Here is a 114477-nt window from a genome sequence, read left to right as displayed (position 1 = left end):
AAAAATGGGGCAAAACTGACACCAAAATTTAAGAATCTTAAATTTATCCGAGGGGCCGTCACGTTCGGTGACAGCCCTTAGATTATGCAAAATTAACGGAAAAGGTCGGCTGCGGAAGCCGCCGTTGCAGCAAGAGAACTTACATTCGAGCGGTCATTTTTCTGATCTTTAGCCGCTGCTGGAGCCGCCGGAGCTGCGGCTACCGGAACCGCAGGGGCTTGCTCAACCGCCACCGCCGCTACAACCGGAGTCTCGACAATCGGTGTTTCAGTCACGATATCCAAAGAGGACTTCATCACCGGCGCTTTCACTGCGGATTCAACCGCATTGGTCACCGGGAACAACTGAATGTTCAACTGATAAACTCTTTCGCCCTTGTCTTTCATACGTGCGATCGAGTTGTCCTTATGCAAAGCTTTTCTCATCTGACGAAGTTTGAATTTGATCTCTTCAAACTCTGTCTTGGTCAAAGACAATGTCAAAGTCCCGAATTCACGCTCTGTCGGCTGATCCTGATACAAGGACTCAAGCCCCAGGTACATCAACTGGGACTGAAGCTTACGAACCAAAGCCACCGGGATTTCTTCCGGGGACTCAGTCAGGTTGCGAGCTTTTTTAAGCTCCCCAGTCACTTCATCACGACGAAGATCGCCAGAGCCGATAAGTGTGGACAGTGCATGATCAATTTCATCTTCAGAAGCTTTGCCACGCAGAAGGTTTTTCAAGGTCGCCGTATCAAAGGACACGCCTTCCTGATCGATCATCGCATAGATAATCCAAGCCACCCAGTTCGGAACCTTTTCCCAGGTCTTGCGATCAATTTCGCCGGATTTCAGCTTCCCAGCCACGCGATGTTCACTCAATTTCTTAAGGTACATATTACGTTCAGCAGGGTCCATGGCTTGCGTGAACTGCACCAACAGACGGAATTCCTCTGTTTGGTCCTTCATAAAGCCCAACGCCTTACCGAACTTGCCGATCATGTCGTCGGAAAGATTTCTTTTCCCTTCGATGATCATCTTTAAGTAATTCGGCGACTTGATATTAGCTGCGGCAGAAAAAACGGCATACGTATAAGCACGCAAAGAGCCCTTGGAGGCCTTACGTTTATACAGATAGAAATCACCCAGGAACTGGCGATAGTTCATATAATCAGATAGTACGGGCGGAACGAGCGAACCCTTTGAAATTTCTTTGCCTTTGCTAAACTCTGGCTGATGGTTTTGCATAGAAATGGTTCTCCTTTGCACCAAACTAGTTCACCTGATTTGAACACCCAAAACAAGCGGATTTGTATGCAAAGACCGTTACGTTATCGCAAAGCACAAAAAAAGGCCCCCGAAACCGAGGGCCTTTCCAAGTCGATTGAGTTTTGAAGGCAAAAATCCTAGCGACGAGTCAGCTTCAAAGTCACCGCGCGCACATCCAAGTCTCCGCGAGTGTAAAGAACGATGCTGGAAGCTGTCTGACCGATCACAGCATTTTGTGGGTTTACAGTCAGACGACGGCTGTAACGATCCACTTGCAGTGTTTGGCCTTGATTGAAACCGTTAATCAAAAGATCCACCAGCGCCACGTTGTAAACCGCATTGGCGTCGATCTCGATAGCCTGGATTCTATAACCACGGTAGCGGTTCATATCCAAGTAAGCACCCAGATCCAAACGGTCATTGCCATACAAACGACGGTTCACATACAAAGGAACGTCGATAGTGCGACCCGGATTTGTCGGAGGCTGGTAAGAACGCTCACGCAAATTCACGGTCACAGATTCAATTTGCGCATTACCACGGATTTCCAACTGCAAAGTGCGGATGTCTTCACCCAAAACCGCGCGGTACTGAGGGCGAAGTAGAACCGCCCCTTGCGGAGAATAAACTGATTCGTTCATGCGGCCGTCGGTCAACAAAGCCACTTCTGTATTGTAACCGCTGCTGCGGAACTGAGCTTCCACAGATTCAACTTCATACCCACGATAGTTTTCGCCAATCCCCGCCAACTGACGAAGCTGAAGGGTTTCATTGTTCACACGGCGATTCAGATAGATAACCTTGCGTTCTTGGCGACCATAGCTTCCGCCATTGCCGAAATCATCCTGACCAGGATAACCGGGACCGAAGTCACCACCCGGGCCAAAATCACCCGGGAAACCAGGGCCCACATCAGGCGTTGGAATCGGAGCACCTGGGCGAGGAGCGCCCGGCACAATATAAGCCTCCGCTGCGGTCGTGAATAATGTAATGGCTGCAAATGAAAGTAAAAGGCTGCGTTTTAGAGTCATTATGTCCCCCAAGTGGTTAAGAAGTTCCCCCGCTTGTACATAAAGCAACCAGCGTACCAACTATTAAGGAGACAAAATGACCCTGAAAAATGCAAAAAGGCCACTGATCTTGGAGGAAATCAGTGGCCGGCATAAGAAACATACCCAATGAAGGGTCTTTTAGGGCTATTTCAAGTTATCGTCGTTGATCTCAACCAGAGGTTTGATCTTACGCATAAATGTAACTGCGAACTGATCTTGGGCATAAGAAGCGCGTTTTCTCATTTTCAAAGCGATGCGGATTTGGCCCAAACCATTGTTGGCAACCAAGCGAGCCTCACCGATCCAGTTTGCATAGTTCAATTTCGAGTTGCTTAAAGAAACCAGATCCAAAGAATCCTGCTGATCTTTTGCAATACGAGTCAAAGGAATGTTCACACCCGTTCCCGCTTCAGGAGCCAGCAACGGACCCGCAAAAGCCAGAAGTTCATTGTTCGCACCTTTGGTCACAACTGTGAAACCGGAACGACCATTGACAACTTCAAAGGAAGACAAGCCCACAGATTTGATTCTATCCACTGTGTTTTCTTTTCTGATCGTGTTCTTCACGTAATCACGCAGGATCAGATATTCTGGATTGTCAGAGAACTGCTCTGGCAAGTTGAAGTACAAGTCCGCAGCAGAAGTTCTGAAAACCACATTGATGATTGCAGAAGAAGGGCTGGAACCGATTTTCAGACGCGCAAACACGTTTTCACAACCGCCATCCAGATCCAGACATTTCACTGTCCCTTCCAAAGCGCGAGAACCCGTGGTTCTTTCCCCATTACCAGCACGAACAGAACGAACCGGAGAAGCCGCACCTTCACCTTGAGAACCGGCAACATTATAAACCTTAACGTCGTTACCTTCTCGGACTTTCAAAGTGATGATCACATCACCAGACATGCTATCCACAGACAATTTAGCGTGCTGAACAGAAGCTGCTGCTTCCAAGTTCAAACGACGAGTGTCATAGCTGACTTTTTCGTTACGTGCTCTAAGGAAGTTCAACAGATCATCCGTGCCGGAAGATGTATAAACCAAACCATCAGCCGTCACACCGCCCGTCATACGTTTCGTCAAATTATCACGAGTCACGTTGGACGGATCATTGTATCTGTAATCACCCGGAATTATATGAGTCCCCGGAGCCGGTGCAGGACGAGTGTCCACAACTGGTGGAGGTGTTGCCGGATTCGCAGGAGTTTGTGGGTTAGTCGGCGTTGGAGGTGGCGGCGGAGGAGTTGTTGGATTTTTCCCCTGACCTTGACCTTTGTTTGGAATCGGAGCGGGTTGAGTGGCATCTTTACCATTGCCGCCCGGAGCTGGAAGGCCGCCACCGATTTCGCCATTTGTATTGTCTGTTTGACTAGAGTCTGTCGGCTTAGCTTGTTTATTAGGCTCTGAGAAAACGTCTTTTTTCTTACCGCAAGCAGTAAGGGACAACGACGCCAACAAGGCCGCCGTGATCAGGGTATGCTTTTGAAGCATTGGTAACATGAGAAACCTCCAAGTATTCTTTCAATAAACCAATTCGAAAAGGTCCTTAAGCAAGGGCCGGGCCAGATTTCGTCACCCCTCAGCAGGCCTTGTATTTCAATACAGATAGGTTTTAGATTGAGTTTTGGAAGGAATTTCATGCCTGTACAACAATTCGGCGAGCTCTTAAACGACCCTAAAAAACTGACCCAGCATCTTATTAAAGTGATTCTTGTAAGTCTGGTGCTGGCTTTGCTGGCAATGTATTTCGTGGATCAACAGGTGTCCCTGTACTTCGCGGAAAAAGAAGTCACCGCGATGTGGAGAAAACCCGCACGCATCCTGACGGACGTGGCCTTGTCTGAATATTACTTCGCCGCGGCTTTAATTATCTGGGCGTTCTGCAAATGGGTGGGACCGCATATCGGAATGCTAAAATCGCATTTGTCTCGTGTGGACTATTATCGCCGCTGGGGTTTGAATCTTTTGGTGTCCTTGCTGGTGGCGGGCGCCATCACCCATATCATTAAGTTTACAGCAGGACGCCAGCGCCCCCATAAAACACCGGATTTTGATCCGCATGTCTTTACGCCGTTTACCACTCACTGGCACTGGCATTCATTTTCTTCCGGCCATTCGCAGGTGATCTTTACCGTCGCCACGATGATGAGCGTGGCCTTCCCGCGCTTTCGCTGGTTCTGGATTCCGTTTGCGATGGTGGTGTGCCTGACCCGCGTGGTGGTGCATGACCACTTTGTCAGCGATATCATCTTTGGTGCATGCGTCGGCTATGTGGGAACCTTGCTGGCCCTGCAACTGATGCGCAAGAAAACCAAAAACGGTCTTTACTAGGATTTTTCAGAGAGGAATTCCACCAGATACTGGGATTCCTTCATGGTTCGCACGATGTCCCGGTAGTTGGCGACATACCTTTCCACCAAACCCCAGAAACAGTCTGAGTGATTCATGTGCTGCAAATGTGCAAGCTCATGCACAATCACGTAATCAATCACCTCTTCAGCGAACACAATTAGACGCCAGTTCAGATTGATGATTTTTTTCGAGGAACAACTGCCCCAACGGGTCTTTTGTTCACGGAATTTCACCTGTGAGGGATGAAGGTTCATCTGCCCAGCCCAGTAAGCCACGCGCTGGCTTAAAAAATCCACGGCTTCGCGCTTATAGAAATGACGGATTTCTTTTAATGCCGTTGGATGCTCTTCAATCAGTGAATCCGCACTCCAGCTATTGCGAGGAATATGCAGCAACAGATGTTCATCTGTGACTGAGACGAAAGTTTTCTTGTGCAGGGTGATGACTACTTTAAGTTTGCGCTCCACACCTTTAAAAGGAAAGTTTTCGTAGGCTTTAATGCGTTTTTCGGGGAACTTTTCGGCGATCTCTGAAAACTTCGCGAAGTTCTTTTCGATCCAGTCCCTCTTGGCCATCAGGAAATCAACGATGATTTTCTGACTGGTGCTTTTTGCCGCAACCACCTTGATGGGCTTATTCGGATACAGATAAATAGAAACCGAGCGGCGGAAATTCCGTCGATGCACCTCTACAGGCCATTTTGCGAAGATAAAGGTTTCTTTGCCGCTCATCAGACAGAGAATGACTTAAGCCTTAAAAGCTGGCAAGATCAGATAATGGATAAAAGCTCTTCTTTCTATAGTTTAGACCCTGAAAAAGTGCTTCTGGCGACAGAACATGCCGGTCTTTATCCAACGGGTGAGTTCACCCAGCTAAATTCCTATGAAAACCGCGTTTTTGATATCAAGCTGGAAGAACCCTGCACGCCCGGCGCTTTGAATAAAAACGTCATCGCCAAATTCTATCGCCCCAACCGCTGGAGCAAAGAAGCCATTTTAGAAGAGCATGAATTTCTGCTGTCACTAAAAGCCGAAGGCATTCCTGCCGTAGCGCCACTGATGCAGGGACATGATTCCACTTTATTGGAAGTCGATGGCATGTATGTCGCATTCTTCCCAAAGGTTCTGGGCCGTATGCCGCAGGAATTTTTGCAAGGCGAACTTCATAAAGTCGGCCGCTTGATGGCGCAAGTTCATAATGTCGGCGCAAAAAAACCCGCCCCTCACCGCCCGGTTCTGGATACAAGCTATTATGGCGGCTGGGAGACTTTGGATTTCCTGCAAGACTGGATCACCCCGGAACTGCGCGAGCGCTATAATATTGCCGCAGAAGATATTCTGTATGCAATTGACGATAACTTTGATTCTTCAGAATTTATTCGCATTCACGGAGACTGCCACAAAGGTAATTTACTGAATAACGGTCAGGAGTTTTTCCTGGTGGACTTTGATGATTTCGTCAACGGCCCGGTGATTCAGGATTTCTGGATGTTGTTATCAGGTGATGAAGACAGTCTGGACGATGAAAAGATGCAGATCATCCAAGGCTATGAAGAGCTGCGCGAATTCCCCGATCATCAGTGGTCATGGATTCCAATGCTGCGCGGTCTGCGCATCGTGTCCTATGCCGGATGGATCGCCAAACGCTGGGAAGATCCCAGTTTCCCGCGCCTGTTCCCGGAGTTTAACAAATACACCTACTGGGCCGAAGAAGTTGAAGCCCTGGAAAAAATCGCCTGGAAAATCGGATAACGCCAAAGACCCGCTTAAAAGCGGGTCTTTAATTTTAGCGTGTTCGCGATGATGGATTGACTGGGTTGTATGGTGAGTACTCCTTACTGGGGATCGCGCGCGGAATTATTGGAAGTAGATGGATTCACCTGAGTGGAGGATCCACTTTCCCGGCGCTGTCTTTCCCGGAATTGTGTCGAGCTTTTTTTGCCCCCGCGACGGGACAGTCGCATTTTAGGCTGTGACGTCAGAGTGTGCGAAACCTCTTCCGTTTGTGATTCTGGCAAATCAGGATATTTCGGCTGGCGCTTCATTTTAGCGGAAGTACTTGCAGCAGAATTTCGTCGAGCGCTGACCGAAAGCGTCTTGGATGTTCCAGAGCGTTTGGATTTCATCCCTGATGAGCTGGCAGCTTTCATTTTTGTGCTGGCTGGTCTTTTCGCTTTCGCAGTTCTTGCGGAGGATGTTTTCCTTTTGGGAGTGGTTGATTTTGCCTTACGAGGCGCTGGCTTTGATCGTCGATGAGTAGTGTGAGTTTCTGCTCTCATTCGTGGCTCCTTTGTTTGAGGGTCGGTTGTTTCAGGCTTCATTCTAGATAAGTCCTGCACATTGACCTTCAATTTCGTGGGCCGGGTGTTACAAAACAAGAGCCGCTTTCGCGGCTCTTGTGAAGCTTTTGCGATTTTCTTAAGGCTGCTGGCCCAAAGTCACCGTACTGAGCTCCATTGTTTTTACTTTTCCAGAATCACCATCCGTCATCGTCATTTTCACCATACCGAATGGAACGTCTCCCCACCACATTGTCATGGAATCCCCATCACCATGGTGGCCGCCCTTGTCGTCGCCCCCCTTAGTCATTTTACATGTGTTGTATGTACCTGCTGGAACTGTGACTTCTTCCATCACACCACCGCGAGCCACACAGTTTGTCATGATCTCCTGCCATTTTTCAGAGCTGTAAAGATTCTTCTTTTCTTTGGTTTCACAACGTTCCCATTTGCCCATCTGCACCCACGATTTCACCAGCCACTTCATTGTGGTCGGATCCTGACTCAGCACTTCTTTGGAGCCTTTCACTTCGGTAGTCGTGCCATCCGTGCCCACCACCGTTCCCGTCCACTCCACCTTATCCCCCACCGTCGGATACGCCATTGCGTAGGTGGACGCAAAGAACACAACACTTGCCAATAGTTTTGATGCTTTCATAAGACCTCCTAGTCTTGTTGGTTTGGTTTTGATTTCGGAAGCCTAGGTTGAACTGAAGATTTTTTTTCGTCTTGGATTTTTTGTCGGACCTGCAACCTTACACCTGACTGGCAAAAGCAACTGAAAGAAAACAAAAAGCCGAAGGGTTCGCCTTCGGTTTCTATGTGAAATAAAAATGTCGAATCTATTTAGGGGTGCTTTAAAAACCAGTCTGTAATGAGATCTGGAGCTTCTTCCAGCCATTCGTGCCGCGCCCAAGGGCTGACAAATGCCGTCGTTTCAATTCCATGTGCTTGCAAACTTTCATAGTAAGGATACATCGTGCGCACAGGGACCACTGGATCAAATCTTCCATGCAGAAAAATCGTCGGTGGATGATTCAATGGAATCTCGTCCGGAACAAAACACATGGGCCCACCACAGTTGGCATAAGACGCCGAATGCACCGCCAGAGCTTTAAACACCCCCGGGAAAGCTACGGCCATACGGCTGGAATGGTATCCACCACTGGAGATCCCTGTGGCATACAGACGATCCATGTTCAACTTTCCGAACTCCCCATTCCCCATGGCTTTTAAAAGCTCTTCAACGAAGAAGAAGTCTTCAGAAGTGTCATAATCAATGCCGACAATATTTGTCATCCACGCCACGCCTTCGATGGCTGGGGGTGCAATAATCGCAAAACCATGATCCAACAAAGACTGAATCAAGCGGATCTCATTGTATCCGCCCGCGATCATCAGACTGCTTCTGGAAAATTCCACTGGGAAAAGACTGCCCTGATACAACACAACTGTCGGCCAACCCGCTTTCGGAGTACGTCCTTTCGGCAGGGAATACTTTACCTGACGAGTGAGGTGAGGCCCCGCCACCTCCTTAACCAAATAAGGACAGGTCAGTCGATCCACAAGTCCCGTGACTTCGCAGTTGGACACTTTCGTCTTGGCCGCTTCGGCCGACATACTCAAGGCCAGAGCGCTTACTGCCATCAGCACCAACTTTTTCATCCGGGACTCCTTTATCCAAACCAAAACCCGAGGCCAATATAGGGGACACAGGCCCCCCTTGTCCTTAGGAACAGTTGACGGTTTTCCAAGGCTTTTGTCAAAAACCCCGGGGAAACCGCGACCGCCAAAGTCGGAATTACCAACTTACCCTGGAATAATCTGCCACCCTGCTAGTGACAAACCCACTTCGCGCCGTCGCCAGTCACATCCACGCCTTGAATCTGCAACGTCTGCAACTTTGTCGGAATAAGCGATGTTAGCTCATGGGGAATTGAGTGATCCAAAATCACCAGAAACTCCAAACCGTTCGGATTCGCCACACTAGCCACCAGTTGCAGATCATTATAGTTATTCACGCTGCCGGTTTTCCCGGGCTGATTGCCGGCACCTTCATAATTGTATTCAACGTCGCTGCCGCAGTTACGGCTTGGGCACTTGCCAGCCACCCAGTTGGAATACTGGTAAGACACATTCCCCTGCTCATCATGATTCAGAACCAAAGAGCGCTGGGAAGTCCCTTTGGCAGGATCTGCTTGCTGCGTGCAAGTGATCTGTTTTGGAAAGTAACACTGATATGTGCTGGCGCGATCCAGAAAACAATCAGCCTGAGCCGCAGTAGTGGAAAGAATCAAACCAGAAAGAACCATCAAAGACTTAGGTTTCATATACAACCTCCTACGTTGTTGGAGGCGAAATTATTTTTAAACAAAGTATTTGTATAATTCATATATTTCACTTTATCATGATTTTAAATGAGTTTACTGAGCCCTTCCCTTGAAGCTTTCTGGGCCGTTGTTCAAAAAGGCACGGTCCTGGAAGCTGCTAAAATAGTAAATCTCACCCAGACAGGGGTGACCCAACGTATCCGGAGCTTGGAAAAGCAACTGGGTGTGACGTTGTTCACCCGCTCCCGTAAAGGCATGCGTCTTACTCAAGAAGGGGAATCCCTTCTGCGCTATGTCCAGGCGGCCCGCGATCTCGAAGGGGACACCCTGTCTAAAATTTCCGGCAAAAAAGAATCCGCCTTCTTTGAGGTGTGTTTAAGCGGAACATCCACGCTGATGCGTTCCAGAATCATTCCCCGGGTCAGCACGGTGATTAAAAAGAATCCAAAACTGCGCGTTCGTTTTGACATCACCGACACGGACAGTGTTTTGGGGAAACTAAAAACCGGTTTTGCGCAGATCGGCGCCTTGCCTGCAAATCATGTGGGCTTGGAATTGGATTCCAAAGTGATGGCACCGGAAAGATATTTCCTTGTAGGTCCGGCAGCCTGGAAGAAAAGAAAGCTGGAAGACATCCTGACCAATGAACCCATCATTGATTTTGATCCGCAAGATACAGTCACTTGGGATTTACTTAAAAAATACAAACTTTCCGGCAAAGCCCAGAAACTGCGCCACTATGCCAACAACATTGATGCACTCACCTACATGCTACAACAAGGCTTGGGGTATTCTTCTTTGACTGAAGAATTCGCGCGTCCGTTTATTAAAGACGGCAGCCTTTGCTATCTCGCCAGTGAATTGCATTTGGATTATTCAGTCGCATTGGCCTGGTATCCACGCACAGAAATGCCCGCATACTTCAAGCAGTTGATCGAAGTTCTCACTAAAAAGAACTAACCTCTTTCACCACAGAAAAAGGTTCCATCTTGGAACTGGCTTCCCTAAAGGATTTCAAAGAAATCAGTTTACTTTTTTTGAACTATCTTCGATATTAGGTTTATCTCTAATGAAAGGAGGCCATCATGATTATTATGATGATTCAAAAAACAAATATTTGCGGATCTGCAATCGTGGACGTGGCCTCTGGAATTCAATCGTAGGTCACAAACCCAATCCCACGACAATTGAGCGAACTGCATCTAACGCATCTTTGGACATGTAAAGTGTTTTGCACTTTTCGTCTTTAGATCTTAACCCAAAATTTAATTTTAGCTCTGACGACGCTTTGGCCTCATTTTCTGACGAGGTCCCCAACACCTGTGTCTGTATTTTGATTCTGAAGTGGTGTCGTGGCTGAACTTTCAAACAACCCTTGCGCATTTATCTGTCAAAACGGCCTTTTGAACAGAACTGTCGCAAGCATTATCAATCCTGAGGAGGAAGCTATGAACGCATTAATGCGTAGAAAAAAACAATGGGAATTCCAAAACGAGCGATACTTATTGAAACTCGTTGAAACCTCAACTGATGTGTCTATTGAAAGCGTAAAAAAGGCCGGTCAACTCACAAGCTTCCTTCTGTATCTTGCTTATAAGAGCACAAGGATCATGCTTGCGTTAGCGTCTGCTACAATGAGAGGACCGAAACTGGTACGCTACACAACTCCAGAACGAAATCATGAAGTTCTGGAAGCACAACTTCAGCAGTTGGAAGCCCGCTTGCAAAATCCAACTATTTTGCAAAGATAATCGCAAGGGGAGCTTACGCTCCCCTTTTTCTTTAGAGCATCGCCCGTTACCTGATGGAAGCTGAAAAGCTCTCGCAGCCCGCCCCCTAGTTTAAAGTATCTGCCCTATTTTCAATACCTTGCGTTATGCAATGTTCAAGTGAGTTTGGCTGCCAGACCGACTCTCCCTTGGTTTTGATGCCCTGTTTTCCTTTGTCTTAAAGGCGGCGCCATTCTATATTTTCAGGGCGCTTTTACAATCCCATCACAAAGGAAACGACTTATGAAAAAAATCAAAGTTGCCAATCCCGTCGTTGAGCTCGACGGCGACGAAATGACAAGAATCATCTGGAAATTCATCAAAGAACAATTGATCCTTCCTTACCTTGAAATCGACATTAAGTACTACGACTTGGGCATGGAACATCGTGATGCCACCAACGATCAAGTGACTGTGGATGCTGCTGAGGCGATCAAAAAGTACAATGTCGGTATCAAATGCGCGACGATCACTCCTGACGAAGCTCGCGTAAAAGAATTCAACTTGAAACAAATGTGGAAATCACCAAACGGCACTATCCGTAACATCCTTGACGGGACTGTTTTCCGTGAACCCATCATCTGTAAAAATGTTCCTCGTCTGGTTCCTAACTGGACCGCTCCGATCTGCATCGGTCGTCACGCTTTCGGTGACCAGTACCGTGCAACTGATTTCGTAACTAAAGGCAAAGGCAAACTGACTGTGACTTTCCAACCTGAAAACGGTGGCGAAACAATCACTCACGAAGTTTACAACTTCAAAGGCGACGGCGTTGCTTTGACTATGTACAACACCGACGAATCCATCACTGGTTTCGCACGTTCCTGCTTCAATCAGGCTCTTTCCAAAAAATGGCCGTTGTACCTTTCCACTAAGAACACGATCCTTAAAAAATACGATGGTCGTTTCAAAGACATCTTTGAAGAGATCTACCAAAAAGAATTCAAAGCTAAGTTCGATGCCGCTGGTATCACTTACGAGCACCGTCTGATCGACGACATGGTTGCTTCTGCTTTGAAATGGAATGGTAACTTCGTGTGGGCTTGTAAGAACTACGACGGTGACGTTCAGTCCGATACAGTAGCACAAGGTTTCGGTTCTTTGGGTCTGATGACTTCCGTATTGGTTACTCCAGATGGTAAGACCATGGAATCTGAAGCGGCTCACGGTACTGTGACTCGTCACTACCGTCAGCACCAACAGGGTAAACCAACTTCCACAAACCCAATCGCTTCCATCTTTGCATGGACTCGCGGTCTTGAGCACCGTGGTAACTTAGATAACAACCCTGAGCTTGTGAAGTTCGCTCAGACTTTGGAAAAAGTCTGCGTGGAAACAGTGGAAGCTGGCTTCATGACCAAGGACCTTGCAGTTTGCATCTATGGCGACAAAGTTCCTGCTGATAAATACATGAACACAGAGCCGTTCCTTGCAAAATTGGACGAGAACTTGAAAAAAGCTCTTTCCATGTAAGAACCCGAGCTGAAAGCTTAAATAAAAAGAGGAGCCCCAAAGGCTCCTCTTTTTTTATTTCTACCTGAATAACCCAAACTAAGACCCGCAGCTTTTACCCCAGGTGTTGGCTGTCTTATCCCCCACCCCGATATGCAAAGAGGCGCTGCCGTAGTGACCGATCGCGCGCAAACGCTTGGCCTTGCGCATTTTGCAAAGCTCTTTAAAGGCACGGTCCGCTTCGCTGTTGCTCGCAAATCTGACGTCGATGGATGTTCCATAAGGATGTCTGCCAGCGGCCCCGCCCACATTTTTATTATAAGGTTCAGGTCTCCACCAATTGTAGATCTGACTGATCTTAATACCCTTGGCGGAAAGGTCCTGCAAAATACGCACGCCTTCAATCGGATACTTCCAAGTGCCTTCGTCGGGATGAATCAGATTGTGCGCCTGACTGGAACCGTAGGTGCAGCGAAAGGTGTTCACACTTTTGGGATTCGGGCGAACCACTTGATCACACCAGAAGGACCCGTTGGTTTCTTTTGAACACTTTTGCAGAAACTCTTCTTTTTTGGAAAGTCCCAGGTTCACTTTGCTTTTTTGTGAACTTGACGCCTTCACACAACCCAGCGCCTGAATTTCTTCTGAAATGCCAAAATCATCATGGACGTGATCGGCAATATCCTCGCCATCAGTCATCGCCGTGTCTGTGGTATCGGTGATATTCTGATTTTCATTCTGTGTGGAGGACTGCTCAACGTAGTCGTTGGCTCCCCCTTGGCATCCCAGCAAACCCACTCCCAGAGCCAGAACCAAGGCGGCGGTATTTTGTTTCAATGTCATCTGCGAACCCCTTCACTGCCGATTGGCAGGTGAGTGTCAGACTACATTGCTTACATTTTTTTCATCTACAGGACCGGGCAAGATCCAGAACAAAGGACAGGTTAAAACGAGGGATCTTTTGGTCAGCAGAAGAAAAAGGCAGGACCAATGGCAAAGCCCTCATGGAGTGGAGGCATCCAATAGGCCCGAGGCACCAACAATATAGAATTTCAAATTCTGGTTATCGTCGTACACCTTCAGTAAAAGCGAATTTGTTCTTGGCACATGAGACGTCGCGAAGGCATAAGCGGACTCTTTGTCCCAGTTCGGCGCTTGCAGCATGCCATCAATAGTCGGTTGTTGTTCAGCCTGTGTCGGTAACATCACCTCGGTGAAGTTCGCACCATCCAGATCCCGATACAAAATACCCGAAAGCAGATTGGTACCGTCAACCAAGCCGGCATTGACGACTTTCGTTCCGGCGCAAACATAGCCATATATAAAATTGAGAAGATGCGAAGGATAATTCACCAAAATATTATTATGAATATCCGCAAAACTTGCCTGACTGATAGCGGAACCATGTACGTCAGAGAAATCCACAAAGCTCAAATCCTTTTTGACCTCTGAAAGATGCCCATCGCGAACAACCAGCAAGCCGCGCGGAGACGCCTTGAGACTTATCAGATAACTCTGGTATTCGGAATAAGTGATGCCGTCTTCCTGAATGGCTCCTATGCGGAAGCGCCCTTGATCGGGGCCACTGGTTGCCTGAGAGATAAAATAGATCCCATGAACACCCTGAAGAACTTCATGAATCTTTTCTTCAGAAACCTTAGTAAAGACACTTCCTGCTTTCCAAAGATGCCAAGACCAGGACATATAATCCCAAGCCACAGAAGTGACCGAAGGGAAGAGCATATATCTGTCTGTACCTTGCGTATAAACCCGCCCAATAAATGGTGAATCACGATGTTCACCCATCTGCACTTCTCCAGAAACCTTTTCAAGCGTCGGCACGGCTGCGGATGTGTCTATTTTCCAAATATACACCTTGGTGTCAGTATCCAGAGCACGGAAGTAAACCGTATCCCCGACCCAACGGTAACTGCCCACATTTTGTAAGTTCGATGCCACCAGCGTGGTCACTCCCGCCCGGCGCAGATACAGATTCGTTACAGTTGTTGAGCTGATATGATAAAGGAACTTATCCCTCTTGGTCGTTCCCACAACACCCGAGTCCTCGGTGTTCAGCACTGTGGTGGTTCCACCCGAAAGCATAATCGGTCGATCTACAAACATACCACCCTGTCTTGATGGCGAACGTCCGGTGAAAATAAGATCCGTACTTCCCGTCAGCACAGTACCACTGCCGCTGACCATGTATCCCCGAAGACTGTCTCCGACCAAACCCCATTCGCGTTTCAAAAGAGGTTCAAAGGAGCTTCCATCATAGGAAAGCACTTGCACGGCAAAAGAAGAGGTGTCTGGATGCTCCCACAGCCCCCCGGTAATTCGGACATGAAGATGGGCCGAGGTTGCAATAAGAATACGGGAATTACGAACCTCAAGGATACGCGTGGACATTTCGTTAAAGATCGCCCCCGGGATCTGGATGTATTTCAAATTTCCGTTGTTGTATTCAACCAAGTAAGGCTTTGCGATGCTTGCTGTATGAATATAGATGTCAGTACCTTCTTTATTCACATCCAAGATGCGACGAACTGTGCGCGTCGTCCCGTTATAGTCCGCTTCAAGAATATAATCGTCAGAAGAAAAACCATTAACAGCAGAAGTTCCACCATTCGTGCCGTCACTGCGATAAAGATATACTTTTCCATCGACAGCAACGCCCAAGAAGAACATTTCTCCGCCACTTTCACGAACGGAATGCGGCTGAAACACATTAATACCCGGATCATCCACGGACAGCGTGCCCGCATTAATACGCTTTAGAGAAGTCAAACCCGTCACCCGATCAAATACAGGCAAAAAGTAGTTGTTATTCACGTAGGCGTGCTGAACCCAATCCAGACGCTGCATCTTACCGGAAACATTGCCCCCATATTCGCGAGCGATGTTGGTGTCCACCAAGGTACCCTTGGCAGCCGGTCCTGTGATGTTATAGAGATAGCGACCGCCGTCTGCACTTGATATCAGCGCCGCATTTTGCCCCGCCAGTACGTTCGCATTTCCAAGATTGGAAAGACTGGATTCAATGGTAGCCGTCAGAGTGGCCATATCCACTTTGACAATACGGCCGTCCAGAACACAAGTGGTCTGCGGACAATAGAAGAATGTGCTGCCATTGATGGTTTGCACGTCAGAACCAAATTCGGGCCAGGGATCAAAGTCAAAACCAAGACTGGTCACGGAATCATCGGTGGAGGTCGCCACTTTCACAATTTGATACGTTGTTATTCCGGAAGGATTCACATTCGCGCGGAAATAAAGGTCTCCATTGTAGCTGATGGCACCGGAAAGCAGGCGAGTCACGGCGCTGTCAACAATCGGTGCCTGCACCACCCCCGCAATCACCTGACGCAGAGATCCCGAGCTATCGACAATATAGGACTTGCCTGAAGCATTATAGATTTTCAGAACAGCATGCCCCGTGTCCACACAGTTTGCACCATCGACATAATAAAGTCGGCCATTCTGCGCACTAAGAGGTCCCACGTTGGAATTCATCACAAAGTAAGCACCCTGATTGCCATCGGGATAAATGCGGAACTCAAGTTTGTTCTGCACATCAATATCCTGCCCCGCGCACTGCAAAGTATCCAAAGTGAAAGTGCTTTTCCTGATCGACCGGATATAAGAGCGCACCACACCCGAAGAAACCTCTTCATCGGTCATAATCAAAACATGTGTCGGCGTCGAAGCCAGATGATAGTGAGAAGTAACATTCAACCCCAGAGCCAGCTCGGATTTCACGGCACCGGAAATCTTAACGACTTTACGTTGCATGCTATCCAGATTGGAGGGCTGAATAAAATAATAGCGATCTGGAGAAATACTGCCAAAGTGTCCGGTGGTTTTATTTAAGCTGGAAGGCAGAGTTTGCTGAACAAATCCCGCATCAATAGATCCCAGAGGCACCGGCGTTGTGGGAATAGTTGTCCCCGGAGTCGGCTCCGTCACTGAGAACAGTGGCATCTCGGTAAGAGTGGCATCAAGCGAGCACCCTGCCAAAACCCAGGCAATAAGAACTATCAAGATATTCAAAAACATTCCGGCACCTTGAAATAATGGTTCTAAGTACCTATCGGCCGGCGCAGAGGATTAGAGAAGCTTCAACAAGAGGATTATTATTAAAAAATGTTCTTTACCTCATTTATACGGAAAGCATGAGGCGATGTCTTCTCAGTTTGAGACAAAGAAAAAGCTCAACAGGCTTTCGATTCACGATCCCCATTGAGCTTCATTTGAAATGACAGGATTTTATTATTTGATGCGGGTTTTGATCTTCACTTTGGTTTGCGAACGACAAGTGGATTCCATAGAAACTGTGGAGCAAGTCATCTTACCGCAGGACAAAGTCAGAACCTGATTTTCTTTATTCAGTTCTTTAGTTTCAGACTTCCAATCAGCACAAGCCTTCTTCCAGTTCACACGAGCATCTTTCAAAAGCGGAGCCGCATCGCCCTCGATTTCATCTTCACTAGTGACAACTTCAAACTCATTCTTAACGTTAGGGCCTTTTTTAATCTCAATCGTCGTTTCTCCATCAGCAGGAATATCTTTCACCCCCATAGTCTGAGCAAAAGCAAAAGAACCCATCAAACAAAGAGCCAATACCATTTTCAACATACCAATCACCTCACATCCCCAAATGCTCCCCCACCCCCACCTAAACAGCAAGCAACGACACCACCCACCCAAAAATTCCCACACCCCACCAGCGACGCCCCCCAACGGGGGCCAGCCTGCCAAAATACACCACCGCCTCCAAGCCTCATTGCAAAAACCAGAGATAACGTCGGCATTGAAGTAAGTTTGGGGCAAGCTCCCCGGAAAGCGACCTCTGGCGGGGCCCGGACGGCCCGAACCGGGGCTTGCCCCCGGCGCCAGCAGAGCCCGGATGGCGTGTCGCTTGGAGAGGGAGCTTGCCCCAAACTTACTTCAATGCCGCACCCAGTTATCGAATGTAATCCCCCTGCCAATGGGATACATCCAGCGGTGGCCGGGTCCCATACAATAGCTCTCTTGACGAATCCCGCTAGGTCCGGAAGGAAGCAACGGCACTCGAGGGACTATGTGATATGGGGTGCTCGGCCACTTTTTTATCTTTCGCGCGAACCGAGAAAACGAACTAGTAGGGGTGGGTTTTGTCTTATCAGGTGATTGCACGCAAATGGCGTCCCCAATCATTTACCGACGTTGTCGGGCAAAATCATATTACCCAAACACTTTCCAATGCGTTGAAAAACGGTCGTCTGCCTCATGCCCTGTTGTTCACAGGCCCACGCGGAACCGGTAAAACTTCCTCAGCTCGTATTCTTGCCAAAGCTCTTCGCTGTCCCAATGCGCAAAACTTTGTTCCGTGCAACGAGTGTGATTCCTGCAAAGAAATCGCAGCCGGTGCCAGCATTGACGTGATCGAGATCGACGGTGCCTCCAACAACGGTGTGGATGCGATTCGCGAGCTGCGCGACACTGTGGCGTTCATGCCTTCCAGTGGTAAATACAAAATCTATATCATCGACGAAGTGCACATGCTTTCCACCAGCGCCTTCAACGCTTTGTTGAAGACTCTGGAAGAGCCTCCTTCGCATGTCATTTTCATCATGGCGACAACCGAAGTGCACAAGATCCCGCAAACGATCCTGTCACGTTGTCAGCGTTTTGATTTCCGTCGTATTTCCACCCGTTCCATCACCGAACGCCTGAAGCTGATCTGTGATCGTGAAGGTGTGACGGCAGATGATGAGGCCCTGTGGGTGGTGGCTCGTCAGGGGGACGGGTCCATGCGTGACTCGCAAAGTTTGCTGGATCAGGTGATCACGTTTGCCAATGGTCCGCTGACTCGTGCCAGTGTGGTTGAAATTCTGGGTCTGACGGACCGTGCACTGTTGTTTGAAACTTTGAATGCCCTGATTGATCGCAATTCGCAGGCGATTTTGAAAGTGATCGAAAAGATCGCGGCGGCGGGTTTTGAGCCTCATTTGTTCTCTCAAGATCTTCTGGAAATGATTCGCAACCTGCTTTTGATCAAAGTGTCCGAAGCGCAAGCGTCTCAGATTCTGGAAATGCCTGATTCTGAACTGCAAGCCTTAAGCGAAATGGCGGGACGCCTTCCGGAAGAAGACATCCACATGCTCTTCGACATGGCGTTAAAGGGTGGCAACGATATTCCGCGCGCCCAGGATCCTCGTATTGTTCTGGAAGTGACTTTGCTTCGTATGGCTTCGGCTCCAAAACTTGTGGACCTGAAGACGTTGTTGCAAGGCGGAGCTGTCACCCCTCAAAGCGCAGGTGGGGCCCGGCCCTACGTTCCGCCGGTAGTTCCCACATCCAAAGGTCACGATCGTATTGAAGAATCCCAAAAAGTTTTAGATGGCCCCAAAGGCCTTGAGGCCATGAAAGCGGCTTTAAATAAGGCCAAGCCTGCGGTTTCATCCCTGTCCGCCCAGAAGCCTGCTGCCAACACTTCGGCAGCGACTCCGACGGCGACAACCGTGGCTCCGGCCGCTCAAGCCGCCCCAGTGCCGGAAAAACCGAAGCTGGCGACAGGATCTACAGCCACAGAACGCTGGGTGAACTTTGTGGAGCTGCTTCGTCAGGATGATGCTTTGTTCGCTGCCAAGGTCGAAAATCTTCTTTTTGTAAAAGAAGAAGGAAAGCTGATCAGTCTTGGCGTTCCGGCGAAATTGGCCTTTCTGAAAGACCAGATGGCCGACGCCCAAGTGCGCAAAAAACTACAGGGATTTATTGATTCATACTGGGGTGCTGGGTATTCTTTTGAGGTATTAATGAGTCGCGATCAGGTCGGAGAATCCGCCCAGGCCATTCAGCAGAAAAAAGTGCAGTTGGCCGAGGAAGAGCTTCGCAACAAGATCAACGAAAACCCCATGGTCAAGGCTGCACAGACCGTGTTCAAGGGACATATCAAGTCCATCGTTGAACTAAACAAGCGCAGCCACTAACAAGGAGAATTCTATGAAGGGTATGCCCGGCGGAATGGCTCAGCTGATGAAGCAAGCCAACCAAATGCAAATGAAAATGAAAAAAGCCCAGGAAGATCTTGCTCTTGCTGAATACGAAGCAACAACTGGCGGTGGCGCTGTAAAAGTAAAAGTGAACGGCAACCACATGATCACTGCTTTGAATATCGACGCTGAAGTTTTGAAAGCGGGCGATGTTGAAATGCTTCAGGACATGATCCTGTCTGCAGTGAACGAAGCAGTTAAAACAGCTCGTGATACTTCCGCGAAAGAAATGGAAAAAATCACTGGCGGTCTAAATATCCCAGGAATGTTCTAATTTAGATGTTACACATTAGCGCCCTTGAAAAATTAGTCCACGAGTTGAGCCGTCTGCCTGGTATCGGGCCGAAGACTGCTCAACGTCTGGCTTATTTTATCTTGCGTACCGGGAATGAATACCCGGAACGCTTGAGCGAGGCGCTTTTGCGTGTAAAGGCCGAGGTGCATGACTGCCCTCGCTGCTTTAACTACACCGACACCGACATCTGCCGTTATTGCGAAGATGCTCACCGTGCAGACGAATCCATCTGTGTGGTGGAAGAACCCGCGGACATCATGCGCATTGAATCTTCCGGCGCATTCCGCGGCCGTTACCATGTCCTGCACGGGGCGATTTCCCCGCTGGAAGGCATCGGCCCTAAAGAATTGAAAATCAAAGAGCTGATTGACCGTATTGATGACGGTTTGAACGGCACCGGCCCGGCTATCAAGGAAGTCATCCTCGCATTGGATGCCGACCTTGAGGGCGACACGACGATTTTGTATCTGGCGAAGCAGCTTCAAGGCAAAGGTTTGAAACTTTCTCGCATTGCCCATGGAGTTCCTATTGGCAGCGACATCGATTTCATAGATGATAGAACTATGGGTCGTGCCCTGCAAAATAGAGTGGAGCTGTAATGTCCTTTATTAACTACAATGCCAAAGAAATTCACTGCAAAGTCGTGTATTACGGCCCTTCCCTGGGCGGTAAAACCACGAACATTCAGTGGGTTTACCAAAAAACGGCGGAGGATCAAAAGTCCAAGCTGGTGGCATTGAATACGGACATCGAGCGCACCCTGTTCTTTGACTTCCTGCCATTGAACGTCGGCGACATTCGTGGCTTTAAAACCCGTTTCCACCTTTACACTGTTCCCGGTCAGGTGGTTTACGATGCTTCCCGCAAGCTGATCCTAAAGGGGTTGGATGGCGTGATCTTCGTGGCGGATTCGCAAATCGAGCGTATGGATGAAAACCTGGAATCCCTGCGCAATCTTGAGAGAAACTTGGAACAGCAAGGCTACGACATTCGTGAGATTCCTTTGATCATGCAATACAACAAGCGTGATTTGCCGAATGTGGCTTCTTTGGCCGAGCTAAGAAGTGCTCTGAACCCTTATAATGCTCCTGAAATCGAAGGCTGCGCCTCCGAAGGCCGTGGCGTCTTTGAATCCCTAAAAACCGTCTCTAAATCCATTATCAACGTCCTCAAAGGCGGAACGACTCTTTAGAACAAGACCGCTGGGCTGGCTTAAAACAAGCTTTGCCTTTCGGACAGTCCTCGCGGACGCCATCCCTTTGGGATTGGCTGCTGTGGAACTTGGGCAAAACTTGTTTTAAGCCAGCCCAGCTATTTGCTCTAATTCCGTCTGGCATATGGGGGTCATGGTTGGACCTTTGTGGGGTTGCTTTTTACCCCTGTCGTGCTATATGAGCTTTTTCTGTGTTCATCTGGGTTACAATAAGGCCCGAGGTTGATTATGGCTTATGATATTGCTGCTGATATTCAGCGACTTAAAAAAGAAAAAAACGCGGTCATTCTGGCTCACTACTATGAAGATGGTGATATTCAGGATATCGCGGACTATGTCGGTGACAGCTTCTATCTGGCTAAAATGGGCCAACAAGTTCAACAAGACACCATTCTGTTGGCTGGCGTTGTGTTCATGGCTGAAAGTGTGAAAATTCTAAATCCCACCAAAACGGTTCTGGTTCCAGATATGGAGGCCAGCTGTTCATTGGTAAAGGGTGCGCCTTACGACAAGTATCTGGCGTGGCGCCGTCAGCACCCCGATGGCATTGCAGTGACTTACATCAATTCCAGCGCCGAAGTGAAATCCATTTCTGATGTGATCATCACTTCTTCCAATGCCCAGCAAATCGTCGAATCCATTCCGAAAGATCGTAAGATCCTGTTTGGGCCGGATCAGCACTTGGGCCGCTGGCTTTCTAAAAAACTTGATCGCGAATTCGTTCTTTGGCCGGGCGCTTGTGAAGTGCATGTTCTTTTCAACGCGAAGAAATTGTATGAGCTGATTGCCCAGCATCCAGACGCTGTAGTGATTGCGCACCCGGAGTGTGATGAATCTGTTTTGCAATATGCCTCTGTCATCGGCTCCACTTCCCGTTTATTGGAAGAGGTTCAGAAAAATCCGGCAAAGAAATTCATCGTGGCCACAGAAACCGGCATCTTCCACCAGATGCAAAAACTGCGTCCTGATGTGGAGCTGATCCAGGCTCCGGTTATGGATTCCGGCTGTTCTTGCAACAACTGCCCTTACATGAAGATGAACTCCATGGAGAAAATCAAATACGCACTTGAAACCGCAAAGCCTCAGGTGGGTCTTGAAGAGTCCCTGCGCCTGAAGGCCAAAGTGTCTTTGGATCGCATGATGGATATCACCAGCGGCAAGCCTGTGACTTGGCCTGCGGAATTCACGGTTTAATTTTCACCCTAAGGACTCAATGCCGATGATATTCTCTGAAAGCACCCTTGAGTCCTTCCGAAATATCCTTCACTGCCCCAGCTTGCAGATTTTTGCGCACACCGATTGGGGTAGCAACAATCCTTCTCACCGCGAACTGCTGCGTGCGGAAATCCAAAAGCACACCTCAGGCACAACACTTTATCACTCGGTTTCCCACACCCATGACCTGGGCATGTTTGCCCTTTGCGAGTTCCCTATTGGTGTGGATTTAGAGATCACCTTGCGCGTGCAGGATAAGGTCGTGGCACGCATTTCTACGGACGAAGAGCTTCGCATAGCCCCCAACCCTTCCGCCCTGTGGTGCGCCAAGGAGGCGTGTTTTAAGGCGCTTAAAACCTTTGAACAGCCGTCGGTGGTTTCGCGGATTTCTGTAGGGGATTGGAAAAAAATTGATTCTCAGACTGAGACGTTCGCTCTTTTGAATTCCACAGATTTTAAATCCTCCTCTGAGGGCAGAGGAATTGTCAGACAAATTTCACAATGGAGCTTCTGCTTTTTTGTAATTCCCTCTTAACTTTGGTCGAGTCCTGCCGAAGAGTCTTATAACCGACACTAATGTAGTTTGTTTTAAGGTAGGTGACAGATGGGAAGTACAAAATACAACCGCAGAGTGGCTCCAAGGACCGAAGTCTCTCCCATTCATATTTCATATCTCACATCACTGGATGACTTTGCAAAGATCGCAAAGAACATTGAGATTATCGAGGCATCGTCCACAGGACTTTTGCTTCTGATAAAACGCGAAGATCTGATTCCATCAGCACTTCGCAAAACTCTGACTTTGGATTGCCTGATTGGAGACCGTGTCTTCATGCATCTGGAAGAAATGAATCTGGAAATCTCGGGCGTGATCACACGCACGCAGCTTCTGGGTAAAAAAGGATTCCATGTCGCCATCGACTACTCGGAAGAGGCTCCGGAATACTGGCGCGAGTGCCTGATGGACTTGCTGCCTCGTCCGGGAGAGTTGGACTAAATCACTGCTAAAACCACTTGTCGCGGGATCTTCGGGTCCCGCGATTCTTTTTTGCCCGGCTGTCCTTTTCTTTGACAGCTTCATTCTGTGAAAAGCCATTAAATCCATATCCACAAGGCACGAGGCTTGCTTTTCCCTGCTCGTATATCCATACGAGGAGATGTTCCATGAAATTCGCTTTGCCGTTACTTATCACCCCCTTGCTGACATGGATGCCCCTTGCCTTCGCTTTTGCCAGTGGCGGATCTGTATCCGGCACTATCGGTGTCAGCCTGACTATCGTAAGCGCCGGCGAAGTTTCTTCAAGCATCACCACCGAACCAGAAAAGCTGCGCACCCTAAAGGCCCTAAGCATCCTGACAGATGCCAAAGACGGGGCCGTGGTGGATGTTTATATCAATCGACAACATGTCACCTCCACCCGATCACAGAATGGAACCGTGTACTTTGAACTGAATTGGAAATCCGATGATCGTATGAATCTGGAGCTGCGGTCCGCAGGCAGACCGTTGCAAGTGCTTCAATCGGCCTATGTGACTTCAGCCAATCAGACCATTCCCAAAATGACTGTTGATGAAAAGTACAGTTACCAGCGTCAGGTTCTGGTCACCAATGAAGACGGATCACAGTCTGTGAAAACCGTCGAAGTCAAAAGCATCGTCGTTGAATACTAAACCCCGTTCGCGAAGGGCCGCTCGAACAGCGGCCTCTATGCAATCTTTTCAGCCAAGACCATTTGATTGGTCGTAACTACGACCTCCGTTTAAGATCCCGTGCAATGAAGCTTTCATTCCTGCTGTTAATACTTACCACATTCATCCCGGTCCATACCGCCGTTCAGCACATCCTGTGCCCGGCGCTGTTGCCAGATTCAGTGATGCCCCCTGCTTCTGCTACAGAAGAAATCTCAGAGACTCAGTTCACAGAGCTGTTAGATCTTTTTGCCAGAAATCATCCTGACATTATTTTTCAAGGAAGCTGGACGAACGACACTTTGAACGCGCAAGCCCTGCGCTTTGATCAAACCCGCGTGGTGGTTGTGTATGGCGGCCTTGCCCGTCATCCTTCGATGACTTTGGATAGCTTGACGTTGATGATCTGCCACGAGGTCGGCCACCATAAAGGGGGCGCTCCTTATTTCCCGGATATTCTGGGAAACATCAGTTGGGCTTCAGGTGAAGGGGCTGCGGATTATTATTCTGTTAAAGGATGTTTCAGGCAGATGGCGCAGCAACTGCCGTCACGGTCACTTAAGGTTTCCTTAAAAGAAAACATCTTGCTGGGCCAAACCTGTGAAAAGCAAAATAACGAAATCTGCTATCGGGCTTTGGTGGCTGGAGCTATCACGGCGCAGTTACAATGGCTTGTGTTACCGAAAGATTATCAGGCTCCGAGCTTAAGCAGGATGGAAGCCGTGATTGCCGAAACAACCCTGCTGGACTACCCCAGCCCGCAATGTCGCTTGGACACCTTCCGCGCCAGCGCCCTGTCTTTAGAGCGCCCGGCCTGTTGGTATCGTTCAGAATAATTTTAAAGATCCGCGAAAGTCGGCAGGCCGATTTCAGAAACCAGCACCACAGAATAGTGCGGTGGCAGGAACCAGCTTAAGGCCTCTGCAATGCCCTGATGTTCTTTGGTTGGAGGATTCCCCAAAGACTCCAAAGAAAAGGCCAGATCATAGTGCTTGCGATCCTGGCTCATCACCAAAATACGCGGGCGCAGAACCCCTTGATCGCGGAAGAATTCTTTTAGGATATTACGAACATACTGCGGAAGATATTGCGGGGAAGGCGGCCCCGCATGCAGACCCTGACCTTTTTCCATTTCCAAACTGCCTACTGGAGACTGTGCAGCCTCCTGATAGAAACGGCCGGTTTCTTTGAAGTTCCAAAGCATCCCGTAAGTGAAAACATAATCCGGATAGGATTTGCGTGGATTCACAACAAGGCCCACGCCTTTCATCGCCGCCCATTGCATGACTTTGTTGGCAGGCTCTGTCGCGTCTTCACCCGTTTCCACCAAAAGATAAGGCCAGCCATCCGGACCCTGCTGAGGAGTTTCCACTAAAAGCTTGATATTGCCCTGAGTGACGGACATGAAGAAATCAATCTCCCACTGGTGGTCACGGTTTTCATCGGGCACATTCACGATTTCGATCAAGTTCATGGAAAGCTCCTAAAACAAAAAAGGCCGGGATAACCCAGCCTTTTTATGTCCGTTTAGGAAGCAGGTCAAGCCACGCTCCCCTGTGGCGTGATACTAGTATTCCTCAACAATCACGATGGTTTCGTAACCTTGTTCGTAACGAACTTTGCCGTATTGATCATATTTTGGCTGACCGGTGCGAGTGTCCAGAACCGGAACAGAGCCTTTACCCGCCCCTGTGACCGCGCGGTGGATAGTCTGGATTTGCGCCTTGTGAACACGCACGCAACCGGAAGAAGCGCGCTGACCCAGCATCGCCTCGCCCGCTGCCTCACCACCGGAAAGATCCGGTGGCACCTGGTGAACAGCCAAACCGCGAGTTTCGTTAAAGAACATCGCAAATGGCATCTGGAACTTGGACTCGCCAGAACGGTAGTTATAGCCGTGAACGCGCTTGATTGTGAAGAAACCACGAGTGGTGTGTCTCCAGTGGGAAGATGTCGTGCCTTTGAAGATCTTATTCACAACACCACGAACTTTGCTGATGTATTCCACGTCTTCACGACCTGTGGAAACATAGGTGGAAAGCTGAAGCTGACGGTTGGTGTAAAGACGCAAAGTCTGTGCTTGAGGGCCTTTTGCAGACTTATTGATAACGATCACATTCGTGTACTGACTAAGATAAGTTTCGCCACGCAGATAAGCTTGTTCATTGAACAGACGACCGCGAGGAGCTTCGTAGGAATCCTCTGTCATCAATCTGCGCTCAAGCTCCGCCCGAGAAGCTGCGAAGGTGTTAAAAGAAGCCAGAGTGGCAACCAAAAGCAGGCCGAAGATAGCCAACATACGATTCATGAGATCTCTCCATTTGAAAAAATTGCCACTAGCGAGGCAAAATTCGTCTTTTTAATGGGTCAGCTATCTAACAGAAAGATTACGCAGATCGAACAAATATTGCGCATTGTGTAACATTTGTGTAATCAGGAAATTAGTTCATTTGAAGGGGTGCTGAATACTGAGCCACAGATTTTGGGCATAAAAAAACCACCTCGTGGGTGGTTGATTTAAACTTCCATGAAGAAGTTTGGTAGGGAATGCCGGATTCGAACCGACGACATCCACCTTGTAAGGGTGGCGCTCTACCAACTGAGCTAATTCCCTATCGTCTTGAGAGGACCATTTCTAGCAATGGTCCGTCCCTTAAGCAATCTCTTTTTTTAAAAAACCTATTTTTTTATGTCCTCGATACAGATTCTTTGGCTCAAGGTCGCTGAAATCTTCATAGTTTGCATATGAACCATTTCATCCATACCCCCGCGCTCCAAAGTACCGATGGAAAGAACCATAACCTCGTCCATTGGCATTCCTTGCAGTGGCGGTACCGGGGAATCCTTCTGGCTGATCGCCGTCATCTGAACACGGTAAATCGCCCCGCCCTTGCTGGTCATCTGAGCCAGCACCTTCAGGTGATTTTCATGACCCACTCCCGTTGCCAGGACTTTACAAGTCTCGCCGTCGAACTGCTTCACTTGAAGCTGACGAACACCTGTGGATTTTTGACGAACCACTTTCAATGCGAAGTAGGAAACGTAATCCCCTTGCTCGACTTTCCAGATACCCTGGATGTCCTGCCATGGGAATGGTTGCGCCAGATGGAACGGCCATGGAACCCAACGGTCGTCACTGGCAGGCATAATATGTTCTTCAACCTTTGCATATGCCCCTACAGAGTAAGCCATGCTGGATACAGTCACCAAAGTTGCGATTAAAATTTTGCTCAACATGAATCCCCCCTAGTGCTCGAAATGAACTCGAGCCGCTTTATTCATGTAATATCCGTTTTTGGCTCTAAAGATATACTTAGGTTTTTCATAATCCGGTTCAATCAGTTTACGCAGACGTTTGATCGTCTTAGGTTTTTCATAATCCGGTTCAATCAGTTTACGCAGACGTTTGATCGTCACGTAAATCTTATTGTCGTGGATGGCAGGATCATACGGCTGCTTCCACACATTCTCAACCAGGAATTCCTTGGAATAGATCTGCCCCTGATTTTGTACGAACAAACGCAGCAGATCCAAAAGAATAAACTGATTTTTGAAGTCAATGCGACCCAGTTTCTTTTCGATAACAGAGTGATTGGCTTCGTCAAATATGAGGTCGAAATTAGATTGAGTCTCGCCGCCGATTTTTTCAGCAAGATGGCGCACCATGCGCGACAGACGTTTATGGTTTTCACCATCAACAGATCTTTGCGCCAAAGTGATGTATGTGCGGGCCATGTCCTTGTCACCGATTTCAAAGTACGTGTCGGCCAAAGCACCCATCAGGTAATTGGACATAACCACGTTGCGAGTCTCACGAACGATGTCGTAAGCCTTCCACAAAACCTCGATGGCTTCGTCGTACTTTTTCATCTGTTTCAGGATATCAGCATTCAGGAACAAGGAAGACGCCTGCAAATCCGGCATCTGATAAACCTGGAAGAAGACCTGAAGATTGTAGATCTCTTTCAAAGCATCAGAATAACGTGCGGAAGACGGATGCGAATAACACATCGCCAGGCCAAAAATCGCGTGACAGATATCTTCTTTGTTGTCGGAAGCAAGAGCGATCGCCAGGGCCTTTTGGAGATAGTCCATAGCGGTGTCGATCTGGCCTTTGTAGGAAGCACAAACTGCGAGTGTGTAGTACGTTTTGGAATTAAGCTCGAAGCCCTCTTTAAGAACCAGGTCCTGCAGCTTTTCTTTAGCCAGGTTGATTTCTTCAAATTGCTCGCGCTCAGCATAGATGCGCAGAAGCAGGTTGATGCACTTCAAGTATTGAGAGAAATTCTTCTCGGCAAAGAAAGCCTTGGTCGCTTCCTGAAGATTGTCCACGGCAGGCGCGAACTCTCCTCGGTCGTAATAAAGCTTGCCGAGCTCGAAAGCACGATCAGTTGGGTTCATAAGTTCCTAAAACTCCAAAACAAAAAACAAATTACTCGCAGGGGACAGGTTTTTACAGATTGTCAGGAATACGTCAATGTAAGACGCGGACAGTTGCTCACAAATTAGGCATACTGAGAATTGATTTCAGGAATGTAATGAGAGACCGTGGGACAAAGTTACTTTTCTGCGGCGTGAGAGACAAAAAAAACGCTAGGAGAGCGGGTTTCCTGCCTTTTGGAAACGCTTCCATTCCTGCTCGGTCATCAGCGTGACAGACTCTGTATTGGGATCAAAGACAATGCGGACATGGCCTTTTTCAATCTGCTTTTGCAGTTGCTGCACCTTGGTTTCGTGAGCCACTTCATTCACGCCGTAATCCGTGCCTTCGCGCTGAATGAAGTTTTCAATCACACCACGCAAAGCCCCCGGGCTTAAATCATCTTTTGAAATTTCAATCGGTGGAACCGGATCTTGCGAATTTTCTCTCATACTTTCTTCCTAGATGATGCTCGTCCTATGACTGGATTTCAGTGCAATGTTGGAGGCCCAAAGACGAGTTCTTACTTTTAACATAAGGAATTTTCCAAAGTACGTCAAAAATCAGTGAAGATTATTTATAACAACAACTTTGTGAGGACTCCGAAATGTCGAAACTCCGTCTTTGTGTGCTTTGTCTGACTTTGACGACATTCTTAACCGCCTGTTCCGAGTCCTCTTCGGATAAAAAAGCTTCTCCAGACAATCAGTCGTCGGAAAACCCACCGCAAACAACACCGCCGACAGAGTCGCCGAGTCCGGAACCATCCCCTACACCAGAACCTTCGCCAGCTCCAGCTCCACAACCTGTTCCTGCTCCAGAGGAACCAACGCCAATTCCGCAACCACCTCCGGAAGAACCTACCCCAGTACCGGCTCCAGAAGAGCCAGCACCGGCGCCGGAAGAACCCGCTCCAACTCCGACACCAACTCCGGAGCCTGTTCCAGAACCAGTGCCACAACCTATTGGGACCTGTCCTGATGGTTATGAAAAAGTCGCCGCGAACTCTGACGTAAAAACAGAGGCTTATTGTATTGCGAAGTTTGAAATGAAAAACGTGTCCGGCAAAGCGGTTTCGACGGCAGCAGGGAAACCTTGGTTAGCAAACAAGGCCACAGCTCAAGAGGCTTGTGCCGCTTTGGGTGCGGACTATCGTCTGCCCACGAATGCCGAATGGAATGCAGCGGCTTTGGAAATTCACAGCAATGAGGAAAACTGGGTGGATCACAAAAAGAACGACACTCTTTACACAGGCTTTTATTCCGGATGGACCGAACCCATTGAAGTGAAAGATGTCACGAATCCGTACGATGGCACGGGCAAGAAAAAGGGCGAAGAGCGCAGAATATTTGTCCTAAGCAGTGGCGCTGTGATCTGGGACTTTGGTGGCAATGCCTGGGAATGGGTCAGTGATACCATTTACGGGAACTCGTACACTCCGGATCTTTCCAGTCACTATGGCCGGCAGTATCACAACAATAGCTGGGATGTAAAACCAGGATCAAAACAGCTCTTTGATTTCACCGGCATGACTGATGCTGGAAAGAAAGACACCTATATGGGGAATTTATTCGGCGGCAGCACCGGAAAAGTCATCCGCGGAGGAGCCGTGTGCATTCATTCCAAAGGTGTGACCGGTATCTTTGCCGCGAACATCGGCGATATCACGGCCGATGATATGCAGGCACCGGCTTCGTGGAATCTGAAGATGAACAACGTCGGCTTCCGCTGCGTGACCAAGCCTAAATAGTCCCCTGTTCAGAATATCGACAGCCTTTCAAAGCCCTCCTCAAAATGAGCGAGGGCTTTTTCATTCTTTCGGCGGCACCCGAATTGCTCCCCCCAAGACGGAATTAAAAAAATAAGGAGCGTTCCATGAGATTACAGAATATCGCACGTATGGCGTCTGCCGTTCTCACCGTATCGAGCCTGTGGATTTCCCAAGCGGAGGCCAAACAAGCCCCTACCAATAAAGCTGAGTTCTGTGCCATGACCACGCAGGATTACAGGGATCTGCTGATGAAAAAGGAAAACCATCTGGCCTTTGTGAATGAAGGTGGCATCGGCGGTCAGGGTGTGTGCTGGTGGCATTCCATGTTCACACGCAATGCGACTTATCTGGCAATCTATCGTCCGGAACTTCCCCGTCCCACCCGCTCTGAAGCCCGCCAGATTATCGAGGATATTTCCGCAAACCGTGGTGTGGTTGACATTCCGGGCTTTAGAAATCTGGAAGAGTTTTCCGCGGCTCACCGCGATCAGATTCAGGCGTCTTTGGATGCCGGACAGATCGTCGATGGCGGTATTCTGTTTGGCTGGGTTCGCGGAGTAACCGGGAATCACGAGGTCCATCCACAGCAGCTTGAAAACATGATGAACGATCTTTACAGCGAAGTGCGCAGTGGTCGCGTGGCTTATCAGATGCTGCAAATCGAAGGCATCATGGCACATGCCTGGCTGGTAGTGGATATGGAACGCGACGGTGATGGTTATATCCTGAAGGTTCTGGACAGCAACTATCGTGATGTTTATAAGGTTTACTACAAACGCGGCATGAAGCAGTTGCTGGATTATGACTCTGTTCCATACACCAGCCGCAATGCCGTCGATTATCAGGGTTACAAGAATGCCAAGGCATCCTTCTGCAAACGCGGAATGACGGCCAAGGACATCCGCGATCAGCGCAGTAACCGCTAAAAAACAAAACTTCCAAAAGAAAAAGGCCGGTATCACTACCGGCCTTTTTTATTCGAACCAAATCGAATTCCTAAATTTTCAATTTCTATCAGTGGTGATGAACCGACTGACCTGTGTACTGAGCTTTGATTCCGAACTCGCGCTCCTTTTGAATCTTGAACAATTCTTTCGGAGACTTGATGTCCAGAGCATTGATCAGAACCTGATCCACATGATCCACCAAGATCACTTTCAGATCCTTCATAACATCCTTAGGGATGTCCTTAAGATCTTTTTCGTTCTCTTTAGGACAGATAATCAGCTTGATGCCACCGCGGTGAGCAGCAAGGATCTTCTCTTTCAGACCACCGATGGCCATCACACGACCGCGAAGGGAAACTTCACCCGTCATCGCCACTGTGCGCTTCACAGGGACTTTCATGATCGCTGACACGATGGAAGTCGTCAGTGCGATACCTGCAGAAGGACCGTCCTTAGGAACTGCACCCTCTGGCAAGTGGATGTGCACGTCGATGTTAGAGAAGTATTCTTTGTCCAAACCGAACAAAGGACCTCTGGATCGAACATAGCTCATCGCAGCCGCACAAGATTCTTTCATCACATCACCCAGCTGACCCGTCACAGTGAACTTGCCTTTACCAGGCACCACGCTCACCTCGACAGCCAGAAGGTCACCGCCCACTTCCGTCCAAGCCATACCGTTCGTCAGACCGATTTCGTTTTCTGTCTCGATCATACCGAACTTGTACTTGTGCGGACCCAGAAGCTCGACCAGTTTCTGCGGAGTAACCACATAACCTTCGTTCTTCTTCGTGGAGGTCTTCGCTGTTTTCGCGCCTTTTTTGGCAGCAACAGCTTTTTTCTCTGTTTTAGCTTCGGCTTTGAAGTTTTCCAAAGTTTCGTTCATCACGATATCTTTGGCGACCTTACGAGCCACGTTTGCAAACTGTCTTTCCAGGTTACGAACGCCCGCTTCACGAGTGTAGTAGCGGATCACATCGCGGATGGTGTCATCCTTGATGGTGACTTTGTAGTCTTTCAAGCCGTGGTTTTCCAACTGCTTAGGAACCAAGTAGTTCTTCGCAATGTGGAATTTCTCCTGCTCGATATAACCTTCAAGATTGATGATCTCCATACGATCCAAAAGAGGTCTTGGAATCGTGTGCAAGGAGTTCGCTGTCGCGATAAACATCACTTTGGACAGGTCATATTCAAGCTCCAGATAGTGATCCTGGAAGTTGTTGTTCTGCTCAGGGTCCAAAACCTCAAGCATCGCAGCCGCCGGGTCACCACGGAAGTCATTGGCCATTTTGTCGATTTCATCCAGAAGAACCAGTGGATTACCTTTGTCCACTTTACGAAGCGCCTGCAGGATTTTACCTGGCATCGCACCCACGTATGTTTTTCTGTGACCACGAATTTCCGCTTCGTCACGCACGCCACCCAAAGAGATACGCGCGAATGGACGATTCAAAGATTCCGCGATGGATCTTGCCAAGGAAGTTTTACCCACCCCTGGAGGGCCCGCCAGACACAAGATAGGGCCTTTCATATCTTTGGAGATGCTCAATACAGCCAGGTACTCCAAGATACGGTCTTTGACTTTTTCCAGACCCCAGTGATCGTCATCAAGAATGCGCTGGGCATTTTTGATGTCGTGTTTTTCTTCTGTGTAGTCAGCCCAAGGCAAAGAAAGAACCCAGTCGATGTAGTTGCGAACAACTGTCGCTTCCGCAGACATAGGTGACATCATTTTGAGCTTTTTAATCTCTTTCATGACCTTGTCTTTGGCTTCCTGGCTCATTTTTTTGTTCTTGGTCTTGATCTCAAGATCCTGAAGCTCTGCCTGGTAGTCGTCTTTTTCACCAAGCTCCTTCTGAATCGCCTGCATCTGTTCGTTCAGGTAGTACTCTTTTTGAGAGCGCTCCATCTGTTTTTTCACGCGGGTGCGGATCTTCTTTTCCACTTCAAGGATTTCGATCTCGCCCGTCATCAGGTTCAGAAGATGTTCCAGACGTTTGGAAGGATCAACGATCTCCAAAACGGTCTGCTTATCTTCAAGTTTCAAGTTCAATTGAGCTACGATGATATCTGCAAGCTCCCCTGGATTCTCGATCGTGGAAACACGCATTAGAATCTCTGGCGGGATGCGCTTATTCAGTTTCACGTAAGTCTCGAACGTTCCTTTGACGGAGCGAACCAAGGCCTGCGCTTCAACGATATTCGTAGGATCTTCATCAAGGGCCTCAACAGCCACCGTGAAGAAGTTTTCATTGTTTACGAAATTCTTAATCTTTACGCGGCGTTTACCTTCCACCAGAACTTTCACAGTTCCATCTGGCAAACGAAGCAATTGGATGATCGTTCCAACAGTACCGATAGCAAAGATGTCTTTGGGTTCGGGATTATTGGTTTTGGCGTCTTTTTGAGCGGCCAAAACGATGTCGGTTTGTTTGCTCATCGCCTCTTCAAGAGCATTGATGCTCTTTTCACGACCGACAAACAAAGGCATCATCATATGCGGAAAAATGATGAGGTCTCTTAGGGGCAAAAGTGGTAGTTGTTGTACTTTTCCCTCGCTCATATCCTCTCCCTCCCTGTGGGTTAACGAGCAGGCTCGTTCCTACTTAGAACCGAACCAAATCTGCTTCGGTTAAAACTCCTTCTCAACCATGAGCAAATTCTTATACTCAGTCTAACTATGTGAACGATTACTGGGAAGTAAATATATTGCAGAAAAAAAGACTTCTGGCCCTGTCTGCGAGTCCAATTTGCCCTTATTTTAGGCATCATAAAGAAGCCTAATGCTAACCGATAATTATTCTAATAAGTGGCGGAAATTGAGAATCTTTCCTAATTGTAATTCCGGGCCCAAACATTTTGATACCCTTTTAGTCCATTTGGTTCGATAAGTGCTATGTGACACCCAGAGACAGCAAAAGATGGTTCCGCACCAACTCGCTATCGCTCAAGCTGCTCATAGCGACTTGGGCCGTCAGCTCGTTTGCGACACTGATTCTTACCGCATTCCAACTCATCATGGACTATCAAAGAGACTTTGATAAGTTACAGAACAACTTTACCATCATCAAAAACTCCTACCTGGATTCCATGGCCGAACACCTGTGGTCCTATGACACTCGACTTTTGGAGATCCAGCTTGATGGTCTGGGCCGTTTGCAAGGTGTAAGTTATCTGCGTCTGGTGGCCGACAATAAAACCATCTACGAAACTGGCAAATCCGATCCCACTGAAGAAAGTCACAAGCGTTTTGATATCTATCACAAAAACACCAACGAGGTTCTGGGTGCGTTGGATGTTGAGTTGGACGTCAAAAGCCTGCGCGAAAAATATTTTCAGGAAGCAATTTGGATCTTCATTCGTCAGGCGGCCAAAACCGCAGTCGTAGTGCTGTTCCTGTACTTCATTTTCAACCGCATTCTGGTTGTGCATATTCAGCATATTGCGCGCTACTTAAGCGAAAATCGCGGACGTGATGCCAGAGATCTTGAATTAAAGCGCCGTCCACATAAAGGCCAGGACGAGCTGGATGTCCTGGTGGAGTCCATCAACCAGTTCCGCTCCGAACTTCTGGAGGCCAATCAGAAGCTGGAAAGCCTGAACCAGGCTTTGGAACAAAAAGTCGCGGAAAGAACCCGCCAGTTAACGACCAAAAACGAAAGCCTGGAAAAGGCGATGTTACAGATCAAGCGCATGCAGGCCACTTTGGTGGCTCAGGAACGTCTGGCCTCTTTGGGAAGCCTGACGGCCAGTGTGGCGCACGAAATTCGCAATCCGCTGAATTTCGTCCTGAACTTCTCAGAACTGCTGACAGATTCGGAAAATCTGGAAGAGATCAAGGAAATCAGCCGCGTGATCCTGAAGCACAGCCAGCGCATTGACCAGATCGTGCGCTCGATGCAGATTCTCTCTGGTTACGACAGCGATGTTCTGGAAAATGCGGATCTGAACGAGATCGTTAAAAAAGCCTATCAGGATACAATCTCCACACGCTCTTTGGGCTCCAGCTACGTGCCGCCCAAGGTGACCTACCGTCTGGGCGATTCCATGCAGGTGCCGGTCTATACCGCCTCCCTGCTTCGCGCACTTTCCAACATCATCGACAACTCGATTCATGCTTTGGAAAAGAAAGTCCGCAGCAATAAAAACTTCGAGCCGGAGCTCGTATTGTCCACAGTCGTCCGCGGTGACTCTGTGGACATCGTCATCCGCGACAATGGTGTGGGGATTCCGACAATTTTGGGTGAAAAAATCTTTGATCCTTTCCTGACGACGAAATCTGCGGGTGAAGGGGCTGGACTCGGACTGACGGTTGCATTTAATATTGCCCAGAAACACGGGGGCACTTTAAAATACAACAGCGAGTTCGGGCAATGGACAGAATTTGTGATGTCCCTGCCCCTTACACACGAGAGACCGAGCTGATGATCCATATTGTGATAGTCGATGATGAAGCAGACACACATCTGCTTTATAAACTGAAGTTCAAAAAGCTGTTTGCCCACTGGGGCGAATTGAATCTGGTGTCTTTTTTGAACGCGCAGGACTGTCTGGATTACTTAAAAAACCCCGAAAACAAGCCGGTGGATCTGATTCTTTCCGACATTAATATGCCCGGTATGGACGGCTTTGAGCTGCTTAAAGAGGTCCACGGCATGAAACTGGATATGCCCTTTTACATGGTCAGTGCCTATGAGTCCTCTGAATTCCGCACCAAGGCTGAATCTTTAGGAGCCACACGCTTTCTAAGCAAACCCGTGGACTTTCACCGACTGGGCGAAGCCGTTCGCCAGGATCTGAACCTTTCCGAACAATAAAAAAGCCCCAGGTTTCCCTGAGGCTTCTTGTGTTTTTGTTTTATCCAAGCCCTGTACTAAGCAGAGCTTTTCTTTTTCGCTTCTTCTTCAGCCTGAATTTCCTCGTCCGTTTTATAGACAAGCATCGGCTGAGAGCCTTCGTTGATCACGTTTTCATCGATAACCACTTCCTTCACATTTGTTTTAGAAGGAATATCGTACATCACGTCCAGCATCGCTGTTTCGATCACACCACGCAGACCACGGGCACCGGTCTTACGTTTCAGGGCCATTTGAGCCACTGCACGCAAAGCCTTGTCTGTGAATTTCAACTCAACACCCTCGAAGCTGAACAGCTTTTGGTATTGCTTGATGATCGCATTCTTAGGACGAACCAGAATGTCGAGTAATGCCTCTTCATCCAACGGCGCCAGAACTGCAATCGCTGGCAAACGACCGATGAACTCTGGAATCAAACCGAATTTGGAAAGGTCATCCGGCTCCACTTTGGAAAGCAGGTTGGCACTCTTTTCCACTTCCTCGGAAGTGCGAATGTCCGCTGCGATACCCATGGTTTTGTTCGTCGTTCTTTGTTCAATAATTTTATCCAAACCTACGAACGCACCACCCACGATGAAGAGGATGTTCGTCGTATCCACTTGAATAAATTCCTGCTGAGGATGTTTACGACCGCCCTTTGGAGGCAGATTCGCCACAGTGCCCTCGAGGATTTTCAGCAACGCCTGCTGCACGCCCTCACCACTCACGTCACGCGTGATGGACGGGTTTTCAGACTTACGAGAGATCTTGTCGATCTCATCCACGTAGATCACGCCTTTTTGGGCTTTTTCCACGTCGTAGTCTGACGCCTGAAGCAGATTCAAAACAACGTTTTCAACGTCTTCACCGACATAACCGGCTTCCGTCAAAGTCGTCGCATCGGCCATTGCAAATGGCACATTCAGAACCTTGGCAATTGTCTGCGCCAGCAAAGTCTTACCGGAACCTGTCGGACCGATCAGAAGGATGTTGGATTTCTGCATTTCCACGTCAGCAGATTTCTTACCCTGAGCCATTGCGTTCACACGCTTGTAGTGATTGTGAACTGCAACTGCCAAAGTTTTCTTGGCTTGCGTCTGACCGATCACATAGTCATCAAGATAAGTTTTGATATCCGCCGGCTTTGGAACTTTAAAGGTCCCTTTGACCGCCGTTTCTCTCTCTTTTTCCTCGTCAATGATATCATTGCAAAGGTCAATACACTCGTCGCAGATATAAACGCCCGGACCCGCGATTAATTTCTTAACCTCTTTTTGGCCCTTGCCACAGAAACTGCATCTCAAAGCACCGTTGGTATCTTTAGTCGTCATCTGCTCTTATCCTTTTTTCGCCTTACGGGATTCAACCACATGGTCAAGCAAACCGAATTCTTTCGCCTGATATGGATCCATGAAGTTATCGCGTTCCATAGCAGCTCTCAAGGTGTCGTAGTCTTTGCCAGTGTGTGTCTCGTAGATACGAGTCAATTTCTCTTTTGTTTTCACCAGTTCGTTGGCGTGGATTTCGATGTCAGTCACCTGACCGGACAAGCCGCCACCGGACAACAAAGGCTGATGGATCATAATACGAGTGTTCGGAAGGCTGTAACGCATGCCCTTTGTCCCTGCTGTCAGCAACAAAGAACCCATGCTTGCGGCCATACCCATGCAATAGGTCGCCACGTCACACTTTACGAACTGCATAATATCGTAGATCGCCAGCCCCGCAGACACGCTGCCCCCTGGGGAGTTGATATACAAATGAATCGGTTTTTCAGGGTTGTCCACTTCCAGGAACAGGAACTGGGCGATGATAGCGTTGGCCACCTCGTCTGTCACTGCCGTACCCAGAATCACGATACGGTCTTTAAGTAGGCGGGAGTAAATATCGTAAGATCTTTCACCCTTTGAGGTTTGCTCGATGACGTAAGGAATGAGTGCCACTGCTGTCTCCTGTGGTTGTGATTGAGGTGTCATTCTGTGCTACCTATCGGAATACTGGCGCAGGACTTTATCAAAAAGCCTTTGACCCTTAAATCTGCTGTGCTACACCTAGTAACGCACAACAAAACCGAATAATTTTAAGGGGTTTTTATGGCTTTCAACTTACTCAATAAAGACATCGACACACTGACCTGCCCGGCTTTGGTCGTGTTTTCTAAGTCTTCTTCTCAAAAAGACAAGCTCGCAAAAGTGACTCATTCTGAGCTTCACAAAGCTTTGCTGCCTTCTTTGGAGGAAAAAACAATCACAGGCAAGCACCAGGAATGCGTTGTTTTCCGTGAGTTCAGCTTCAAAGGCTTCCGTCACATCATCGTGGTGGGTCTTGGTAAAGAAAACGAAATCTCTCACGAGTCCGTTCGTCAATCCATGGCTTCCGCTTACGAGGCGATCAAGTCCCTGAACCTGACTGAAGCAGCGATCCACTTTGATGGCATCACTGCTGGCAAAAAAGACGCTGCTGACTTTGCAAAAGCCACAGCAGAAGGTCTGATCCTGACTTCTTACGTTTTCAACGAATTGATGTCCGGCAAAAAAGACGCAAAAGAAATCAATGTCCATGTTGTTTCAAAAATGGGTAACGACAAAACCGTAAAAGCTGCTTTCAACGAAGGCGCTATTTTGGGTTCTGTTGTAAACTTCTCCCGCCGTTTGGGTGACATGCCAGGCAACCTGATGACTCCAACCATCCTTGCGAACCACGCCGTTGAAGGCGCAAAAGGTGTTGCGAATCTGAAAGTGACTGTTTGGGACAAAGCGCGCATCAAAAAAGAAAAAATGGGCGGCCTTTTGGGCGTTTCCAACGGTTCTGATCAAGAGCCTCGCTTCATCATCATGGAATACAAAGGCGCAGCAGCTTCCAAAAAGCCTGTGTGCTTCGTGGGTAAAGGTCTGACTTTTGACTGCGGTGGTATTTCCATTAAGCCGGGCGCTGGCATGGAAGAAATGAAATTCGACATGTGCGGTGGCGCGAACGTGATTGGCACATTGCTGGCGATTGCGAAGCTAAAACTGAAAGTCAACGCAGTTGGCTTGGTGGCTTCCACTGAAAATCTAATCAATGGCTCTGCAACAAAACCAGGCGACGTTCACACGGCTCGCAATGGTAAAACATTTGAAGTGAACAACACAGATGCCGAAGGCCGTCTGATTCTGGCGGATGCTTTGTCTTACGCAACTGAGCTTGAGCCTCAGATGATCGTGGATGCTGCGACTTTGACTGGTGCAATGGTTATTGCTTTGGGTAACACTCACACAGGTTACTTCACTCGCAACGCCGCTTTGAAAACCAAAGTTGAAAAAGCCGCTGGTGAATCCGGTGAATGGGTATGGAACATGCCATTGACGGATTTCCACGTGAAAGACATGAAGGGCACTTACGCGGACCTTTCCAACATCTCTTCCGGCAAGGGTGCAGGCTCTGCAACAGCAGCAGCTTTCCTTGAGCAGTTCGTTGGTGAAGGCATCCCTTGGGCGCACTTCGATATCGCTGGCACTGGCTGGGCTGTAGGCAACCGTTTGCCTTACTGCTCTAAGAAAGGTGCTTCCGGAGCTATGATCCGTACTTTCGTTGAAATTGCGAAACAGTACACATAGTCCTTGGCTGATTTAGGCATAAAAAAATCCCCCACGCTGAAGAAGCCTGGGGGATTTTTATTTTTAAAATGAACAAATTTTATTACCAGATAAAGACAACCGGATGACCCAGGGTTTGCGCCACTTCAGGCCCCTCGACCACCAAGGCCTCTGAAGCACTTTCATTCACCAGCTTCACGGATTTCAGCAGCCACGTGCGCGGCCAGTCTTCAGGAAGATTGGTAAAACGAACGGTGACTTTCGGACCTTCGTTGAACTGGAACTCCCCATCACCGGGTCTTTCCCCAAGAATACGCGCCACGGGAACATACAGTGCATTGATGCGGGACATATCTTCAGAGAAATCACAGCGGCCTTCGACTTCCATTTGTGGCTTGTCGCCACCCACAGAAACACCTTCGGCCTCAAAGTTCAGGAATACTTTTTGGAATTCCTGACAAGCCAGTTTTTTCGTACCCCGTTCATCAACATAAACGAAATGGCCCAGAGCAATGCCTGCGCCCTGGCTGTTTTTTTTGATTTCCAGACCTGTCAGCAGTCTTTGTTTAACAGCTTCCTGAAGTTTCTCGCCGCTTAAGTGAGAGAAATCAAAACTATTTCTAACAGCTGCGGGATCACGATTGATTTGATATTCATCTGTGTTGGACTTCAACAGGCCATAGCCAGCCAGAAAACAAAACGTGAAAAGCCCCGCCCCACCTAAGATTTTTCTCATATTTAAAGTGTCCTTTTTATTAGAGTATCACGGTGATTTCAGCACACATTCTATTTTGTTTTTTGCTGGATTTTAGTCGCGAAAACCGACCTTGGAAGACTCTGTTTGTCCCGGAAATCCCCCACCAAAATCCAGCCACCAAGCCACCGCGATGTGTGAAATATTTTCGCCCTTTTCAGAGCGGTAATGCTTTTTGCCGTGAAAAGCCGGTAATTACCAATGCGATTTAGTCTCTGGTTTAAGGGCGCCCATTTGGCCTTTGACACCCCCGGAAGGCTTGGGCCATATACCCACAAATGAACAAAACATCCGAGTTCTTACTGAACGAATATCAAAGACGCCGCAATTCTGCGCCGGCTCTTACCAACGCGCAGTTTGCCAAGATCCTGGGCATTCCTTCCAGCCGCTTAAGTGATTACATCAACGGCCGTCGCATCATGACTGTCGCCATCGGCAAACAGGTTATCAAGGGCCTGGGCCTGCCTGAATCAGAGTTCGATCACCTTAAAGGTTTGATCGAATTTGATAAACGCAAAATCAAAACTTTGCAGCCGGAAGTGCAATTGCAGGATGACGAATTTGCCGTCATCAGCGACTGGTACCACTTCGCCATTCTGGCGCTTGTTCCGGTAAAAACCTTCCAGCCCAATGCCAACTGGATTGCAGATCGTTTGAATATCCCCGTAGAGGTCGCTCAGGCTGCGATTGAAAGACTTTGCCGTGTGGGCCTGCTGGAAGTCAGCGGCGGCAAATTCAACGTCACACACAAGCAGCTTGAAACCACCAGCAACATCCCTTCAGAATCCCTGCGCCGTTCTCACAAACAAACTCTGGTGCAAGTGCTGGACACCATGGATCGCATTCCTCTGGATCTGCGCGATATCACATCCATCACTTTCCCGATGAACCGTAAAAAAATTCCCGAGGCAAAACGTCTGATCAAGAACTTCCGCCGCAAAATGGCGACGCTTATGACTCAGGGACCGAAAACGGATGTTTATAATCTGAATGTTCAACTTGTACCTGTAACAAAGGTAAGCAAATGAAACTTCTTAGCCTGATTCTTGTTTTCGCTTCAACTTTAAGCGCTGCCTGTGCCGAAGCCAACAATTGGTATGATCGCGGCAATGCTGGTTTTGTACTGGCCTGTGCCGGTAAAAAGCCTGTGGTTCTGGACCTGCATGAAAACTCCACTCGCCAGCTGGGGAAAATTCAGTTTTCTTCCGCCACCACTGTCACTGCAAAAGCTTTGGATATTATTTCCCGTCTGGATTCTTATGATGGCGGACGCGCTGCGCAATACAAGTCCTGGGCACTAAGCTTCTTTAACGAGGCCCAGTGGATTCACGATGCGGCTTTCAACCAGACACCGGATCTGGGCATGGTGATCATTCCCAATGATTGCCGCCTGGAACAGGTCATCTTCCAAAGAAATCCTTCTGTCCTGAATAAAACCCGTTACATGATTGACGAAAATCTGTGGAGCCAACTCGACAGCGACAACCAGGCCGCTTTGATCGTGCATGAAATCATCTATCGTGAATTTATGAACAGCGTGACCAAAGAGCTGGCTTCTGAACGTATTCGTATCTTCAATCTGGTGGCACATACAAACGCACTTCAAGGCCTGACATTGCCTGAATACATTGCCTTGCTTCAGGAGCTTCACTTCACAAGCTATATCAGTCAGAACTTGAAATTTACAATTGGCTTTGCATCCTACGACAAGGGCTGGCTGAATCTGCCGCTGACTTTGAATGCCGACGGAAATGTCATCAAAGGCACTCTGGCAGCCCAGCAGACTTTCATTCGCAAGCATATCAGCTACAGCTGCAACACAACGGAACTGGCGGCATTGGGTCTGGTAAAACTGGATGACAACGGAACTCTGCGCACTCTCAACGTTCAGGATGACTTTGACACCCATCTCTGTGGACTGCCGTTTACCACCATCCCGGGCGATGACGGACCTATCACGATTTCAGGCACTGTGTGGAGTTTCGATGAAAACGAACAACCGCTCTACATCAGTGGCGTTCCTGACCGTGCCCATCACAGCTTCACATACAAAGGCACCACTTACGAAGTTCAGACCAGCGCGCTTCAACAGGAAGCTTATTCCGCAACATACTACTTTGACAGCGCCTTGAATCTGACTGCTCTGGATCTGGGTGGGAATGCCTGCCGAAACGAAAAGACCCGGCATGTGGTCTTCTCCCGAACCACAAGTCCGGCTTCGGCTCTGGTGCTTTCTCTGGATACGCAGGGGAATTTGAAATCCTCAATTCCGTCCTGCTACTAAATCTGAAAATAAAAAAGGCCCGCTCTGACTAAGACGGGCCTTTTGCTTTTCTGAAACTTGATATCTATTTCCCGCAGCCCACCGGCGTATAGCCTTTAAAGACCGCACCCATTTCCTGAGCCTCCATGGCAATTGCCAGCAGCCCCAGTTTCGCAGTCCAGCCATAGACGTTTTCCTGAGGACAGCCCGGTGTATTAATCGCCAGATCCGAAACACATAGACGCTTATAAACCGCCCCTGGACTGTTCAGACTTTCCGTGGAGCTTTTCTCTGCATGCGTGCGCAGGAAGCCACCGGCCAGTTCACAGCCCAGCATATAGATCACAGGCTCAGCACTGGCACCGTCAGCCTCAACGATGGAAGGAATGCCTTCCTGAATAATAACCTCTTCCACGTCACGACCACCTTTGGCGGCTTTCATTTTTTTGCGGGATTTATAAGACCAGGATTTCACTTCCTCGCCAGAGCCCACACGAATCACCGCCAGTCCGTAAGTTCCGGCGTTGTTCTTAACAAAGACGAAGGGTTCCTGATTGATTCCGCGTTTTTTATATTCTTCGCGCAGATGGTTCAGCATCTGATCCACTTTTTCCGCCAAAGCGTTGCGACTGTTTTCATCACCAATATCAAAGTGTTCAAACAGTTCTGTTTCCACACGCAGCAGGAACGGATCAATCTTTGCCACTTCAGCAAATTCACTGGCCAGTTGGTTGTAGTATTTAAAGTACGTACTTTTCTTTCTTTGATACCAACCCAGCTCTCTTGGCGGATTCATGGGAAACTCGCTCATTGTCGGCGCCCATTCCTCGTAAGCTTCAGAAAAATCATTGTTGCTGATAATCAGATCCGGAGTGAAGGATTTGAGAAGCTCCCCGTCCTTCAGTGCAGAATGAACAGTGACTTCGTTGCCCGCAGAGCTGGTCAGTTTTAACGGCTCCGGCAGTTCGCGCGGAATGGCCACCTTCACAACGCGCTCTGTGGATTCGATCAGCTTGCGGATGGTGTGCACATTTTCCCAGTAGAACGCGTTATTTGTGTGTTCTTCTGTCACCAGCATAATGTTTTTGATCGCCGGTCCGTAGTGCTTCGTGATGTATTTATCCATCAAGGCCACGGCAGATTCTTTATCTGTCGGACAGATGTTGTTAAAACCCGCCGGGAAAATATTGGCATCCACATTGGAAATCTTGTAACCGGAATCCCGGATATCGTAGCTGGAATAAATCGGATAGGACATATTCGCTGTCTTGGAGGCAAACCAAGCGCAGATTGCATTCATATTGGCGAGTGTTTGTTGGTGCAGAATCAGTTTCGCCATAGTATCTCCTTCGTACAGCAATAACAGAAATTATAAATTAGGATCTTCCGAGGGAACCACTTTAGGGGGAAGAGGTATAGTGGACTTCTCTTCCTCAGGCAAGAGCGTGTCCACTTTGACTCGCCCGGCCCTTTTCAGGCTGTGCAGGCGCTGGGATTCCTCGGTCAGCCCCATAGTTTCACCGGCATTATAGATAAGCAACTCGGTTTTCTTTCGGACCTCTAAGAGAAATGCGAAAAATTCCGTTTCATAGGAGTTCATATTCTGTCCGCCTAAAGGGCGATACAGCTCTGCCCGTTCAATCAAACCCAACAGCTCCGCACCGAAGCTGGCTTGCAGCTGGCGAGAATCCCTTTGCGCTTCCACCTGCGTGTAAAGATCACGATAAGTTTCCTGAAGTTTTGTCAGGGCGCGCTTGGACCAGTTGCTGTCACCCAGACGAAGAGCCCTTAGCAGATACACCTGAACCAGCTTCTGACCTCGGACAAATGCTGCAAAGTTCGCTGCTGAAAGCTGATTGGTGGATACCCCGCCCATCCCCACATAGGTCTTTACCAGCCAGTCCTTGGGAAGTTCTGTGCCTTTTTCGGCCTGAACTTTTTCGATGCCGTGTTCGGCTTCGTTCAAATATGCAATAGCCTCATTTTCACGATCCTGTCGGCCATAAACGATGGCAAGACGCGCAGGAATTTCAGCAAGAGCCGTTTCCAAAGGCAGATACTGTCCAAGTTTTTTTGCATCCAAAAGCGCGGCCACAGTTTTAAGATCATCACCCAGAGCCTCATAGGCAAAAGACATCTGATACAAAGCCAAAGCGGCAATTTCAGGCTGATAAACTCTGGTTTTTACAGAGATATCCCGATACAAATCCAGCGCTTCCTGCCACTTCCCCTGTCCTGCTAAAGACTGAGCCTCACCCAGTCGCGATGCCTGCAAATATTGGGATTGAGGATGCAGACCCTGAAATTCTTTAAACAAAATCACCGACTGATCAAAGCTGCCTGCTGCCAAAGCCTTTTCAGCATTGGTTAACTGGGATTGTTCCTGTGCCTGCGCCTGTCCGTTGTTTTCCGGCTGACGCTGAAATAAAGAACAACCTGAAAGCAAAATCACCGCCAGTGGCAAAATCAGTTTCATGCTTTCTTTTCTCCTTCAACAATCAAAGCGCCCAGTTCTTCCAGACCGGAAAGGTCCGAAATGTCCTTAACCAGATCAGGGATTCGAAACACCCGGGCGTCGGCTTTCATACCAGCTTCAAACTGCTGATAAAGTTGATCCCTCTGATTGTAGTAGGAGCGCATCTGGGAATACAACTTCACAAGGTCCTCGTGCTCTTTTCCCAGATCCTGGGCCGAACGGAGGTCCAGCCAATAAGGGAAGATGCGATTTAAAACAACGGTCCCCAGATGGTATCCACCTTTTTTGATCTCTTTGGAAAAATATTCGGCTTCTTTCAGCTTCGCCTGATCAAAGGACGTCACCAGACAGAACTGTGTCGTTGGCGCCACCAACATACGATGAACATCCACGGTGCGCCCCAGAAGTTTTTCCTGCCACTGTTCGATGTTGACGAAGAAATCCCCAAGTTCTCGAATGAAGTTTGATCCTGTCAGGGATTCCAATACTTTTAAAACCTGACGAGTTCCCGTTTGCAGAAGATGCCCGAAGAAGCCACCCTTTTTTCCTTCAGGATCGCGGAACCATTTCGCCACGCCTTCATGGAACAGGGCCGACAACTTTTGTGGGGCATTTAAGAAATCAATGGCATGTTTTGTCGGTGGAGTATCAAGAATAATCAAGTCAAACTCACCGGATTCATAACATGAATAAAGCTTTTCTAGTGCGGTAAATTCCTGAGAACCGCTTAGGTTTGTGGAAAGCTGTTTGTATAAACTGTTATTGAAAATCTTTTGAGCGGCATCGGTCTTTCTGGCAGCCCGAGCCACAAAATCATCAAAAGTTTTTTTATGATCGATCACAGAGGCAAACAATTCTCCCTTGAAGTTTTGCCCCGGAACACGAGTGATGTCTTTGGTGCCCTCGATCCCCAGCGTTTGCGCCAAACGCTTTGCCGGGTCAATCGTCAACACCAGAACACGCTTGCCTTCCTGTGCCGCCAGCACCGCCAAAGAAGCGGCCACGGTGGTTTTACCGACGCCGCCACTTCCAACACAGACCAAAACTTTTGTGTTTTCAAAAAGTGATATCATCGAAGATTCTCCGCCACTTTTTCCACCAAGGTCCAAGGCTGACTTTCAAAATACAAAGGCACTTTGGTCAGGCGGACTCCGATTTTTTCTGCCATGGACCACATTTGCTTCTGGCGTTGCAGATGACTTTCCAGATATTCGGCAAACTTAGCCAGATCACCGCTTTCTTTTTGCACCGCTTGCAGTTCGTCCTCTGAAACCGGGGCTTCCATCATCTTGTTTAAAATCAATTCAGGTGTGACTGAGAACTCACTTTTCAGTCGGGAAATCAGCTCATCAGCTTCTTTCAGCGGAAGATCTTCCGGCAACGTCACAACATGATATTTGCAAATTTCGGGATTGCGCAGATGAGCATCGATGCTGCGACTTTGCTCGCCCATCGGCCCGAATTGCACGGCCTCGGCCATGCCCTTGGGGGCTTCCAACAGAGCGATAAAATGTCCTGTCGCAAAAGCATCGACAACGACACAGTCAAAAGGTAACGGCGGTCCGTGCTTACGCGGGCCACTGGTGACCTTACCCAGTATCGCCAGCTCTGGCAGAGCCGGGGCAACATTAACAAAAGCCCGCATCACGGCGTTTTCAAAAAAGAGCTTCGCCAGACTTTCAACTTTGATGAAGTGCCGGGCATATTCCTGCAAACAGGCTTCTCCCGTCCAAAGAGCCAAAGACAAGTTCGGCCGGATGGAGGTCGGCTGAAAACCCACCTGCGGGACACTAAAAAAATCCTTGAAAAAGCTCTGGTCGCCCAGTTCAACAAGAAGGGTCTTTTTCCCCTCCTGACTGAGTTTTAAGGCCAGGGCTGCCGCTAAAATGGACTTCCCCACGCCCCCTTTTCCTGTCACAAAGTGAATCTCTTGCTTCATAGGTTCTAAGAGTGTCGCTGACCTCTGATTTATAGGCATTACGCATGGCATTACGGTTGCCTAAAGTCGGCCTGTCTTCTAATATCCACCAGTTTATAACGCGTTGGCGTAACTTAGGAGAAATAGACATGAAATCAAACGTAGAAAAGGTCTCTAATCTTTCTAGAAAGTTGAACATCGAAGTCCCTGCAGCAGCTGTTCAAACTGCTTTCCAAAAGATCTTCAATGGCATCCAAAAAGAAGTAACAATCAAAGGCTTCCGCAAAGGTAAAGCTCCATTGGCAACAATCAAAAGTCTTTACGCCGACCGCGTAAAACAGGACGTTGTTCAGGACTTGATCCAAAAACACTACTCTGAAGCTTTGAACGAACACAAGCTTGAGCCTATCAGCTATCCGGAATTTGAATTTGCTGATCCAACAGAGAACAAAGACTTCTCTTTCTCTGCGGCTTTCGATGTTCGCCCGGAAATCGTATTGAAAAAATACGAAGGTCTGGAAGTTGAAAAAGAAAAAATCGAATTCGACGCTAAAAAAGTTGATCAGGTTCTGGAAAACATCCGTGCTTCCCGCGCTACTTTTGAAGTTATTGCGGACGACCGTGCAGCTAAAAAAGGTGATGTTGCAGTTATCAACTTTGAAGGCTTCATGGGTGGTGCGCCACTTGAAAACGGTTCCGGCACTGACCACAACCTTGAGTTGGGTGCAAGCCAGTTCATCGAAGGTTTCGAAGACGGCATCGTGGGCATGAAGAAGGGTGAAACAAAAACTCTTTCTTTGAAATTCCCGGATCCATACCACTCTGCAGAGCTTGCTGGTAAACCAGTGGAGTTCAAAGTGACTTTGAACCAGATCAAAACAAAAGTTCTGCCTGAACTGACTAACGAATTCATCGCTACTTTGGGCGGCCCTTCTGATTTGGATGCTTTGAAAAAATCCATCCAGGAAGATTTGGAACAAACTGAAACCAAACGTGTTGAAGACGCTTTCAAAAACCGTCTTTTGAAGACTTTGGTAAAAGAAAACCCAGTTGAAGTTCCTCCATCCTTGATGAAAGAACAAAAAGCTTCTTTGGTTGAAGACTTCAAAAAACGTGGTCTTTGCTTTTACTTTGATTATTATCTTCCCACATCTGCCGGGCTCAAGCTCTCCGGCTTTTCAGGGGGTTTCTGTCTTTCTGGGGCTTTTGATTTCTTTGGGCTCCAGTTCTGCTATTTCAAATATGGTGGCTGGATTGGTGATTACCTACATGCGTCCGTTTCAAATCGGAGACCGCGTGAAAGTAGGTCCTACAATTGGCGACGTTGTTGAAAAAAACCTGTTAGTGACACGCATCCGCACGATCAAGAATGTGGATATCACAATTCCCAACTCAAATATTCTGAGCAGTCACATTATGAACTACAGCGCTGTGGCGGACTCGCAAGGTTTGATTTTAAATCCTCGCATCACAATCGGATATGAGGTCAACTGGCGACAGGTCCATCAGTTGATGAAGGATGCAGCGGCGCGCACGGAAGGTCTGATGAAAGATTCCAAACCGTTCATCTTTCAGACGGATCTGGGCAATTCATATGTCGAGTACGAACTAAACGTCTATACTCACCTTGCGAACAAGTTCGACGATATTTATTCCGATCTTCGTAAGAATCTGCAGGACTGTTTCAACGAAGCTAAGGTCGAGATCATGTCCCCGACCTATCACTCGCTTCGTGATGGCAATGAAATACACATTCCGCCGGAATACAAGTCTTAAACTGAGACATCTTTTCCGGCCCAAGGTCCAGGTTTGCACGGTCTTTAGACAGTCACCCTAAAGTTCGTCTAATTTCTTGACGATAAAAGTATCGATACTTTTGACAGTCACTGAAAGGACGATACTTATGATTAATTGGGATGAGTTTGAACATATACATGTCATCAACAAGCTCAAACAAATTCTCAGCGCGTGGTGGAACATTGACGTGGTTTTCACGGATGAGCGTGGAATGCTTAAAGGCTATGACTCTGATAAAGTCACCTTTAACAATCCGGCAATCACAGCTCTTGTAAGAAAAGAAGCTGGCCAGGCAAGTATCGCAGAGCTTGTATCGAAGTCTTTGGACGATCTTCGCACTTCTCAAAACAGATTCTCCTTGCGCAAGTGGGATATGGTTGGCTTTGATGTGGGTGTCTTCCCGATCATGATCGACAACGACTGCGTCGGCACAGTTGTGGCGATGGGCTTCTTCCGTGATTCCAACTACACTTCCCGTCTGACAGAAATCCGTGAGCGCCTTGCCGCCTTCGGCATGTCTGGCGAAGTGATCGAAAAATGTCTTGGCAAATTAAAGTTCCTGGATGATCAGGAGCGCGCGCATTTCAACGAATTGTGTGAGCTTGTGGCTCAGGAAATCGTGACTCTTCATCTGGAAATTTCTTCCCGTGAAGACCGCATCAAAGAGTTGAACAAAGAGCTGGGTAACCGCTTTAAGTACGACAATATGATCGGCAAATCAAAACCAATGCAATCCCTGTACGCTTTGCTTGATAAAATCAAAGGTGCTGATTCCACGGTTTTGGTACAAGGTGAAAACGGTACAGGTAAGGAATTGATCGCAAAATCAATTCACTATAACTCTCACCGCAAAGACAAACCTTTCATCATTCAGAACTGTTCCGCGTTCAATGACAACCTTTTGGAATCCGAATTATTCGGTCACGTAAAAGGTTCCTTCACTGGCGCTTTAAAAGACAAAAAAGGTCTTTTCGAAATGGCCGACAAAGGCACATTCTTCCTGGATGAGATCGGGGACACTTCCCCACAGATGCAGGTAAAACTGCTGCGTGTTCTTCAGGAAGGCACATTTATGCCAGTGGGTGCGACTGAATCCAGAAAAGTGGATGTTCGTATCGTGGCGGCGACCAACAGAAACCTGAAAGAAATGGTTGAACAGGGCACATTCCGTGAAGACTTGTACTATCGTCTGAACGTAATCAACATCCGTGTTCCTCCGATGCGTGAAAGAAAAGAAGACATCCCGTTCCTGGTGGATTTCTTCCTGAACAAGATTCATGACCAGCAAGGCGGACCAAAACGTCAGATCACGAAACGTGCCTTGGAAAAGCTTTATGACTATCCATGGCCGGGTAACGTTCGTGAATTGCAAAATGAAATCGAAAGACTTTGCGTTCTTTCCGGTGACGAAACAAAACTGATGGCAGAACTTCTTTCTCCAAAAGTTTTGGAAGCTGGCGAAAAGAACAAAGTTCAGGGTTCCCGTTTGCAAGGCAAGCTGAAGGATGCGTTGGAAGATCTGGAACGCGAAATGATCCGCGAGGGTCTGCGCCGTACAGGCTGGAACAAATCCAAGCTGGCAAAAGAGCTGGGTATCAGCCGTGCCGGTCTTATCATGAAGGTCGAAAAATACGGCCTGGATAAGCGTAAACTTGCACGCTAATTTTGGGCACCGACCCTAAATTAATTACCTAAATGATCGAAACTTAGTGGGCTTTATGAGCAATTCATAAAGCCCATTTTTTGTTCTGTCGGCAATCTAAATATATGAAATCACATAACTTTGCCAGAACTGCCCCATGTTGGCACTGGTCTTGTAATAGAAGGCTCTGTGTAAGGGGTACGTGGTTTTATGCAGACAACATTGGATAGCTCTTTTGTAGAAAGACTAAAGCAGATTCTGGCCAACCGCTATGGGAAGGGTTTACAGATTCGTCAGTTGATGGATCTGTCTGACATTTCAGACGCCGAAGAGATGTTCACGCGGGGGCGTGACCTTCATATTCCTATCCGCGTGAATGGGAATTTTCTGGGAACAGCTGTGGTACCATCCGCAGATGATCTAAATAGTGAGAAGCGTTCTGGAGTGGCGCAACTGGTAAGAATGGTTCTGGAACCAGCCATGTACAAATGGTATCTGGATCAAAAAGAAGCCAATCTTGAAGAGTTGAACAAGGTGCAGCCGAATCTTGAAAACGTGCGCCTGTTCGGCGAGTCCCTGCCTTCTATTGATGACATTCTGAATGACGAGTCACCGGACCTGAACGAAAGTCCAGCCAACGAACTGATTTCTCATCTGATTCACTTTGAAGGTCGCTCCGAAAATAACAACAAGAAGATCGCCTTGCAATTACATGAACTGACCGGCCGCTGGGCGTTCGTTCCCTTCAATGACATCAAAGGCCAGTTACACTCATCCATGGATATCGCACGTCTGGGTGGCATGACCATCTTCGTGGAAAATGTTGAGAATCTGAATGTTTCTGAACAAGAACTTCTGATGGAATACATCAGCGAAGATCACCTGAACGATGAGCCGCTGATTGTGACCAGTTCTTTGAAAAATCTGGACGAACTTGGTGCTGTTTCGACTCTGGATTCAAAGTTTGTGGACGAACTTTCCGTCAACTGCTTTGAGGTGGATCGCGCGCCGCTGACGGCCCAGGGTTTGAAAGAGGTTCTGGAACTTTTCTTCCTGAAAGACTCCCCCACAAACGCTTAAGCACACAAGAGTTTAATCCTTGAAAATACAGTGAGTGTCTGTGAGAATTTTTCTCATGGTCACTCATGATGAATTTTTAGTTCCTTTTCTGACACAAGCCCTGAAATCCGATAACTACAAGGTGTTTTCCCTTGCTGGGGACGCTTCCAATCGTCGCTACTATCGTGTGGTGCAAGACCATCAATCCTGGGTCTTGATGCGCTGGGAACCCTTTGAGCCCGCAAACTACCCTTTTCTGAGTGTTCTAAATCATTTCGCTAAAAACGATGTGCACGTTCCAACAGTGATTGCCATGTCCCCTCAGGAAGGCCTGGTTCTGCTGGAGGATCTGGGTGACCTGACACTGGAAAGAAAATTCTGGGAAAATCAAAGTCAGGAAGCGTCCCTGGAGTTCTATCAAATGGCAGTGGATGAAATCGTCAAAATCCATCACCCGGCTACTTTGGACAGATCCGACTGCACGGCTTTTAAAATCGAATTCAACACAGAAAAGTTTCTTTGGGAAATGAACTACGGGAAAGACAATCTGCTTTCCGGTGTTTTGAAATTCCCGTTCGGTGAAAACCTGAATAAAGAAATCTCGGATATTTTTCTGGATATTTGCACACGTCTGGATAAAGAACCAAAACGCATCGCTCACCGTGACTATCATTCCCGTAACCTGATGATCAAACTGGATCAAATGAGTGTTATTGATTTTCAGGATGCCCGCCTGGGGCCTATTCAATACGACCTTGTCAGCCTGATGAGAGATTCCTACGTGGATATGAACGATTCCATGGCTAAAACATTGATCAATTACTATCTGGATCGTTCCAAGGAATATCTGCCGAAGGATTTTTCTCGCGAACAGTTCGATCATATCTATGAACTGCAATCTATCCAGCGCTGCTTTAAGGCCTGCGGAAGTTTCGCAAGCTTCTACCACCTTAGACAGGATCGTCGCTATCTTAAGTATCTTTCCGGCACTCTTCGCCGCGTGCTAAAAGCTATCAACGAATTCCCTGAATATAAAGTCTTTGCCGATGTACTGATTGATTCAGGCGCACTGGAAAGAAAGTACGAAACACTATGAACGTCATGCTGTTGGCGGCAGGTGAAGGCACAAGACTTCGCCCCTACACCTCTGTCCTTCCCAAGCCCGCCATTCCATTCTTGACGATTCCCCTGGCCGCTCATGTTTTAAGCTTTCTTGGTGATCTGGAAATCAACAAGCTCGTCGTAAACACTTTCCATCTACCGCAAGGAATCCACGATCTTTTCCACACCCTTCCGACAAAAGCTCAATCAGTCATTTTTTCTGATGAAGTGGGTTTTATTCTGGGCAATGGTGGTGGTCTGGGGAAAGCGGCAACACACTTCCGGGGCGGTGGATCTTTTTTATTAATGAATGCCGATGAAATTATTCTTCCAAAAGAAGAAGATGTGCTTCAGAAGGCTCTGGCCCGCCACAATTCTCAAAAGAATATCGCCACTTTGATCGTTAAAGATCATCCCGGAGTCGGCACCAAGTTTGGCGGCGTGTGGGTGGATGCCAACAACAAAGTGCTGGGGTTTGGTAAAACACCGGTTCCAGGTGCAGTCCGCGCATGGCATTTTGTCGGCGTGCAGATTCTGGACGAAAAGATTCTTGATTTCATTCCACCGAATATGGAATCCAACATTCTTTATGATGCTGTGACCGTTGCGATTTCTCAAGGGCACTCAGTCGAAGCGGTACCCTTTGAAGGAACATGGTTTGAGACAGGAAATCCTCAGGATTTTATGGAGGCTTCCAAAACCTGCCTTGAATATCTGACTGGTGAGGACTCTTATCAGAAAAAAGCCCTGCAACTGGCACTGCAAAGATACTCCACAGAAAAGACCTCTGCGACGCGAACAGCTTCCTCCTTAAAACTAGTTGCTGAATCCGCCGAAGTGAAAAGCTCTTCCATTAAGGGTGTGTTCTGTGCCGGGCCGGGCGCCGTTATTGAAGAGGGCTGCGAACTGACCGACGTCGTTGTCGGTCGCAATGTCCGTGTTCCTGCAGGAACAAAAGCTTCCAATGTTCTTTTTATTTAATAAGGATGAATCATGAAACTTGGTCTTGAAGTTCTTCTTAGCAATGCAAAAGTACTTAAAAGCCTTAAAGGAAAACGTGTAGGTCTGGTGTGCCATCCGGCCAGCGTCGATGAGAATCTGCAACACAGTCTGGATTTACTGTCTAAAAAGATCAAACTGTCCTGCGCTTTTGGCCCTCAACATGGAGTCCGTGGCGACAAGCAGGACAACATGATTGAAAGTCCGGACTTCGTGGACCCCGTGCTTAAAATTCCCATCTTCAGCTTGTATGGAGAAGTTCGCAGACCGACAGCAGAAATGATGTCCCACTTTGATGTTGTTCTGTTTGATCTTCAGGATTTGGGCTGCCGTATTTATACGTTCATAACGACGTTGCTTTACATGATGGAAGAATGTGCAAAGCTGGGGAAGACGGTGATTGTTCTGGATCGTCCCAATCCGGCGGGCCGCCCTGTGGAAGGCTTCCGCATGCTACCCGGCTGGGAGTCCTTTGTCGGAGCAGCACCCCTTCCCATGCGCCACGGCCTGACTGTGGGTGAGCTGGCTTTGTATTTTTCTGATTTCTATCAACTTGATCTGGATTTACAGATCGTAAAAATGAAAGGCTATTCACCGGACAAGGGCCCGGGCTTTGGCTGGGATCTGAAACGTCCTTGGGTGAATCCTTCCCCGAATGCGGCTTCTTTGAATATGGCGCGCGCTTATTCCGGAACTGTCCTGATTGAAGGCACCACCTTGTCAGAAGCTCGCGGCACTACTCGTGCCTTGGAAATCATTGGTGCGTCTGATATCGACTATCATGAAGTTTTGGTGAGAATGAAGAAGAAGGCCCCGCAGTGGATGAAGGGCGTGACTTTGCGTGAATGCTTCTTTGAGCCCACGTTCCACAAACATGTTGGAAAGCTTTGTCATGGGTTCCAGTTCCATACTGACGGCATCAGCTACAAGCATGACCAGTTCAAGCCCTTCCGTTTAACAGCATTGATGCTTAAAGTTATTCGCGAAATGCATCCTAAGTATCCAATCTATCGTGATTTCGCTTATGAATACGTCAAAGATCGTCTGGCATTCGACGTCATCAATGGTGGACCGGCTTTAAAAGACTGGATTGAAAATCCCAAGGCCACTCCGAAAGATCTGGATGCCGCCTTAGCCAAAGATGAAAAGTCATGGATTAAGGAAAGAAAGAAATATCTTTTGTACTAAACGGTCAGGCCACATTTTGAAAAACAATTTTGGCCTTTATACCTAGTGAACCCAAAACTCGCAACATCAGGTCCGTCGAAATCTCTTGAGTATGACGATTTAGAAGGGCCGTGATCCGAGTTCTAGAGGTTCCCGCCAACTTCGCCACCTGCGCATGAGTCAATCCTTTGCGCCCAACAACGGCTATGATTTTGTCGTTGAGATCGCTACGAATTTTAATTTCAAGTCCTTCACTTGCAGGCAAGCCAAGAAATTCAGCCAACTCTTCTGCACTACGTGTAACAATCGCCTTAGCTTTTTTCACTTATCATCTCCTTCAATCGCTTCTGACCTGTCCGAATCTCTGCACTTGGGGTTTTTTCGGTCTTTTTTTGAAAGGCATGAAAAACCAAAATGCTATCTGCAAACCTTGCCAGATAAAATACCCGGTAAGCGCCTGAAGCATCCTTAATTCGAAGCTCTTCCACTCCTGCCCCAACAGAGGCCATGGGCTTCGATAGCGGCATTCTAAGCTTGGCCCCTTTTTGTAAATCAAAGATAGCTTTACCCAAGGCCCGCTTCACTTCGACAGGGAAAGCGCTCACAATATCTTTAACCTTAGGATGAAACTCTGCAGCTTTTATCTTTTTCAATGTCTCATATTTGGGACATTTTGTCAAGTTGGTCGGTTTCAAGTGGTTCTCCTCCTAAGCCTTGGTATTCATATGCAAAATACGAATACCCTTGAGCATGAGGATTACGACTGAAAGACCTCTTTAGGAATCTGGATATCGGACGAATCTTCAGCCTGCCTGAAAATGAAAATCCCCTGTTTTGAGGCAGGGGATTTATCAGCGACATAGTTCTTCTATGTTTATTTTTGGATGGCCAGTTCTGCGTCCGAGAAGAAGGACTCCTGGCTTTCTTTGACTTTATATCTTCGAGTCATCATCAGGAAAATACTGTCGGCAGCAACCCCGATCGGTTCGCCGTTGTAGTTCTTTTGCATACCCGCAAGATTTGCAGGATCACGATTGAAGGCACCAGAGCCCAAGCCGCCAGAACCCAATCCAGCCGACGAACCACTGGAATCATCGGAAGAACCCAAGCCTGCACCGAAACCACCACCGCCTCCGCCGCCTTCTGCGTAGCCGTTAGCTGCGGTCATGGCACCTAGTTTTAGCTTATCGTATTTTTCTTTGGCTTTCTTTTCGACGTCGCCCGCCAAATCCATCAGACCAGCGATTGCTCCGGGAGGAACTCCCGCGGCGGCCATCGCGTCTTTAGAAGCAAAGTCGGACATCTTATATGTTTTATCGCCAACCTTGGCAGTCCCAGTTTTAGAATCCAGAACACCCATTTGTTCGAGCTTGGCAATGTTACCTTTAATGGCAGCAAATTGAGGATCTTTATTTAGTGGATTGTTAGGGTCATCCAAGCCATAGGGTTCATTGCTTGAGTTCCCACCCAAATCTCCAAAACCATCCGTATTAAACCCAGTGCCACTTGCCTGCCCTGCTGCCTTTCCGTGAGCTTTACCTTGCTGCATAGAGAGCATTCCAAGCATAACCTCAAAAACCCCCTTTGCGACAAGCCCCCAACCGACCGGGCTGCTACTATATCCCGCACTAATATCGCTCGCTCCCATCGCCATAAACATCCCGCCAGTCAAATAGGACATTGCCTGACCAGAGGAGTTTTTGTCGGACGTCTTGTCAGCAGAATCATTTACTGAAGGGCCGGAAGACGCTGTACTCGCGCCTGACTCAACCCCTTTGTCCCCACTTTGAGTGGTCGTAGTATCCGCACTATAGCCAACCACTGGCGCGAAAACCAAAGAAGCTGCACAGATATATTTAACTAAATTATTTTTCACAGCCTTCTCCTTTAGTTATTTAGCAGGGTATTCTTATTGTCGCGATAGCGTTCTTTGATCTTATCCCAGTTGGATTTACCGCCCTGACCTGTGACCTCTTTGGTCCACGCCTGTTGGCCGGCCATACCTTGCGCAGGATCTTTTGCTCCGCCCGGAAGATATGCACGATACTTGGAATCAGAAGCGGCACCACGGTATCCACCGAAGCCGCCACCGCCTCCGCCGCCACCAGAGCCAGAAAGAATATCTGTATTTAAACCCTTCTTAGCAGCTTCCTCTTTACCACCAGCGCCACCACTGCCGCCACCAAAGCCACTTAGACCGCTGCCGCCACCCATAGGTGCGCCTGCCATGCTGCCAGAGTCGCTTCCGCCACCGGCGCTATTTTCACCAAGAGCACTTCCATCACTACCTAGCCCTAAACCGCCAGGGCCATCTTTTCCACTGATCGCGGCTGGATTAATGTCTCCACCGGAAGAGGTCAAACGGGAGTCTCCACCTTCGTTAGTTTTTTGATATGAGTTCGCACACCCCGGAGTTCTTGGGTTTGCCGCACAGATGCACTCTGGTAATTGGGCATTTGCAGGATCAGTACATTTATCCACATTGGCTTCAGCAACTGTTGTTCCTGTACCATCTGTATTATCCTTACATTCTTTACCTTGCTTCAAAGAATTTGCCAGTGACAAAATCCCTGTGGCACCAGATGCCAACAACAATGCATACTTGCCTGTGCATAGGGCTGCTTTACCAGCGATCGCCTTTTTATCTTTTGCATTCAGATCTTTGGGAACGTTGGCATCCAAAGTGGCTAAACCTGCTCTGTAGTTCGATATAAAATTACTGCATGCACTTTCCGCAGAAACATAAGCAGGACTGGTCGGTGGGAGATTAACTTTACATGAAGTGCCGGCACTGGAAGCTTTCAGACCTTTCCCCAACCCCTCAAGGCCGCTGCGAGTTTGTACACACGACCATCCACATCCCGCCTTCATCACGCCGCAAGCAGCGGTGTACGCTGTCATGGCCCCCTTAGCAACATCCATCGCTTTGGAAAATGTACTACAGGTATCCGTGACAGCCGCAGACCCAACCGTGGAAAGAAGCATATTGACTGATGCTATACCAGATTGCAAATTCTCACTTAGATGCTCCAAGCACGCAGTTGCAGCTTTCCCCTGGCGAGAAATACAGTTATCGCGGTTATCCACATACTTGTGACCAGATGATATAATGGTTTCATATCCAGGCGCATCAACCGTCACACCGGGAAAAGTGGAAATAGATTTATAGGATTCATAAACCTGCTTAAGGCCAGTTTGGATATTGCCGTACACATCATCCAAACCTTTGTCTTTTTCGTCGTCTTTATCTCCACCGGCACTCAATGCATCTGCGGATTTGGAATTGGAGTTCGCACTAGCCAGATTAGCATTAACATTTTTCTCATTTTCAAGCTGATCCTTCAGCGAAGGCGGCTCCGGTTCTTGAGCAAAAATATAAGTCGGAGTTACTCCAATAAGAATGGATGAGAAAATGGATAGCATTCCGTTTTTCATAAAAACTCCCCTATGTCCTCTTTTCGGACAAAGGTCATATAATCTTAAGTTTTTGAGGGAACGTCTCAGATTAAGACAGCCAACGACAACCAGCTTAGAATTCACTCTCATCAGGCGGCGGGTTTAGAAGTGAACCACCACCGGCATTTTCTCCGCCCAACTTCAGATCCTGAGAACGTAGATAGCTTGAGGAAACCATCTTTACTGCGTACCCGGTGCTGCCACCGACAACGCAATTACCGGTTGTCGGAACGATGTCGCCCGAACCACTATTTGCAGGAACAGGGGCTGTACACTTGCCAAACTTTGCCGTATCAAGTGAATAGTCTAAAAGACCTTTCGGAGCCCAGCCCGTAAGAACATTCATCCAATCCAAAGAAGTAAAAGTAAATTTTTCTTTTACCGGGACATTAAAGCCAGGTTCTTTAAGCACATTGTACTGGCTAATAATATTGTACTCTTCAAAATTATAAGTGCCCCTCTTGTAATCCTTATGATAGCCAAGGTCAGGGCGGAAACTTCCCGTAAAGGTAGAGCCTGGCCCCTTCAAGTAACCATTCTTAATTTTTTTATAATAGTTATTATAGAAGTCCGGCTCTATTGAATAGTAAGTCATATCAAACAAATCGGGCAATATTGCTGCCGTTTCAAGATTTCTCATTGCTGACGGAACGTCACGCACTGAATCCCAAGAAAGAAGATCACCGATATCATTAATTCTATTCGGAATATGATCCCAATGGGCAAAATTGGGTGCACTATCCCCTTCGTAAATACTGCCTCCACCGTACGGATTCGGATCAGAAGACCACTTCGGATCCAACTTGTAAATCGCCTCTCCGTAATAAGCCAACATTCTGAAAGTCTTTAAGCCATACTTGTCGCCAGGAAAGCGACTAAAGTTCGCCGCTCGAATGGCATTATTTGACGAATCCGTGCTGATCGAAGACAGCAACGATGTATCCGTGACTCGCGGAGGAAGCAAGGGATCTGTTTTCGGCCCCCCCTCAGAGAATCCAGAACCACGATTCCAGTTCTGATGATACCAAGGACCAATTCTTCCCCCGAAAGGTTTGTAGAATGCTCGAGCTTTCAAAGTAATCGAACCAAAGGGTGAAAATGGAATCTTCGGAGAGGTCTGCGCAGAAACACCGACATAAGCCATACACCAAGGGTTTTTCTCAACACCAAGAGAAAAATTATAGTTATCGTTCAAATTACTTCTATAACCGATAAAATTTGCAAGCTCTGTTATAGGCCCCTTAAGGGCTGTCACACTGTCAAGATGATAAGGAAAGCTTGCAGGATTACCAGTCAATTCTTTTGGGTCAGTCTTGATGTCTGTCCCACTACACTGAGTATCCGTATATCTAAATCCGGGATAAATACGAACAACGCTCAACCATTTTGCGGGCTGCTCTGGTGCCTGCCCATTGGCGTTACAACCTGCTGCACCTAAGGAATTAAAAACTTCCATTTTCGGGCTGCCCGCCTTATTGGGCGGTGTTAGATTATTCAAGAAAGTATTTTCTATACCAACACTAGCCTTCTGCCCATCCAAATCATAGAAGTCATTCTCCGCCATACTCGTGGCGCGGGACAGACTCGCAATCATATTCATACGATCACGCTGATCCAAATTAAAGCTGACAATAAACTTTCCGAGCATAAAGTAATTGTACGAACCAAATACCCGGCATCGCTCTGTGGCGCTGGCTCTCATAACATCACTGGCGTTACTGATACTTTTAGAAAATCCCTGATGGAATGCAATTACAGGAACATCCTGCCACAGCATAACTTTCGTATATGATGCCATATAACGACAGGTATTTTCCCCGGGTGGCATCGGTTTAAACGGAATGTATGTAATACAAAATGCAGGTGCCTCCTGAAGATTTCGAGCAATGGAATCTGAAGTACTGACTATATCATCCGTAGGCCCCTGAATCGACTTTGAAGGCTTTTTAAATGGATGTCGTTCCCACTCCCCCGCGCTCCCCAACATACGATAGCGCCATGACAGCAATTTCCAGCTCTGACGAATCTGATAATTGATATGCGCGATGGCGTTCATGTTTTCAGCCTGCTTCATGGCACCGTAATAGGCGGCAAGATCGACGGAGTTTTGAAGATTCACTTTGTGATGCACAAGAAGTCCGACGTTGATCACCATCGCAAAGAACAGGAAAAGGATCTGAAAGATCAATGCAACAAACAAGGCGATTTGACCACGCTTGTTGTTAAGATTCTGAATAAAAGTGCTTCGTGCATTTAACATCTGTGTCTCAACATTGTCGCGTAGGTTGATCTCTGTGGCAATAACTCGACCTCTAAAACTTTGACTTGTTCTATAGTGAGATGACAGACTTTTAGCCATAGTTCTAAGAAGGAAACTCGACAATGGTCCTAAGAATATGCCTTACACTTCTGTTTGCGATGGTTTACGCTGGGACAGCCCGTGGGGATGTGCTGTTTGAAGGATACGCCAAAGTCCTTTCCGGCGAAGAACACATCGGCTATGTCATCAGCCGCTACGAATTCGACCAGAAGAAAAAGCAGTTCATTTCCACCTATCTTCTTAGAACCGGCAAAGGCCCCACCGAAACCACAGAAAGCCTGAAAGCCTACGCGGATTCCGAACTGACCCCCCTGTCTTACGAATACACATCCCTGGCTGGCAAAGATTCCAAACTGATTGATGCAAAATTTAAAAGTGGCAACCTCAGCGCTGTTGTTAAAAACAATGGCAAGGTTTCGCGCATCGAAAAGAAAATTCCCAAAGGCACCTTCCTTTCCACATTTTTGGTTTATCTGATGCTGAAATCCAAAGAAGGTCTGAAGTCAGAAACCAATTATGAATATCAAGCCATCGCAGAAGAGGATGGTGCCATCTATAAAGGTCAGGCGTTAGTGGGAAAAGAGGAAACCTACAATGGCTTCAAAGCCTTTAAGATCCTAAACACCTTCAAAGATATCAAGTTCCTCAGCTACGTGAATGAACGTGGCGAAGTTCTGGGCACCAATGCCATGGGCCAGGGAATTGTGACTGAACTCGTCGCAACACCGTCTGAAGCCATCGGTTCTGTGCCTTACAGCGCTTCGATCTTAAAAACGCTTTTTGGCAAAGTGCCCGAAGGTGATAGCAACGTCGTTTCCCGCCAGAAGAAATTAAAAGCAAATGAAGCCAACACCCCTGCTCCAACAAAGCAGCTGGGTGTTCCTCCCGGCCAGGGCATTCAGCTTAAAGGCCAACCGGAAAAGACAGAAGACAAAGGGAATTAGTTCATGAGTATCAGCCACATTATCGGTCAGCATATGTTTATCGGCGTCTCCGGACATGCTCTGACAGCCGACGAAAAAAAATTTATCGTAGAAAATAACATCGGAGGCGTCTGTCTGTTTGGTCGCAATGTGGCTGACCCCAAACAAGTCCATGAGCTTTGCACCGAAATCCAATCACTGCGCCACAAGCAAGTGGACAAAGCTCCACTATTTATCGGTATCGATATGGAAGGTGGTCGCGTTCACCGACTAAAAGCTCCATTCACGGTATGGCCTCCGTTACGCCGTTTGGGTGAACTCGATGCTCCGACTGTTTCCTTCCACTTTGCCAACCGCATGGGTTTGGAAATGAAGTCCGTCGGTATCAATCTGGATTTTGCCCCTTGCGTGGATATTTTCACAAATCCTGGGAACACCGTTATTGGTGATCGCTCTATCAGCTCTGACCCTGAAATGGTGGCAAAACATGCTTCAGCACTTGTTCGTGGATACATCAAAGCCGAAGTCATCACTTGCGCCAAGCATTTCCCAGGTCACGGAAACACCCTGATTGACAGCCATGAAGATCTTCCTGTGGAAAACGCAGATCTGGCTCGTCTGGAATCCTGTGAGCTAATCCCGTTCAAGAAAACCTTCAAGTCCCGCGTGGATATGGTGATGACCTCACACATCAAGTTCCCCAAAATTGATCCGGACTGGCCCGTCACACTGTCAGAAACATTTGTCAGAAAAATGATCCGCGAAGAAATGCGCTATCGCGGTCTGATCATCACCGACGATCTTGGAATGAAAGCCATGACCAAGCACTATGGTATTGAAGAAGTTCCCGTGCGCGCCCTTAAAGCCGGCGTGGATCTGCTTTTGTACTGCAATGATCCTGAAGTACCGCCGCAAGCTTACGATGCAATTCTGGGCGCCGTCGCACAGGGAAGCCTGCGCAAAGAGGATCTTGAGGAAAGCTACCGCAGAATCATGGACTTCAAAAAAGCCAAGATTCCACACCCTGATCCAATACCACTAAACGAAGCCATTAAAATCGTGGGCCACGCCGATCATCTTAAGATCGCCGCTGCCATCGCAGCCGGGCAGATCCCAGACGGCCTTCTGCCAGAATAACAGCTGACAATCGCCCGAACACCCTTGAAATTTCTACCCGGCCCCTGTTTGTGAACTGCAATCAGGGGCCTTTTTACATGGCCCGGGAATTGATAGTGCATCCTTGGATAGCACTAGGAGTTTCTATGGGTTTCAACTTCGAAAATGACAAGTCCAAGAATGACGATCAAATGAGTCTCTTTGACTTTCAAATGCCCAAAGCTGATTTCGCGAACTCTTCACAAAAGAGTTCCGCCGCCCAGCAATCGGCCATCGACTACGATGCATTTCTCCTGGCACACAGAGAACCTGAACAAAGTAAAACATCCCGCTTTCTGACTTTATCAGCCACTTTGCACGCGGCCATCATTCTGGTGGTTGCCATGATCACTGTTCCCTTGGTTGAGGAAGTTAAAACAGAAACGATCACCATCGAAATCGAAGATGTTCCAAAACCAAAAATCGCAGCTCGCGGAGCACGTGTTCCACCAACTCAGGGCGGCTTGCCTGTTGCCGCTGATACTCCACAAGTTGATAAGCTGGACGATGCCGGCAGCCCCGGTGATGTCGTGATTGCCAAACCAAAAGCGGCTTCTAAAACAGCGTCCAAAGCTGCGAAGAAAGCTCCGGCCAAGGCTGCAAAAGCCCCAGCCAAAGCACAAGCTGTTGCCGCTAAAGGTGGTCGCAGCATCGCTCCAAAAACGGAATTTAAAGCTGTTCCAATGACCATTGACGACATCGAGGCGCCAGAGCTGGATGAAGGAGCTTTGGCTAAACATGCTGTTGCCTCCAACATGAATGCGGATTTCAACGAAGACTTCGACAACATCGACAGCGCTCAAGGTGCTGCTGTTGATAGTGAAAGACGTTCCATGGATGCTTTGGCGGCGGCAATGGCCGCCGAACAGGATGAAAGCTTAAACGCACTGGACGCCGACAATCAGGCCGAAGCTGATAAGCTTGCAGCCATGCAAAATGAAATGCGCCAAAGAAATGCCAAAGCCATTTCGTCAGCTTTAGCCAATGAACGTGCGGCTGCTTTGGCCGCTGCTGCTGCCAAAGAAAAAGCTGCTCGCGATGCCGCTGCAAAACATGCTGGCTTAGGTGGCGAAGGCAATGGTCGTGGCATGGGTAAAGGTGCTGGCGCAGGAAACTCCGGCTCCCCAGGTCAGGGCACAGCTCTGGCTGGTGAACCCAATGGAGTTCGCAGTCTGGATCAACTTCGTCAGATGCCGGGCAATCCTCGCCCACGCTACGATCGTCAGGAGCGTCTGCGTGGTGATCAAGGGGCCGTGGTGTTCTATGCCTACATCACTAAAGAAGGCTACCCTCAGAAATTCCGCATGATGCAATCAACAGGATTTAGAAATCTGGATTCCAAAACACTGGCAGCCCTTAAAAAATGGCGCTTCTATCCAGGCCAACAGGGCTGGGTGGAGCTTCCATTCCGCTGGGACCTCAAAGGCGGAGCCATGGAAGATGGTGGCCTGCTGCGTCGAAATGTCGGTCGCCGCTAATCCCGGGACCGCTTCAAATCATGAAAATAAAAAAAGCCCAGGGACGTCTCCATGGGCTTTAACTTATCTAAATACTTAAAATCTTAAAGCAATTAGTCTTTGAAAAGAACTTTTGCAGATTTAGTAGTACCTTTAGTGCGAGAAGCAGCTTTACGCTTTTTACCGCTAGTCGCTTTTTTTCTTTCGCGAATATATTCAGTTTTTTGTGTTTTAGATGCCATTTTATTCCCCTAGGTTTTTAACGGAATGAGTTAGTTATCAAAATGGAATCCCCAAGTCAACTGAATGCCTGTAATCCCCAGACTCCTTGGGATTTCCTTCATAAGCGTAGTTCAAAGCGAATCTAGGGCCTTTAAAGCCCAATCCAGCCGTTATCAGCTCTCTGGAATCAGCCGTATTATTCATATAGCCCAGGCGACTGATAATAAATCTATTCACATATGTTTCTAGCCCCGCCATGAACTCGGACTCGGAAGTGGCATCGGCACGCATTCTGACAGTGCCTTTGTAGATATAATTAAAGCCCGCCCCCACAGAAGTCTTTCGACGCAGCTCTTTCGGAGCTGCCGTGTCCTCGCCAAGAACATTGTAAGCCACCAAACCCCAGCCAATATGCGGTTGCGGTGTGTAGATCAAACCAATATCCACGTTGGTCTGACGATACGACTGCTTGGGAAGTTTTTGTTCACGTTGATGGCCGGTGATGCCCATCGCCCACTTGTCGGTGGCAAATTCTGCAAGACTCAGCGTCAGATCACTTTCCTCCAGCTTACCCAAAGACAAATCCGATTTCTTCTGAACAAATCCCAATGCCGCAGGCATCATGCTGTCCTGAGTGTTGTCACTGAAAGCCACTGCAAATTGATTTTCCGCAAATGAGGAAAAGAGCTGGCGACCTCTTAAGTGCACCAAAGTTCCCGGATTCAAAAACGCCGCGTCTCCCGCTTCCACAGCCGCACGTCCAGTTCCGCCCGTCGCAGCGGAAATCGAGGAATTATAAACTTGGGCTGCTGCCGTGTTCACGATAAGATAAAAACAGAAAAAAACAGGAAGTTTAATAAAGCTCAAAGGATGGGGCATCATGAATTTTCACCTCGCAAGCATCGTGAGTGCATTTATATTAGCATTCACATCCTATCAATCGGCTAACGCCGGAGCCAACACTTTTACTGCAAAGCCTGTGCGTCTTGGCGACAATCTTATCTCCATCATGCGCCATCATGGCTTTTCTCAAAGCGAACGAGAATCCGTTATTGGCTCCAGCACCAAGTTACGAAATCTTTTTCTGACCCTGGATACACGCTATCTGGTGCGGGGCTCTGGCAAGGATATCGAACTTCGCATGTTTGATTCCCAAACTTCAGATGCCTTCCGCATCATCAAAAAATCCGGCCGGGTTCAGGCAATGCCCTACAATCCCTCTTACAAAATCAGCTATGCACGGGTGGAAGGGAAGATCTACGGTTCGGTACTGGGAAGTATCTTGGCAAAGATCAACAGCAATTGGGTGGCCACCCGATTCCTGGATGCCTATGCCTTTGATATCGCCCCCCGTGCCGTCAGCCGTGGCGCCGCTTTCTGGCTGGAAGTTGAAAAGCTGTACGATGCCGGTCAGTTTGTGAAATACGGAGAGGTTTTAAAGACTTCCCTGTCCATCAATGGCACCCCAGTTCAGAAAAAATTTGTACGCAACACCAAAGGTGGCGGTGTTTTCTTCGCCGCCGCAGACCTGCTGGAGGAAAAACCTTTTTATGCTCCGGTGGACTACATCAAAATCGCCAGTCGCTTTAAACCCAACCGTGTCCATCCGATCACCAAACGATTGCAGCCCCATCTGGGCATAGATTTCGAGCTGCCTGTGGGCGAACCGGTCTATGCTCCTCGCAAGGGCACTGTGGTTCGTTATGGCAGAAACCATGCTGCCGGAAATTACATCGTGCTCTTGCACAGCAACGGCATGGAGACGGCCTATAACCATCTTCATCGCATCGACAAAAGAATCCGTCAGGGTTTAAAGGTTTCTGCGGGGGAACGCATTGGTGAGGTGGGGTGCACTGGATACTGCACACGCGCCCATCTGCATTTTGCGGTAAAGAAAAAGGGTCGAATGGTTGACCCTATCAAGTACATCAAATCTTATCCGTCGCACATGGAAGCGATGCTGGAAAAGCGCGTCGCTCAGAACTAATCGCGGGTACAGACCGTCACGAACTGCATGCAGCGGCTGTTAGGTGTCGCTCCTGCAGGGTAGTTGCCGTTTTCGCGGAAACATGGCTTGGTAAGATCGTATTCCGTTACAGGATCACCGTTAACAGATTCCTCTTTGTAACAGGAAATCCCGCTGCGCGGGACCACACAGCCAGCAACCACATTCACATCCCATTGGTCTGAGCGCAAATGACGACGGGCAATTTCCATCTCACGGATGTAAGTCGCATTGCCCGCAATATCACTGTAGTTTTGTGCCGGGCAACGAAGAGCCGCATCTTCTTTTCTTACCACGCGGTACTTGCGACTGCAGTTCCAGGTCTTCGTCACCTGAGTCGGAGATTGCAGATCATATTCACTGACAGAAGCCAAAACATTCGCAGGATTGCTCGAGGCGGCACCGGCCGCAGGAGCCTGAGAAAATACAAAAGAGTAGCCTCTTCCATAAGCCGTTTTTGCCGGCATTGCTGAACTTGGAGAGCGAACATCGTAAATCTCTCCGTTATTCACCATATAGGTCAGACTCAAAACCGCTGAAGTCATAAACTGCAGGCGATAAGCTTCCGCCAAAGTCTCACTGGTATTCATGCTCATCGAAGCTTCCATGATTCGCGATTCCGGAGAGAATGGGAAATAGTTTGCCGTGACACCTTTTTGCGCAAAGGCATCCATCACCAAAGAATCCGTCAGCGGAGCCACCAATGGAATAACATCCGTCCAAAGAGTCAGTTTGCCAGTAGCCGTAAAAACACTGGCCAGATTGCTGCGCTCACGAATCGCCATTGTGGCAACAGCCCCGTTGTTTGCCGGAGAATCCGCCAGATAGTCCTTGTACTGATTTTCAGTCAGGCTGGTTTCAGGATAAACAGGTTTGAAGTTGGAATCAGCGTAGTCAAAGAATTCATTTTTTATCTTAATACCACCGGAGGAATAAGCGCCGGCCTTCAGGGTGAAGTAAGCAGGCACGTTACGCAGGTGGGTCTCTGCACAGGAATTATATGTGATCGTGTCAAAACCGGCATCAAAAGCAAAAGGCATGGCAGAGACCTTGGCCCCATCCGTCGCTCCGTATTTTGCTGCCAGCTCTGCGTCAGACATTCCCAGATCAGCTTCACTCCCTAGATCCGAGTCGAAGCCCGCTTTACCGCAGTTTTGAAAGGACACTATAAGCACGAAGGAGGCAAGAATTCCGCCCGCCGCACGCCAGGTTGTCTTTTTAAAACGCACTTTCATGGAATCTCCCCTAATATCTAGACTACCATTGTCTTTTCGGCAGATTGGCGAAAAACAGCAGTCTTTTTCATATTGAGACAGACCTCGTTAAGGCTTGTCTTAAAATGAAACGTTTGAGATTTTATTAGCTATGCAAAAAGTAAAAAAAGCCATTATTCCGGCTGCGGGTCTGGGAACACGCTTCCTCCCGGCCACCAAGACAGTTCCCAAAGAAATGCTGACTATCGTGGACGCGCCCATCATTCTTTATGTTGTCGAAGAAGCCGTTCAAGCCGGCATTGAAGACATCATCCTTATTGCCGGCCGTGGCAAACACGCCATCGAAGACTTCTTCGACACCTCTTATGAACTTGAAGACAAGCTGGCCAAAGACGGCAAGGAAAAGCTGTTGGAGCGAGTCACACGCATTCGCGATTCCGCCAACATTATCAGTATTCGTCAGAAGCAGGCCATGGGTTTGGGGCATGCCGTTCTTTGTGGACTGCCTATCGTTGGCAACGATCCGTTCGCGGTTTTACTGGGTGATGAAATCACCATGGGCTTCCACGGCGAGGCCAATGTGACATCTCAACTGGTCAGCTCTTTTGAAGAAACTGCCACGTCCACAATTTCTGTGATGAAAGTGGATGAAAAAGATGTTTCCAAGTACGGCATCGCCGAGGTGGAGGAAAAATCCACCGGGTTCTTTAAAGTCACCTCTTTGGTGGAAAAACCAAAACCACACGAAACCAACAGCCGCTGGGCTTTGCCCGGGCGCTACGTCTTTGACAATGCGATCATGGATATTCTGAAAAATGCCAAGCCGACTTTAAATGGCGAGATTCAACTGACTGACAGCATGAAAGTGCTATGTGCTCAGCATGGATTGAATGCCATGACGTTCTCGGCACAACGCTATGATGCCGGGGACAAGCTGGGTTATCTGCAAGCCAATATCGAACTGGCGTTGCAAAATCCTGAACTGAAGAAAGAACTCACATCTTACTTGCTCAACCTTGCAGGTCGCCTGCAATAAGGGGTTTTTATGAAAAAGATCGTTGCCACACTTGCCTTGTCCTTGCTCTGCCCGGCTTTGTCCTTGGCCTACATACTTCCGACACGCACGATTTTACAGAAAACCAGCGAAAATGCAGGTTCAGGAATCTACGCCATCGAACAGGAAGTTCAATTCACCACGGGTGAAGAAACCATCATGGTCAAGGAAACCTGGCTGGTGGACAGCGATCGCACCATGCGCCTGACGGTGACAGGCGGCAAAGATCTTCAGAGTTCTTTCAAGTTGCAGTTTCTGTATAACGGCGGCCAAAAATGGAGCATGGTTGACGGGCAAAGAAAAGGTGAAAAGCTACCTGAAGAATTTCTGGAGCGCTTCCTGAACATGCGAAATCCTGAAATCTTCGCCAATACGCTGGCGCACTTCAAGATTGTTCCGGTAAACGCCTTCCACAAAAAGCCTCTGCCAAAAGCAGCCGCCGAAATCAAAAACGATCCTGAAAGCTGGGTGCGTTTTTCTCGCACTGGCGGGGTTGTAAACTATGCTCTGGGCGTTGCCACCCCTGTGGATCAGGAAGCTGGCTCCCCGGGTATCTGGATTCAGCAGGACGAATTCGTCGTGCGCAAACTGCGCCTTCCGTCGCAAGTGGAGATGAGTGCCAATAACTACAACAATTTCGCACGCGGTCTTTCCTATCCCCGCTCCCGCACCATTCGCTGGGGCAACAACACTGTGACTATTCGCCTGATCAGCGCTTCGGCGCGCCCTCAGACCGCAGTGGCTTTGTTCCAACCTTCTTCTCTGGATACAAATCTTAAGTGGGATGGCATCAATGCCCTGCCAGCCAAAGACGTTGTGACGGAGTTCTACAAGAGGTTTAGATGAGTTCTGCGCAACTGTGGAGAGTGGCCGCCGATGCCCCTCTTCCAGAGGCTCTGACCTACAGTTCCGACCTGCCCCTGCAAAGAGGACAGCTGGTCACGGTTCCCTTGGGCCGGGGCGGACGTAAAGTTCACGGCCTTGTTCTGGGACCCACCACTGAAGTTCCTGAATTTGAAGTCAAAGCCGTTGATTCCATTGTTGAAGAATACGCCCCGCTGCCAGAGCCCTACGTAAAGTGGCTGGAGTGGCTGGCGCAGTATTATCTTCATCCTGTGGGACAAGTGGTGCCGTCTGCTTTTCCTCCGTTGCGCAAATCAGAAAAGCAGCGCCAGTCCAAACGCCCCCCGGTCATTCCACAGCTGGATGCCGATTCCGCTTTGGATCTGACACCTGAACAAAAAACCTGTTTTGAAAGTATCGCCCAGCATTCGCAATTTTCCACACATCTGCTTTTCGGTGTGACCGGGTCAGGAAAGACCGAAGTTTATCTGCGTCTTTTGGACAAGGTTCTGGCCGAAGGAAAGCGCGGCGTGGTGCTGGTACCGGAGATATCTTTAACGCCGCAGCTGATTCAGCGTTTTGCCCGCCGCTTTGGCGACAAGATCGCGGCCCTGCATTCGCAACTGACAGATCGTGAACGAACCAACCAATGGTGGGATATTGTCGAAGGCCGCAAATCCATTCTGATCGGAGCACGCTCTGCGCTTTTCTGCCCGATTGATAATCTGGGCCTGATCATTGTCGATGAAGAGCATGAACCCAGCTTTAAACAGGATGAAAAACTAAAATACAACGGTCGTGACGCCGCTGTGATGCTGGGAAAACTGATGAACTGTCCCGTGGTGTTGGGATCTGCCACACCCAGTCTGGAAACCTGGAAAAATGCTCTTGAGGGAAAATATCACCTGCATCGTCTGACCCGTCGTGTGGCCAATCGGGCCCTGCCGGAAATCGAAGTGATCGACCTGCGTCGCCTGAAAGACGATGACGAGGAAAAGCAAAAGCTTATTACAAAGTATTCGCATCTGCCATTCTGGCTAAGCCCCGCGCTGTACGAACGCATGCACGAGGTTTTGGAACGAGGAGACCAGGCCGCGCTTTTCCTGAATCGTCGCGGAATTGCACAGATGGTGGTGTGCCCGTCCTGCGGTCACACACGAGAGTGTCCAAACTGTGATATCTCCCTGACGTTGCATGCACATTCGCATTTGATTTGTCATTATTGTGATTATCACGAAAACTTCAAAACCAAATGCCCCGACTGTCAGGAAGGACAACTGGAGGCGATTGGACTTGGAACAGAGTTGCTGGAAACAGACCTGACTCGCTTGTTCCCCGGAAAAAATATTGCCCGTGCGGACCGCGACGAAATCCAAAGCCGTGCAGACCTGGAAGATCTGATTGGCAAAATGGAAACTGGCGAAATTGATATTTTGGTCGGAACACAGATGATCGCCAAGGGACTGGATTTCCCAAAGTTGAAACTGGTCGGATTGGTGCTGGCCGATGTGGGCTTCAATCTGCCTGACTTCCGCGCCACTGAACGAAGTTTTCAACTTATCACTCAGATGAGTGGCCGTGCCGGAAGACATATCAAAGAAGGTGAAAGCCCCGGACTTGTCATCATTCAGACCTTCAACACGGAGCACGACAGTATCACGTTCGCCAAAACACATGACTTTGAAGGTTTTGCCGCGCACGAGCTGGAAATTCGTGGTGCACTCAACTATCCCCCGATGGGACGTTTGGTAAGCTTCCGCATCCAAGGCACTAAACTGGGGATTGTGGAAGAAACAGCCCGACTTTTAGCCAGAAGAGCCCATGCACTAAAGGCACAATTTCCCCAGCAGTACGGAGCTATCGAAGTCCTGGGTCCAGCCGAAGCGGCGCTTTCAAAATTACGAGGCCAGTTCCGTTATCATCTGCTGATTAAAAGCACCCAGCCCGCGGCCGCAAATCCCTTTTCAAGACAGTTGCTGGGGGATCAAGAGTGGGTGCCATCCGGAATTAAAATATTAATCGATATTGATCCAATGAGTTTGCTTTAATCCCACGCCTTAACCTAAAATCAGAGGTTAAGGACCGATCAATGATTCAATGCCCTCGCTGCGGAATACAAGTTACTGAATTGCACCCGGTGGACCCGGAGCTTATTGCCAAGCTTCAAGCCGCTGGCGAAAGCAATTTGCCTCCGCAAGTCTGTGCAGGTTGCATTTCTGATTTGAAGCGCACGGTTGCCACCAGCAGTGGCGGCGTTTTGATGCAGCAGGAGCGTGCACGCGAACAACATCGCCTGCAATTATGGAAAAGCCGTGTGATGCTTATTAAAAAAGCGCGCATGTGCATGACTCAGAAACTTTATTCTGAGGCGGCGATTTCTTATGAAAAGTATCTGAAGATTCTGGATATCGTTTTTGATATCAAAAAAGGTGACGTCCTGAAGCCGGAAGCCTTCAAGGAAAGCGCGCGCACGACAGAGCTGACCGTGGTGGCGTCAGTGTACTGGGATCTGATGCGTATTTACGATACACATGAAAAGTATCAGGATCGCATGATGAAAGCAGCCAAGCAGCTTTCCATGTTTATCCAGTTCACACCGATTTATCCGGATATTATTCGCAAAGCCGAATCTTTCCAAAAAACGGCGCGCAATCCGCATATCGTAAAACAGTTTTTGAAGATGTCCGACAAAGAACGTCCACGTTGCTTTATTGCCACGTCGGCTTTTGAAGACCCCCGCTCCAGCGAAGTGATGGCTTTGCGTGCTTTCCGCGACCTGAAACTGCGCAATCACAATTGGGGCAGAAAGTTCATTGCGACCTACTATCGGTACTCGCCTCATATTGCATGCTTACTCGATAAGCATGCGTGGCTCAAACCCTCAGTCAGAGCCGCTCTCCGCGCTTTGATTAAATGCGTTAGCTAAGATTTCGTCCGTTTGACGCTTGCAAAGAGTCTTCCTTTTGAGGAAGGTTAAGGCATGGCTCATATCTACGATTACGCAATTATTGGCAGTGGACTTACAGGACTTAGCATCGCAGCGGCACTTAGCCGTGAAACCAAGAACATCGCTCTGATCGAAGCAGCTGATGTTCCATTTGGGGTAAACAGGAAAGTGAATTTCCCGACGGGTCCGATGAACAACGGACTTCGCTTTGTTCCGGATTCTGTTTCCGCCGAAAAAGCCCTGCGCTTTTTGTCCAATCTGATCAATGTTGAAGTCGTGCAGGATGCCTGCGAAGAATCCCCGATCACTTACGAGGGCGGCAACTTCAAGCCCTTCCTGGGGTTCGGCGACACTCCTCCGGCGTTCTACGAAGAATTCAGCTACTTTACTGGCAGCAAACGCCTGAATCTGGCTGCGGAGCCATTCCAGTGGACTCAGATGCTGTTTGAAAAATTCCAGGGCGACTTCCTGCCACGCTCTTATGTGACTAAATTCCATCAGGAAGGCGAACGCGTCAGCCATATCACTATTAACGGTTCTAAAACTTTGCATGCGCAGAACTTTATTTTTGCAGGCACAGTGAAGGATCTGTCTTTGCTTCTGCCGGAAGATGCGATTTCCATCCGCGCCCGCACCAAACTTGCTAAAAACACCTACTGGACAGCTTTGTGTCTGGATATCTGCCACGCCAAACCTGTGACAGATTCCACAGCCATGCATGTTCTTAACGGCACGACACAGGATGAAATCGGTCCGTGCGTTGGTAAATTCCATGCACCGGTCGAAACCGAGGGCGAAACCCTGCAGGCGTCCCAGTGGATGACCTTCATTGAACAGGAAGTCACTGAAGACAGCGAAGTTGTGGGTATGGCACTGAAAAAAATCAAACGCCAGATCAAACGCGCTTATCCGGAAGCGCTGGACAACCTGAAACTGGAAAGAATTTTTGTCGCTCCTATCATCGCTGGAAATGGCGACATCAAGCTGAGTGCCAATATGACCATGCCAGAATTGGAAAATCTGTGGATTGCTTCAGCCACAGTGAATGATCAAAAAAATCTGCTGGGATCTTTATTGCAGGCAGAAATGATCGTGGCTTCCCTGGGCTTTAAAGTGGAAGCTTCTGAAGAAACTTCCGCCCCACCGGAAGAAACACTGCCTGAAGCGGCTTTGTAAGATTTTTAAAAAATATTTTCTGGAAAACCCGAAGCCACCCTTCGGGTTTTTTTATGCCTCATCCAGAGGAAGCGTGAACGAAAAGACCGTGCCCTCACCGACTTTGCTGTCCACCACGATATTTCCACCCATCAGCTCAACCAGATTCTTACAAATCATAAGACCCAGCCCCGAACCACCATGGGTGCGCGACACGGTGGCGTCCTCCTGAACAAAACTTCTAAAAAGTTTCCCCATATTTTCTTTTCGGATGCCACGGCCCGTGTCCCGAATCGCCCAGTGATAGCGGGATTCCACCAAAGGATCGCGGTGCAGACTGATGCGAATGAAACCTTTGTCGGTGAACTTCACCGCGTTCCCCACCAGATTCATTAAGATCTGTCGCAGGCGGTGCGAATCCCCCAGTGCGAAATGCGGAATTCCATCTTCAACCTCCACATGCAGTTGCAGACCTTTTTCCTGACATTTTACTGCGAAAATTCTGTGGATATCTTTGTGGAGTTCCTTGATATCGAAGCGATGACGGTCAATTTGCAAAAGCCCGTTTTCTATCTTTGAAATATCCAGAACATCATTGATCAAATGTAACAGCGAATCCGAACAGCGATAAATGGTGCCGACATACCCCTGCTGTTCTTCATCCAGCGGAGTGTCCTTCAGAATATCTGCAAAGCCGATAATACTGTTTAACGGTGTGCGGATTTCGTGGCTCATATTGCTTAAGAAGGTCGATTTGATAGAAGAAAGTTGCAAGGCTTCTTCACGGGCTTTTATCAGCTGAAACTTTGAATACGCCATTTCCTGCAATTCAATCCGGATGCGCTCAATACCGATGAACAGGATAATGTCCTCGATGATGATCCACATGCTGTGTTCAATCCATCTCCACTGGGCATGTTCCTCCTGTCCATACAGGGACATCGGCAGCAGGCACCCACGCAGAATGTGATCCGCAATCACTATAAATGAGGCCAGCCCCAAAATCCCCACATCCTTATAAAAGGCCAGGGCGGCCAGAGAAACAAACACATGGAAGTGCGATTCGATCCGTCCCCCGGACAAATATATAAAGAGAATCGAAAAACACATCTGAGAGGCCGCCACCAGATAACGGGTGAGTTTTTCCCCCGGAAAAACATGGATGCAATAAACAGCAGGCAGACTGAACAGGCCCCCGAAGATCAGACCCACCAAAGCGTTTTCAATAGCCCCGCTAAAAGACCCAACCCACGTCGAGGGAGTCACCGCGATGCCCACCAATATAGATACAAACCATTGAATTAAAAGGAGAATCAGGAAACCGCGATCCACACGGATATGGATTTCTCGGGACTGCTGCTCGAAGATTTTTTGCACTTCGGGGTGATTGCGCTCACCATCTGACTGTTTCATTTCCCACCACTTACGTTCTTCATTAGGGATCTGTCGTACCTTACCTATCGGTCATGACTCGATGTATCTAAACAATTTTTAATGATTACCGGAAACTGTAACGAAAGCGTCTCAAAAAGGTTCTGCAAAGACTGCTTGCGGTCGATGGCGCCGTGTGATATCCCGAGAGTCCAACAATAAGCACTCACAGGCATTAACTGGTCCCCCAAGTACTGAAAAAGGGGGTCTTCCGGCGAAACAAAAAAAGCTGGCTCTACCTGCGAGGACGTTTAACCAGAAAGGAAGTACTACCATGGCACAAGTGACCATGAAAGAAATGCTAGACGCTGGCGTCCACTTCGGACATCAAACACAGCGTTGGAATCCAAAGATGAAACCTTACGTTTACACAGCTCGCGGCGGTATCCATATTATCGACCTGCAAAAAACTGTTGTACGCGCTAACAAAGCTGCTGAGTTCGTAAAAGAAATCGCTGCTAACGGTGGTCGTTTGATCTTCGTTGGAACTAAAAAGCAAGCTATCGAACCAATCCAGGAAGCTGCTGCAAAATGCGGTCAATACCACGTTACTAAGCGTTGGTTGGGTGGCATGATGACGAATTTCGAAACGATCAAATCTTCTATCGATCGTCTTCGTAAAATCGACACCATGAAAGAAAAAGGTGAATTCAACTACCTTACTAAGAAAGAGCGCGCGAAGCTTGAAAAAGAATACCTTCGCCTGACTGATTTCCTAGCTGGTATCCGTGACATGAAAGAAATGCCATCTGCAATGTTCGTAGTGGATCTTCCAAAAGAACACATCGCAGTTGCCGAAGCAAAACGTCTTGGTATCCCAGTGGTTGGTATCGCTGATACAAACTCTGATCCAGAGTCCATCGAACACGCGATCCCAGGAAACGACGATGCTATCCGTTCTATCAAGTTGTTCGCTAACTTGATCGCCGATGCTTACCTTGAAGGTGCTAAAGAGTGGGAAGGTAAACTTCGCACTATGACTGACAAACAATCTGATGTTGCTAAAGAAGCAAAAGCAGATGGTAAAGAAGAAGCTCCTAAGCGTCGTGGCGCTCCAAAAGCCGGTGCAAAAGAAGCTCCTAAAAAAGCTGCTGGCCCAGCGGTTGTTAAAGCCACTAAATCTCGTAAACTTGTTGCTGCTGGTACAGCGGAAGAAGTTGAGATTCAAGCTGAGCTTGAACAAGGTCAGTCATCAACTGATGAGTCTGCAGAGTAATCTACAGACATCGCGAAGAAGGGTGGCCCAGCCACCCTTTCTTTTGTCCCCCATGTATTAAAAACTTAATTTATCTTGTTGTTCCCGGCCGCCGGGAGGCAAAAAAACTAAGGAGTCTTCCTAATGTCTATTTCCGCTACTCTTGTAAAAGAACTTAGAGAAAAAACCAGCGCAGGTATGATGGATTGCAAAAAAGCGCTTGAAGCAACTGCTGGCGATTTTGAAGCTGCCGTTGAATGGTTGCGCGTAAAAGGTCTTTCCTCTGCCGCTAAAAAAGCTGACCGCGTTGCTGCCGAAGGCACTGTCTTCGCTCAAACTGCTGGTAACACAGCTGTTATCATGGAAATCAACTCTGAAACTGACTTCGTTGCTCGTAACGAAGGTTTCAAAGGTTTGGTTCTTGATGTTGCTCACCACATGTTGAACGCAGTAAACGCTGCTGGCGACATTCTGGAGCAGGCTTTCCACAAAAACCCAACTAAAAAAGTTGGCGACATGTTGAAAGAAGCTATCGCGACTATCGGTGAAAACATCGTTATCCGTCGTTTCGAAAAATACACTGCAACTGCAAACACAGTGGTTCACACTTACATCCACGGTGAAGGCAAAATCGGCGTTATGATCGAAGTTGCTGCTTCCAAACCAGAAGCAACAAACGCTCCAGAGTTGAAAACTTTCGCTCAAGACGTTGCTTTGCACATCGCTGCGATGAACCCAATGGCTATTTCTTCTGCTGAAATCCCAGCTGATGTTGTTGCTAAGGAAAAAGAAATCCTGACTGCGAAAAATCTTGAGTCCGGCAAAAAACCAGAAATGATCGAAAAGATCGTTGAAGGCCAAATCCGCAAGTTCCTGGCAGAAAACTGCCTGGTTGATCAACCATTCGTGAAAAATCCAGACTTGAAAATTTCTGATCTGGCTAAAGAAATTGGCAAACAAGTTGGTGCTGATGTGTCTGTGAAACGTTTTGTACGTTATGAACTGGGCGCTGGTATCGAGAAAAAGGTCAATGACTTCGCAGCTGAAGTTGCTGCTCAGATGAAAGGACACTAGTTTGAAAGAGCCTGTTTATAAGCGTATTTTGCTAAAACTAAGTGGTGAAGCCCTGGCTGGAAAGCAAGGGACTGGTATCAATACTGCGACGATCACACAGATTGCGCAGGACGTGGCAGAGGCTTACAAAGCAGGCGTTCAAATCGGTCTGGTCATCGGTGGCGGTAACATCTATCGTGGTGTTGCCGCTTCGGCTGAGGGCATGGATCGCGCAAGTGCTGACTATATGGGTATGCTTGCGACTTGTATCAATGCTCTGGCTCTTCAGGACGCCTTGGAAAAACAAGGCGTTCCAACCCGCGTACAGACAGCCATAGAAATGGCTGAAATCGCGGAACCTTATATTCGTCGTAAAGCCATCCGCCACCTTGAAAAAGGTCGTATCGTGATCTTCGGTGCTGGCACCGGAAATCCATTCTTCACTACTGATACGGCGGCTTCCCTTCGTGCCATGGAGATCAACGCTCAAGTGATCATGAAGGCCACCAAAGTGGACGGCATCTATGACAAAGACCCTGCTAAACACGCTGACGCGAAGAAATTCGACAAGATCAGCTACATCGACGTGTTGAACCGCGGACTTCAGGTGATGGACTCCACGGCAATCAGCATGTGCATGGACAACAAACTTCCTATTATCACTTTTGACCTGACTCAGCCTGGAAACATTCTGAAGGCAGTTCAGGGTGAAATCATCGGTACACTGGTACATTAATCGCGCCCACAAGACGTGAAAACGGATTAAGGAGACAACTATGGCAATCGCTGATGTTAAAAAGAACGCACAAGCAAAAATGGAAAAGACTTTGAATGCTTTGTCTGATGAACTTAAAAAAGTTCGTACAGGCCGTGCTCAGGTTTCCATGTTGGACGGTATCCGTGTAAATTACTACGGAACTCCATCCCCACTATCTCAGGTGGCATCTATTTCCACTCCGGATGCAAAATCCTTCCTGATTGCACCTTGGGAAGTGGCTATTCTTAAAGATATTGAACAAGCTATCATCAAGTCTGAACTGGGTATGGCCCCAATGAACGACGGTAAAGTGATCCGCTTGAAGGTTCCTGATCTGACCGAAGAGCGCCGTAAAGACCTGGCGAAACAAGTTAAGAAAATCGCTGAAGAAGCTCGCGTGGCTGTTCGCATGGCTCGTCGTGATGCCAACGATGAAGTTAAAAAACTTCAAAAAGACAAAGCCGTCAGTGAAGACGAAGGCAAAAAAGCCGAAGCGGACATCCAAAAAGTAACTGATGATTTCATCAAAAAAGTGGATCAAGTTGCTGACGAAAAAGAAAAATCGATCTTGACGATCTAATCTTCAGGACCCGACGTGAGTTTGCCTAAGCATATTGCTATTATTATGGACGGAAACGGGCGCTGGGCTCAGCTCAAGCGTCGTCCGCGCACGTTCGGACATATCAAGGGAACTCGTGTCGCCAAAAAGATCATCACGGCGTGTTCACGCCGTGGGATCAAGAATCTGACTCTCTATGCTTTCAGCACCGAAAACTGGTTCCGCCCCCAGGATGAAGTCAGTCTGTTGATGCTGATCCTGCGTCGTTATCTAAAACGTGAAACTGAAAATCTGGTAAAAGAAAACATCCGCTTCTCTGTCATCGGGGATTTGTCCCGCATTCCTCTGGATGTTGCCAATGCCATCGAAAAATCCATCGAAGCCACAGCTCAATGCACAGGTTTAAATCTTGTCTTTGCCTTGAGCTATGGCTCTCGCCAGGAAATTACTCAGGCTGTGCGCGAATTGGCGGAAAAAGTCGCTGCCGGGGATCTTTCTCCCGCAGAAATTGACGAATCCATGATCAATTCATCCCTGAGCACTTTCCCCACTCCGGACCCGGATCTCATTATTCGCACCAGTGGCGAACAACGACTTTCCAATTTCCTGCTTTGGCAAGCTGCCTACTCAGAGTTCTATTTTACAGAAACTCTGTGGCCTAACTTCACCGAGTCTCACCTTGACGAAGCTTTGCAGGCCTTCGCAATGAGACAACGCCGTTTCGGCAAGGTCTCAGTAAATGACAACGTGGAAAAGCTTTCTAACTAGAGCCGTCTCAGCCCTTATTGCCCTGGCCCTTATCATCGGACTTTATGTATCGATGGGAATTAACGGCTTGAAAATAGCGGTTGGTTTTATCGTCGTGGTCGGCACTTGGGAACTGATGGGCATTCTTTTTCATCGGGAAAAGTCCGTCTTTCTAAAATTCCTTTTCATGACAATGACGCTGGCCGTGTTTGCCGCATCTATCACTTCGCTAAGCACAGGTTCCATCATTTATGCGATTGCCACCATCGTGATGATCATCGCAGTCCTTCTGAGTTCTCACAAGGAAGGCAACCTGGAATTCATGGCATCCTTCCATGCCAAATCCGCCTTGGGCCTTTTCTATATGGGGCTTTTGCCTTCGTTTGCATTCCGTTTACTGGATCAGTCTTATGGCCTTTCCTGGTTTATCTTCCTGCTGGCAGTTGTTTTCGCCGGTGATACGCTGGCTTATGTTTTTGGTGTGCTGTTTGGCAAAACTAAAATCATGCCTTCAGTTTCTCCGAAAAAATCATGGCAGGGTTCCGTTGGAGGCATCGTCGGATCTGTTCTGGCGGGTCTGGTTTGCTGGTTGTTTTTATTCCCGGAACACAGACTTCCGATGTTCCTGGTGCTGGGCGGCCTTTCAGGCTTTGTCGGTCAATTCGGAGACTTCTTCGAATCTCTGCTAAAACGTGTGGCTGACGTCAAAGATTCCGGCAAAATCATGCCGGGCCATGGCGGTGTCCTGGATCGAGTCGATGGCGTCCTGTTCGCAAGTCCTGTTGTTCTGGCAGGAGTTCTGATTCTCTCTCATCTTTTGTCTTAAGAGAAACGTCGAGCCACGGGGAAGAATTCCCTTAATTTTCTACCCCTTAATCCCGGCCTCCCTTTAGAATGGGGGAATGGATATTTTCTCATTCTTACAATCAGGTCTTTCCGCAATCGTTCCTTTTGTCATCCTGCTCGGAATCCTTATTTTTGTTCACGAGTTAGGTCACTTCCTGGTCGCGCGCTGGTGTGGAGTGCGTGTTGAAGTTTTCAGTCTGGGGTTTGGTAAAAAACTGCTGACTTATAAACGCGGAGACACCACTTACGCCCTTTCCCTGATTCCACTGGGTGGATACGTAAAAATGTTCGGCGAACAAAATGGCGATGGAATTTCTGAAGAGGACAAAAAGGTCTCTTTCACGCACAAAAACGTATGGCAGCGTATTGCTATCGTTCTGGCCGGTCCATTGATGAACTTCTTCTTTGCGATTCTGGTCTTCTTCGTAGTGGCCCTGATCGGCGAAGATGCAAAAACTCCGGTCCTGGGTGATGTGGCTGTGAATTCTCCGGCTTATACTGCGGGCTTCCGCTCTGGCGACCAGATCGTCACCATCAATCAAAAGCCCATCACAACCTGGGAAGATGTTCAGCGCACACTCAGCCTGAAAGAAAGCCACGACCTGCATCTGGATGTGGAAGTAAAACGCGAAAATACAGGCGAAGCAGCCAGCATTTCTGTCACAGCCAAGCCTGAGGCAAATCCCAATGTGCTTTCCAGCTTCGATTATGTTGCCAATGTCGAGGGGATTTCCCCTTACTCCACCGGCACCACCATTGGTGTGATGGAAAAATCGCCATTGCATGCCTTGGGTCTGCGCACAGGTGACAGTATCACCAGTATTAATGGCACGAAAGTTTCTTACTGGAGACAGCTTGATTCCACTTTGGAAAAAGCAAACGCAAAAGAGCCTTTAACGTTAGAGGTTTTAGGTCAGCGTGAAGGTGACAAAACGGAAAAGACCCTCACAATCACCATGGCACCGATGGCTTCTATCAAAGCATTCTCGTTGCAAAGTCTGGGGTTGGAAAGTTCAGAGCTTTATTTGGCACGCGTGCTGGATGGCTCCCCGGCTCAGGCTGCGGGGTTGCGCCCGGGTGATCGTTTGGTAAAGATCAACCAGGTCACTTTGCTAAAATGGGAAGATGTTCTGAACAACATCAAGTCCTTTGATGGCCAAAAACCAGTGGCCTTGTCCGTGGTGCGTGACGGAAAGACTATTGATCTTGAAATCACACCGAAGATGACCAAGCAGATGACCGCCGCAGGTGCAGAGGAAAAACGCTACACCATCGGCATTTCCCCAATGGCGAATATCGCAATGCCAGAACTGATGACACTGCGTTCATCCAATCCGGTGGATGCTTTGATTCGCGGGACAGAAAAAACCTGGGAAGTTTCCGTCATGACGGTGATGAGCTTCGTGCGTTTGTTCCAGGCCAAGATTTCCCCGAAAAATATCGGCGGCGTGATCTCTATCGGTCAGGCAGCCAGCGAAACTTTTAAAATCGGCATTACTCAGTTCCTACAGATGATGGCGATTATTTCTGTGAATCTGTTTATTCTGAATCTGCTTCCGGTTCCGGTACTGGATGGTGGTCACTTGGTGTTCTATGTGATCGAACTGGTCAAAGGAGCGCCGTTAAGCATCAGAAAAATGGAGATCGCACAGCAAGTCGGTCTGGCCATCCTGATGAGTCTTATGATATTTGCTCTGTTTAACGACTTCACACGTTTACTGGGCCTATGAAAATACTAGCTATGGAAACCAGCACCGCTGTCGGCGGTGTTGCGGTTATTGTTGATGGAAAAGTCATTGCAGAAGAAACCACTCTGCGCCAGAAAACCCATAGCGAAATCATCAGTCCTTTCACTGAAAGCTGCCTGACTGAAGCCGGACTTCGGCTGGAAGACATTGATGCCTTTGCCGTTGGGCAGGGGCCGGGCAGCTTTACAGGCATTCGCGTTGCCGCCAACGCCGGAAAAACCTTTGCCTACAGCTTCAATAAACCCATGGTGACCATTGATTCGCTGGTCTTGCTGGCGGAAAGAGCCCGCGGGTCTGACAAGCCGGTTTTATCGATCATCAATGCCTACAAAAACATGGTGTACTTGGGTCTTTTCGACATGAGTGGTCCGGAACCACGTTACTTAAAAGGTCCAGCAGCCATTCCAGTCCGTGAACTTTCCCAACATATCAATCAAGAGGTCCTGGTTGTCGGAGACGGCTGGGAAGCCTACAACGAATACTTCCCCGAAACCTTGCGCAGTCTGATGCACAGAAGCTCTGAACTTCCCGACTATCCGCTGGCATCCACCTTGGGTCTGATGGCGGAAAAAAGAGTGCAAAGCGGTCAAACTTTGGACTGGAAATCGTTTATTCCTCTTTATATTCGCGCCTCTGAAGCCGAAGAGACAAAAAAAGGGATTCTTATCACCCCACTGAAATAGCAAAAAGAGGATGCATCCATGGATCAGGCTGTATTGGACTTTAAAACTTCTCGCGAAAACAAAGAACAAGACACAAAGCTATGGGTCGTTGCCTCCGGTAAAGGTGGAGTGGGAAAAACTTTTGTTTCCACCAGTCTGGGTATCACGCTTTCCAAACTGGGGCATTCCGTGGCAATCGTGGATTTGGATCTAAGTGGTTCCAATGTTCACACGGTACTGGGTCTGTCGCCTTCTCACATGAACATTCGTCATTACTTTGAAGGTGCCAAAACCCTGCAAGAACTGGTGATCCCGACTCCGTTCCCGCATCTTTCCTATGTTCAGGGATTCTGGGACTCCTGGACACCGACAGATTTTTCCTACACTCAAATTCAGAATCTGATTCCGGAACTAAAGAAGTTGCGCGCTGATTATGTCATTGTTGATATGGGTGCAGGCGCCTTGGAAGCTCATCTGGAGCTTTTTAAAGCCGCTGATGAAAAATTCCTGATCACGACTCCGGAGCCAACCAGTATTGAAAAAACCTATCGTTTTATTGAATCCTTCGTATGTCATTCTCTGAAAGCCAATGCGACTCCGGATGCTTATGGCAGCATGATTTCCACTTTGCGCAATCACCGTCAAAGAACTTTGGCAAAACCGTTTTCCTTCCGTTCTTATCTGAAGGATGCCTCGGGTATTCATTGCGACTTCTTTGAAGCACTTTCTTCAACACCTGTGCGTTTGATCGTGAACTCTTCCCGCAATCAGGCCAATGAAGAACTTGGTTTTTCCATGAAGAGTGTCTGCAACAAGTACTACGATTTGGGGATCGATTACGCGGGTTCGATTGATTACGACAATGCAGTGTGGCAGTCCGTGCGTGTAAGAGAACACGTTCTTGTGGCTCAACCATTTACTCCGCTGGCGGGACAATTTTTGGCTACCTGCAAACAACTTATTGCACCTGAGGAGCTTCGCGCCGTAGTATAATAGCTACGATGCAAGCGACGTCTCGATATAACTATTACGAAGTCCTAGAGCTAACGGCCAACGCTCCTCAACACGAGGTGACGACGGCGTATGAGCGTGCTCGTGCCACTTATTCTGGCGACAATCCTGCGATCTATACAATTTTCTCTGAACAAGAGGCTCGCGAGCTTCTTGTGGTGATCGAGGAAGCCTATCAGGTTTTAGGCAATAAAATCCTGAGAACCATTTATGACCAGCGCCTTTTGAGCGGCAGATCTTCTTTGAATGATCTGACCTATGAATCCATTCTGGAAGCCAGCAAACAGGTTTTTCCTGAAGCTAAAACTGAAAAAACAGTTCCGGCCTATCAGAAAGACGACGCTTTTGAAAAAGAAGTGGCGGCCCGCACGGAATGGGATGGCGAGTTCCTTAAAAAGGTTCGCGAATACAAGCAAATCACTGTTTCTAAAATGAGTGAGATCACAAAGATCAATTCCTACTACGTCACTGCCGTGGAAAATATGGATGCCGGAAATCTGCCCGCCATCGTTTTTGTACGTGGTTATGTGGTGCAAATCGCCAAAGCTCTGGGTCTTGACGAGAAAAAGGTCGCAGACTCTTACATGAAGAGCTTCAAGAACAATCTTGGAAAATAAGACCCCGACAACGACCATTAAAGTCACTGCCACCGCAGAGATGAATGGGCTGCGCCTGGATAAGGCCATGGCTCTTATTGAAGAAGTCGGCACCCGTTCCCGCGCTTCTCACCTTTTGGAATCCTCCGTTGTTCTGCTGAATGGCAAGCCCGCGAAGGCTTCCGTTGCAGTTAAAGAAAATGACCTGATTGAAATCCAACTTCCCGAACCGGAGCCCACCGAGCTGCAACCTTACGATTTAAAGCTGGATGTTCTGTTTGAAGACGAGGATCTGATTGTCATCAATAAACCTGCTGGCTTGGTGATCCATCCTGCGGCAGGCCATGCACATGATACATTGGTAAATGCTCTGATTGCCCATACCGATGATCTTTCCATGAAATTTGGTGAAGAGCGCCCCGGCATCGTACACCGACTGGATAAAGAAACCAGCGGCGTACTTGTCGTTGCTAAAAATGATAAAGCCCACGAATCCCTGACCTCGCAATTCAAAGAACGCAGCACCCACAGAATTTATTATGCAGTCTGTCTGGGAACAGCTCGCACTCTAAGTGGCAATATTAAAAGCTTTTTGGCCCGTCATCCGGTGGATCGCAAAAGATATGCTTCTGTTTTAGGTGAAGATCGCAAACCAATCACCAATCAAGAAGATGCTCCGGAAATTGGAAAATGGGCGGTCACCCACTATGAAGTTCTGCAAAGAAAAGGCGGTTTCAGTTACATGAAACTGAAACTTGAAACCGGAAGAACACATCAAATTCGTGTGCATATGTCTGAAAGTGGACTGCCTATTGCCGGAGACATTCTTTACGGTGCGGATCGAAAAATCAAAGGCATCGAGGCCCGCTCTTCACAGGAAGATGTTCGCCAGCTTTCCCGCTTCCTGCTTCATGCAGCCGAACTGGGTTTCACCCACCCCCGCACAGGTGAAAGAATGTTCTTCCAGAAAGATTGGCCGGAGGACATTCAAATCCTTCTTAAAAAATGGGGCTTGGTATGAATCTGAATCAAACTCCATGGGGCTATGAATTACGCACGCCCTATATCACAGCTTTTTTCGGAAATGCCTCTGCCACTTATGCAGATATTCAAAAAGCCTATCCTCAATTTCGCACCGTTCGTCTGAAACAAATCCACAGCGATGCGGTGGTGGAAAGCCCGGACAACTCGCAAGACTATCAGGTTATTGCGGACTCTCACTTTAGCACGACCAAGGATCTGGCCCTTTGTGTGATTACTGCCGATTGTGTCCCGGTTCTTTTCTATCATCACACAACCGGATTGATTGCAGGTGCTCATGCTGGCTGGCGCGGAGTTGCCAACAGAATTATCCCCAAAACCGTGCAAACCCTGGTGGCAAAAGGTGCTGTCGCCTCTGAGCTGGATGTGATTATCGGTCCGCACATTCAAAAGAACAGCTTTGAAGTCGGCAACGATGTTCGCGATCAGATCCTGACCAGTCTGGGACCCTTAAGTGCTCAGGAAAGAGCGGCTTATTTTTCCTCTTTGGAAAACAGCAAGTCTTTGGTGGATCTAAACCTGATCGTTCGCCAACAGTTGGAACAAGAAGGCCTGTCTATGGAGCGCCTTTTTGATCTGCACATTGATACCGTCACCAACAACGAATTCCATTCTTACCGACGGGACAAAGAAAAATCCGGAAGACAAGTCAGCTTCATCTGCCGCACCTCATGAGCTTGCCACAAAAAATCTTATATCTTATTTCTGTACTATGGTTTTGATTCTGCCTTGAAAGAAGTCCCACGGTGGAGCTTTCACTGGTGCAATGCTAAGCTAGACCTATGATTCACAAGATTGAACATGGCGAAAAACTCAATGTCGCCACTCATGCTTTCGGTGCTTTTCTGGCTTTATTGGGATGTGCTCTTTTGCTGGGGCTAGCAGCCCGGTCTCACGATACCTGGAAAATATTTAGTTTCGGAATTTATACGATCTGCACAGTGGGTCTTTATTGTGTTTCCACCATCTATCATGGAACTCGCGGTGAAAGAAAAAAGCTCTATCGTCGCCTGGACTATATCGGCATTTATCTGAAAATCGCGGGAAGTTACACCCCGTATGCCATCTTGGCTTTGCGCGGAACTTTGGGTTGGGTCATTCTGGGAATCGTTTGGAGTCTGGCGGTCGTGGGAATTTTGTGGGAGCTCGTTGCCCCACCCACAACAAATCGTCTGCCATCACTGGCTCTCTACACCATCATGGCTGTCACTGTTCTGCCCGTGATTAAATATCTGATGGATGCCATCCCGTTATGGGGCTTTTTGCTGATTATGGCCGGCTTTATCAGCTATGGCATCGGCATGATTTTCTTCCTGAACGACACCCGCATCAAACACGGCCACGGCGTCTGGCATGTCTGCGTAATGTGCGGAACTGCGTTTCAGTATCTGTGTTTGCTGATTTATTTCACTTAGAGTTAATTTAAAAGACATTCACGGGCTTTCCCTATGAATGTCTTTTATCTAATGGCTGGTAGGCTTGCGTTTTGAGCTTGATGCGGCTTCCGGAACTACTTCCCAAGATATCGAATTGACATCTCCTGACTTCTTATTCACCGCCAGTTCCAAATCTCCGTTCTTACTTTTATAGAACTGCATTCTCGACGTGGAATAGCTCTCTTCAGGTTCCAGAGTAAATTCATACTGATTATATCTATTGAAAATATCCTTCAACTCCGTCCCCGGATCGTTGGATCGGAAGAACCAGTTTGCTGACAATAACTGCGATGTTTTGGCATTAAATATCACTGACAAACGGGTGCTTCTGGGCTCCCCGCCCAAATAGATCCAAACCTCTTCTTCACCTTGAGGCCCTATCATCGCTTTCTTGTCGGGTGAGCCTATTTGTTTTAGCAAAACAGGCTGACTCATTTTCGACCATTCGATCTTTTCAACCTTCGTTAACGTAAGGGACTCACCATCTTTTTTTGCAGGAATTGCGCACGCCGATAGTGCTAGGAGACTGAAAATACATGCACTTACAGTTCTCATTTCTTGCCTCCATTCCTAATTTTAAATTTATCACCGAATCGTCGCTTGATCCAATTATATGCATTCGGGGTCACTTTTTTAAGAGTTTCTGGCTCCACCAGATAGAACTCTATATTATTTGCATAATCCTCTTCAGGGGAATCTCGACCATCGTCCTGTACATATCCGTCAGACCTGGATACATAAGTATTCTTCCGGTCTCTTACAGGCCACCAACTTGTGGACCATCGATAGTCTTCAGCATCTTTATCAGAAAGATCTATATACATTTGATGGGCCAATTCGTGATACAGAACTCTTTGTAAATCATAAGGTTTTTTAAAGGCTGAATCATATATAACCACTACTCCATCTGCCGATGTTGCGGGATTGGGCTCCTGCCTGGATTTGTCAGCCCTATAGATACCGATTATATTTTTACTTAAAAGCTCCTCAGGAGCTTTTTCCAGAATTTCAAGAACCCGTTCCTTTTCATCAATTTTCCAGTCTTTAAACGACTCCTTCGTGTGAGGCCAATCCGTCGGCATCTGGCTTTTAAATCTACCGCTCCAAGAATCGTAGATGACTGATCGCTCCTTGCAGTAGCCCTTTACGTTCGTTGCCGCAAAATGCTTACCATCGGACCTGACATAAGCTCTTCTATAGTGAGGCTTAACCCAATACTGATTCACCGCACATTGAGCCGCTTCAACTTGAGGACTCGCAAAAAAACCTAACGCTAAAATATAGAAAAGGATGTTCATTCGGGGAAAATAACATTTTAAAAATTAAGATGGGAGAACAATTACTTCCGATGCTGGAAACGAAAAAACCCGCCTGAAAGCGGGTTTTGTTACTTTGAACTTTTAGAAAAATGGTGGCTTGAGACGGAATTGAACCGCCGACACAAGGATTTTCAGTCCTCTGCTCTACCAACTGAGCTACCAAGCCACTGGAACTTATGCGTTCAAAGAGACCAAAGGTTTATCTATTGGCCCCCTGCATGTCAACAGTTATGCCTTATCAAACGCAGTTTTAAGGTCCGCGATCAGGTCGTTCAGATCCTCAACCCCCACAGAAAGGCGGATCAAGGAGTCATCAATCCCCAAAGCCTTGCGGTTTTCCGGAGGAACGGAGGCGTGCGTCATAATGGCCGGATGCTCGATCAGGGACTCCACCCCGCCCAAGCTTTCCGCCAATGAAAAGACATTCACGTTTTCCAGGAACTTACGAGCCGACTCCAAGCCACCTTTGATGTAGAAAGTAATCATCCCGCCGAAACCATGCATTTGTTCTTTGGCCAAAGCATGCTGAGGGTGGCTTTCCAGGCCCGGATACAGAACTTTTTCCACTTTTGGATGGGATTCCAGGAATTTCGCAATCGCCATCGCATTTTCCTGATGGGCCTTCATGCGAAGTGGCAGGGTTTTCAAACTTCTCAGAAACATGAAGGAATCAAACGCGCCTTGAGTAGCTCCCATACCGTTGCTTAGGAAGGCCATTTTTTCTGCCAAATCCGCGCGGGAAACAACGACCATACCACCGACAGTATCACTGTGGCCGCCGATGTATTTTGTCGCAGAATGAACCACGATATCCGCACCCAGCTCCAAAGGTCTTTGGAAGTACGGGCTCATAAACGTGTTATCCACAGCCACCAGAACGCCTTTGGCTTTTGCAATCGCCGCGATCTTCTTAATATCCACCAGTTTCAAAGTCGGATTGGTCGGAGTTTCCAACCACACTAGCTTGGTGTTGGGCTTCACCGCTTTTTCAAAGTTTTCAACCTTCGTCAAATCCACGAAGGAAAACTCAATGCCATCGTGTTTTAGGATTTTATCAAACAGACGGAAGGTGCCGCCGTACATATCATCCATCGCAACGACATGGTCGCCACCTTTAAGCAGGTGCAAAACGGTCGTGGTCGCGGCACAACCGGAAGAAAAAGCAAAACCATGTTTGCCTCCTTCAAGGCTTGCCATGCAGCTTTCATAAGCGTGGCGAGTGGGATTGTGGGTGCGGGAATATTCCCACCCCTTATGCACACCCGGAGATTCTTGTACGTAAGTCGAGGTCAAATAAACCGGCGTCATAATCGCGCCTGTGGAAGGGTCCGGAGCTTGTCCGGCATGAATCGCACGTGTTGAGAAACCCAAATTTTCCGTTACTTTTTTCATATCATCACCTGTTTATTACTTTTTTAGATCTGCCAAAGCCTCTTCCGCAGTGACTACGCGGTTGAAGGCACTTTTCATATCAGCTTCAGTCAGGAATTCGTTTTCAACCATCCACTTGTCATTGAAGGCTTTGCTTAAGTAAGCGCGGCCGCTGTCCGGGAAGATCACCACGATATTGGAAGGCTTTTCCAGCTTTTCTGCTGCTTTCATCGCCCCCACCAACGCCAAAGCACTGGATGGTCCCACCAACAAACCTTCTTCCGCCACCAAACGGCGGGTCATTGCAAAGGCTTCCGGATCGGAAACACGCACAAAGCCATCGTAAATATTCAAATGAACGTTGTCAGGGAGCATGTCCTCACCGACACCCTCCACTTTATAAGAGCCCGGTGGATCAACGATCTTTTTATGGTAGTACAGATCATAAAGGATGCTTCCGATCGGATCCGTACAAATCGCCTTCACTTGTGGATTTACTTCTTTAAGATAGCGGGCAATTCCGGAAAGAGTGCCCCCTGTGCCAGCTCCACCCACGATCATGTCCACTTTTCCATCCATCTGCTTCCAGATTTCTGGACCTGTAGTGCGATAGTGACGCTCAGGGTTGTCAGGATTGTGGAATTGGTTCACCAAAAATGCGCCCGGCGTTTCATCAGCGATCTTTTTTGATACGGAATAATGGCTCAGCGGATCTTCCGGGGCCACCATCGGCGTGATGACAACTTTGGCGCCGTAAGCACGCAAAATAGCTCTTTTTTCATCGCTCATTTTTTCTGGCATAACGAAGATGCACTTATAACCTTTTACAGATGCGGCCAGAGCCAGACCCACGCCGGTATTTCCAGAGGTGGCTTCAACGATAGTGCCGCCGGGCTTTAATTGACCGCGCTTTTCAGCTTCCTCGATCATCGCCACAGCCACGCGGTCTTTAATACTGCCGCCGGGATTGAAGTATTCCACCTTCGCGAAGAAAGTGTGTTTAGAGCCCTTGGTAACGCTATTCAAACGCACCATCGGGGTGTTGCCGATCGCTTCCAGAATCGAATTATAAATGTGTGACATGAGAACTATCTTTCTAAGTCTCTTCTTCTGTTGGAACGAAGATAGACTGTGTTCATGGACTGTAGAACCGTATTGATTTGAGTCATGGGGTCCAAGGAATAGGGCATTCCAAGCTCTGTTGTGAGCTGTTTGACGAGCTGACGACTGGGTTGATCTTTCATCAACTCATCCACCAGTTTTTCAAGGGCAGCTTGCTTTTTGTCAGCCTGAGCCATAGGAATCCTCCAACAAAGGGCACTCTATCACCCCCCTCCCAAAGAGTGAAAAAAATTTTGAAGAAGCGGACCAAAAAGGAGCATCAGAAAGGCCGGAAACTGAAAGAGTAATAAAGGAATCAGCAGAATAAACGGCAACCGCGCCACTTTATTTGATATTTCCTCCTGACATGCCTCCACCAACTCTATTTCCAGCTGCAAAAGCACGTTATAAACCGCCTCACCACGCAGTCCGCGCTCCAAAATCTGCAACAAACTGCGCCGATACAGCGAAGAAAGCTGCATCAGGCATGCCTTGGTGTCCTGTCCCTGTTGCAAAAGTGCCAACCACTGCGCAACAACGGGGGCTAAATCGTCTTTTTCGTTTTTTAAATAGGTTAAAACTCCCTGCCGCACAGATTGGCCGCGCTCCACCGCACGTTTTACATCCAACAAAAGCTTTAAAGGGGGTGCTACACCTTCCATTTCATCCTCCGACCGATATAAAAAATGAAAAATAAGCCCGCTACGAACACAATTGTGGAACCGAGCAGCAGACTTTTATGTTTTTGAAATCCAAATTGCGTAATTACAAAGACAAAAAGCGCGAGGTAAAGGGCGGTGACAATTATCGCCTGCATCTTGATCTGCTGACTTACTTGTCCGGACCTACGTCGAAAATCATCGAGCATCTTGTAGTGCCTCCGAAGCGCCTTCACCTGATCCAAACAGCGGTTTTGCGAGCGATCAATATCCCGCAACTCTGACTGAAAACCCTTGAGCAGAGCGGATTCCACGCCAATGGCTTCTTCGGAGTGTTGCAGGGATTCAAAAACTTCCAGCAACTGCAAACGCACCCAACCGCTTTGCGATTCGATGCCCGCATGAAGCGAAGAGCGGAAAGATTTTCCGGTTTGCAAACCCAGAATCACGCAATCAAGCAGCGGAATCAGCGCACTTTGCAGTCGTCGAATCAGGAAAAAACGCAAAAACTTGGGAAAAAACTTTAAAGTTATCCAAAGAATGCCGATGAAAAGCCAGAGCAAGGTGGGTGTTGAGGCAACACATGCGGTGAGAAAGCAGATCACAACAAGGTTCATGATCGAAAAAGATCGAACCCAGTGTTGAGAGAATGCAAAATCCCGCGCCACTGATGAAAGTATTCGGTGAACGAGCGCATGTCCGAACAGCGAAATCGAAAAAACGATGAGCAAAGGGCACCTCCATGAAGCCGAATGCTCGCAAAAAATATGCAAGGTAAATTTTTTGTTGACGTCAGTGGTCGAATTGGGAAAACTTAAAGCAAGTACAGTTTTGTAAGTTAAGAAACAACAACAACGTTTGCATCCTAGGAGGAGCACATGGCAAAGAAAGCAGCAAAAAAAGCTACTAAAAAAGCAGCAGCTAAGAAAACAACTAAGAAAGTAGCAAAAAAAGCTACTAAAAAAGTAGCTAAGAAAGCTACAAAAAAAGCTACTAAGAAAGCTGCTAAGTAGTTTTTCTTAGGAACTAGTTTTTAGTTCTAAAACTAAACCCCAGAGGCAACTCTGGGGTTTTTTTATGCCCGGAAACCCGCCACCAGAGCCACTTTCCAGTCGAAAGATATTTTTCTCTAAAGTTAACAATCGCTTCTAAACTAAAACGAAAAAAGAAGTTCCCCAAACAAAGCGACTTGCAAAGCAAGCAGCGCCAGCGACTCGCAAAGCGATAGCCAAAAACAAAAAGACCAACCCGAATATCAAGGTTGGTCAAAAGAGTTCAGCCGCGAGGCGGAGGGTTTTTTACGAAACGGAGGCGTGCTCCAAGCACGTCGGAGAGAAGTAAAAGGCCCGACAACGAAGTGGATGGACCCTTTTCACCAACCGCCTTAGAAGTAGTACAAGGCGCCTATTGCGCCGGTGGGCAACAGTACAGATCTCTTTACTTCATACATGGCCATCAGTTCTCCAAAGATCGAAACCCCTCGGAAATCGCCTGAAAGCTGATTATATTGAAGTCCAAAGGCTGCATTCACAAAATCCGTGCCAAAACGGCCGGTTCTTTTCTCTTCAGCCGTCAAAACACGGTCCAGAATTCCGGATTCTTTGGCGGCGGACGTACTTCCGTTGGAATTATACCAGCGGGAATATCCGGCAGTCACATAAGGTGCCAGATAGTCTCCGTCAAAGGCATGCTTCCAAGCCAATTGGAAAGAGTTGTAACCATGCCCCGTTCCGAAACCTGCCAAAGCGCCGTCGGCATCTTCAATGTTCAATTCCATGTTGAAACCCAAGGTTCCCAGGGCTCCACCGACAGACAGACCTGCGCCAACTTTTAGTTTATCACGCATGGTTAGAGTGGACGCGAAGGTGTTCCCCAGACGCTCATCGCGCATGCCTTGAACATATTCAGTCTCAATGGAACGCGCTTTTGTGTTAATTGATGTGGAGTCCGCACCCAGATAAACTTCTGCTTGAGCCTGAGTCGCCGCGAAGAATACAGCCGCCAGAGCCGCTTTGCGGATAGATATTTTTAACATAGGACCTCCCTTTGATGCGGAGATCTTAGAAAACGCGGGCTTTTACACCTTCCTGCTGCAAGAACTTGCGGATGGTCGGACCATCCAGAGGTTCCAGCCTGAAAAGAAGCTTATGAACCAGTTCATAAGTCTCTTCTGCCTTCTTCGATCTCATTTTTCCTGTCAAATAGAAAAGAAGCTTATGAACCAGTTCATAAGTCTCTTCTGCCTTCTTCGATCTCATTTTTCCTGTCAAATATGCCACGTCATCGCTGATTTTGATCGCATTATCAAGCAATCTTGCCATTTCTTTGTTCTTGGTGGTTTTATCCAAAAGCACCAGTGTCTTGTTGAAGTTCGTGGTCAATTGATTCAGTTGCTGAATCATACTGGTCACGGAACCTTCATTTTTCTCGACCAATTCGATGATTTTACCGGCTAAACCGTAACCTTGAGAGATCAATTGATCCACACGTGGAGGATCTTCACCACGAACATAGTCACCGGATGAAAATTCGCCGGAATCCACTGAACCCGGAGAGATTTCCAGAAACTTTTCCCCAATCACGCCGGCAAGATTGATGAAGAATTTGGAATCTTTCCGGACACTGGTCCAGGCTTTCTTGTCAACCGTGATGGTCAGGCGCAGTTTGACCTCTTCACCTTCCGCGGATTTGTAACTTGGATCAAATGTGATGGATTTCACTTTGCCCACTTTAATACCCATCACACGAACCGGGGAACCTTCCTCGATACCACCGGCATAGTTGTACATGACATTAAGTTCTTTGGCGTTGGAGAACGGCGAAACAAATCCCATGAAATAGGCAAAGATCACGATCAATACCACCGAGACGAGAGCCAACAAACCGACCTTGGTTTCAACCTTCATACGTTCCCCTAATAAAGATAACTAAAAGTATAGGATAAAATGAAATCAATCACAATGATGGCAATAGAAGACACGACCACCGTATTTGTCGTGGCTCGGCCGACACCTTCCGCCCCCTGCTGACAACGGAATCCGAAATAGCAGGCCACAAGAGGAATCACTCCGCCAAAGCAGGCACCTTTGATCATCGCAAAAATCAGATCCTTGAAATCCACGAATCTTTGCATGGAAGTCAGGAACATGGATGGCGTATATCCCAGATAAAGCTGACTCACCGCCATGGCTGAGAAAATACAAGCCATATTGGCAACAATGGTGATCATCATGCCACCCAAAACGCAGGCCAAAAAACGCGGAACAACCAGATAGTTGACCGGATCAATTCCCAGCATTTTAAGGGCATCAATCTGTTCAGTGATTTGCATGGAACCAACTTCAGATGCATATCCTGCACCCACGCGGGAACTTAGCAACAGGGCGCTGACGATGGCCCCCAATTCACGCAAGATCAGCAAAGCCGCAAAACCCGGCACCATAGAGTCATTTTGAATGACCATTTTCATATGGAAAGAGGATTCCAAAATGGTCACAACGGCGGCAAAACACACGCAGAAGACTACGATCACAAGGCTTTTATTGCCGACAAAATAAAGCTGCTGGAAAAACTCCTTGCGACGAAATGGCGGAGTAAACAGGCCCGTCAGGGTTTCTGCAATCAGGGCGATCATGGTCTGTACCCCCGAATTATAGTCAGAAGAATGTCACCAATAAAGCTGGTCATCCAGTCCATCACGACAATACAAATCATCGTGGTCACAGCTGTTGTCACAACAGAACGGCCGACACCTTTGGCCCCTCCGAAAGTGGTATAGCCCTGATAAGTGCAAATCGTCGCCAAAACCAATGCAAATGTTCCGCATTTGACCAAGCCGGTAAGAATGGAAATCGGACTGACGATCAAAGGAACGTGACGCAGATATTCCTCGTAATTAACCCCGGCAAACAGTTCGCCCATCAGAATGCCACCAAAAACAGACATCGCCAAACCCGCTGCCAATAGGAAGAAGCTGGCCACGATGATGCCGATAAAACGCGGCACGATGATTTCCTGCAAAGGATCAGCTCCCAGACAGCGAACAGCATCAATTTGTTCAGTCACTTTCATGGTGCCCAGTTCCGCAGACGTGAACGCGCCCACTTTTCCACTGAGCATGAAGGCAATTAACAACGGACCAATTTCGCGGAAGGTTCCGCTGGTGGCCAAAGCGCCCAGATACCCCAAGGCGCCGAACTCTTTAAGCTGCAATCCAAACTGGACTGTCATGATCGCGCCCACAAAAAAGCCCGCCATCGCCGTGGTGGGAAAGCTATCCACCGTGACTTTCCAGATCTGTTCAAAGATTTCGTGGGTTTTTAGCTTTTTAAAGAAAATGGTGCGCAGGATCTTTTGCAGGAACATCAACGTTCCACCCATCTGATCCAAAAGAGATATTACTGTTGTCATGCTTCCAGCACCTCTGCCAAAAAGTCTTTTACCAGAGGGTGCTCTGATTTTTTAAGATCATCGGGCGTTCCCAAAGCCACAATCGAGCCTTTATCCAGAACCACAATGCGGTCCGCGATCGCCAAGGCGCAATTCATATCATGGCTGACCACCAAGGAAGTGGTTTTCAACTCACGCGACAAATCCAGAATCAACTGATTCACCGCCGTTGTGGTGACCGGATCAAGACCTGTCGTGGGTTCATCAAAAAGCAGAATGCGTGGTTCTAAGGCCACTGTTCGCGCCAGGCTGACCCGCTTTTGCATTCCGTAAGAAATTTGTGCGGGACGCTTTCTTTCAACACCGTGCAGATTCACCAGACTTAGTGCCTTGGTTACTTTCGCATGAATGACTTCTTCAGAAAGCTGATAGTGACGACGAAGCCCGAAGGCCACGTTTTCATAGACGCTCAATGAATCAAACAACGCCGGATGCTGAAAGACCATGCCGCACTTTTTGCGAATGGGAAGATATTGCTCTTCAGAAAATTTGGAAACCTCTTCGTTGTCGATCCAGATTTCGCCTTCGTCCGGAGTCAGAAGACCGACAAGGTTTTTAAGCAGAACAGATTTTCCTGTCCCGGATGTCCCCAGAATAAAGATAATTTCACCCTCGCGGATTTGCAGATTTAATCCGTTGAGCACTGTCCTTGTACCGAATCTTTTCACGAGGTTTTTGAACTCAATCACTTAGCTATGTTAGTTGGGCCCGAGATCACGGGTCAACCGGCAATGTGAGCTCGCTGACAACGTCCAGTTTCTGAATTTTCAGAAATAATCAGGGTGTGGCTGTCAGCGGACCTTGCAGCAGGCCTCTGACAAACTGATGTACACGAGGATCGGCGTGATTCTTTGTCTGCTCTGGATTTCCAGTAATGACAAGCTCTTGATCGACAACCATGCCGATACGATCCGCCATTTGAAACGCACGATTCATATCATTGGTGATCGCAACAATTGTCGATCCTTTTTCCCGCTTAAGTTTCAAGATAAGTTCAATAATTTTTCGTGACGTGATCGGGTCAAGCCCTGCTGTTGGATCATCGTAAAAAATGATCTCCGGATCTAGAGCAAGTGCTCGGGCAATACCCAGGCGTTTTTGCATTCCACCGCTGATTTCATCGGGGTACAGATCGCGTGCATGGGGAATACCGACCGCATCCAAGAAATACTCTGCTTTCTTTGTTATTTCCCAGTCCGAAAGCTCGGTGGTTTCACGAAGCGGAAAGCTGATGTTCTGAACACAGGTCAAAGAATCGAACAGGGCATTTTTTTGGAACAAAATGCCGACCTTTTTAAGCACGGATAAACGCTCTTTTCTGCTTAGCGTTATCCACTCCTTCTGTTCAACAAAAACTTTGCCATTCTGAGGGGTTACCAGGCCTGCCATGACCTTCAGCAAGGTTGTTTTCCCCTGCCCGCTGGGACCCACAATGACGAAGGATTCCCCGGCCGGGATTTCGAGCTGGATCGACTTCAAAACCGTATGGTCCTCAAAGTTCACTGTGACGTCTTGCAGGCTGATGATGCTCATTTCCGGTCCAGATCTCTCTTTCAGCGTCTCTGCGCCGAGCGGTAAGTGTTGTCTCTAAATACGATTTGATATTGAATGGGTCATCGAACGCAAGTTTTTATTTTTTCTACTCATTTTAAGAGCTTGTAGGGGAATGACCGCGCTCTGAAGTCCGCTTCTTTCAAGGTCCTTGTCCTGCAGACTCTGATGCCTGAAGGAGATTACATAATGGCACACAAAAGAAATAAAATCGCCGTCATTGGTGCGGGATTCGTTGGTTCAACTACTGCTCACTGGGCAGCTCAAAAAGAACTTGGAGACGTTGTAGTTCTTGATGTGAACGAAGGCGCTGCCATCGGGAAATCCCTGGATTTGGCCCAAGCATCCGCTATCGAGATGTTTGATTCCAACATCAAAGGCACAAACAAATATGAAGATATCGCTGACGCTGATGTTGTTATCATCACAGCAGGTATGCCACGCAAGCCCGGCATGAGCCGTGACGAGCTTGTCGGTATCAACGCGAAAATCGTTAAAGACGTTTGTGAAGGCGTAAAAAAGTACGCTCCGAACTCTTTCGTGATCGTTGTTTGTAACCCAATGGACGTGATGGCTGTTTATGCAAAACAAATCCTGGGCTTCCCTCGTGAACGTGTTATCGGCATGGGCGGCTGTTTGGATTCCGCTCGCTTCCGCACATTCATCGCTGAAGAGCTGGGTGTTTCCGTTAAAGACGTCACTGGTGTTGTTATCGGTAACCACGGTGATGCAATGATGCCACTTGTACGTCATGCGTCTGTTTCCGGCATCCCTCTGACAGAACTTTTGCCTGCTGATAAAATTGCAGCCATCGTTGCCAGAACAAAACAAGCGGGCGCGGAAATCGGTGGTCACTTGAAAACAGGTTCTGCTTACTATGCTCCCTCCCGCGGTGCGGTTGAAATGGCGGAAGCGATCCTGAAAGACCAAAAACGTGTTCTTCCGGTTGCTGTGGAGCTGACTGGTGAATTCGGCGTGAACGAAGGCCTGATGGTTGGCGTTCTTGCAACTGTTGGTGGCAAAGGTATCGAAAAAGTTCACAAGTTTGAAATGAATCCTGCAGAACAGGAAGAGTTCAAAAAGTCTGTGGACGCGGTTCGCACTTTGGTATCCGCTCTTAAATCTGTTCAGTAGTAGTAAAGGAAACTAAAATGAATATTCATGAGTATCAGGCCAAAGAAGTCTTGAGAAAATTCGGAGTGGCCACTCTTAAAGGGAAACTGGCTCACTCTCCGGAAGAAGCTGTTGCAGCGGCAAAAGAAATCGGTGGAAGTGTTTGGGTTGTTAAGGCTCAAATCCACGCCGGTGGTCGCGGTAAAGGCGGCGGTGTTAAAGTTGCGAAGTCTTTGGACGAAGTTTCTGAATACACAAAAAAAATGATCGGCATGACTTTGGTGACTCACCAAACAGGCCCTGAAGGTAAAGTTGTTCAAAAAGTCTTCATCGAACAAGGCTGCAACATCGCCAAAGAATACTATGTTGCCTGCTTGATCGACCGTGCCACAGGCAGAGCCGCAATGATGGCTTCTTCCGAAGGTGGTATGGACATCGAGGAAGTTGCTGAACACAATCCAGATGCGATCAAAAAAGTCGACATCGATCCAACTGTGGGTCTGATGCCATTCCAGGCTCGCGAACTGGCTTTCCAAATCGGTATGGAACCAGCGATCGTGAACAAAGCGGTGAAATTCTTCGCAGGTCTTTACAACGCCTTCGTTGCCACAGACTGCTCTATCGCGGAAATCAACCCCTTGGTTGTGACTAAAGAGGGCGACGTTCTTTGTCTGGATGCTAAAATGAACTTCGACTCCAATGCTTTGTTCCGTCATCCGGATATCGTGGAAATGCGTGACCTGAACGAAGAAGAACCGTCTGAAATCGAAGCTTCCAAGTTCGATCTGGCATTCATCAAGCTTGATGGCAACATCGGCTGTCTGGTGAATGGTGCCGGTCTGGCGATGGCGACTTTGGATATCATCAAATTGCACGGTGCTGAGCCTGCAAACTTCCTTGATGTGGGCGGCGGCGCCAACAAAGAGAAAGTGACTGAGGCATTCAAAATCATCCTTAAAGATCCAAACGTAAAAGGAATTCTGGTTAACATCTTCGGTGGTATCATGAAATGTGACATCATCGCTGAAGGTGTGATTGCGGCTTCCAAAGAGTTGGGCCTGAAAGTTCCTTTGGTTGTACGTCTTGAAGGTACAAACGTAGAGCTTGGTAAAAAAATGTTGAAAGAGTCTGGCTTGAACATCACTCCAGCCGACAACCTGACTGATGCAGCTAAAAAGATCGTTGCTGCGATTAAAGGATAAGCGAACATGGCAATTCTTATTAACAAAAACACAAAAGTAATCTGCCAAGGTTTCACTGGTGCTCAAGGGACTTTCCACTCTGAGCAGGCTTTGGCTTATGGAACTAAAATGGTGGGTGGCGTGACTCCGGGTAAGGGTGGCACAACTCACATCGGCCTTCCTGTATTCAACACTGTGAAAGAAGCAAAGGCGGCTACTGGCTGCAACGCTTCTGTGGTTTTCGTTCCACCTCCATTTGCGGCGGACTCCATCATGGAAGCTGTGGATGCAGATCTGGATCTTGTCATCTGTATCACTGAAGGCATCCCTGTTTTGGACATGGTAAAAGTGAAAGAATACATGAAAGGCAAGCGCACGCGCTTGATCGGTCCTAACTGCCCGGGCGTTATCACTCCGGGTGAATGTAAGATCGGTATCATGCCTGGTCACATTCACAAGCCAGGTCGTATCGGCGTTCTTTCCCGCTCTGGAACTTTGACTTACGAAGCTGTCGGTCAGTTGACGGCGCTGGGTATCGGTCAGTCCACTTGCGTGGGTATCGGTGGTGACCCGGTGAACGGCACAAACTTCATCGACGTTTTGAAAATGTTCAATGAAGATCCAGACACTGACGGAGTTATCATGATCGGTGAAATCGGTGGTACAGCGGAAGAAGAAGCTGCTGAATACATCAAAGCTCACTTCAAAAAGCCGGTGACAGCGTTCATCGCAGGGGCTGCGGCTCCAGCAGGTAAACGTATGGGTCACGCAGGCGCGATCATCAGCGGCGGTAAAGGCACGGCTGAAGCGAAGTTCAAAGCACTTGAGGCGGCAGGTTGCAAAATCTCCCGTTCCCCAGCGGACATGGGTACAACCATGCAATCCATGCTGAAAAAGTAGTTCTGAATTTACAGATTCAACTTTCAAACCCACGGCAGAAATGTCGTGGGTTTTTTATTTCCCCTGACTTTTTTTGTCCCGCCCATTTTTGATGCCTGTTTAGATACCTGACAGCTCCTCCTTGCTTTACACCCCTTCTGTTGGATTTCACGTCCGTAATCCCTTGGAACACATCTTGAAACGGCATCGACGTTGATCAATTCTTAGGAGTTTGTATGAAACGTTTCCGAATAGCCTCCGTCATGGCCTTGCTGTCTTTGACCCACAATATCGTGCAAGCCGAAGTTATCACTGACCTTCCGGACCCAGGTAGCTGGGATGACATCACCACGAACGTTTCAACAGCCCCCACCACGACAAATCAGGACGTCACTCCGGTTCAAACAGAATATTCGGGATCTCTACAGATCACCTCCATGTCGCGCAAATCCGGCGGGACTCTGTATCAAATGACTTTGCAGAAAGCTTTGATCCTGAACCGTCTGGAAATCAAAGTGGAAAATCAACGTCTTAAAATCCACAGCGCCCGGGTTCTTACAGAAGGCGGACGCTCCATCACCGTGCGCGAATTTGCTGACAGTCGCATTTTGAACACCGGGGATGTATTGACGTCTGAAAATTTGAATCTTAGCGAAAAGATCACCTCCGTGGAACTGATGGCAGAATCCTATGGTGGTTCTGCCAATATCAGCGTGCGGGCCCTGTCCAATTATGAAGTTCCCAAAATGACTTTAAAACCTGCGCAGAATGCGGAATCCACCACCCGCCCCAGCAACCCTCCTCCGCCACCGGGATCAACCGCCAAGGATCAGCCCTCGGCTCCTGTAAAACCCGCAACTCCGGCGGCGCAAACACCAAATGCGCAGGATACACGACCAGCGCCAATCATGCGCGGCACGGTCATTCTGTATTCCGGTTCCTATGTGGGTGAAATTGTCGATGTCCTAAATTCAAATATGGTTCGCGTGCGCTTGGAGGGCTATTCCGGCACCCACGATTTGGATCGCCGTCTTATTGCCACCAAAACCAACTGTCTGGATGGCTTCTGCAGTGGATACAATATTCTTTATTCAGGCAGCTATTCCGGAATGATCCGCACTATTTTCTCAAATAGAAAAGCGCAAGTTGTGTTGGATGGATATTCCGGACTGCACCTCGTGGATCTTTCCCAATTAAGCAGATCCATGAACTGTTTAAACAACTTCTGTGTCGGTGAACATGTCCGCTACAGCAACACTTATGAAGCTCACATCAAAGCTATTTATTCCTCTGGCGTCGCTCGTGTCGTGCTGGAAGGTTATTCTGGTGTTCACGCTGTGCAGATTTCACAACTTAGCAAAATGCTAAACTGTTCTGGCGGCTTCTGTGTGGGCGAAAACGTGATGTATTCCAATACCTACAAAGGCCGGGTCATCAAAATCTACAGCAACGGACAGGCGCTGGTCACACTTGATGGGTACTCCGGCTATCACACTGTCGCCATCTCCCAGTTGTCACGACCGATCACTTGCGCACAGGGGATTTGTGTCGGGAACCGCATTGTGTATGCCCGAAATTACTCCGGCCACGTGGTTGCCGTCTATAGCAACGGAACAGCCCAGGTTTCATTGTCGGGTTATTCCGGAACTCACAACGTCAACCTGCGTGACCTTGTAAAGACGCGATAGCCTTTCTTTTTTTCACGCGAATGGCCCTAGTGCCCGGAAATGATTGAGATTTCCAGATTATCACTTTGTCTATTCGCCGTTCGCCGCTATAACGGTCAGATATGAAACTGACTCTTGTAATCCTGACTGTTATAGCCGCCCTTCCAGCTTTCGCCGTCGAACCGGATTGGTCTGCCGGAGTCCCTGTTCCCACAGAGGGCCGCGCGAATATCTACAATTGGTCCCCGGAAGATTTCCTGAGTTATCAGACACAGGGAAAGATCCACACCCAAGTATATCCTGTCACGGTCACCGGCATGTTGCCGCCGTATGCACCCGTAAAACGCCTGCTTGAAGAAGACACTCGCAATCCATTCCGAAAATGGATTCAAGGCCTGATGAAAGGTCTTAGTGGCTTTAAGACTTTCAACGACGTGCTGAAGGATCTTGGCCTGCATGAATATCCAAAAGAAAATGAACGTGGCATCTACGCAGTTCCCTATCCAAATGGCATTCGCCCCGAGGAGCTTATGGGCTTTGGCCTGATTGAAAGAAATGGCGCCAAGGGTTTCACCTTTAGCTGTGCTGCCTGCCATTCTTCCAATCTTTTTGGCAAAACCGTTCTGGGGATGACAAATCGATTCCCGAAAGCCAACGAGTTCTTCATCAAAGCTAAAAAAATTGTGCCTTTGATGGACCCGCATCTTTTCCAGACTTACTCTGGCGCGACAACTGCTGAAAGAAAACTTCTGGAAGACGCCAAAGATCACTTAAAGGCCGTGGCCTTGAAACATCCCATTGCTTTGGGGCTGGACACATCCTTGGCCCAAGTCAGCCTGTCCCTGAATCGTCGTGCGAAAGACCCCTATGCAAGCTTCAGTGGCTGGCATGAACGCTTTCCTCGCGCGGATATCTATCTGGACGACAAGCCCGCCGACTCAAAACCGGCAGTTTGGTGGAATCTTAAGTATAAAAATCGCTGGTTGTCTGACGGCAGTGTTCTTAGTGGGAATCCGATCTTTACCAATCTGATCTGGAACGAGATCGGACGTGGTGCTGATTTGCATGAGCTTGAACAATGGCTGGCCGACAACGATGACATTATCAAAGAACTGACAACAGCCGTGTTTTCTTCAGAGGCTCCACACATCACAGACTTCTACCCGGCAGAAAAAATTGATTTGGGTCGCGCCAAAGCCGGAGAACAAATTTTCAATAACAACTGTGCAAAATGCCACGGCCGCTATGAAAAAGCCTGGGATCTGCCGTACTCGCTGGTTCTTTCCTCGGCGGAACGCCTGAAAACCGTGGCCGTTCGCTACAAAGAACAAACGCCTGTGGTGAATGTGGGCACCGACCCGCATCGCCGCCTGGGAATGAAATCTTTAGAACAACTTAATGATCTGGCCATCTCCAAAAAGAATGGCATTGTGATCAAAGCGCAGGAAGGCTATGTGCCGCCTCCATTGGTGGGCATCTGGGCGCGCTGGCCTTACATGCATAATAACTCCATCCCGAATCTGTGCGCACTTTTGACGCCGACTGCGCAAAGACCGGTGACTTATTATTCTGGCGAGGCTCTGAACACAGAAACTGATTATGACTTCGCATGCGCAGGCTATCCGGTGGGGGCTAAAACCCCAAAGACCTGGAAGACTCGTGCACATCTGTACGACACACGTCGCGTGGGTATGAGCAATGCTGGTCACGACATCAATATCTTTATCAAAGACGGCAAGGAAATCCTGACTGCCGAAGACAAACGCAATCTGATTCAATTCCTGCAAACACTTTAGTTCCGATCAGGGGCCGTTTCTGGGCGGTCCCTGCAAACTGCCTGAACACTACCTTCCTTCGTTTTCCCCGCAATTTACGCCTTAAACCCCTGAAATCTCATGTTGAAACACCTTGGCACCCTTGCTGCATTAGCGGTCCTCAGCAATTAAAGCCATTTAACCTTAAAGGAGTTTCCATGAAAAAGTCCCTGATCATCGCGTTGTTGCTGTCCGCAACAGTTGCTCAAGCAACAGAGATCTCTCAAGTCTATTCTGCTTCCGTAACTTCCACTGTTGACTCTATTCTGGCAATTCCATTGATGACAACTGGTGGTGTGGTTGCGACTTCCGCTTCTATCTCTGGCGAAACATTGAAGTTGGTTTTGGAAGCAAAAGAAGATGCGGCGACTATGATTGCTTCTGATGGTGCTATCCGTGGTATCTCTTTGCAAAAAGCGTTGGAAGCAATTCGCGCTGAAAATCCAAAACTTCAGGCCTCCGATCTTGAGATCGCTGAAGGCATCTTGAAAATGTAATTTTCGATTTTGATTTGTTACCTCCTCTCTTCTCAAAAAAGGGCTGCCCGTCGGGTGGTCCTTTTTTATTTTCCCTGTTTCGTCTCAGAATGAGTCATGCTTTGTGATGACAACCAAGGCCCTATGTTATGAGATTTAGACACTTTTATAGCCCGAGCACGAAATTACGGGGCACTCAGCCTGGTCCGATTGTCGCATTAAAAAGCCCTGTTGAAGCTTTGAAAAACGGAGTCATTTTGCCAACGAGGGGCTTATGAAAAAAACCGGTTTTGTAATCGCCGCCATTCTGACAATGTCCTGCCATGCTCAGGCATTTCAGTATGTTCTTGGCAAAGGCCCCTCTGATAAAGAATTTCGCAAGAACGCCCAGATTCTTTTGCAACAAGCTGAAGCCCTGCTGCCAGCCTCAATCAAACAATCTTTTAAAAAACCTGTGGAAGTCCGCTTTGAAAGCCTGAAAGAACATGGCGATCACGCCCTGGGAAAATTGGCCTGGGGGTCCATTCGCATTGATCTGAAAGCTGTTCCGGAAATCCTGCGTGGAGAATCCAAAGCCACGGCCATCAATCGCACGCACAAAACCTTCTATCGCGAGATCCTTGCAACTGTTGTTCATGAAACAATTCACGCTTATGACCGCCTGAATACTCACGATGCCGAAGAGGCACGCATGATCCGCCAGTGTAAGGACGACAAGGAACGCGACAATGGCCAGCGCACCAGTCCTGAGTGTAGGGCCTATGAAAACATGTATCGCAGCTATTCCCAAAATCCATACTTCACAATGATCGCCGGGTTCGTTGATAGTGATGAATCATGGATGAAACATCGCAGTCCCGATATCTATGAACTGACCAGCGCCTATGAATCCTTCCCCGTGAACATGGAATACTTCCTGATGGACCCGGACTACGCCTGCCGCCGTCCGTCCCTGTATCACCTGTTCCGCACAAAGTTCAACCATACGCCATTTCCGAACAGTCGCTGTCAGGTGCCTTTGAATTATGTCATTCCCGATTTCAAAGGAAAAAACAGTCCGCTTCGTTCCATTGATCCAAATCGCATTTATCAAATTCACTACCTTCTGGCAGGTGAAGGCGACGCCATGATGAGTGGCTGGGGTCATTCCATGTTCCGTATCATCATGTGCGCCCCGGAAAGAAAATCTGTCGGACCGGATTGCCTGAAAGATTTAAATGATCACATTGTTCTTTCCTATCGTGCTTTTGTGAACAGCATCCAGATCAACACCTTGAAAGGTCTGACCGGGGACTATCCATCCCGTCTGTTCCTGGTGCCGATGAATCAAGTTATTGAGGAATACACCAAGACAGAATTGCGGGATCTAAGCAGCATCCCGATGAATCTGACCCGCGATGAAATTCGCCAGTTTGTCATTCGCACCATCGAAACTCACTGGTCTTATGACGGCAAATACTATTTCACTTCAAACAATTGTGCTGTGGAGTCTTTGAATTTAATGAAGGGCTCCATCTTCCGTCCGGGCCTGATTGACGTCAGTATCAAAACCCCCATGGGACTGGAAAAAGAGCTGCGCCGTCTAAAGATCACTGACAACCGCATGCTCTCAAACCGTCTTCAAGCGATCAATAATGGCTATCTTTTTGATTCTTACAGGGACCGATATGAGATGAGCTTCAATGTTCTGCGCCAGTCTTTGAAACTGGGTCACAAGGACTTCCTGGAATTCCTGAAAATTCCGGCAGCTCAGCGTGCACAAACTTACGCTCGTATCAGTTCTCTGGATGGCAAGGCCCGCACCAAGGCGGCAGCTGCAATTGTTCTGCTTGAAAATGGCGCTCATCGTTTCCTGAAAGCCGACATCAAGGCACAGCTGACAGCCCAGGTGATGGCTGAAGAAAAGAAGGCCGCTAAAAAAGGAATCACAACAAGACAAAAAGAAATCGTGACCGCGCTGACTGAAATCAGCGACATGTTCTCTCAACCCGCAGCCTTCCTTAAAGGAGCTTCTGGTTATGGGCTTCCGACAGAGCGGGACTGGGAACAGATTCAAGCCGTGTCTTCAACCAAGCAGACACAAGGCTCTGATATTTACGCTGAAGTGGAAAAAAATGTGGAAAGCCTGATCAACTCTGCTCAGATGAAAGAGATCGAAGCCATCAATGCCAACGTTCAGTTTGCGTTGAAGTTCATGCGCTCTCTTTAAGATGTTCAGAGATTAAACACCCTTGGAAAATTTTATTCCGGGTTCGATGAGAACCCTTTTAGCAAGCAGGATGTGATAAAACCTCCAAATGGAATACACAAAATTAGTACTGACATTATGTGTTTTTCTCTCTGCCCTGACAGCTCGGGCGGCAGCCAAGTCTTCTTTCAGCAATCCGTCTGAAGGCTATGCTCGTGGACTGATGGTCGCTGTGGATACGCGCGATCAAAGAGCCTGCGAAACCACCAAAGGTTATGTTCGCCTGCTGGTTCCGTTTCTGAAAGAGGATCTTTGTGCGCAGGACGGCCAGAACCCATTCAGCGTTGTTGTGATGACCTATGACACCAGCGAATGGGATTTTATGTCCGAGGTGGACCTGTCCCGTAAAGCCCCCCGCTCTGTTCGTGACAGCAATGTCGGTTTTGTGCGTGGCGGTCGAGCGGGCCTGCTGTTCCTGTTGCCTTCGGCCCGCGAAAGTGATCACCACACGCGAATGGCTTTAAAGCGCGAACAGCTCAGTGTCGCCCACGTTCGTCTGGCTGATTTAAATATGCTAAAGGAAGTGGGCTTTTCAAATATGTCTGTCCCCTTTCTCTTAATGCGCCGGGATGCCTCTGTGAATGAGAGTGATCGCGAGGCCACCGAAAGAATGGTCCGTCGCGTTCGCATTTCCCGTGCGCAGTCGGCCTCCACACAGAAGGATGAATCCGACGCGTTGTCGTCACTGAATATTCTGGATAATCTGAACATGTCGCCATCCGAGGATAGTCAGAACCGCTTTGAAATGGATTTCTTTATTCCCAAGGATGAATGTTCATTCAACCGATCCAAGGAACGTTGCGGAAAGGACAGCCCGTGGTGGCTGCCCTCAGGAATCGGTTTTAGTTTTAAAATCATCTTCTAAAGAGCATAAAATTCACGCCGCCGAATATCCCAGATCGAATATAGGGACGAATGTGACCCTCGGCGGCAAATTCCCATTGACAGTGGCCGATCCTGAGCCGTATTTAAGGGCCTCCCAGGAGAGCTAACATGAAGAAATTATTGGTCTTTGCCCTATTGGCCAGCAGCACGGCCTTTGCCGGAAGAGTCGATGAAATCCAAATCATGACCACCGAAGACGTCGAGTTCACTTTGAATCTTTGGAACACACCGGGCCGCACCTACGAGATCACATACCAAAACTTCACCCCAGCCAGCGAAGGCCATGATCTGGCAGTCGAGACAAAATTGATTGTCACCGACGCCGGTCAAGGAAACCAGGAGTGGACATGTGTCACCCAATTCGTTAAAACTCCTAGGTTCTTTGAAATTACTAAAACAGTTTGTCATTAAAACAAGGAGATACCATGTCTATCGAACAAACATTCTCTATCATTAAACCAAATGCCATGAAGAAAAACGCTATCGGCGATATCGTGAGCATGTTTGAAGCTAACGGTTTGAAAATCGCTGCTGCGAAAATCACCGTTCTTACAACTGCAAAAGCTGAAGAGTTCTACGCTGAACACAAAGCACGTCCTTTCTTCGGTGAGCTTGTATCCTTCATGACTTCCGGTCCGGTTATGTTGATGTGTCTTCAGGGTGAAGGCGCAGTTTTGAAAAACCGCGAAATCATGGGCGCTACAGACCCTAAAAAAGCTAACGCTGGCACAGTTCGCGCGAAATTCGGCGACAATGTTGGTGAAAATGCAGTTCACGGTTCTGACTCTCCAGAGTCTGCTGCTCGTGAATTGGCTTTGTTCTTCGAAAAACACGAGATCTGCAACGCATAGTCGTTTCCAGATCCATTTTGAAATTGCGATAATTAAATGTCTGCGAAATCAAACCAAAGGGGAGCGAAAGCTCCCCTTCTCGGTTCCAAGATCAAACTTAAGATTGAAAAGCTCGCCATGGGTGGTGCTGGAGTCGCTCGACACGAGGGCATGGTTGTCTTCGTTCCTCAAGCAGCGCCCAATGAAGAAGTTCTGGCTGAAGTCACTTTGGCAAAAAAGAACTTCATGGAAGCCCGTATCGTCGAAGTTCTGACGCCCGGGCCCTCCCGTCGCGAACCACCTTGTCCGGTGGCACACACTTGTGGTGGCTGCAACTGGCAGCACCTTAACGAAGACGAACAGCGCAAACAAAAAGAAGCTATCGTTTTTGAAACTCTTAAGAAATTCAACCGCGATCTGGAATTTAACTATCTCCCAATTCAACCCAGCCCACGTGTTTTGCGTTATCGCAATCGCATTCAGCCAAAATTCAAAAACAACCGTTTTGGTTTCTTCGCACGCAATTCTCATCAGATTGTTGAGACCATGGACTGCCTGATCACGGAAAAGACTCTGACCGAACATTTTGCCGAGGTCAAAAACTGGGCTGCCGCAAAAAATGCGAAGGATCTTCTGCGTATGGAGATGTATATCGCAGAAGAGGGTGATGTTCGTTATGGCCTGATCACTGACGAGGACGACGGCATCGGCTTTTCTCAGGTGAATCGCTTTCAAAATGAGGATCTGCTGCGCACGGCTTTAGACTGGGCCGGTGATCATGCCTACGAAAAAGTGTTCGACCTCTATGCGGGTGCCGGAAACTTCACCTTCCCTCTGGCACAGAAGTATGCCGGCTCTGAAATCATCGGCGTGGAGCTAAATCCAAAACTTGTCGAAAGAGCCCGCTCCAAAATCCACGACAAGCGCATGACTTATTTCATGTCCGATGTGGAAACCTACATGCGCCGGGCTTCCATTGGCAAAGAGGATCTGGTCCTGCTTGATCCTCCCCGCGCCGGCGCCAGTGAATACACCATGCAGACCCTGGCGGCGGCTCAGCCCCGCAAGATCATCTACATCAGCTGTCATCCGGTTTCCCTGGCTCGTGATCTTAACTGGTTCTTTGCGCACGCGCAGAAGATGGGCGTTTCCTACAAGCTTGACCGAGTACAGGCCTTCGAGATGTTCCCGCAGACGGATCACGTCGAAACTATTGCCGAACTCAGGGTTGACTCTTAGGCCTTGAGTGATACCTTTTTAGCATGCGTAAATGGATTCTCGCTCTATGCGCTCTGTCCCTTGTTGGTTGTGCCAGCAGCAGATCGCAGGATAAAAAAAAGGCTGATCTTCATCTCCGTCTGGGAGCTGCCCACATCGAAAGTGGCAACTATCCTTTCGCCCTGCAAGAGCTTCTTAAGGCAGAAGAGCTTGATCCTGAAAATCCCGCCATTCAAAACAATCTGGGGCAGGTCTATTTCTATCGCGAACGCTATGATCTGGCTGAAAAGCATCTGCGCGAAGCTCTGAAAATGGAACCACGCTATTCAGACGCCCGAAACAATTTGGGACGCGTACTGATCGAAGCCGGAAAGTACCCTGAAGCAGAAAAAGAAATTCGCACTGTCATCAACGATCTGACTTACGGAAGCCCCGAAAAGGCCTACATCAATTTGGGCCTTTTGAAATTCAGTCAGAAAGAATTCAAGACCTCTCGCGATGCCTTTGCCAAAGTTCTACAAACTCAAACCGACGATTGCGTGGCCAACACTTATTTCGGCCGGACTCTGTTTGAGGAAAAGGACTATAGTCGTGCCGCGGAGGCTCTGGATCGCGCCATCGGGTTCTGCCAGAAAAGTTTGTATGATGAGCCTCACTACTACAGCGCCCTTGCGTACTATCGTCTAGGTGACAAGTCCAAATCTGTCGCGCGCTTTGAAGAGTTGATAAAATATTATCCCACCGGTACGTATCGCGACAAAGCCAAGGGAATGCTCAGTTTGATTCGAAAGGGACACTAATGAAAAAGACCGGCGAACTTCTAAAGAAAGCCCGCGAGGAAAAAGGCCTCTCACTGCATGAAATTGGTCTTTCTTTAAAAATCAGCAGCAAAGTTCTGAAAGCCATCGAAGAGGGTGACGAATCCCAGCTTCCGGCCAAGACTTTCCTGCGCGGCTTTGTTCAGAGTTACGCAAACTTCCTGCATCTGGATACCGACAAAATTCTGGAAGTGTTCTACGAGGAAATGGGCTCCACCAAACCGAAGCCCTATATTCGTCCCGCTGAAGATGCCAAACAGGGCACCGCAACCACAACAGAAGAAACTGCGGCAACTCAAGGCGCGACGGAACCCACGCCTGCTGCCGAAGCCACAGTCACACCTATTCGCAAGGCGACACCGCCGGAAACCAGCTCTTCCCACGGCATGCAGTCTTTGCGTGAAAACAAGAACACCAAAACCTACATCGTTATCGGACTGGGTGTGGTTCTGATTGGCTTGATCATCTTTACAAAAAAAATGATCGACAAGTATTCCAAGGAAGCCGAAGTCCCAAGTTCCGAGGTGGCACAGACCATGGAAGGCGCAACGCCAGTGATCGTGGATAGCCCAATGGAAGGCACATTGACAGAAGTGGAGCCCACGGCTTCACCAAGTCCACTGTCCAATTTGACGGCGACTGCGCAGGCGACCATCCCGGCTTCTCTGCCGACGCCAACTCCGTCCCCAAGTCCTACCGTGGCCACGGCGGCAAAACCTACACCAAGCCCGGCACCCACAGTGACGCCGACTCCGACACCAACTCCGGTGGCATCACCAAGTCCAACACCGGCTCCCACTCCGACACCAAAGCCGGAATCTGGAAAGCCAGTGGAACTGATCGTGGAGGCTTTGGATTCTGTCGAAATCGAGTACTCGGCTCCAAATGGCAAGCCTCAGAAGATCCGTCTGTCTGCTGAACAAGTTCATACGTTCAAAAGCAAAAGCGGCCTGAAAATCAACTTCTCCAATGGTGGCGCAGTGAACCTGATCCTAAATGGAAAAGAAATCGGCATCCCAGGGGATTTGGGCAAACCCATTAAGTTGAGTTACTAAGCTTGAAAGAACTACTCCGCATCTGGTGGGTCAGCCTTGTTGTGAAGCTTGTTTTGTCGGCCTTAATTCCGTTAAGTGCCGACGAAGCCTACTACTGGGTGTGGTCCCAGCGTCCGCAACTGAGCTATTTTGATCATCCTCCATTAGTTTCCTGGCTTTTTTATCTGGGGCATATCTTTGAGCCTCTTATGCATGCCGTCCGCTGGCCGGCTGTCATCTTTGGCCACCTGCTGATAGGTATCTGGATATTACTTCTTAAAGACAGACTGCCTTGGGATAAAATAAAAATTTGGATTTATCTGGTTCTGCTCTCACCTTTGCTGGGCTTTGGCTCTTTGATTGTGACTCCGGATTTGCCAGTGATGACATTCTGGTCCCTGGCACTTTTACTGACAGTTCATGCCTTGGAAAAGAAAGATCTGCCAAGCTACCTGGGACTGGGAATCGCTCTGGGCTTGGGGTTCTGCGCGAAATACCATATCGTTCTTTTTGTGCCTTGCTTGCTGGCCTATCTGACCTTTGAAAAGCGCTGGAAAGATGTTCGTTTTTCCGGCGTGTTCGCAACAATTATCGCAGGGTTGATTTTTTCTTCACCCGTCATTATTTGGAATGCGCAAAACGGCTTTGCGTCCTTTGAATTTCAAATAAAGCACGGACTGGAAAGAACCTCCTACAATCCTGAATGGACTGTGTCTTACATTCTGGGGCAGATTTTGATTCTGTTCCCGCTGATCTTCTGGGCCGCCCTTCGCGCTCATGTGCCCAGAAATCTGCGCTGGCTTTTGTACTTTGGCTGGGGGCCGTTGTTATTCTTCCTGCTGACCTCTTTCCGTGCCTTGGTTGAAGCCAACTGGCCCATCATTGCCTATCCCGCAGTTTTAGCGACCGCTTTGTTTCACCAAAAGATTCAGAAGTGGGCCCGCGTCTCTGTTGCATTCTGGGGACTCATTATTGTTCTGGTAATATCAACACTCTTTACGCCGTCTTTGCGAAAGCTCAGTGACAAGGTGGAAGAACCTTATGTTTTCCAGAAGCTCAGCTCCATCGCTTACGAATACAGCCCGCTTTATGCCAGCAGCTATCAAATGGCATCATCCCTGTGGTATTTCAGCAAAGTTCCGGTGTTTAAGCTCAAAGATATCAGCCGCTTTGATTTCTTTGACACACTTCCTGAAGCGCAGCCGCAAGGAAATGTCTTTTATTTGGTGAAGCGCAAGACAAATGGTTTACCTAAGTGGATTTCCGAACAACAATGGCAGATGAAAGAGATCAAAACGATCTCTCCTGACTTTGTCGTTTTGGAATTCACAAGACCATGAAAGTAATCGCGACCCTTTCTTTTCTGCTGGTGACTTTTTGTTTGTACGGATTTTATCTGAATCAGTACGACTTTGCTGTGGTGCCAACACAAATCAGTTCTGAACATTCGCGGAATTTGTACGACTACAAGGGCGTGATGAATGTTCACACGGACTTATCCAGCGGTTCGGCACCAGCAAGCTTTGTCATTACCTCGGCCAAACTGGCGAATTTGGATTTTGTCTTTTTCACGGATTATAACATCTTCAATGTGCCAACCACTTTTGAATCCTATCATGGCAACCTGCTGGTATTTAATGCCGGCAAATACAGCTATCTGGATTCACGTCTGCTTTATTATTCCCTGAATCAGGACCGTATCGGCAGCAATTTGGGCGATGCTCAGGTGAAGCTGTCTGACCTTCTGTCGCAAAAAACCGGCGCCAGCAAAGACACTTTGACGATTCTGGCCCATCCTTATAAGGCCGGATTTTCATGGTCAGGTGAAATCCCCTCCGGCCTTGATGGTTTTGAACTGGTGAATCTGAAAAGCTTGATCAATCGCGCCTGGGAGGAATTTATTTCTATCATCTTTGACCTGACCATGATGGTGATTCTGGTGACCACTTACAGAGATCAGCGCCGCTGCCATCGAAGAAAAATATCTTGAAATACAACAAGGCCGTCCACCGGCTCCATCTGACAGGCCAGACGCTCTGAGGCTTGAAATACCCGGTCCTGAGCCATCTCGGCCTCTATTTCGTTTCTAGGGCCCAATTTTTCCAGTCCTTGTATCACAAAAACACGACAAGTTCCGCAAGTCCCATTGCCGCCACAGGTGTGGTTCAGAGCCACCTTCGCACGCAGGGCCACGTCCAAGACAGACTGGTCTTTTTGACTCACTGGGACATCTCTATGCCCCGGCAAAAAGCTTATAAATTTTCCAGACTTAGACGCCACGGGCAGGAACTCCTTCGCGGGGTCACTCTTTAGTTGAAACACCCCTCCCCATTTTGTATCAATGTTTTTATGAGATTCATAGCTTTTGACTTAGAGACCACAGGAACTGTTCCCGGTGTAGATCAAATCGTAGAAATTGGTGCCGTTCGTTTTATCGACGGTCAGCCAGAAGCGATCTTCGCCACACTTATTGACCCTCTTCGCCCTATTCCACCGGGTGCTTCCGCAGTGAACGGTATTTCCGATGACATGGTTAAAGGCAAACCACTGATCGACACCATCCTGCCGTCCTTTGCAGAGTTCTGCGGCGACGATGTCCTGGTGGCGCACAATGCTCCTTTTGACTCTCAATTCCTGATTGCAGATATCAAAAAGCATGAAACTGCCGCACCTAAAGGCGTTATTCTGGACAGTCTGCCAATCGCAAGGAAAGTCTTCCCGGGCCTTCCAAACTATAAGTTGGGAACTCTGGTTCAGCATCTGAAAATCCCGACTTCCAACTTCCACAGAGCGGAAGAGGATGCGACTTATCTGGGCCATATGTTTTCCCAGATGATGAAAAGAATCTCCATTGGTGGTCAGGCCCCACAGATCGGCAACCTGATTGCCCTGACTGGAAAGCCGGAACTGCGCTTCCCGCAGATCGTGCGCCAGCCAAAGCAAATGGACTTCTTCGGAGGTCTGTAAAACAAAAGGCCCAGATCAATCTGGGCCTTTTTCTTTTTTAAAGCTCGCGTGCTCTGTGTGCCAGCGGATACCGGCGGCCACGGCCAAAGGAATGCCCTGACACCTTCAACACGGGCGGCGCCTGCCAGCGCTTGAATTCAGTACGCATTAAAATCGGCAGCAACCACTTGTCCGTGGCTGACTTTGCCACTCCTGATTTTTCCACCAGATAGACTACAGACTTATCCAGCTCGTTGTACTCGGGCAAAGAATCCTGATCTTTTTGATTCGGACGAAGCTCCGCCGACGGAGCACGATCGATAATTTCCTGCGGAATCACTTCACCCTGTTGGTTATAATATCTTGCCAGTTGATACACTTGCGCCTTGGTCAAATCACCAATCGGTGCCAAGCCACCACACATATCCCCGT

115 protein-coding genes, 2 tRNA genes and 1 other RNA gene (1 of these 118 running past the window's edge) are annotated in these 114477 nt (G+C 48.2%); 69 read left to right on the top strand and 49 right to left on the bottom strand.

The window, feature by feature from the left end:
* Nucleotides 1-92 precede the first annotated feature (92 nt).
* The 3 genes from EZJ49_RS06630 to EZJ49_RS06620 all read right to left on the bottom strand — a co-directional run bounded on the left by EZJ49_RS06630 (nt 93) and on the right by EZJ49_RS06620 (nt 3802).
* Nucleotides 93-1229 (bottom strand): TIGR02147 family protein, encoded by a 1137-nt coding sequence (locus EZJ49_RS06630; protein ID WP_262555334.1) that lies wholly within the window; start codon nt 1227-1229, stop codon nt 93-95.
* Nucleotides 1230-1387: 158 nt separating this feature from the next.
* Nucleotides 1388-2281 carry a hypothetical protein gene (locus EZJ49_RS06625; RefSeq protein ID WP_262555333.1) on the bottom strand — a complete coding sequence of 298 codons (894 nt, stop codon included), beginning with the start codon at nt 2279-2281 and terminating at the stop codon, nt 1388-1390.
* Between the two features lie 165 nt (nt 2282-2446).
* Nucleotides 2447-3802: a hypothetical protein gene (locus EZJ49_RS06620; RefSeq protein ID WP_262555332.1), complete on the bottom strand. Its 1356-nt coding sequence runs from the start codon at nt 3800-3802 to the stop codon at nt 2447-2449.
* Between the two features lie 138 nt (nt 3803-3940).
* Here EZJ49_RS06620 and EZJ49_RS06615 point away from each other — a divergent pair, with 138 nt between their 5' ends.
* On the top strand, nt 3941-4633 hold the full coding sequence (locus EZJ49_RS06615; RefSeq protein ID WP_262555331.1) for a phosphatase PAP2 family protein: 693 nt from the start codon (nt 3941-3943) through the stop codon (nt 4631-4633).
* Here the strand turns inward: EZJ49_RS06615 and EZJ49_RS06610 are convergent.
* Nucleotides 4630-5385, bottom strand: coding sequence for a M48 family metallopeptidase (locus tag EZJ49_RS06610; RefSeq protein ID WP_262555330.1), 756 nt, complete (start codon nt 5383-5385; stop codon nt 4630-4632). The genes EZJ49_RS06615 and EZJ49_RS06610 overlap by 4 nt on opposite strands.
* A gap of 45 nt (nt 5386-5430) precedes the next feature.
* Here EZJ49_RS06610 and EZJ49_RS06605 point away from each other — a divergent pair, with 45 nt between their 5' ends.
* Entirely contained in the window at nt 5431-6405 is a 975-nt protein-coding gene (locus tag EZJ49_RS06605; protein WP_262555329.1) for a serine/threonine protein kinase, read from the top strand.
* 231 nt (nt 6406-6636) lie between these two features.
* Nucleotides 6637-6909 carry a hypothetical protein gene (locus EZJ49_RS06600; RefSeq protein WP_262555328.1) on the top strand — a complete coding sequence of 91 codons (273 nt, stop codon included), beginning with the start codon at nt 6637-6639 and terminating at the stop codon, nt 6907-6909.
* Between the two features lie 162 nt (nt 6910-7071).
* On the opposite strand, the gene EZJ49_RS06595 is transcribed toward EZJ49_RS06600, so the two are convergent.
* The 3 genes from EZJ49_RS06595 to EZJ49_RS06585 form a co-directional block, all read right to left on the bottom strand.
* Nucleotides 7072-7590: a hypothetical protein gene (locus tag EZJ49_RS06595; RefSeq protein ID WP_262555327.1), complete on the bottom strand. Its 519-nt coding sequence runs from the start codon at nt 7588-7590 to the stop codon at nt 7072-7074.
* A gap of 188 nt (nt 7591-7778) precedes the next feature.
* Nucleotides 7779-8597: a dipeptidyl aminopeptidase gene (locus EZJ49_RS06590; RefSeq protein ID WP_262555326.1), complete on the bottom strand. Its 819-nt coding sequence runs from the start codon at nt 8595-8597 to the stop codon at nt 7779-7781.
* Nucleotides 8598-8767: 170 nt separating this feature from the next.
* Nucleotides 8768-9262: a hypothetical protein gene (locus EZJ49_RS06585; RefSeq protein ID WP_262555325.1), complete on the bottom strand. Its 495-nt coding sequence runs from the start codon at nt 9260-9262 to the stop codon at nt 8768-8770.
* 87 nt (nt 9263-9349) lie between these two features.
* On the opposite strand from EZJ49_RS06585, the gene EZJ49_RS06580 reads away from it, so the two are divergent.
* The 3 genes from EZJ49_RS06580 to EZJ49_RS06570 all read left to right on the top strand — a co-directional run bounded on the left by EZJ49_RS06580 (nt 9350) and on the right by EZJ49_RS06570 (nt 12504).
* Entirely contained in the window at nt 9350-10222 is an 873-nt protein-coding gene (locus EZJ49_RS06580; protein ID WP_262555324.1) for a LysR family transcriptional regulator, read from the top strand.
* 392 nt (nt 10223-10614) lie between these two features.
* Entirely contained in the window at nt 10615-11013 is a 399-nt protein-coding gene (locus EZJ49_RS06575) for a hypothetical protein (protein ID WP_262555323.1), read from the top strand.
* Nucleotides 11014-11274: 261 nt separating this feature from the next.
* A complete protein-coding gene (locus EZJ49_RS06570; RefSeq protein WP_262555322.1) occupies nt 11275-12504 on the top strand; it encodes an isocitrate dehydrogenase (NADP(+)) in 1230 nt (409 codons plus the stop codon).
* 78 nt (nt 12505-12582) lie between these two features.
* Here the strand turns inward: EZJ49_RS06570 and EZJ49_RS06565 are convergent, their stop codons facing one another.
* The 3 genes from EZJ49_RS06565 to EZJ49_RS06555 all read right to left on the bottom strand — a co-directional run bounded on the left by EZJ49_RS06565 (nt 12583) and on the right by EZJ49_RS06555 (nt 17118).
* The gene (locus EZJ49_RS06565; RefSeq protein WP_262555321.1) at nt 12583-13326 is read right to left on the bottom strand and encodes a hypothetical protein; all 744 of its coding nucleotides are present in this window, start codon (nt 13324-13326) and stop codon (nt 12583-12585) included.
* A 159-nt stretch (nt 13327-13485) separates the two neighbouring features.
* The gene (locus tag EZJ49_RS06560; protein WP_262555320.1) at nt 13486-16539 is read right to left on the bottom strand and encodes a hypothetical protein; all 3054 of its coding nucleotides are present in this window, start codon (nt 16537-16539) and stop codon (nt 13486-13488) included.
* Between the two features lie 213 nt (nt 16540-16752).
* Nucleotides 16753-17118, bottom strand: coding sequence for a hypothetical protein (locus EZJ49_RS06555; RefSeq protein ID WP_262555319.1), 366 nt, complete (start codon nt 17116-17118; stop codon nt 16753-16755).
* Nucleotides 17119-17489: 371 nt separating this feature from the next.
* Here EZJ49_RS06555 and ffs point away from each other — a divergent pair.
* The 10 genes from ffs (at nt 17490) to EZJ49_RS06505 (ending at nt 24765) form a co-directional block, all read left to right on the top strand.
* Nucleotides 17490-17588, top strand: an RNA gene (ffs, locus tag EZJ49_RS06550) — signal recognition particle sRNA small type.
* A gap of 48 nt (nt 17589-17636) precedes the next feature.
* Nucleotides 17637-19454: a DNA polymerase III subunit gamma/tau gene (gene dnaX, locus EZJ49_RS06545; RefSeq protein ID WP_262555318.1), complete on the top strand. Its 1818-nt coding sequence runs from the start codon at nt 17637-17639 to the stop codon at nt 19452-19454.
* A gap of 13 nt (nt 19455-19467) precedes the next feature.
* Nucleotides 19468-19791: a YbaB/EbfC family nucleoid-associated protein gene (locus EZJ49_RS06540; RefSeq protein WP_262555317.1), complete on the top strand. Its 324-nt coding sequence runs from the start codon at nt 19468-19470 to the stop codon at nt 19789-19791.
* A 5-nt stretch (nt 19792-19796) separates the two neighbouring features.
* Nucleotides 19797-20411, top strand: a complete 615-nt coding sequence (recR, locus tag EZJ49_RS06535; protein WP_262555316.1) for a recombination mediator RecR — start codon at nt 19797-19799, stop codon at nt 20409-20411.
* Nucleotides 20411-21004: a GTP-binding protein gene (locus EZJ49_RS06530; protein WP_011166041.1), complete on the top strand. Its 594-nt coding sequence runs from the start codon at nt 20411-20413 to the stop codon at nt 21002-21004. The genes recR and EZJ49_RS06530 overlap by 1 nt, the downstream gene beginning before the upstream one ends.
* A 249-nt stretch (nt 21005-21253) precedes the next feature.
* Nucleotides 21254-22219 (top strand): quinolinate synthase NadA, encoded by a 966-nt coding sequence (gene nadA, locus EZJ49_RS06525; RefSeq protein ID WP_262555315.1) that lies wholly within the window; start codon nt 21254-21256, stop codon nt 22217-22219.
* A gap of 19 nt (nt 22220-22238) precedes the next feature.
* Nucleotides 22239-22775: a 4'-phosphopantetheinyl transferase superfamily protein gene (locus EZJ49_RS06520; RefSeq protein WP_262555314.1), complete on the top strand. Its 537-nt coding sequence runs from the start codon at nt 22239-22241 to the stop codon at nt 22773-22775.
* Nucleotides 22776-22844: 69 nt separating this feature from the next.
* Nucleotides 22845-23237, top strand: a complete 393-nt coding sequence (locus EZJ49_RS06515) for a hypothetical protein (RefSeq protein WP_262555313.1) — start codon at nt 22845-22847, stop codon at nt 23235-23237.
* Between the two features lie 167 nt (nt 23238-23404).
* On the top strand, nt 23405-23911 hold the full coding sequence (locus EZJ49_RS06510) for a hypothetical protein (protein WP_262555312.1): 507 nt from the start codon (nt 23405-23407) through the stop codon (nt 23909-23911).
* A gap of 104 nt (nt 23912-24015) precedes the next feature.
* Nucleotides 24016-24765: a hypothetical protein gene (locus tag EZJ49_RS06505; protein WP_262555311.1), complete on the top strand. Its 750-nt coding sequence runs from the start codon at nt 24016-24018 to the stop codon at nt 24763-24765.
* A gap of 2 nt (nt 24766-24767) precedes the next feature.
* On the opposite strand, the gene EZJ49_RS06500 is transcribed toward EZJ49_RS06505, so the two are convergent.
* The 6 genes from EZJ49_RS06500 to EZJ49_RS06475 all read right to left on the bottom strand — a co-directional run bounded on the left by EZJ49_RS06500 (nt 24768) and on the right by EZJ49_RS06475 (nt 28801).
* Nucleotides 24768-25403 carry a hypothetical protein gene (locus EZJ49_RS06500; RefSeq protein ID WP_262555310.1) on the bottom strand — a complete coding sequence of 212 codons (636 nt, stop codon included), beginning with the start codon at nt 25401-25403 and terminating at the stop codon, nt 24768-24770.
* Between the two features lie 93 nt (nt 25404-25496).
* Nucleotides 25497-26237, bottom strand: a complete 741-nt coding sequence (locus EZJ49_RS06495) for a L,D-transpeptidase (protein ID WP_262555309.1) — start codon at nt 26235-26237, stop codon at nt 25497-25499.
* Between the two features lie 230 nt (nt 26238-26467).
* Nucleotides 26468-26543, bottom strand: a tRNA-Val gene (locus EZJ49_RS06490).
* Nucleotides 26544-26608: 65 nt separating this feature from the next.
* Nucleotides 26609-27166 (bottom strand): hypothetical protein, encoded by a 558-nt coding sequence (locus EZJ49_RS06485; protein WP_262555308.1) that lies wholly within the window; start codon nt 27164-27166, stop codon nt 26609-26611.
* 9 nt (nt 27167-27175) lie between these two features.
* On the bottom strand, nt 27176-28330 hold the full coding sequence (locus tag EZJ49_RS06480; RefSeq protein ID WP_262555307.1) for a helix-turn-helix domain-containing protein: 1155 nt from the start codon (nt 28328-28330) through the stop codon (nt 27176-27178).
* 192 nt (nt 28331-28522) lie between these two features.
* A complete protein-coding gene (locus EZJ49_RS06475) occupies nt 28523-28801 on the bottom strand; it encodes a YheU family protein (RefSeq protein ID WP_262555306.1) in 279 nt (92 codons plus the stop codon).
* 155 nt (nt 28802-28956) lie between these two features.
* Here EZJ49_RS06475 and EZJ49_RS06470 point away from each other — a divergent pair, with 155 nt between their 5' ends.
* Entirely contained in the window at nt 28957-30099 is a 1143-nt protein-coding gene (locus EZJ49_RS06470; RefSeq protein WP_262555305.1) for a formylglycine-generating enzyme family protein, read from the top strand.
* A gap of 125 nt (nt 30100-30224) precedes the next feature.
* On the top strand, nt 30225-31046 hold the full coding sequence (locus EZJ49_RS06465) for a hypothetical protein (protein ID WP_262555304.1): 822 nt from the start codon (nt 30225-30227) through the stop codon (nt 31044-31046).
* Between the two features lie 88 nt (nt 31047-31134).
* Here EZJ49_RS06465 and lon read toward each other — a convergent pair whose 3' ends face one another.
* Nucleotides 31135-33630: an endopeptidase La gene (lon, locus tag EZJ49_RS06460; RefSeq protein ID WP_262555303.1), complete on the bottom strand. Its 2496-nt coding sequence runs from the start codon at nt 33628-33630 to the stop codon at nt 31135-31137.
* Nucleotides 33631-33965: 335 nt separating this feature from the next.
* Here lon and EZJ49_RS06455 point away from each other — a divergent pair, with 335 nt between their 5' ends.
* On the top strand, nt 33966-35492 hold the full coding sequence (locus EZJ49_RS06455) for an ATP-binding protein (protein WP_262555302.1): 1527 nt from the start codon (nt 33966-33968) through the stop codon (nt 35490-35492).
* Nucleotides 35492-35884 (top strand): response regulator, encoded by a 393-nt coding sequence (locus EZJ49_RS06450; protein WP_262555301.1) that lies wholly within the window; start codon nt 35492-35494, stop codon nt 35882-35884. The genes EZJ49_RS06455 and EZJ49_RS06450 overlap by 1 nt, the downstream gene beginning before the upstream one ends.
* Nucleotides 35885-35940: 56 nt before the next feature.
* On the opposite strand, the gene clpX is transcribed toward EZJ49_RS06450, so the two are convergent.
* A complete protein-coding gene (gene clpX, locus EZJ49_RS06445) occupies nt 35941-37233 on the bottom strand; it encodes an ATP-dependent Clp protease ATP-binding subunit ClpX (protein ID WP_262555300.1) in 1293 nt (430 codons plus the stop codon).
* 6 nt (nt 37234-37239) lie between these two features.
* Nucleotides 37240-37878, bottom strand: a complete 639-nt coding sequence (locus EZJ49_RS06440; protein WP_262555299.1) for an ATP-dependent Clp protease proteolytic subunit — start codon at nt 37876-37878, stop codon at nt 37240-37242.
* Nucleotides 37879-37995: 117 nt separating this feature from the next.
* On the opposite strand from EZJ49_RS06440, the gene EZJ49_RS06435 reads away from it, so the two are divergent.
* The gene (locus tag EZJ49_RS06435) at nt 37996-39498 is read left to right on the top strand and encodes a leucyl aminopeptidase (RefSeq protein WP_262555298.1); all 1503 of its coding nucleotides are present in this window, start codon (nt 37996-37998) and stop codon (nt 39496-39498) included.
* Nucleotides 39499-39580: 82 nt separating this feature from the next.
* Here EZJ49_RS06435 and EZJ49_RS06430 read toward each other — a convergent pair whose 3' ends face one another.
* Nucleotides 39581-40213 carry a hypothetical protein gene (locus tag EZJ49_RS06430; protein ID WP_262555297.1) on the bottom strand — a complete coding sequence of 211 codons (633 nt, stop codon included), beginning with the start codon at nt 40211-40213 and terminating at the stop codon, nt 39581-39583.
* 296 nt (nt 40214-40509) lie between these two features.
* Here EZJ49_RS06430 and EZJ49_RS06425 point away from each other — a divergent pair, with 296 nt between their 5' ends.
* Both EZJ49_RS06425 and EZJ49_RS06420 read left to right on the top strand, forming a co-directional pair.
* A complete protein-coding gene (locus tag EZJ49_RS06425; RefSeq protein WP_262555296.1) occupies nt 40510-41259 on the top strand; it encodes a TIGR02147 family protein in 750 nt (249 codons plus the stop codon).
* On the top strand, nt 41256-42515 hold the full coding sequence (locus tag EZJ49_RS06420; protein ID WP_262555295.1) for a hypothetical protein: 1260 nt from the start codon (nt 41256-41258) through the stop codon (nt 42513-42515). Before EZJ49_RS06425 ends, EZJ49_RS06420 begins: the two co-directional genes overlap by 4 nt.
* A gap of 64 nt (nt 42516-42579) precedes the next feature.
* On the opposite strand, the gene gshA is transcribed toward EZJ49_RS06420, so the two are convergent.
* From gshA to EZJ49_RS06400, 4 genes are read right to left on the bottom strand one after another with little or no spacing between them, the layout of a single operon-like run.
* Complete coding sequence (gene gshA / locus EZJ49_RS06415) at nt 42580-43833, bottom strand: glutamate--cysteine ligase (protein WP_262555294.1); 1254 nt, start codon at nt 43831-43833, stop codon at nt 42580-42582.
* Between the two features lie 30 nt (nt 43834-43863).
* Complete coding sequence (locus EZJ49_RS06410) at nt 43864-44970, bottom strand: hypothetical protein (protein ID WP_262555293.1); 1107 nt, start codon at nt 44968-44970, stop codon at nt 43864-43866.
* Nucleotides 44967-46043, bottom strand: a complete 1077-nt coding sequence (locus EZJ49_RS06405; protein WP_262555292.1) for an ArsA family ATPase — start codon at nt 46041-46043, stop codon at nt 44967-44969. Before EZJ49_RS06405 ends, EZJ49_RS06410 begins: the two co-directional genes overlap by 4 nt.
* Nucleotides 46040-46909 (bottom strand): ArsA-related P-loop ATPase, encoded by an 870-nt coding sequence (locus tag EZJ49_RS06400; RefSeq protein ID WP_262555291.1) that lies wholly within the window; start codon nt 46907-46909, stop codon nt 46040-46042. The genes EZJ49_RS06405 and EZJ49_RS06400 overlap by 4 nt, the downstream gene beginning before the upstream one ends.
* Nucleotides 46910-47037: 128 nt before the next feature.
* Between EZJ49_RS06400 and tig the strand changes: the two genes are divergently transcribed.
* The 7 genes from tig to EZJ49_RS06365 all read left to right on the top strand — a co-directional run bounded on the left by tig (nt 47038) and on the right by EZJ49_RS06365 (nt 54674).
* Nucleotides 47038-48219, top strand: coding sequence for a trigger factor (tig, locus tag EZJ49_RS06395; protein WP_410468749.1), 1182 nt, complete (start codon nt 47038-47040; stop codon nt 48217-48219).
* The gene (locus EZJ49_RS06390) at nt 48131-48664 is read left to right on the top strand and encodes a mechanosensitive ion channel family protein (protein WP_410468748.1); all 534 of its coding nucleotides are present in this window, start codon (nt 48131-48133) and stop codon (nt 48662-48664) included. Before tig ends, EZJ49_RS06390 begins: the two co-directional genes overlap by 89 nt.
* 127 nt (nt 48665-48791) lie before the next feature.
* On the top strand, nt 48792-50348 hold the full coding sequence (locus EZJ49_RS06385) for a sigma 54-interacting transcriptional regulator (protein WP_262555289.1): 1557 nt from the start codon (nt 48792-48794) through the stop codon (nt 50346-50348).
* Nucleotides 50349-50537: 189 nt separating this feature from the next.
* Nucleotides 50538-51407 carry a hypothetical protein gene (locus tag EZJ49_RS06380; protein WP_262555288.1) on the top strand — a complete coding sequence of 290 codons (870 nt, stop codon included), beginning with the start codon at nt 50538-50540 and terminating at the stop codon, nt 51405-51407.
* A gap of 40 nt (nt 51408-51447) precedes the next feature.
* On the top strand, nt 51448-52482 hold the full coding sequence (locus EZJ49_RS06375) for an aminoglycoside phosphotransferase family protein (protein ID WP_262555287.1): 1035 nt from the start codon (nt 51448-51450) through the stop codon (nt 52480-52482).
* Nucleotides 52479-53468: a sugar phosphate nucleotidyltransferase gene (locus EZJ49_RS06370; protein ID WP_262555286.1), complete on the top strand. Its 990-nt coding sequence runs from the start codon at nt 52479-52481 to the stop codon at nt 53466-53468. The genes EZJ49_RS06375 and EZJ49_RS06370 overlap by 4 nt, the downstream gene beginning before the upstream one ends.
* A 12-nt stretch (nt 53469-53480) precedes the next feature.
* Nucleotides 53481-54674 (top strand): DUF1343 domain-containing protein, encoded by a 1194-nt coding sequence (locus EZJ49_RS06365; RefSeq protein WP_262555285.1) that lies wholly within the window; start codon nt 53481-53483, stop codon nt 54672-54674.
* Nucleotides 54675-54678: 4 nt separating this feature from the next.
* Here EZJ49_RS06365 and EZJ49_RS06360 read toward each other — a convergent pair whose 3' ends face one another.
* The 5 genes from EZJ49_RS06360 to EZJ49_RS06340 all read right to left on the bottom strand — a co-directional run bounded on the left by EZJ49_RS06360 (nt 54679) and on the right by EZJ49_RS06340 (nt 60369).
* Nucleotides 54679-54978, bottom strand: a complete 300-nt coding sequence (locus EZJ49_RS06360; protein ID WP_262555284.1) for a helix-turn-helix domain-containing protein — start codon at nt 54976-54978, stop codon at nt 54679-54681.
* On the bottom strand, nt 54965-55348 hold the full coding sequence (locus EZJ49_RS06355; protein WP_262555283.1) for a type II toxin-antitoxin system RelE/ParE family toxin: 384 nt from the start codon (nt 55346-55348) through the stop codon (nt 54965-54967). Before EZJ49_RS06355 ends, EZJ49_RS06360 begins: the two co-directional genes overlap by 14 nt.
* 179 nt (nt 55349-55527) lie before the next feature.
* Nucleotides 55528-56529 (bottom strand): hypothetical protein, encoded by a 1002-nt coding sequence (locus EZJ49_RS06350; RefSeq protein WP_262555282.1) that lies wholly within the window; start codon nt 56527-56529, stop codon nt 55528-55530.
* An 11-nt stretch (nt 56530-56540) separates the two neighbouring features.
* On the bottom strand, nt 56541-58088 hold the full coding sequence (locus tag EZJ49_RS06345; protein ID WP_262555281.1) for a hypothetical protein: 1548 nt from the start codon (nt 58086-58088) through the stop codon (nt 56541-56543).
* Between the two features lie 94 nt (nt 58089-58182).
* A complete protein-coding gene (locus EZJ49_RS06340; RefSeq protein ID WP_262555280.1) occupies nt 58183-60369 on the bottom strand; it encodes a Tad domain-containing protein in 2187 nt (728 codons plus the stop codon).
* 122 nt (nt 60370-60491) lie between these two features.
* Between EZJ49_RS06340 and EZJ49_RS06335 the strand changes: the two genes are divergently transcribed.
* The 3 genes from EZJ49_RS06335 (at nt 60492) to EZJ49_RS06325 (ending at nt 63985) form a co-directional block, all read left to right on the top strand.
* Entirely contained in the window at nt 60492-61373 is an 882-nt protein-coding gene (locus tag EZJ49_RS06335) for a hypothetical protein (RefSeq protein WP_262555279.1), read from the top strand.
* A gap of 3 nt (nt 61374-61376) precedes the next feature.
* A complete protein-coding gene (nagZ, locus tag EZJ49_RS06330) occupies nt 61377-62489 on the top strand; it encodes a beta-N-acetylhexosaminidase (RefSeq protein WP_262555278.1) in 1113 nt (370 codons plus the stop codon).
* Nucleotides 62490-62614: 125 nt separating this feature from the next.
* Entirely contained in the window at nt 62615-63985 is a 1371-nt protein-coding gene (locus EZJ49_RS06325; protein WP_262555277.1) for an energy transducer TonB, read from the top strand.
* 92 nt (nt 63986-64077) lie between these two features.
* Here the strand turns inward: EZJ49_RS06325 and EZJ49_RS06320 are convergent, their stop codons facing one another.
* Nucleotides 64078-64206, bottom strand: coding sequence for a hypothetical protein (locus EZJ49_RS06320; protein ID WP_262555276.1), 129 nt, complete (start codon nt 64204-64206; stop codon nt 64078-64080).
* A 37-nt stretch (nt 64207-64243) separates the two neighbouring features.
* On the bottom strand, nt 64244-65068 hold the full coding sequence (locus EZJ49_RS06315; RefSeq protein WP_262555275.1) for a hypothetical protein: 825 nt from the start codon (nt 65066-65068) through the stop codon (nt 64244-64246).
* Here EZJ49_RS06315 and EZJ49_RS06310 point away from each other — a divergent pair.
* Nucleotides 65067-66173, top strand: coding sequence for a M23 family metallopeptidase (locus tag EZJ49_RS06310; RefSeq protein WP_262555274.1), 1107 nt, complete (start codon nt 65067-65069; stop codon nt 66171-66173). The genes EZJ49_RS06315 and EZJ49_RS06310 overlap by 2 nt on opposite strands.
* Here the strand turns inward: EZJ49_RS06310 and EZJ49_RS06305 are convergent.
* Nucleotides 66170-67426 (bottom strand): hypothetical protein, encoded by a 1257-nt coding sequence (locus EZJ49_RS06305; protein WP_262555273.1) that lies wholly within the window; start codon nt 67424-67426, stop codon nt 66170-66172. The two genes, EZJ49_RS06310 and EZJ49_RS06305, sit on opposite strands and share 4 nt — an antisense overlap.
* A 130-nt stretch (nt 67427-67556) precedes the next feature.
* Between EZJ49_RS06305 and galU the strand changes: the two genes are divergently transcribed.
* From galU to EZJ49_RS06280, 5 genes are read left to right on the top strand one after another with little or no spacing between them, the layout of a single operon-like run.
* Complete coding sequence (gene galU, locus EZJ49_RS06300) at nt 67557-68441, top strand: UTP--glucose-1-phosphate uridylyltransferase GalU (RefSeq protein WP_262555272.1); 885 nt, start codon at nt 67557-67559, stop codon at nt 68439-68441.
* A 9-nt stretch (nt 68442-68450) separates the two neighbouring features.
* Nucleotides 68451-69305 carry a hypothetical protein gene (locus EZJ49_RS06295; RefSeq protein ID WP_262555271.1) on the top strand — a complete coding sequence of 285 codons (855 nt, stop codon included), beginning with the start codon at nt 68451-68453 and terminating at the stop codon, nt 69303-69305.
* Nucleotides 69302-71350 (top strand): primosomal protein N', encoded by a 2049-nt coding sequence (gene priA / locus EZJ49_RS06290; protein WP_262555270.1) that lies wholly within the window; start codon nt 69302-69304, stop codon nt 71348-71350. Before EZJ49_RS06295 ends, priA begins: the two co-directional genes overlap by 4 nt.
* A gap of 41 nt (nt 71351-71391) precedes the next feature.
* Nucleotides 71392-72228, top strand: a complete 837-nt coding sequence (locus tag EZJ49_RS06285) for a CFI-box-CTERM domain-containing protein (RefSeq protein WP_262555269.1) — start codon at nt 71392-71394, stop codon at nt 72226-72228.
* 54 nt (nt 72229-72282) lie between these two features.
* Nucleotides 72283-73425, top strand: coding sequence for an NAD(P)/FAD-dependent oxidoreductase (locus tag EZJ49_RS06280; RefSeq protein ID WP_262555268.1), 1143 nt, complete (start codon nt 72283-72285; stop codon nt 73423-73425).
* Nucleotides 73426-73476: 51 nt separating this feature from the next.
* Here EZJ49_RS06280 and EZJ49_RS06275 read toward each other — a convergent pair whose 3' ends face one another.
* Entirely contained in the window at nt 73477-74817 is a 1341-nt protein-coding gene (locus tag EZJ49_RS06275; RefSeq protein ID WP_262555267.1) for a sensor histidine kinase, read from the bottom strand.
* 292 nt (nt 74818-75109) lie between these two features.
* Between EZJ49_RS06275 and rpsB the strand changes: the two genes are divergently transcribed.
* The 13 genes from rpsB to trhA all read left to right on the top strand — a co-directional run bounded on the left by rpsB (nt 75110) and on the right by trhA (nt 86465).
* Nucleotides 75110-76051, top strand: a complete 942-nt coding sequence (gene rpsB / locus EZJ49_RS06270) for a 30S ribosomal protein S2 (protein ID WP_262555266.1) — start codon at nt 75110-75112, stop codon at nt 76049-76051.
* Between the two features lie 123 nt (nt 76052-76174).
* Complete coding sequence (gene tsf / locus EZJ49_RS06265; protein WP_262555265.1) at nt 76175-77104, top strand: translation elongation factor Ts; 930 nt, start codon at nt 76175-76177, stop codon at nt 77102-77104.
* A gap of 1 nt (nt 77105) precedes the next feature.
* Nucleotides 77106-77819 carry a UMP kinase gene (gene pyrH, locus EZJ49_RS06260; RefSeq protein WP_262555264.1) on the top strand — a complete coding sequence of 238 codons (714 nt, stop codon included), beginning with the start codon at nt 77106-77108 and terminating at the stop codon, nt 77817-77819.
* 40 nt (nt 77820-77859) lie between these two features.
* Nucleotides 77860-78420 carry a ribosome recycling factor gene (gene frr / locus EZJ49_RS06255; protein ID WP_262555263.1) on the top strand — a complete coding sequence of 187 codons (561 nt, stop codon included), beginning with the start codon at nt 77860-77862 and terminating at the stop codon, nt 78418-78420.
* A 15-nt stretch (nt 78421-78435) separates the two neighbouring features.
* Nucleotides 78436-79167 carry an isoprenyl transferase gene (locus EZJ49_RS06250; protein WP_262555262.1) on the top strand — a complete coding sequence of 244 codons (732 nt, stop codon included), beginning with the start codon at nt 78436-78438 and terminating at the stop codon, nt 79165-79167.
* Nucleotides 79139-79972 (top strand): phosphatidate cytidylyltransferase, encoded by an 834-nt coding sequence (locus tag EZJ49_RS06245; RefSeq protein ID WP_262555261.1) that lies wholly within the window; start codon nt 79139-79141, stop codon nt 79970-79972. The genes EZJ49_RS06250 and EZJ49_RS06245 overlap by 29 nt, the downstream gene beginning before the upstream one ends.
* 76 nt (nt 79973-80048) lie before the next feature.
* On the top strand, nt 80049-81722 hold the full coding sequence (gene rseP, locus EZJ49_RS06240) for an RIP metalloprotease RseP (protein ID WP_262555260.1): 1674 nt from the start codon (nt 80049-80051) through the stop codon (nt 81720-81722).
* Nucleotides 81719-82423 (top strand): tRNA (adenosine(37)-N6)-threonylcarbamoyltransferase complex dimerization subunit type 1 TsaB, encoded by a 705-nt coding sequence (gene tsaB / locus EZJ49_RS06235; RefSeq protein ID WP_262555259.1) that lies wholly within the window; start codon nt 81719-81721, stop codon nt 82421-82423. The genes rseP and tsaB overlap by 4 nt, the downstream gene beginning before the upstream one ends.
* An 18-nt stretch (nt 82424-82441) precedes the next feature.
* A complete protein-coding gene (locus EZJ49_RS06230) occupies nt 82442-83395 on the top strand; it encodes a P-loop NTPase (protein ID WP_262555258.1) in 954 nt (317 codons plus the stop codon).
* 8 nt (nt 83396-83403) lie between these two features.
* Nucleotides 83404-84030, top strand: a complete 627-nt coding sequence (locus tag EZJ49_RS06225; RefSeq protein ID WP_262555257.1) for a helix-turn-helix domain-containing protein — start codon at nt 83404-83406, stop codon at nt 84028-84030.
* Nucleotides 84020-85030 carry an RluA family pseudouridine synthase gene (locus EZJ49_RS06220; RefSeq protein WP_262555256.1) on the top strand — a complete coding sequence of 337 codons (1011 nt, stop codon included), beginning with the start codon at nt 84020-84022 and terminating at the stop codon, nt 85028-85030. Before EZJ49_RS06225 ends, EZJ49_RS06220 begins: the two co-directional genes overlap by 11 nt.
* A complete protein-coding gene (gene pgeF, locus EZJ49_RS06215) occupies nt 85027-85725 on the top strand; it encodes a peptidoglycan editing factor PgeF (RefSeq protein WP_262555255.1) in 699 nt (232 codons plus the stop codon). The genes EZJ49_RS06220 and pgeF overlap by 4 nt, the downstream gene beginning before the upstream one ends.
* A 107-nt stretch (nt 85726-85832) precedes the next feature.
* On the top strand, nt 85833-86465 hold the full coding sequence (trhA, locus tag EZJ49_RS06210) for a PAQR family membrane homeostasis protein TrhA (protein WP_262555254.1): 633 nt from the start codon (nt 85833-85835) through the stop codon (nt 86463-86465).
* 48 nt (nt 86466-86513) lie between these two features.
* On the opposite strand, the gene EZJ49_RS06205 is transcribed toward trhA, so the two are convergent.
* The 8 genes from EZJ49_RS06205 to EZJ49_RS06170 form a co-directional block, all read right to left on the bottom strand.
* Complete coding sequence (locus EZJ49_RS06205) at nt 86514-87041, bottom strand: hypothetical protein (protein ID WP_262555253.1); 528 nt, start codon at nt 87039-87041, stop codon at nt 86514-86516.
* Nucleotides 87038-87784 (bottom strand): hypothetical protein, encoded by a 747-nt coding sequence (locus EZJ49_RS06200; RefSeq protein ID WP_262555252.1) that lies wholly within the window; start codon nt 87782-87784, stop codon nt 87038-87040. Before EZJ49_RS06200 ends, EZJ49_RS06205 begins: the two co-directional genes overlap by 4 nt.
* Before the next feature lie 111 nt (nt 87785-87895).
* Nucleotides 87896-87971 (bottom strand) — tRNA-Phe (locus EZJ49_RS06195).
* A 62-nt stretch (nt 87972-88033) separates the two neighbouring features.
* Complete coding sequence (locus EZJ49_RS06190; RefSeq protein WP_262555251.1) at nt 88034-89197, bottom strand: cystathionine gamma-synthase; 1164 nt, start codon at nt 89195-89197, stop codon at nt 88034-88036.
* Nucleotides 89198-89212: 15 nt separating this feature from the next.
* Nucleotides 89213-90259, bottom strand: coding sequence for a PLP-dependent cysteine synthase family protein (locus tag EZJ49_RS06185; RefSeq protein WP_262555250.1), 1047 nt, complete (start codon nt 90257-90259; stop codon nt 89213-89215).
* A 5-nt stretch (nt 90260-90264) separates the two neighbouring features.
* Nucleotides 90265-90474, bottom strand: coding sequence for a hypothetical protein (locus EZJ49_RS06180; RefSeq protein WP_262555249.1), 210 nt, complete (start codon nt 90472-90474; stop codon nt 90265-90267).
* A gap of 27 nt (nt 90475-90501) precedes the next feature.
* A complete protein-coding gene (locus tag EZJ49_RS06175) occupies nt 90502-90939 on the bottom strand; it encodes a hypothetical protein (protein ID WP_262555248.1) in 438 nt (145 codons plus the stop codon).
* Nucleotides 90927-91667, bottom strand: a complete 741-nt coding sequence (locus EZJ49_RS06170) for a hypothetical protein (RefSeq protein ID WP_262555247.1) — start codon at nt 91665-91667, stop codon at nt 90927-90929. Before EZJ49_RS06170 ends, EZJ49_RS06175 begins: the two co-directional genes overlap by 13 nt.
* Nucleotides 91668-91814: 147 nt before the next feature.
* Here EZJ49_RS06170 and EZJ49_RS06165 point away from each other — a divergent pair, with 147 nt between their 5' ends.
* Complete coding sequence (locus tag EZJ49_RS06165) at nt 91815-91949, top strand: hypothetical protein (RefSeq protein ID WP_262555246.1); 135 nt, start codon at nt 91815-91817, stop codon at nt 91947-91949.
* Between the two features lie 371 nt (nt 91950-92320).
* Here the strand turns inward: EZJ49_RS06165 and EZJ49_RS06160 are convergent, their stop codons facing one another.
* The 6 genes from EZJ49_RS06160 to EZJ49_RS06135 form a co-directional block, all read right to left on the bottom strand.
* Nucleotides 92321-92971: a hypothetical protein gene (locus EZJ49_RS06160; protein WP_262555245.1), complete on the bottom strand. Its 651-nt coding sequence runs from the start codon at nt 92969-92971 to the stop codon at nt 92321-92323.
* Nucleotides 92972-92996: 25 nt separating this feature from the next.
* Nucleotides 92997-93842 (bottom strand): MlaD family protein, encoded by an 846-nt coding sequence (locus tag EZJ49_RS06155; RefSeq protein WP_262555244.1) that lies wholly within the window; start codon nt 93840-93842, stop codon nt 92997-92999.
* A gap of 8 nt (nt 93843-93850) precedes the next feature.
* Nucleotides 93851-94570, bottom strand: a complete 720-nt coding sequence (locus EZJ49_RS06150) for an MlaE family ABC transporter permease (protein WP_262555243.1) — start codon at nt 94568-94570, stop codon at nt 93851-93853.
* Nucleotides 94567-95346 (bottom strand): MlaE family ABC transporter permease, encoded by a 780-nt coding sequence (locus tag EZJ49_RS06145; RefSeq protein WP_262555242.1) that lies wholly within the window; start codon nt 95344-95346, stop codon nt 94567-94569. Before EZJ49_RS06145 ends, EZJ49_RS06150 begins: the two co-directional genes overlap by 4 nt.
* Nucleotides 95343-96029: an ABC transporter ATP-binding protein gene (locus tag EZJ49_RS06140; RefSeq protein WP_262555241.1), complete on the bottom strand. Its 687-nt coding sequence runs from the start codon at nt 96027-96029 to the stop codon at nt 95343-95345. Before EZJ49_RS06140 ends, EZJ49_RS06145 begins: the two co-directional genes overlap by 4 nt.
* A 133-nt stretch (nt 96030-96162) precedes the next feature.
* Nucleotides 96163-96918: an ABC transporter ATP-binding protein gene (locus tag EZJ49_RS06135; protein WP_262555240.1), complete on the bottom strand. Its 756-nt coding sequence runs from the start codon at nt 96916-96918 to the stop codon at nt 96163-96165.
* A 207-nt stretch (nt 96919-97125) separates the two neighbouring features.
* Here EZJ49_RS06135 and mdh point away from each other — a divergent pair, with 207 nt between their 5' ends.
* The 15 genes from mdh to EZJ49_RS06060 all read left to right on the top strand — a co-directional run bounded on the left by mdh (nt 97126) and on the right by EZJ49_RS06060 (nt 113089).
* The gene (mdh, locus tag EZJ49_RS06130) at nt 97126-98070 is read left to right on the top strand and encodes a malate dehydrogenase (RefSeq protein WP_262555239.1); all 945 of its coding nucleotides are present in this window, start codon (nt 97126-97128) and stop codon (nt 98068-98070) included.
* Nucleotides 98071-98087: 17 nt separating this feature from the next.
* Nucleotides 98088-99251 carry an ADP-forming succinate--CoA ligase subunit beta gene (gene sucC / locus EZJ49_RS06125; protein ID WP_262555238.1) on the top strand — a complete coding sequence of 388 codons (1164 nt, stop codon included), beginning with the start codon at nt 98088-98090 and terminating at the stop codon, nt 99249-99251.
* 6 nt (nt 99252-99257) lie between these two features.
* Entirely contained in the window at nt 99258-100130 is an 873-nt protein-coding gene (sucD, locus tag EZJ49_RS06120) for a succinate--CoA ligase subunit alpha (protein ID WP_262555237.1), read from the top strand.
* A gap of 215 nt (nt 100131-100345) precedes the next feature.
* Nucleotides 100346-101797: a beta-sandwich domain-containing protein gene (locus EZJ49_RS06115; RefSeq protein ID WP_262555236.1), complete on the top strand. Its 1452-nt coding sequence runs from the start codon at nt 100346-100348 to the stop codon at nt 101795-101797.
* Nucleotides 101798-101898: 101 nt separating this feature from the next.
* Nucleotides 101899-103572 (top strand): hypothetical protein, encoded by a 1674-nt coding sequence (locus EZJ49_RS06110; protein ID WP_262555235.1) that lies wholly within the window; start codon nt 101899-101901, stop codon nt 103570-103572.
* A gap of 176 nt (nt 103573-103748) precedes the next feature.
* The gene (locus EZJ49_RS06105) at nt 103749-104087 is read left to right on the top strand and encodes a DUF2388 domain-containing protein (protein ID WP_262555234.1); all 339 of its coding nucleotides are present in this window, start codon (nt 103749-103751) and stop codon (nt 104085-104087) included.
* Nucleotides 104088-104340: 253 nt separating this feature from the next.
* Entirely contained in the window at nt 104341-106275 is a 1935-nt protein-coding gene (locus EZJ49_RS06100; protein ID WP_262555233.1) for a DUF4105 domain-containing protein, read from the top strand.
* Nucleotides 106276-106363: 88 nt separating this feature from the next.
* On the top strand, nt 106364-107179 hold the full coding sequence (locus EZJ49_RS06095; RefSeq protein WP_262555232.1) for a hypothetical protein: 816 nt from the start codon (nt 106364-106366) through the stop codon (nt 107177-107179).
* Nucleotides 107180-107307: 128 nt separating this feature from the next.
* Entirely contained in the window at nt 107308-107610 is a 303-nt protein-coding gene (locus tag EZJ49_RS06090; RefSeq protein ID WP_262555231.1) for a hypothetical protein, read from the top strand.
* 14 nt (nt 107611-107624) lie between these two features.
* Complete coding sequence (gene ndk / locus EZJ49_RS06085) at nt 107625-108050, top strand: nucleoside-diphosphate kinase (RefSeq protein WP_015092769.1); 426 nt, start codon at nt 107625-107627, stop codon at nt 108048-108050.
* A gap of 36 nt (nt 108051-108086) precedes the next feature.
* Complete coding sequence (locus EZJ49_RS06080) at nt 108087-109268, top strand: class I SAM-dependent RNA methyltransferase (protein WP_262555230.1); 1182 nt, start codon at nt 108087-108089, stop codon at nt 109266-109268.
* Between the two features lie 23 nt (nt 109269-109291).
* Nucleotides 109292-110047, top strand: coding sequence for a tetratricopeptide repeat protein (locus EZJ49_RS06075; RefSeq protein WP_262555229.1), 756 nt, complete (start codon nt 109292-109294; stop codon nt 110045-110047).
* Nucleotides 110047-111120: a helix-turn-helix domain-containing protein gene (locus EZJ49_RS06070; RefSeq protein WP_262555228.1), complete on the top strand. Its 1074-nt coding sequence runs from the start codon at nt 110047-110049 to the stop codon at nt 111118-111120. The genes EZJ49_RS06075 and EZJ49_RS06070 overlap by 1 nt, the downstream gene beginning before the upstream one ends.
* A 2-nt stretch (nt 111121-111122) precedes the next feature.
* Nucleotides 111123-112439: an ArnT family glycosyltransferase gene (locus EZJ49_RS06065; RefSeq protein ID WP_262555227.1), complete on the top strand. Its 1317-nt coding sequence runs from the start codon at nt 111123-111125 to the stop codon at nt 112437-112439.
* Nucleotides 112436-113089 (top strand): hypothetical protein, encoded by a 654-nt coding sequence (locus tag EZJ49_RS06060; protein WP_262555226.1) that lies wholly within the window; start codon nt 112436-112438, stop codon nt 113087-113089. The genes EZJ49_RS06065 and EZJ49_RS06060 overlap by 4 nt, the downstream gene beginning before the upstream one ends.
* Here the strand turns inward: EZJ49_RS06060 and EZJ49_RS06055 are convergent.
* Entirely contained in the window at nt 113056-113322 is a 267-nt protein-coding gene (locus EZJ49_RS06055; RefSeq protein ID WP_262555927.1) for a (2Fe-2S)-binding protein, read from the bottom strand. The genes EZJ49_RS06060 and EZJ49_RS06055 overlap by 34 nt on opposite strands.
* Nucleotides 113323-113448: 126 nt before the next feature.
* Here EZJ49_RS06055 and EZJ49_RS06050 point away from each other — a divergent pair, with 126 nt between their 5' ends.
* On the top strand, nt 113449-114066 hold the full coding sequence (locus EZJ49_RS06050; protein ID WP_262555225.1) for a PolC-type DNA polymerase III: 618 nt from the start codon (nt 113449-113451) through the stop codon (nt 114064-114066).
* 37 nt (nt 114067-114103) lie between these two features.
* Here the strand turns inward: EZJ49_RS06050 and EZJ49_RS06045 are convergent, their stop codons facing one another.
* Nucleotides 114104-114477: the 3' portion of an NAD+ synthase gene (locus EZJ49_RS06045; RefSeq protein ID WP_262555224.1), read on the bottom strand. Its footprint extends 1249 nt past the window's final position; only the last 374 of its 1623 coding nucleotides appear in the window; the start codon falls outside the window, past its right edge — the gene reads right to left on this strand; the stop codon is at nt 114104-114106.

Source organism: Bdellovibrio bacteriovorus (assembly GCF_025558485.1).
Taxonomy (GTDB): domain Bacteria; phylum Bdellovibrionota; class Bdellovibrionia; order Bdellovibrionales; family Bdellovibrionaceae; genus Bdellovibrio; species Bdellovibrio bacteriovorus_G.
The sequence above is the reverse complement of the archived record's forward strand: the minus strand, read 5'-3'. Positions and strand labels throughout refer to the sequence as shown.

Excerpts from the sequence above, each read along its gene's own strand:
- EZJ49_RS06175 (WP_262555248.1), bottom strand. The coding sequence starts at position 90,939 with ATGGAAGGTGTAGCACCCCCTTTAAAGCTTTTGTTGGATGTAAAACGT.
- EZJ49_RS06385 (WP_262555289.1), top strand. The coding sequence starts at position 48,792 with ATGATTAATTGGGATGAGTTTGAACATATACATGTCATCAACAAGCTC.
- rpsB (WP_262555266.1), top strand. The coding sequence starts at position 75,110 with ATGGCACAAGTGACCATGAAAGAAATGCTAGACGCTGGCGTCCACTTC.
- nagZ (WP_262555278.1), top strand. The coding sequence starts at position 61,377 with ATGAGTATCAGCCACATTATCGGTCAGCATATGTTTATCGGCGTCTCC.
- sucD (WP_262555237.1), top strand. The coding sequence starts at position 99,258 with ATGGCAATTCTTATTAACAAAAACACAAAAGTAATCTGCCAAGGTTTC.
- EZJ49_RS06185 (WP_262555250.1), bottom strand. The coding sequence starts at position 90,259 with ATGTCACACATTTATAATTCGATTCTGGAAGCGATCGGCAACACCCCG.
- EZJ49_RS06115 (WP_262555236.1), top strand. The coding sequence starts at position 100,346 with ATGAAACGTTTCCGAATAGCCTCCGTCATGGCCTTGCTGTCTTTGACC.
- EZJ49_RS06060 (WP_262555226.1), top strand. The coding sequence starts at position 112,436 with ATGAAAGTAATCGCGACCCTTTCTTTTCTGCTGGTGACTTTTTGTTTG.
- EZJ49_RS06320 (WP_262555276.1), bottom strand. The coding sequence starts at position 64,206 with ATGGCATCTAAAACACAAAAAACTGAATATATTCGCGAAAGAAAAAAA.
- EZJ49_RS06505 (WP_262555311.1), top strand. The coding sequence starts at position 24,016 with ATGAAGCTTTCATTCCTGCTGTTAATACTTACCACATTCATCCCGGTC.
- EZJ49_RS06325 (WP_262555277.1), top strand. The coding sequence starts at position 62,615 with ATGGGTTTCAACTTCGAAAATGACAAGTCCAAGAATGACGATCAAATG.
- clpX (WP_262555300.1), bottom strand. The coding sequence starts at position 37,233 with ATGACGACTAAAGATACCAACGGTGCTTTGAGATGCAGTTTCTGTGGC.
- EZJ49_RS06470 (WP_262555305.1), top strand. The coding sequence starts at position 28,957 with ATGTCGAAACTCCGTCTTTGTGTGCTTTGTCTGACTTTGACGACATTC.
- EZJ49_RS06200 (WP_262555252.1), bottom strand. The coding sequence starts at position 87,784 with ATGAACATCCTTTTCTATATTTTAGCGTTAGGTTTTTTTGCGAGTCCT.
- EZJ49_RS06485 (WP_262555308.1), bottom strand. The coding sequence starts at position 27,166 with ATGTTGAGCAAAATTTTAATCGCAACTTTGGTGACTGTATCCAGCATG.
- tig (WP_410468749.1), top strand. The coding sequence starts at position 47,038 with ATGAAATCAAACGTAGAAAAGGTCTCTAATCTTTCTAGAAAGTTGAAC.
- EZJ49_RS06345 (WP_262555281.1), bottom strand. The coding sequence starts at position 58,088 with ATGAAAAACGGAATGCTATCCATTTTCTCATCCATTCTTATTGGAGTA.
- EZJ49_RS06180 (WP_262555249.1), bottom strand. The coding sequence starts at position 90,474 with ATGGCTCAGGCTGACAAAAAGCAAGCTGCCCTTGAAAAACTGGTGGAT.
- EZJ49_RS06530 (WP_011166041.1), top strand. The coding sequence starts at position 20,411 with ATGTCCTTTATTAACTACAATGCCAAAGAAATTCACTGCAAAGTCGTG.
- EZJ49_RS06540 (WP_262555317.1), top strand. The coding sequence starts at position 19,468 with ATGAAGGGTATGCCCGGCGGAATGGCTCAGCTGATGAAGCAAGCCAAC.
- EZJ49_RS06285 (WP_262555269.1), top strand. The coding sequence starts at position 71,392 with ATGATTCAATGCCCTCGCTGCGGAATACAAGTTACTGAATTGCACCCG.
- EZJ49_RS06050 (WP_262555225.1), top strand. The coding sequence starts at position 113,449 with ATGAGATTCATAGCTTTTGACTTAGAGACCACAGGAACTGTTCCCGGT.
- EZJ49_RS06315 (WP_262555275.1), bottom strand. The coding sequence starts at position 65,068 with ATGATGCCCCATCCTTTGAGCTTTATTAAACTTCCTGTTTTTTTCTGT.
- EZJ49_RS06310 (WP_262555274.1), top strand. The coding sequence starts at position 65,067 with ATGAATTTTCACCTCGCAAGCATCGTGAGTGCATTTATATTAGCATTC.
- EZJ49_RS06510 (WP_262555312.1), top strand. The coding sequence starts at position 23,405 with ATGAAATTCGCTTTGCCGTTACTTATCACCCCCTTGCTGACATGGATG.
- EZJ49_RS06480 (WP_262555307.1), bottom strand. The coding sequence starts at position 28,330 with ATGAACCCAACTGATCGTGCTTTCGAGCTCGGCAAGCTTTATTACGAC.
- EZJ49_RS06430 (WP_262555297.1), bottom strand. The coding sequence starts at position 40,213 with ATGAGAAAAATCTTAGGTGGGGCGGGGCTTTTCACGTTTTGTTTTCTG.
- EZJ49_RS06450 (WP_262555301.1), top strand. The coding sequence starts at position 35,492 with ATGATCCATATTGTGATAGTCGATGATGAAGCAGACACACATCTGCTT.
- EZJ49_RS06425 (WP_262555296.1), top strand. The coding sequence starts at position 40,510 with ATGAACAAAACATCCGAGTTCTTACTGAACGAATATCAAAGACGCCGC.
- EZJ49_RS06225 (WP_262555257.1), top strand. The coding sequence starts at position 83,404 with ATGCAAGCGACGTCTCGATATAACTATTACGAAGTCCTAGAGCTAACG.
- EZJ49_RS06095 (WP_262555232.1), top strand. The coding sequence starts at position 106,364 with ATGGAATACACAAAATTAGTACTGACATTATGTGTTTTTCTCTCTGCC.
- EZJ49_RS06495 (WP_262555309.1), bottom strand. The coding sequence starts at position 26,237 with ATGAATCGTATGTTGGCTATCTTCGGCCTGCTTTTGGTTGCCACTCTG.
- rseP (WP_262555260.1), top strand. The coding sequence starts at position 80,049 with ATGGATATTTTCTCATTCTTACAATCAGGTCTTTCCGCAATCGTTCCT.
- EZJ49_RS06580 (WP_262555324.1), top strand. The coding sequence starts at position 9,350 with ATGAGTTTACTGAGCCCTTCCCTTGAAGCTTTCTGGGCCGTTGTTCAA.
- gshA (WP_262555294.1), bottom strand. The coding sequence starts at position 43,833 with ATGGCGAAACTGATTCTGCACCAACAAACACTCGCCAATATGAATGCA.
- EZJ49_RS06190 (WP_262555251.1), bottom strand. The coding sequence starts at position 89,197 with ATGAAAAAAGTAACGGAAAATTTGGGTTTCTCAACACGTGCGATTCAT.
- EZJ49_RS06500 (WP_262555310.1), bottom strand. The coding sequence starts at position 25,403 with ATGAACTTGATCGAAATCGTGAATGTGCCCGATGAAAACCGTGACCAC.
- EZJ49_RS06610 (WP_262555330.1), bottom strand. The coding sequence starts at position 5,385 with ATGAGCGGCAAAGAAACCTTTATCTTCGCAAAATGGCCTGTAGAGGTG.
- EZJ49_RS06075 (WP_262555229.1), top strand. The coding sequence starts at position 109,292 with ATGCGTAAATGGATTCTCGCTCTATGCGCTCTGTCCCTTGTTGGTTGT.
- EZJ49_RS06465 (WP_262555304.1), top strand. The coding sequence starts at position 30,225 with ATGAGATTACAGAATATCGCACGTATGGCGTCTGCCGTTCTCACCGTA.
- EZJ49_RS06625 (WP_262555333.1), bottom strand. The coding sequence starts at position 2,281 with ATGACTCTAAAACGCAGCCTTTTACTTTCATTTGCAGCCATTACATTA.
- EZJ49_RS06165 (WP_262555246.1), top strand. The coding sequence starts at position 91,815 with ATGGCAAAGAAAGCAGCAAAAAAAGCTACTAAAAAAGCAGCAGCTAAG.
- EZJ49_RS06565 (WP_262555321.1), bottom strand. The coding sequence starts at position 13,326 with ATGACATTGAAACAAAATACCGCCGCCTTGGTTCTGGCTCTGGGAGTG.
- mdh (WP_262555239.1), top strand. The coding sequence starts at position 97,126 with ATGGCACACAAAAGAAATAAAATCGCCGTCATTGGTGCGGGATTCGTT.
- EZJ49_RS06620 (WP_262555332.1), bottom strand. The coding sequence starts at position 3,802 with ATGTTACCAATGCTTCAAAAGCATACCCTGATCACGGCGGCCTTGTTG.
- EZJ49_RS06275 (WP_262555267.1), bottom strand. The coding sequence starts at position 74,817 with ATGAAACAGTCAGATGGTGAGCGCAATCACCCCGAAGTGCAAAAAATC.
- EZJ49_RS06295 (WP_262555271.1), top strand. The coding sequence starts at position 68,451 with ATGAAAAAGATCGTTGCCACACTTGCCTTGTCCTTGCTCTGCCCGGCT.
- EZJ49_RS06090 (WP_262555231.1), top strand. The coding sequence starts at position 107,308 with ATGAAGAAATTATTGGTCTTTGCCCTATTGGCCAGCAGCACGGCCTTT.
- EZJ49_RS06555 (WP_262555319.1), bottom strand. The coding sequence starts at position 17,118 with ATGTTGAAAATGGTATTGGCTCTTTGTTTGATGGGTTCTTTTGCTTTT.
- EZJ49_RS06110 (WP_262555235.1), top strand. The coding sequence starts at position 101,899 with ATGAAACTGACTCTTGTAATCCTGACTGTTATAGCCGCCCTTCCAGCT.
- EZJ49_RS06230 (WP_262555258.1), top strand. The coding sequence starts at position 82,442 with ATGGATCAGGCTGTATTGGACTTTAAAACTTCTCGCGAAAACAAAGAA.
- EZJ49_RS06135 (WP_262555240.1), bottom strand. The coding sequence starts at position 96,918 with ATGAGCATCATCAGCCTGCAAGACGTCACAGTGAACTTTGAGGACCAT.
- EZJ49_RS06605 (WP_262555329.1), top strand. The coding sequence starts at position 5,431 with ATGGATAAAAGCTCTTCTTTCTATAGTTTAGACCCTGAAAAAGTGCTT.
- EZJ49_RS06105 (WP_262555234.1), top strand. The coding sequence starts at position 103,749 with ATGAAAAAGTCCCTGATCATCGCGTTGTTGCTGTCCGCAACAGTTGCT.
- EZJ49_RS06515 (WP_262555313.1), top strand. The coding sequence starts at position 22,845 with ATGGGAAGTACAAAATACAACCGCAGAGTGGCTCCAAGGACCGAAGTC.
- EZJ49_RS06365 (WP_262555285.1), top strand. The coding sequence starts at position 53,481 with ATGAAACTTGGTCTTGAAGTTCTTCTTAGCAATGCAAAAGTACTTAAA.
- EZJ49_RS06150 (WP_262555243.1), bottom strand. The coding sequence starts at position 94,570 with ATGATCGCCCTGATTGCAGAAACCCTGACGGGCCTGTTTACTCCGCCA.
- EZJ49_RS06405 (WP_262555292.1), bottom strand. The coding sequence starts at position 46,043 with ATGATATCACTTTTTGAAAACACAAAAGTTTTGGTCTGTGTTGGAAGT.
- EZJ49_RS06380 (WP_262555288.1), top strand. The coding sequence starts at position 50,538 with ATGCAGACAACATTGGATAGCTCTTTTGTAGAAAGACTAAAGCAGATT.
- EZJ49_RS06390 (WP_410468748.1), top strand. The coding sequence starts at position 48,131 with ATGGTGGCTGGATTGGTGATTACCTACATGCGTCCGTTTCAAATCGGA.
- trhA (WP_262555254.1), top strand. The coding sequence starts at position 85,833 with ATGATTCACAAGATTGAACATGGCGAAAAACTCAATGTCGCCACTCAT.
- EZJ49_RS06160 (WP_262555245.1), bottom strand. The coding sequence starts at position 92,971 with ATGTTAAAAATATCTATCCGCAAAGCGGCTCTGGCGGCTGTATTCTTC.
- EZJ49_RS06370 (WP_262555286.1), top strand. The coding sequence starts at position 52,479 with ATGAACGTCATGCTGTTGGCGGCAGGTGAAGGCACAAGACTTCGCCCC.
- EZJ49_RS06335 (WP_262555279.1), top strand. The coding sequence starts at position 60,492 with ATGGTCCTAAGAATATGCCTTACACTTCTGTTTGCGATGGTTTACGCT.
- EZJ49_RS06340 (WP_262555280.1), bottom strand. The coding sequence starts at position 60,369 with ATGTTAAATGCACGAAGCACTTTTATTCAGAATCTTAACAACAAGCGT.
- EZJ49_RS06410 (WP_262555293.1), bottom strand. The coding sequence starts at position 44,970 with ATGAAACTGATTTTGCCACTGGCGGTGATTTTGCTTTCAGGTTGTTCT.
- EZJ49_RS06400 (WP_262555291.1), bottom strand. The coding sequence starts at position 46,909 with ATGAAGCAAGAGATTCACTTTGTGACAGGAAAAGGGGGCGTGGGGAAG.
- EZJ49_RS06280 (WP_262555268.1), top strand. The coding sequence starts at position 72,283 with ATGGCTCATATCTACGATTACGCAATTATTGGCAGTGGACTTACAGGA.
- EZJ49_RS06590 (WP_262555326.1), bottom strand. The coding sequence starts at position 8,597 with ATGAAAAAGTTGGTGCTGATGGCAGTAAGCGCTCTGGCCTTGAGTATG.
- EZJ49_RS06080 (WP_262555230.1), top strand. The coding sequence starts at position 108,087 with ATGTCTGCGAAATCAAACCAAAGGGGAGCGAAAGCTCCCCTTCTCGGT.
- EZJ49_RS06145 (WP_262555242.1), bottom strand. The coding sequence starts at position 95,346 with ATGACAACAGTAATATCTCTTTTGGATCAGATGGGTGGAACGTTGATG.
- EZJ49_RS06435 (WP_262555298.1), top strand. The coding sequence starts at position 37,996 with ATGGCTTTCAACTTACTCAATAAAGACATCGACACACTGACCTGCCCG.
- EZJ49_RS06305 (WP_262555273.1), bottom strand. The coding sequence starts at position 67,426 with ATGAAAGTGCGTTTTAAAAAGACAACCTGGCGTGCGGCGGGCGGAATT.
- EZJ49_RS06520 (WP_262555314.1), top strand. The coding sequence starts at position 22,239 with ATGCCGATGATATTCTCTGAAAGCACCCTTGAGTCCTTCCGAAATATC.
- EZJ49_RS06615 (WP_262555331.1), top strand. The coding sequence starts at position 3,941 with ATGCCTGTACAACAATTCGGCGAGCTCTTAAACGACCCTAAAAAACTG.
- priA (WP_262555270.1), top strand. The coding sequence starts at position 69,302 with ATGAGTTCTGCGCAACTGTGGAGAGTGGCCGCCGATGCCCCTCTTCCA.
- sucC (WP_262555238.1), top strand. The coding sequence starts at position 98,088 with ATGAATATTCATGAGTATCAGGCCAAAGAAGTCTTGAGAAAATTCGGA.
- recR (WP_262555316.1), top strand. The coding sequence starts at position 19,797 with ATGTTACACATTAGCGCCCTTGAAAAATTAGTCCACGAGTTGAGCCGT.
- lon (WP_262555303.1), bottom strand. The coding sequence starts at position 33,630 with ATGAGCGAGGGAAAAGTACAACAACTACCACTTTTGCCCCTAAGAGAC.
- EZJ49_RS06570 (WP_262555322.1), top strand. The coding sequence starts at position 11,275 with ATGAAAAAAATCAAAGTTGCCAATCCCGTCGTTGAGCTCGACGGCGAC.
- EZJ49_RS06100 (WP_262555233.1), top strand. The coding sequence starts at position 104,341 with ATGAAAAAAACCGGTTTTGTAATCGCCGCCATTCTGACAATGTCCTGC.
- pgeF (WP_262555255.1), top strand. The coding sequence starts at position 85,027 with ATGAATCTGAATCAAACTCCATGGGGCTATGAATTACGCACGCCCTAT.
- EZJ49_RS06630 (WP_262555334.1), bottom strand. The coding sequence starts at position 1,229 with ATGCAAAACCATCAGCCAGAGTTTAGCAAAGGCAAAGAAATTTCAAAG.
- EZJ49_RS06155 (WP_262555244.1), bottom strand. The coding sequence starts at position 93,842 with ATGAAGGTTGAAACCAAGGTCGGTTTGTTGGCTCTCGTCTCGGTGGTA.
- EZJ49_RS06560 (WP_262555320.1), bottom strand. The coding sequence starts at position 16,539 with ATGTTTTTGAATATCTTGATAGTTCTTATTGCCTGGGTTTTGGCAGGG.
- galU (WP_262555272.1), top strand. The coding sequence starts at position 67,557 with ATGCAAAAAGTAAAAAAAGCCATTATTCCGGCTGCGGGTCTGGGAACA.
- EZJ49_RS06245 (WP_262555261.1), top strand. The coding sequence starts at position 79,139 with ATGACAACGTGGAAAAGCTTTCTAACTAGAGCCGTCTCAGCCCTTATT.
- ndk (WP_015092769.1), top strand. The coding sequence starts at position 107,625 with ATGTCTATCGAACAAACATTCTCTATCATTAAACCAAATGCCATGAAG.
- frr (WP_262555263.1), top strand. The coding sequence starts at position 77,860 with ATGGCAATCGCTGATGTTAAAAAGAACGCACAAGCAAAAATGGAAAAG.
- EZJ49_RS06440 (WP_262555299.1), bottom strand. The coding sequence starts at position 37,878 with ATGACACCTCAATCACAACCACAGGAGACAGCAGTGGCACTCATTCCT.
- EZJ49_RS06595 (WP_262555327.1), bottom strand. The coding sequence starts at position 7,590 with ATGAAAGCATCAAAACTATTGGCAAGTGTTGTGTTCTTTGCGTCCACC.
- EZJ49_RS06585 (WP_262555325.1), bottom strand. The coding sequence starts at position 9,262 with ATGAAACCTAAGTCTTTGATGGTTCTTTCTGGTTTGATTCTTTCCACT.
- EZJ49_RS06475 (WP_262555306.1), bottom strand. The coding sequence starts at position 28,801 with ATGAGAGAAAATTCGCAAGATCCGGTTCCACCGATTGAAATTTCAAAA.
- tsaB (WP_262555259.1), top strand. The coding sequence starts at position 81,719 with ATGAAAATACTAGCTATGGAAACCAGCACCGCTGTCGGCGGTGTTGCG.
- nadA (WP_262555315.1), top strand. The coding sequence starts at position 21,254 with ATGGCTTATGATATTGCTGCTGATATTCAGCGACTTAAAAAAGAAAAA.
- EZJ49_RS06070 (WP_262555228.1), top strand. The coding sequence starts at position 110,047 with ATGAAAAAGACCGGCGAACTTCTAAAGAAAGCCCGCGAGGAAAAAGGC.
- EZJ49_RS06205 (WP_262555253.1), bottom strand. The coding sequence starts at position 87,041 with ATGAGAACTGTAAGTGCATGTATTTTCAGTCTCCTAGCACTATCGGCG.
- tsf (WP_262555265.1), top strand. The coding sequence starts at position 76,175 with ATGTCTATTTCCGCTACTCTTGTAAAAGAACTTAGAGAAAAAACCAGC.
- EZJ49_RS06420 (WP_262555295.1), top strand. The coding sequence starts at position 41,256 with ATGAAACTTCTTAGCCTGATTCTTGTTTTCGCTTCAACTTTAAGCGCT.